The sequence below is a fragment of the Flavonifractor sp. An9 genome (genome assembly GCF_002161245.1).
GTDB classification, from domain to species: domain Bacteria; phylum Bacillota; class Clostridia; order Oscillospirales; family Oscillospiraceae; genus Flavonifractor; species Flavonifractor avicola.
Map to the genome: position 1 here is coordinate 1 of NZ_NFHC01000013.1, position 88,916 is coordinate 88,916.

Sequence of the window (88,916 nt, forward strand, 5' to 3'; positions counted from 1 at the left end):
ACCCGTTCCCATCCCGAACACGGAAGTTAAGCTCACCTGCGCCGAAAATACTTGTCTGGAGACGGACCGGGAAGATAGGTAACGCCAACACAAAGAGCGGACAGCTTAGGCTGTCCGCTTTTGTTATGTTTGACTTGCTTTTTGAAAGGAATCGGAAGTAGGTTGGTGATAGGCTGGAATGAAGGTCTGCTACAGGTTCCTGACAAAAAAGACTCGGATAGAAGCTGGGAGCAAGCTGCAGAGACACGTAAATGGAAATAGAAAAGGCTCCCGCTTCAGCGGGAGCCTTTTCTATTTCATTATACCCGATAGCGCTTCTGCTTGATATAGGAGCAGTGGAGCAGGGCATGGGCCAGGGGACTGCCGGGCTCGCCCAGATAGCTGTGATAGACGGTCTGAACCACCGGATTCTTGTGGCTGCGGCGGTACTCCATATCCTGATCCTGCTTGTAGAGCGCTGCGGCACGCAGGGCCTTGATATCGGTAAAGTTGCGTACGTCAGCGTGCTGGATGGGCTGTCCGCCGCCGTTGATGCAGCCGCCGGGACAGGCCATAAACTCCACAAAGTCGTAATTCAGAGTGCCGTCCTTAATACCGTCCAGCACCAGCTTCACGTTGTGAAGGCCGGAGGCCACGCACACACGGACGGTGCGGCCGGGCAGCTCATAGCTGGCCTCCTTGACGCCCTCCATACCACGGACCTCGTGGTACTCCAGGGGAGCCATACCGTCGCCGGTCAGCTCCTCCACCACGGTGCGGAGAGCCGCCTCCATGACGCCGCCGGAGGCGCCGAAGATGGTGGCGGCGCCGGTGGAGATGCCAAGCATCTCGTCAAATTCGCCGTCAGGCAGGTGATCGAAGAGCATACCAGCCTGGGTGATCATGCGGCCCAGCTCCCGGGTGGTGAGGGACACGTCCACCGGCATACAGCCATTGGGCAGCCGCTGCTCCTCACGGCGGACCTCGTACTTCTTGGCGGTACAGGGCATGACAGATACCACGAAGATATCGTGGGGATCGATGCCTGCCTGCTCGGCGTAGTAGGTCTTGACCAGTGCGCCGAACATCTGCTGGGGAGAGCGGCAGGTGGATACGTTGCGGATCATCTCAGGGGCGTGCTGCTCCATATACCGGATCCAACCGGGGGAGCAGGAGGTGATGAGGGGGAGTACTCCGTCGCCGCGCAGCCGGTGGAGGAACTCGGTGCCCTCTTCCATGATGGTGAAGTCGGCAGCGGTATCCACGTCGAATACCTTGTCAAAGCCCAGACGGCGCAGGGCGGTGACCATCTTGCCCTCCACGTTGGTGCCGATGGGCAGGCCGAAGCACTCGCCCAGGGTGACTCGGATGGAGGGAGCGGGACCCACCACAACGTGCTTGGTGGGATCGGCCAGGGCGGCCAGCACCTGGGCGGTGTCGTCCTTTTCAGACAGCGCACCGGTGGGGCAGGCCACAATGCACTGGCCGCAGGACACGCAGTCCACCTCGTTCAGGTCACGGTCAAAGGCGCAGCCGATATGGGTGGCAAAACCACGGTCATTGGGGCCGATGACGCCTACCTCCTGGGTGGCCCGGCACACGGCGGTGCAGCGGCGGCAGAGAACGCACTTGGAGTTGTCACGCACCAGATGGGGGGCGGAATCCTCGATCTGAGGATACATATTGTCACTGGCGTAACGCACCGCGTCAATGCTCAGATCAGCGGCCAGCTGGCGCAGCTCGCAGTGGCTGTTGCGGGCGCAGGTCAGGCAGTCCATGCGGTGGTTGGAGAGGATCAGCTCCAGGGTGAGCTGGCGGGATTTGCGGACCCGCTCCGTGTTGGTGTACACCTCCATGCCTTCGGCCACGGGGTAGACACAGGAGGCCACCAGGCTCTTGGCGCCCTTGACCTCCACCACGCAGATGCGGCAGGCACCGATCTCGTTGATGTCCTTCAGAAAGCACAGAGAAGGAATGTTAAAGCCCGCGGAGCGAGCTGCTTCCAGCACCGTGGTCCCGGCGGGAACAGTGACGGGAATATCGTTGATGCGCAGAGATACCATCTTTTCGTCCATGTCCGTTCCCTCCCTTACTGCTTGCTGATGGCGCCAAAGCGGCAGTGATCCATACAGGCGCCGCACTTGATGCACTTGGACTGGTTGATGATATGGGGGGCCCGCACCGCGCCGGAGATGGCGCCAGTGGGACAGCCCTGGGCACAGCGGGTACAGCCCTTACACTTGGCAGGATCCACCACGTACTGGATCAGGGCCTTACATACGCCGGCGGGACAGCGCTTCTCATAGATGTGGGCCTCGTACTCCTCCCGGAAATGCTTCAGGGTGGAGAGTACCGGGTTGGGGGCGGTCTGGCCCAGGCCGCACAGAGCAGACTGCTTGATGTGGTTGCACAGCTCCTCAATGGTGTCCAGATCCTCCGGCTCACCATTGCCCTCGGTGATCTTGGTCAGCAGGCCCAGCAGCCGCTTGGTTCCGATCCGGCAGGGGGCGCACTTGCCGCAGGACTCGTCCACGATGAACTCCAGATAGAACTTGGCGATGTCCACCATGCAGTTGTCCTCATCCATAACGATGAGGCCGCCGGAACCCATCATGGAGCCGATGGAGGCCAGGGACTCGTAGTCGATGGGAGTGTCGATGAGGGAGGCGGGGATACAGCCGCCGGAAGGGCCGCCGGTCTGGGCGGCCTTAAACTTCTTGCCGCCGGGTACGCCGCCGCCGATGTCCTCCACCACGGTACGCAGGGTGGTGCCCATGGGGACCTCCACCAGGCCGGTGTTGGTGATCTTGCCGCCCAGAGCAAAGACCTTGGTGCCCTTGCTCTTCTCGGTGCCGATAGCGGCAAAGGCCTCGGCGCCGTGGTTGAAGATCCAGGTGATGTTGGCGTAGGTTTCCACGTTGTTGAGCAGGGTGGGCCGGTCAAACAGACCCTTTACAGCGGGGAAGGGGGGACGGGTCTTGGGCTCGCCCCGGTGACCCTCGATGGAGCGCATGAGAGCAGTCTCCTCGCCGCAGACGAAGGCACCGGCGCCCAGACGCAGCTCCAGGTCGAAGTCAAAGCCGGAATCAAAGATATTCTTGCCCAGCAGGCCGTACTCCTTGGCCTGACCGATGGCGGTCTCCAGCCGCTTGACGGCGATGGGGTACTCGGCCCGGACATAGATATAGCCCTGGTGAGCGCCCACTGCGTAGCCGGCGATGGTCATGGCCTCAATGATGGTATGGGGATCGCCCTCCAGCACGGAGCGGTCCATAAAGGCGCCGGGGTCACCCTCGTCAGCGTTACAGCAGACGTATTTCACGCCGTCGGGGCTTACTGCGTTGGCGGTGAACTGCCACTTCAGGCCAGTGGGGAAGCCGGCGCCGCCGCGGCCACGGAGGCCGGAGGCCAATACGGTGTCGATGACCTGCTGGGGCGGGATCTGTTCGGTGAGGATCTTGCCCAGGGCGGCGTAGCCGTCCACGCCGATGTACTCGTCGATGCTCTCCGGGTTGATGACGCCACAGTTACGCAGGGCGATGCGCTGCTGGTGCTTGTAGAACTGGGTCTCGGTCAGAGAGGTGACGGCGCCCTCTTCGCCGGCACTCTTGTTGAGCAGACGCTTAACAATGCGGCCTTTGACGATGTGCTCGGAGACGATCTCCTCCACGTCGTCCACGGTGACATGGGTATAGCAGGCACCCTCGGGGTAGATGGTGACGATAGGACCCAGGGCGCACAGGCCGAAGCAGCCGGTGCGGACCACTTTGGCCTCTTTTTCCATACCCTGTGCCACAAGCTGCTTTTCAAATTCCTCAATGATCTTCTGGCTGTTGGAGGAGGAGCAACCGGTGCCGGTACAGACCAGAATGTGGGAACGGATAAAACTCATCTCTTCACCCTCCCTTATTCGGCTGCGCCGATGGTGTAGTCTTCCACCACCCGGCCGTTGACCAGATGCTCACTAACAATGGAGGCTACCTTGTCGGGAGTCATCTTCACATAGGTGACCTTTTCCTGACCAGGCACATAGACCTCCACGATGGGCTCCAGACGGCAGACGCCGATGCAGCCGGTCTGGGACACCGTTACGTTTTTCAGGTCCCGCTTGTTCACTTCCTCCAGCAAAGCGTTGAGGACAGGGCGGGCGCCGGCGGCAATGCCACAGGTAGCCATACCCACCACAACGCGGATGCGGTCGTCTCCGGCGTCCCGCAGATCGATCTGGCTGCGCATCCGATCCCGGATGGCCTGCAGTTCTGCAAGTGTTTTCATGCTTTCATCCCCTTATTTTCTCGTAACAGCATTTCTTGTTCCTGGAGATAATCCCTGATCCAGAGGATGACCTCCGGTTCCGCCAGGGAAATCTCAGGGCCCAGCTGAGCCCGCAGCTCTTCTGTGGTCAGCTGGAAACAGTTGTTGTCAATGGTGTGAGTATAGTGCAGCTCCAGCTGGGGCGCGCCCTGGAGCAGGAGGGTGATGGTACCGGCTATGTCGCCTACCGGCGGACAGTCGATATGCGTGGGGCGGAAAAGAGCGGTGACCGTGGTCCCCACGCCCTCCGTACTGTCAATGGTCAGGCTGCCGCCGGTCTGTTCCACCGCCATACGAAGCAACGGGATTCCCAATCCCATCTTTCTGGTGGTGCGGGTGGTGGTGAAGGGATCGCTGACCTGGGCCAGCAGCTCCGGACTCATGCCCTTGCCGTTGTCCACAATGGTGAAGGTAATGGATTCAGGCGTTTCTGACAGAGTAAGCTCTACCAGAGAGGCCTTGGCGGAAATGGAGTTCTGGGCAATATCCAGAATATGCAGCGCAATTTCTTTCACGTTCATTACCTCCGTGGCCTGACCGACACGCTGTACGGCTGTTCCGCACGTCTCGCGCTTCTTTACTTATACATATCCAGAATGGGGCCTACCTGATCGGGGGTAAGACGGCCGTACACGTCGTTGTTGATCATCATCACCGGGGCCAGACCGCAGGCGCCCACGCAGCGGCAGGAGTCCAGAGAGAACTTGCCGTCGGCGGTGATGGAGCCGGGGACGATGCCCAGTTTCTGCTCCACAGCGTTCAAAATAGCGGCGGCACCCTTGACGTAACAGGCGGTGCCCAGACAGACCGAGATCTGATATTTTCCCTTGGGATTCAGGGTGAACTGAGCATAAAAAGAGGCCACCCCGTACACTTCGGACAGCGGAATCTCCAGACCTTCCGCCACAATGATCTGTACTTCTTCCGGCAGATAGCCGAAAATTTCCTGGGCGGCCTGGAGAACAGGCATAGTAGCGCCTGGCTGTCCCTTGTGCTCGGCGATGACCTTCCGCAGGCGTTCTTCCTGCTCAGGTGTCCCACGGTAGGGGACCACAGTCTTGCAGTTTGGCATAGGTGCGTCCTTCCTTTCTGAAACAATTAGTTTAATTTTACTTTCAAGGCACTATTATAGCGAAAAAAAGCCGTTTGTAAAGACTTTCCATGGTTAAAAATACAAAACCATATAGTTCAATTTGAAGTATTGCACAAAAAAGGCGGAGGTAAAAAACAGCCCTGTTGTTACATCAGTACTTTTTCTGATGAGGAGAAAATACGGATGGGGCCAACAGGGCAGTAGTTACTTTATGGAAAGTATAGCACATTAAAGTGCTCTTGTAAAGAAAGTTGTCCGGAGGCCAGGTTCAGACCCGGCAGGCCAGACGCTGAATGACGGCCTGAGGGGTACACTCTGGGAGGTCCAGCATATGCTCCGCACCCCACACCTGATCCAGATAGTGGGCGTCGGAATTGGTGAGCAGCAAAAGATCCTTCAGGTCGGGTCTTTGTGCCAGCTCCGGGGGACAGCGGTGGGACAGCTCGGCAGCGGAGAATCCCATGTCCGGGTCCCAAAGACCCAGTACCCCCAGCAGGGAGAAAGAGGGGCGGTCGATGTGGGAAGGAAAGGCAGTGCCGCCCCAGTGGGATACCAGGCGGGGAACTTCATAGAGGGGAATATCGGTGCTGCCAGCCAGGAAGGCGGTCTCCACACCCAGAATGCCGTCCCCGTCGTCCATCCGCAGCTGTTTGCCAAACCGGTCGGGATTGTTGCGGATCGGAGGGAGGTGCTTGGCGATCTCACTGGAAAAGTCCTCCGCCCGTTCCGGGTCGGGGAAGAGACAGACCACATGGATTTCCTCCTGGGTGCATAGCTCCATGCCGGCCAGGGCGGTGAGGCCGTGAGACTGGGCGGCCCGGCAGAAGGAGGCGCAGTTGCCGCAGCTGTTGTGGTCAGTGAGGGCTACAATCTCCAGCCCGGCCAGGGCACACATAGCGGCCAGATTGGCGGGGGTCATCTCGTCGCTGCCGCAGGGCGATAAACAAGAATGTAGATGAAGGTCGTAATAAAACTGCAAAGAGATTTCCCCCCTTTCTGGTTAGACTGGTCTTAGGCCAACAGCTGCCCCAAGCGGCAGGCGGCAGCAAAGGTATCCTGGCCCACCCCCAACAGGTTGACCTCTTTTTCCTGGGCACGGCGGAGCAGATCGGCATCAGGCTGGACGCCTTCCGTGAGAATCACACAGGCTACGTCGGCCATCAGAGCCACGGCGGCCACATTCTGGTTGGACATGATAGTGAGCCAGGCGCAGTCCTGACCGGCTCTGCCCATGACCCAGCTGAGCAGGTCGCCTACATAGCCGCCGGTGACTGGCCGCTCCGGCTGAGCCAGGTGGAATACCGTCAGCTCCATGGAATGGATCAATTCCTGTACTGTCATCATCCTATGCCTCCTCTGTTTGGTGAAACAAAAGGGCGCGTCACAGAGAACGACTTCTGCAACGCGCCCAATGGTCTACTTGTTCGACGGTTCCGGTTGACAGCGGCGGAAGGGGGGCGGCAGATAGTCGTCCGCTTCCTCCTTGCCTGCCATGGAGCGCATCCGCTCCCGCACCTTGAAGATACAATCCTCCACCGTAGCCCGGCCCAGGATCACATCCTCAGCAAAGGCGTGGCAGGACGGGGCGCCGCAGGACCCGCAGTGGAGCCCAGGCAGGTGGGATTCCAGTTCCTGAATCCGCAGCTGCTTGTTCAGGGCAGCCCCCAGGTCCTGGTCCAGAACAAATGTGGGTAAGTACTGTAATTCCTTGTCCCGCCGGACAATATCCCGCTCCGCGCCCTCGAACCGGAAGCGGTTCCGGGATACGGGCTGGCCTTTCATCAGGCTTTTCAGGCGCATCTTGGCGGCGTAGGGGTTTTCCACCGTGAAGCAGCCCCCCACGCACCCCTGGGTGCAGGCGGACAGCTCCAGAAAATCGGCTTCCGGCAGGCGCCCGTCCTCGATTTCCTCCAGCATCCGGATCACATTGTTGATGCCGTCCACCGCCACACAGCGCTCCCGCAGCCGGGCGGCGCTTTCGCCGCCGCAGGATGCCCAGCCCATTCCGATGATACCGGCGGAGGTCATGGGCTCTACGGTCTCCAGGTGCTTCATGGGACTGAGCAGCCGCAGGTAGATATCCCGGATGGCAAAGGCACCGTCCAGCACCGGATGGCTCAGACCCTCGGACTCCCGGGCGGCCGTTACCTTGGAGGAGCAGGGGACGATGGCAAAGACGCCGATCCGCTCCGGCGGCAAGCCGGTCTCCTCGGCTGCCTCCCGCCGGGCCAGAATGGCTGCCAGCTCCATGGGCAGGATCGTGCAGGCCACATGACCCATCAGCTTGGGAAAGCGCATCCGGATGAGCCGGAGCACCGTGGGGCAGGAGGAGGAGATCAGCGGCGTAACAGAAGCCGGACCTTCACAGATACACTGACGCTCAAAGTCAGAGAGCATCTCGGCGGCCTTGGCTACCTCATATACCTTGTGAAAGCCGATCTTTAAAAGCGCGTTGAGCACAATATCGATGTTGTCCAAATTGTGGAACTGCCCGTAGAGGGCAGGCTCCGGCAGGGCAACGCAGTATTCATACTGGGACAGCACGTCCAAACTGTCGCCCACCGACTTGATGGCCTTGTGGGGACAGATACGAATGCACTCGCCGCAGTCGATGCAGCGGTCGGGCAAAATGGTGGCCTTACGGCCCCGGACGCGGATGGCCTCGGTGGGGCAGCCTTTGATGCAGGAGGTACAGCCCCGGCAACGGCGGCTGTCCAGTACCACGGAATGCTTCATAGCCATGGCACTGCCTTACCTCCCTTCGCCAGAGACATGATTCACTGGGGGATCTTAATTTTGACCGTGACGGTGGTGCCCTTGCCCACCTCAGTGTCAATGGTCATCTCATCGGAATAACGCTTCATGTTGGGCAGACCCATACCGGCGCCGAAGCCCAGCTCCCGGGCGGTGGAACCGGCGGTGGAGTAGCCCTCCTGCATAGCCTGCTCTACATCGGGAATACCGGGGCCGGAATCGATCATGCGGATCACGATCTGGTCCATCTCCACCTCGACTTCAGCCTGGCCGCCGTCAGCGTGGATGACCATGTTGATCTCGCCCTCGTACATACAGATGGAGGCCCTGCGGATCACGTCCTGGGGCAGACCCAGCTTCTTCAGGGTCAGCTTCATTTTGCTGGAGGCCTCGCCGGCTTCAATGAGGTCGCCGCCCTCCACGGGGTACACAAGTCTAATCGTTTCCATCGCAATTCCCTCGCAATCCATTGTAGTAAAGCAGGCCGCAGGCCTCGTACATCCGCTTGGGACAGGTCATAACCACGATGTCCCGTTCCTCGGCCAGACTGAGGATATCCTTGCCCGGTACCTTACCCCGGACAAAGACGATGCACTTCATCTCCACCATGTCTGCCGTACGGACCACCTGCGGATTGACCAGGCCGGTGAGCAAAAGAGCCTGATTTTTGACAAAAGCAAGCACATCGCTCATAAAATCGCTGCCGCAGGCGGACATGACCTCCCGGTCCAGATGATCCTCGCCGCACAATACAGTGGCATTCAGGATCTGTTTGATGTCGGAAAGCAGCATTGCCTTCTCCCCTTCCGTGGGAAAACTAAACTCTCAGTTCATGGGCATTGTACCACAAAACAACTGGAAGTGCAAAGGGTTCGTTGAAACTTTCACAAAGTTTTTGTAATAGACTGCTTGGTTTTGGTGATTCCACGGTATTGACATTGCAGCAGGTTGATGTCTATAATATGCTTTATCAAGATAAAGCGGTCAACTGTATCGCTGCAGAAATACCGCGATCTTGGAGTTTATTTTGAAATTTGGAATCAAGGAGGCCATCTATCATGGGTAACGAGCGAGTGTACAATTTCTCCGCGGGCCCGTCCATGCTGCCGCTGGAAGTACTGGAGCGCGCCGGATCTGAAATCACCAATTATCAGGGTTCCGGTATGTCAGTCATGGAGATGAGTCACCGTTCCAAGGTGTTTCAGAAGATTTTTGACGACACCCAGGCTAAGTTCCGCAAGCTGATGAACGTGCCTGAGGGATATAAGGTGCTGTTCCTGCAGGGCGGCGCATCTTCCCAGTTTTCCATGGCGCCCCTGAACCTGATCGGTAAAACCGGTAAGGCTGACTACGCTGTCACCGGCAACTTCTCCAACATTGCCTATAAGGAGGCCAAGAAGTACGGCGAGATCAATCTGGCCGCCTCCTCTGCCGACAAGAACCATACTTACATCCCCACCCAGGACCAGCTGAAGCTGGACCCTGAGGCCAGCTATTTCTATTACTGCGCCAACAATACCATCTACGGCACCGAGTGGCAGTATGTCCCCGAGACCAATGGGGTGCCCATCGTGTGCGATATGTCCTCTGACATTCTGTCCCGTCCGGTGGATGTGAGCAAGTACGGCATTATCTTTGCCGGTGCTCAGAAGAACATGGCTCCCGCCGGTCTGACAGTGGTCATCATCAAGGAGGATCTGGCCGGCAACGAGCTGCCCTACACCCCCCTGATGATGAACTATAAGACCATGATCGACAAGGATTCCATGTACAACACCCCGCCCTGCTGGTGCATCTACATCCTGGGCCTGGTGCTGGACTGGCTGGAGTCCAAGGGCGGCATCCCCGGCATGGAGGCCATCAAGCACTCCAAGGCCCAGATGCTGTACGATGTGATCGATAACTCCAAGCTGTTCACCTGCGCTGTGGAGCCTGGCTCCCGGTCCGACATGAACGTGGTGTTCCGCACCGGCAATGACGAGCTGGACGCCAAGTTTGTCAAGGAGAGCGTGGAGGCCGGCTTCACCAACCTGAAGGGTCACCGCTCCGTAGGCGGTATGCGCGCTTCCATTTACAACGCCATGCCCACCGAGGGTGTGGAGAAGCTGTGCGACTTCATCAAGGCCTTTGACAAGAACAACTGACGGGAGGTAATGTCATCATGTTTCGCATCAAAACATTGAATAAAATTTCCCCTGCCGGCCTGTCTGTGCTGGATCAGACCCGCTTCTCCGTCAGCGACGACGTGGAGAATGAGGACGGTATTCTGGTCCGCTCCGCCGATATGCACGAGTATCAGTTCCCCGACTCCCTGCGGGCCATTGCCCGTGCTGGCGCCGGTACCAACAATATCCCCATTGACCGCTGCTCCGAGGCGGGCATCGTGGTGTTCAACACCCCCGGCGCCAACGCCAACGCGGTGAAGGAGCTGGCCCTGTGCGCCCTGTTGCTGGCTTCTCGCAAGATCACCGCCGGTGCTGAGTGGGTCAAGGCCCAGGCTGGTGCCGGAGCCGACGTAGAGAAGGTGGTGGAGAAGGGAAAGAGCCAGTTTGTGGGCCCCGAGATCGCCGGCAAGACCTTAGGCGTCATCGGCCTGGGCGCTATCGGCGTGCAGGTGGCCAACATCGCCACCAAGCTGGGCATGACGGTGTTCGGCTATGATCCCTTCCTCAGCGTGGACGCAGCCCTGTCCCTGTCCCGGATGGTCCACCGTGCCATGGATCTGGAGACCATCTATAAAAACTGCGATTACATCACCCTCCATGTGCCTCAGACCTCTGAGACCAAGGGTATGATCAATGAGGACGCCTTCCATATGATGAAGGGCGGCGTGCGTATTCTCAACCTGGCCCGCGGCGGTCTGGTCAACGACGACGATATGCTGGCGGCTCTGGATTCCGGCAAGGTGGCCGCTTACGTCACCGACTTCCCCAACAACAAGATCCTCCAGGGCAAGAACGTCATTGCCATCCCCCACCTGGGCGCCTCTACCCCAGAGAGCGAGGAGAACTGCGCTGTCATGGCCGCTCAGGAGCTGAAGGATTACCTGGAAAACGGCAACATCAAGAACTCCGTCAATCTGCCTACCCTGGTGCAGGAGTGGAGCGGTGTGGCCCGGCTGTGCATCATTCACCGGAATATCCCCGGCGCCATCGCCAACATCACCGGCCTGCTGTCCCGGGACGGGGTCAACGTGGAGAACATGACCAACAAGTCCAAGAAGGACTATGCCTACACCGTGGTGGATCTGGGCAGCCGCATCAGCGAGGCGGTGGCCGACGAGATCCGCGCCCTGGAGGGCGTGTTCCGCGTCCGGGTGCTCAATCATTAAGGATTGACAAAAAAGGCGAAACAAGTTAAAATCTTGCGTGCAAGGGAGCTTCCGCGAGGAGGCTGAGAGGAGGGGACAGTCCCTCGACCTGACCTGATTTGGGTAATGCCAACGTAGGGACGCAGCACTATTTCCGTGCGGAGTCTCCTCCGTCCGGAGGAGTTTATTTCACGTACAGAGAAGCGGCAGGTCCCAACGGGACCTGCCGCTTTTTTCGTGCCCTTGCCTACTAAGAGAAAGAAGGAACAATCATGAAATGTGTGCTTACCATTGCCGGCAGCGATTCCAGCGGAGGCGCCGGCGTCCAGGCGGATCTCAAAACCATAACCTGCCTGGGGGTGTACGGTATGAGCGCCATCACCGCCCTTACCGCTCAGAATACCACCGGCGTCCGGGATGTGCTGGAGGCAACCCCGGAGTTTGTGGCGGAGCAGTTGGATTGCATTTTTGAGGATATCCGGCCCCAGGCGGTAAAGATCGGCATGGTGTCCTCCGCCCCCATCATCCGGGCTATCGGCGCCAAGCTGCGGCAGTATGGTGCAGAGAATATCGTGGTAGACCCGGTGATGGTATCCACCAGCGGCTCCGCCCTCATGCAGGACAGCGCCCTCACCGCCCTGATGGAGGAGCTTTTCCCTCTGGCAGCCATCATCACGCCCAACATCCCCGAGGCCCAGCGGCTGTGCGGCTTCGCCATTGAGAGCGAGGCGGATATGATGCGGGCCGCTGAGACCATTGGCAAGACCATGCAGGGTGCGGTATTGGTGAAGGGTGGCCACCGGAGCGACAGTGCCGATGATCTGCTGTGGCAGAACGGTCAGGCCCACTGGTTCCGCTCTCCCAGGGTGGACAATCCCAATAACCACGGCTCTGGCTGCACCTTGTCCTCCGCCATCGCCTCCTTCCTGGCCCTGGGTGAGGACCTGCCCGGTGCGGTACAGAAGGCCAAAGCCTACATTACCGCTGCCATGGAGGCCAAGCTGAATCTGGGCCAGGGCAGCGGCCCCCTGTGGCACAACTATGCCGTTCCGGCGGGCGGTGGCTTCCAACAGGGGAGGGGAGAGGCGTGAGACAGCAGACGGCAGTCAAAAAGCTGGCGATCGCCAGCCTGCTTACCGCTGTGGCAGTGGTAGGCAGCCTGGTCTCCTTCCCGGTGCTGGGCTCCCGGTGCTCCCCGGTGCAGCACATGGTCAACATCCTGTGCGCCGTGTTTCTGGGCCCCTGGTATGGTGTGGCGTGTACCTTTGCTGCCAGTTTCCTGCGTAACCTGCTGGGCTTGGGCACCCTGCTGGCCTTCCCCGGCAGCATGGTGGGGGCTCTGGTGTGCGGCCTGACCTATTGGGGCACCCGTAATCTGGGGGCCACCTGTGTGGGCGAGGTCTTTGGCACCGGTATTCTGGGCGGCCTGGCCGCCTGGCCCATTGCCACCCTGATTTTGGGCCAGAGCGTGGCGGTCTACGGCTATATGGGCCCCTTCCTGATTTCCACTGTGGGCGGCTCCATCATTGCCGGGGCAGTACTCTTTGCCCTGAAGCGCTCCGGTGGTCTGGACGTCATGCAGACCCTGGTCAGGCGGTGAGGGGCATGGAACGAATGGATTTTGCCGCCATGCTGGCGGCGGTACGGAAAAAAGCCCCTCTGGTCCAGTGTATCACCAATATCGTCACCGTCAACGACTGCGCCAATATTTTGCTGGCGGCGGGGGCCTCGGCCACCATGGCCCACCACCCTCTGGAGGTGGCGGACGCAGTAGCCGGTGTCCAGACCCTGGTTCTCAACCTGGGGGCCGTGGGGGACCGGGAGGCCATGCTCATCGCCGGAAAAGAGGCCAACCGGCTGGGCGTACCGGTGATCTTCGACCCGGTGGCTGCCGGTTTTACCGGCCTGCGGCGGGAAACCGCCCGCAAATTGCTGGAGGAAGTACAGTTTGCTGTCATCCGGGGCAACGCCTCGGAGATTCGCTCACTTACCGAGGATAAAGAGGGAGGCAGCGGGGTGGACGTAGCCCAGGCTGACGCAGTGACCGAGTCCGGCCTGCCCCGGGCCGCGGAATTGGCACGCACCCTGTCCAAGCGGACCGGGGCGGCGGTGACCCTCTCCGGGGCGGTGGATGTGATTGCCCAGGGAGAGCGGGTGCTCTTCCTCCGCAACGGCAGCCCCACCATGGCCCGCATCACCGGCAGCGGATGTATGCTGTCCGCCCTCACAGGGGCCTTCTGCGGGGCCAGCCCGGACAAGCCCTTTGAGGCTGCGGCGGCCGCTGCCGCGTCCATTGCTCTGGCAGGCGAGCGGGCGGAGGAACTGCGGCTCAAAAAGGAAACGGGAAACGCCACCTTCCGCATTGATCTCATCGACAGCGTGTTCAACCTGACGGAAGAACAGCTGATACAAGGAGTGCGCTATGAAGTTTACCAAGGATGAAATTCGACAGGGAATGACCCTTTACGCCGTTACCGATCGGAGCTGGCTGGGGGAGCGTACCCTGGCACAGGTGGTGGAGGAGGTACTGAAGGGGGGCGCAACCTTCCTCCAGCTGAGAGAGAAGGAGCTGGATCAGGCCACTATTCTGGCGGAGGCCAGGGAGATCCAGGCCATCGCTGCCCGGTATCATGTGCCCTTTGTCATTAACGACAGCGTGGACATTGCCTTGGCCTGTGATGCAGACGGGGTCCATGTGGGCCAGGCCGATTTGATGGGCCGGGACGTACGGGCCCTCATCGGTCCGGACAAGATTTTGGGTATCACCGCCAACACCGTGGAGCTGGCGGTGGCGGCCGAGCAGGCCGGAGCTGACTACATCGGTGCCGGGGCGGTGTTCGGCACCACCACCAAGCAGAACGCTAAGAATCTGAGCCTGGACACCCTGAAAGCCATTTGCCAGGCGGTGTCCATCCCGGTGGTGGCCATCGGCGGCATCAACGCCCACAACCTGCCCAACCTGACGGGAACCGGGGCGGCAGGGGCCGCTGTGGTGTCCGCCCTCTTCGCCCAGAAGGATCCGGAGGCGGCTGCTCAAAATCTGCGTACCCTGGCAGACAAGATGGTGGCAGGGCATGGATAAGCAGTTCTGCATTTTTGACATGGACGGTACCCTGGTGGACTCCATGCCCATCTGGAAGTCCTTGGGGAAGGACTATCTGAAGGCCAGGGGCCATAGTCCCACCCCGGATCAGCTGGCTGCCCTGGGGCCCATGACCATGCTGGAGGGGGCAACTTTTCTCATGGAGACCTTTGGGATTGAAGGGCCGCCGGAGCACATTATTGAAGAGATGCACGCCGTTATGGAGGCCCACTACCGCACTGACATCCCTCTGAAGGCTGGTATCCAGGACTATCTGGTACAGCTGAAACAGCAGGGGGCCAAGCTGTGTGTGGCCACCGCCACGGCGGAGCCGTTGGCCCGGGCCTGCCTGGAGCGGTTGGGGGTGGCTCACCATTTTGATTTCATCCTCAGCTGCGAGGCGGTGGGGAAGGGCAAGACCCAGCCAGACGTCTATCTGGAGGCAGCCCGCCGTATGGGAAGTGCCCCAAGGGATACCGCCGTCTTTGAGGATGCTCTTTACGCCGCACAAACGGCGAAAGAAGCTGGATTTTACACCGTTGGAGTGCCGGAGGCGTCCTATGAACAGGATTGGCCCGCCCTGGCTGCTCTGGCGGACGAGACCATCATGGATTGGAGGAAGGCGCTATGACGGTAACACAACGGTTGTATGAGGCAGCAAAGCCTATCTGGCAGGCCTGCCACGACCACCCATTTGTGAAAGGCATTGGGGACGGCACCCTGGACCAGGAGAAGTTTCGATATTTTCTGCTCCAGGATTATCTCTACCTTTTTGACTACGCCAAGGTGTTTGCCTGGGGCGTGGTGAAGGCCAAGGACCCTGAGCTGATGCGCTTCTTCTCCGCCAACGTGGACGCCATCCTGGGCGGCGAGATGAAGACCCACCGGGCCTATATGTCAAAACTGGGCATCACCGAGGAGCAGGTCTTTCAGGTGAAGCCTGCCTTGCCCAACTTGTCCTATACCAGCTATATGCTGGCGGTGGCTGCCGCCGGCGGCCCGGCGGAGATCGTGGCCTCCATTCTGGCCTGCTCCTGGAGCTACGCCGAGATCGGCGCCCGGCTGGCCCAGATCCCCGGCGCGGCGGACCACCCCTTCTACGGCGAGTGGGTGCGGGGCTATTCCAGTGAGGAGTACCAGCAAACCAACGACGCTCTGGTGGAGCGGATGGATGCTCTGGCTCAGAATTGCAGCGAGGAGGAGTACCGGCAGCTGGAGGACATCTTCGTGGCCTGCAGCCGGTACGAGCTTGGCTTCTGGGAGATGTCGTGGAGGCTGGAACAGTGAGCGCGCTGGAATTCCGTCAGGTGTCCTATCAGTATCCCTCGGAGGACTTCGATATCATTGACAGGCTGTCCTTTCAGGTGGAGCCGGGGTCCTTCCACTGCGTTCTGGGTGTAAGCGGCTGTGGTAAAAGCACCATCTTTCGCATGACCAACGGCCTGCTCCAGCCCAAGGGCGGGGAGATCCTGGTGGACGGGCAGCCCATTGGAGGGCGGAAGCGGTATTGTGGCTATATGCCTCAGAAGGACCTGCTCTTCCCCTGGCGTACGGTGGGGGAGAATGTGGCCCTGCCTCTGGAGATCGCCGGAGGCCTGTCCAAGGCCCAGCGGCGGCAGAAGGTAGAGGAGGCCCTAGCCGACGTTGGGCTGGAGGGCTGCTGCGACAAGATGCCGGACGAGTTGTCCGGCGGAATGCGGCAGCGGGCTGCCTTTGCCCGTACCATGCTGACGGGCAGCGACCTGCTGCTGCTGGACGAGCCCTTCTCCGCCCTGGACTTCCTTACCCGCATCTCCATGCAGGAGTGGCTGCTGGACCAGTGGCAGCGGCACAAAAAGACCATCCTCTTTATCACCCACGACGTGGAAGAGGCGGTGTTTCTCTCCTCAAGTGTGCTGGTGGTGGAGTCCACTCCCATCCATACCCTGACGGAGATCCCGGTACCTGCCGCGTTTCCCAGGGACCGGTCCTGTCTTAAGAACCCGGAGATGGTGGAATTGAAAGAGCGGTTGATTACGCTGCTGAGAAAGCAGGTGAGCGTATGAAGAAAGCCTGCAAAGCCAATCTGCCCGCCCTCATTTTCCTGCTGGCCCTGCTGATGATTTGGCAGGCGGGGGCCATGGGTATGAATGCCTCCTACATTCTACCCACCCCCCTTGAAATCCTCCAGCGGCTGTGGGAGCTGCGGGAGCCCCTCTTTACCGTCCATCTGCCCGCCACCATGACGGTGACTGCCATCGGTCTGGCCATCTCCCTGGTGCTGGGGCTGGCTCTGGCGGTGGCCATGGATGCCAGCGACATGGTGCGGCGGATGCTCTATCCCGTGGTGGTGGTATCCCAGACCATTCCCACCACCGCCATTGCGCCGTTGTTTGTGCTGTGGTTCGGCTACGGCATCTGGAGCAAGGTGCTGGTGACGGTGCTCATCACCTTTTTCCCCATCACCATTACGGTGTACGACGGTCTGCGTTCGGCCAAGACAGAAATGGCGGAGCTGCTCCAGACCTACGGCGCTACCCGCCGGGAGATCTTCTGGAAGATCAAAGCCCCCTGCGCGCTGCCCTACTTTTTCTCGGCCATCAAAATGGCGGTGCCCATGAGTATTATTGGCGCGGCCATTGGCGAGTGGCTGGGGGCCCAGAGCGGTCTGGGCTACTTCTCCCGCCGGATGATGACTCAGTTGGATGGAGCGGGGGTATTTGCACCCATTGTGATCTTGTCGGTTACCGCCATGGTGGCGGTGGGAATCGTGGCCCTGCTGGAACGAAAGTTTGTCCGCTGGAGGGGCGAATCCTCCTAATCACAAAGAGAAAGGAAAGATGGATATGAAACAAATTGCAACCCTTGCCCTGGCTGGGGCGCTCCTCCTGGCCGGCTGTTCCGCCCCCACCGACGGCGGTCAGGAAACCGGCGGACAGGACGACCTGCGGGAGATCAGCGTGGTGTTGGACTGGTATCCCAATGCCCTCCATGCCTTCCTCTATGACACCATTGAGAAGGGCTACTTCGAGGAGGAGGGGCTGAAGGTCAACATCCAGTTCCCCTCCAATGCCAACGACGCCATCTCCCTGGTGGCCGCCGGCCAGGCGGAGATCGGCCTGTACTACCAGCAGGACGTGATCATCGCCCGGGCCAATCAGGACGTGCCGGTGAAGTCCATCGGCGCGGTGGTTCAGGGCCCCCTGAACATCGTCCTCTCCCTGAAGGACAAGAACATCACCTCTCCGGAGGATCTGGTGGGCAAGACCGTGGGCTATGCGGGCACCGAGCTGTCCGAGGCCCTGATCCACTCCATCATGGCCTATGTTGGAGCCGATTCCAGCGACGTGACCCTCATCGACGTGGGATTTGACCTGATGAGCTCCATGACCACCGGTAATGTGGATGCCACCATCGGCTGCCTGGTCAACCATGAGGTACCCCAGTTGGAGGAGGAGGGGTTCGAGGTCAACTACTTCGATCTGGACGACTACGGCGTGCCCACCTACTATGAGGGCGTGTTCCTGGCCAGCGATACTATGATCGAAGAGGAGCCCGAGGTGCTCCAGGGCTTCCTGCGGGCCTGCCAGAAGGGCTTTGAGGATATGCAGGCCGACCCGGACGGTGTGCTCCAGATCCTGCTGGACAACCAGAATGAAGAGAACTTCCCCCTGTCCAAGACGGTGGAGCAGAAGAGCATGGAAACCCTGCTGCCCATGATGGAGACGGCGGATGCCCCCTTCCTGACCCAGAGCGCGGAGTGCTGGCAGGAAAACGTGGATTGGCTGCTCAGCGAGGGCCTGATTGACGAGGCTCCGGCGCTGGATGAGCTGTATGTGGACCTGCTGAGTGAATAAGAAAAGAAATCGCCTGCCGTTTCAACGGCAGGCGATTTTTTGTTATCTTCTTCTGCGGCGTCCGCTGTAGTGAGAGCCGCCGCTATAGGAGTAGCCGCCCCGGCGTCCGCCCCGCCGGCCCCGGAAGAAGAGGAGACGGATGATGAGAAACACGATAAAGATAAGCAGGATCACCAAAATGATCTTCACCCACAGCTGGGAGAAGAAGCGCTGGATGCGGTCCAGATTGTAGAGCAGGGGATCGGCATCAACGGCAATGCTGGCCACCAGGGGGAGGGAGCCGTATTCCTTGCCGTTGAAGGAGGCAGTGATAGTGCCCAGTACCTGGCCCTTTTCCACGGGAGCCTCCACAGTTTTGGCATTGAGGGTATAGTTATATTTGAAGTCCTCGGTGGAGACGTCCTTGGGCAGCAGGGCGGTGATCTCGCCCTGGGGCTCCAGGGTCACATAGTTGGTGCCCTTGCCCAGAGTGACCTCCACCTCGGGGATGTCCCGCTTGGTGGCGTCCAGAATGGTCTGGGTGGAGAAGTTATTGAAGCCCCACTCAAACAGCCGGATGGTTTCGGAGAAGTCGGTGCGGCCCTTGCTGCCGGTGGAGCCCGGCTCCCGCTCGCAGCCCATAACCACCGAGATCAGGCTCCGGTCCTCCTTGGTGGCGGCAGCGGCCAGGCAGTAGCCCGATTCATTGGTGTGGCCGGTCTTGATGCCGGTGGCGTAGGAGTAGAGGTAGCCGGTCACATTCCAGTTGGAGATCAGGGCGTTGGTGGAGTGGACGGTGCGGGCCTCAGGGTGGATGTTGGTGGCGGGCATATCGTAGCGCTTGGTGGTGACAATGGTGCGGAAGGTCTCGTGCTTCATGGCCTCCTGACACATGAGGAAGACGTCGTAGGCGGAGGTATAGTGGTTGTCGTCGTGGTAGCCGTGGGTGTTGGCGAAATGGGTGTCCGTCATACCCAGCTCGGCGGCCCGCTGATTCATCAGGTCCACAAAGCTGGCCACGTCGCCGGCCACCGCTTCGGCCATCACATTACAGGCCTCGTTGGCGGAGGGGATCAGGGCGGCGTACAGCAGGTCGATGATCCGGATCTCCTCGCCCTCCTTGATGTCGGCGGTAGAGGCGCCAGCGCCGATGCCGGTGTGGATGCTGGCACTGGCGGTGACGGTCTGGTCCAGGGAGAGCTTGCCCTCATCCACCGCCTCCAGGGTGAGCAGGCAGGTCATCACCTTGGTGATGGAGGCGGGATACATCTTCTCGTGGGCGTTTTTCTCGTAGAGGACCTCATTGGTATTGGGGTCCACCAAAACGGCAGCTTTGGCGTTGACATCCATCTCGTCCAGAATGGCGCTGCCGCTGCTGGCGGAGGCAAAGGTGGTAAGTAGTCCGGTGATCAGGACCAGGGAAAGAAACAGGGAGAGCAGTCTTGATTTTTTCATAGGAAACTCCATTTGTGTATGATATAATAAGGTCAAAGTATTCTTATCCATTATAGCAAACCCTGGACCTGGAAGCAACGGGAAGGCGGTTACAAAATATGAAGATTTCCAAACTGGAACTAATTTCCCTCCTGTTGGCCGCCGCCTTTGCGGCGTTTGCGGCGGGCTGGTTTCTGCGGGGCGCTTCCAGCGCTCAACCTGTACGGGTGGAGACAGAGAACTTGCTGGCGAAACCTACCGCCGTCACAGTTCCAGTCACCTCTGCCCAGCCGTCAGCTGTCCCGGTAGCTACCGGTACTCCGGCACCGGAAAGTGAGAACCCTGCGGCCTCGCCCTCCGGCAAAATTAATTTAAACACCGCCACAATGGAGGAATTGATGACACTGCCCGGCATTGGCGAGAAGCGGGCGGCTGCCATCGTCGCCGACCGGGAGGCCAACGGCCCCTTCCGGGTGCCGGAGGACCTGACCCGGGTAGACGGCATCGGCGAGGGCATTTTAGGCGGACTGATTGATATGGTTACCGTTTCTTAATAAAAAAGGAGGAACTGCCTTGAAAATATTGGTTGTGGACGATGAAAAGGTGCTGGTCAAGGGCATCAAGTTCAACCTGGAGAGCGAAGGCTACCAAGTGGAAGTGGGCTACGACGGGGAAGAGGCGGTGGAGCTGGCCCGGGGAGGCGGCTTCGACCTCATCATCCTGGACCTGATGATGCCCAAAATCGACGGACTTCAGGCCTGTATGCGGATTCGGGAGTTTTCCAATGTGCCCATCATCATGCTCACCGCCCGCAGCGAGGACACCGACAAGATCATCGGCTTTGAATGTGGGGCGGATGACTATATTACCAAGCCGTTCAACATCCTGGAGCTGAAAGCCCGTGTGCGGGCCCTGCTCCGCCGGGCAGGCATGGCTGCCCAGCAGATGGGCGGTGGCCGCAAGCTGGTCATCGGGCACATCACCCTGGACCCGGATGCCCGGGCGGCCTGGAAGGACGGCAAGAGCGTGGATCTGACCGCCAAGGAGTTTGACCTGATGGAGCTGTTGATGCGCAATCCAGGCCGGGTGTACAGCCGGGAGAATCTGCTCAACGTGGTGTGGGGCTATGAGTACGCCGGTGACTACCGGACGGTGGATGTGCACGTCCGCCGCCTGCGGGAGAAGCTGGAGCTGGACCCTGCCAATCCGACCTACATCCTCACCAAGTGGGGCGTGGGCTATTATTTGAAGAATGGATAATCAGAAGAGAGAAGGGGGGGCCAGACGAGTGCCCTTCTGGCGATCCCTCCGGGTTAAGTACGCCATGACCTATCTGGTCATTGTGGCGGCGGTGGTGGTACTGCTCAACACCTATCCGGTGATGGTGACCCAGACTCTGGCCTACCAGTCCAAGCAGACCTCCCTGCAGAACCAGGCCTCGGTGCTGGCTTCCGCCCTGGCTACCGGGCCGGAGGCCCTGACACAGGAGGGAGCCACCAAGACGGTCAGCCTGCTGCTGGGCAGCCTGGGGGTGACCCGGGTGGTGGTCACCGATCCCAACGGCTTGGTACTGTGTGACTTTCAGGAGGGCAGCCAGCGGTCGGATACCGCTGGCCAGTATGCCATGATCTGGGAAATTGTCACGGCCTTGCAGGGCAATGATGTGTTCCGATCGGAGTATGAGGACGGGGCGCTGTGCAGCCGGGCGGCGGTTCCGGTGACCTACCGTTCCATGACCCAGGGAGCGGTTTACCTCTATGAGTACGACGCCCAGCAGGGGGCCCTGCTCCAGGGCATTCAGAATAACCTGCGGACCATTTCCATTGTAATCTGCGTGGTGACGGCGGCGATGGGCGTGGTGTTCTCCAAAGCCCTGACCCGGCGGATCGCCCTGCTGCTGCGGGGTATCCACACGGTGCGCCAGGGCGAGTACAGCCACCGGGTCACCGTCAGGGGCGGGGACGAGCTCAGCCGTCTGGCCGATGAATTCAACGAGCTGACCGGGCGGCTCCAGACCACGGAGGAGGTGCGTCGGCGCTTTGTCTCCGACGCCTCCCACGAGCTGAAAACCCCGCTGGCCTCCATCCGTCTGCTGACCGACTCTATCCTCCAGGCGGATAACATGGATGGCGATACCGCCCGGGAATTTCTCATTGATATTGGGGATGAGGCCGAGCGCCTTACCCGTATTACCGAAAAGCTGCTTACCCTTACCCGTTTGGACACCGCCCATGAGATCCATACCGGACCGGTGGACGTCAAGACGGTGGTGGAGCGGGTGGAGCATATGCTCACCCCCCTGGCCCGAGCGGCAGAAGTGGAGCTGAAGCTGTCGCTCCAGAGTGGATGTATCATTCGGGCCACCGAGGACGATCTGTATCAGGTGGCATTTAACCTGATGGAGAACGCCGTGAAATACAACCTGCCCGGCGGCACCGTGACCGTGACCCTGAAGCAGGAGGAAGATCAGGTGATCCTGCTGGTAGAGGACACCGGCGTGGGTATTCCGGAGGCTGATCTGCCCAAGATTTTTGACCGGTTTTACCGGGTGGACAAGGCTCGTTCCCGGGCTGCGGGCGGTACCGGCCTTGGCCTGTCCATTGTCCGGGACACGGTGCGCCAGCACGGTGGTACCGTGACCGCCCGGCGGCGGGAGCCGGAAGGCACCTGCTTTGAAGTGCGATTTTCCTGCTGGACAGAGAAGGGAGGGGAGGAACCGTGAGCAAGCGAGGCATATCGGTGCTGCTCTGTGCCGCCCTTTTGACCGCCAGTGGATGTGCTGCCCAGGAGGCCGGATCCGGCAAGCAGGATGGCCAGAGCTATGTGATCTATTACTCCGCCCTGTCCAATGAGGAGGGAGAATCAGCGGTAGAGGGGGAGCGCCGGGTTCTTTCTCAGGGACAGGAGACCATTCCCGGCCTGATGGAACTGCTGCTGGAGCAGCCCCAGTCGCCGGAACTGACCACCCCCTTCCCCAGCGGGCTTCAACTGCTGGATTGGCAGTTGAAGGAGGGGGTACTCCATCTGGACCTGTCCGACCAATATTACAGCCTCTCCGGGGTCAACCTGACCCTGGCTGACGCCTGCCTGACCCTGACCCTCTGTCAGCTGGAGGAGGTGGACTCTGTCTATGTGACCGTGGAGGGCCATGAACTGCCCTATCGCTCTATTCAACAGCTGTCCGCGGAAGATATTCTGTTGGCCGGCGGTGCGGATGAGCCCATGTCCCTGGGTGTGGATCTGTGGTATCTGCGGCAGGGAGGACAGAATTTGGGCGTGGAACGGCGCCAGATCATCAAGGATGTGGACCAGACCGTGGTGGAGGCGGTGCTGTCTGCCTGGGCCGAGGGTCCGGAAGAGGCAGGACTGAGTCCCTGCCTGCCCCAGGGAAGCCAGATCCTGTCGGCTCAGGTAGAGGACGGCGTTTGTCTGGTGGATCTGTCTCCTGAGTTTATCCAGGGGCTGCCCGGCAGTGAAACAACGGCGGCCCTGATGGTGTATGCCATGGTCAATACCCTGTGCGAACTGGATGGGGTGGAGGCGGTACAGCTCTACATCGATGGAGAGCCGGCACCTGCTGTAGGCAGCCTGCCTCTGGACCGGGCCCTGATCCCGGACACCACCCTGGGCACGGAAGGGTAAGTATTGACAACCGGCGTTGCCGGGTGTACCATACCACATATTATTTGATGCTTCATAGCATTAGTGTGTGATGAGATCCAGCACTGTAACCCACGCAAAGAAAGGAAGAATCAGCCCATGAGCCAGCACCGTATCAGTACTCAGTGTATCCACGCGGGCTACACCCCCGGCAACGGAGAGCCCCGAAACATCCCCATTGTTCAGTCCACCACCTTCCGGTATGCCACCGGAGAGCAGATGGGGGCCCTCTTTGATCTGGAGGCCAGCGGTTATTTTTATACCCGGCTGCAAAACCCCACCAATGACCATGTGGCTGCCAAGATCTGCGCCCTGGAGGGGGGCACTGCGGCTATGCTCACTTCCTCTGGTCAGGCTGCTTCTTTCTATGCCATTTTCAATATCGTCTCCTGTGGAGAGCACGTGGTTTGCTCCTCCTCCATCTACGGCGGTACCTATAACCTTTTCGCCGTGACCATGAAGCGGATGGGCATTGACTTTACCTTTGTGGACCCGGACTGCACCGAGGAGGAGTTGAATGCCGCTTTCCGGCCGGAGACCCGGGCGGTGTTCGGCGAGACCATCGCCAACCCGGCTCTCACCGTGCTGGACATTGAGAAGTTTGCCAAGGCGGCCCATGCCCATGGCGTGCCTCTCATCATCGACAATACCTTTGCCACCCCGGTGAACTGCCGTCCCTTTGAGTGGGGGGCCGACATTGTCACTCACTCCACCACCAAGTACATGGACGGCCACGCCAACGCGGTGGGAGGCGCCATTGTGGACTCCGGTAAGTTTGACTGGACCGCCCACGCCGATAAGTTCCCCGGTCTGACCACCCCCGACGAGAGCTATCACGGCATTACTTACACCGAACGTTTTGGTCTGGAGGGGGCCTACATCACCAAGGCCACCGCTCAGCTCATGCGGGACCTGGGCGCCATTCCCTCTCCCCAGAACTGCTACTATCTGAACATCGGCCTGGAGACTCTGCCTCTGCGGGTGGCAAAGCACTGTGAGAACGGTCTGGCCGTGGCCAAATTCCTGAAGGACCATCCCAAGGTGGCCTGGGTGCGTTACCCCGGCCTGGAGGGGGACCCCTACTACGAGCGGGCTCAGAAGTATATGCCTAATGGTACCTGCGGCGTGGTGTCCTTCGGCGTGAAGGGCGGCCGTGAGGCGGCTTCCAAGTTCATGGCAGGTCTGAAGCTGGCCTCCATCGCCACCCATGTGGCCGATGCCAAGACCTGCACCCTGCATCCCGCCTCCACTACCCACCGCCAGATGACCGATGAGGAGCTGGCCGCCGCCGGCGTCTCCCCCGACCTGGTGCGCCTCAGCGTGGGCATCGAGGATATCAACGATATTCTGGAGGACGTGGCCCACGCCCTGGAGCAGGTGTAAGCCATGGTAGTAGATCCCAACGTATACAGCGGCCCGCCCGCGGAGGAGCGCCATCCCAACGAGATGGCAGTGTATGCCTATCTGGACAAGCTGGGTATCTCCTATCAGCGGTGCGACCATGACTATGCCAACACCATGGAGGACTGTAAGGCGGTGGAGCAGGTGCTGGGGGCTCCCATTTGCAAAAACCTGCTGCTCACCAACCGGAAGCAGACCGACTTCTACCTGTTGATGATGCCGGGGGACAAGCCCTTCAAAACCAAGGATGTTACCGCACAGTTGGGCTGTGCCCGGCTGTCCTTTGCCACGCCGGAGCATATGATGGACCTGCTGGGGGCTGCCCCTGGCTCTGCCAGCGCTTTTGAGCTGGTGCATGACAAGGAGGGGAAGGTGCAGTTGGTGATAGACCGGGAGCTGATGGAAGGGGACTTTATCAGCGGTCATCCCTGCTTTTCCACCTCTACCCTCAAGCTGACCCGGTCCGATTTTCTGGACCGCTTTCTGCCGGCGGTGGGCCACAAGCCCATCCTGGTGGATTTGCCCTGGCCGGAGCCGGAAACAGAAGTATGATATTGGGCGTGCCGCATTTGCGGCACGCCCTTTTGCATCATGGCTGGGAATATGGTATACTGTGGCAAAAAGGAGGGGGAGTCATGCTGGCCTATACTTATGTGGAGCGGGGGAAATTTGCCCTGCTGAACAAGCCAAAACCCCAGCTGATGGAGGACGGGGATGCCATTGTAAAGGTTACCCTGTCCAGCATCTGCACCAGTGATCTGCATATCAAGCACGGCTCGGTGCCCCGGGCGGTGCCCGGTATCACGGTGGGCCACGAGATGGTGGGTATCGTGGAGCAGATAGGCGCCGGGGTGTCCACGGTAAAACCCGGCGACCGGGTGACCGTGAACGTGGAGACCTTCTGCGGCCAGTGCTACTTTTGCCGCCACGGCTGGGTCAATAACTGCACCGATCCTAACGGCGGCTGGGCCTTGGGCTGCCGCATCGACGGCGGTCAGGCCGAGTATGTCCGGGTACCCTATGCAGACCAGGGACTGAACAAGATCCCGGACGAGGTATCCGACCGGCAGGCCCTCTTTGTGGGGGATATCCTGGCTACCGGGTACTGGGCGGCGGATATTTCAGAGATCAGCCCGGAGGACACGGTGCTCATCATCGGCGGCGGCCCCACCGGCCTGTGTACCCTCCAGTGCGTCCAACTTCAAAGTCCCAGACAGATCATTCTGTGCGAGCGGGACCCTCTGCGCCGGGCCTTTGTGGAGGCACATTATCCCGGTGTGCTGACGGTAGGACCGGAGGAGGCGGAGGCCTTTGTGCAGGCTCACAGCGACCATGGCGGCGCAGATGTGGTGCTGGAGGTGGCGGGCGGACCGGATACCTTCCGCCTGGCCTGGCAGTGCGCCCGGCCCAATGCCGTAGTGACGGTGGTGGCCCTGTATGACAAGGACCAGGTGCTGCCCCTGCCCGAGATGTATGGTAAAAACCTGACCTTCAAGACCGGCGGGGTGGACGGCTGCAACTGTGCCCAAACGCTGGATCTGATCGCGCAGGGGAAACTGGATACCACCGCCCTTATCACCCATACCTATCCTCTCAGCCGTATTGAGGAGGCTTATGAGCTTTTTGAGAACCGGCGGGACGGCGTAATCAAGGTAGCCGTGACAGCGGACGAGACAGATGGATAAGGCTGGAGAATTTGTGAAAGATATGGGTTTACAAACGTCGAAAGATGACATAAAATAAGATATCCCAGCAACCGCAAGAGAGTGTAGAGGAGAGTAAAAGCATATGTATTGTGAACACTGTGGGACTCAGATCCCGGACGGCAGCATATTCTGTGTTGCCTGTGGAAAGAAGCAGTCCGGCGGCGTTGTCACGGAGGAGCCTCGGCAGGATATGACCCCGCCCCAGGAGCCTGAGACTGTCGTGCCCCAGGCGGAGCCGGAGAACACCCCGTCCAACGATGAATTTGACTGGAGTACCTTTAACCCCGTGCCGGAGGAGCCGCTGGAGCAGGTAAAGGCCGAGCCGGAACCTGTTCAGCAGGAGCCTCAGAGCCCCTGGCGGGCAACCAGCGCGCCCCAGCAGGAAGCCCAGAGTCCTTGGCAGGCCAGTGCCCCGCAGCAGGAAGCCCAGAGTCCCTGGCAGGCTTCCGCTCCGCAGCAGGAGACTCAGAGTCCCTGGCAAGCCAGTGCCTCTCAGCAGGAGCCCCAGCAGAATTCCTGGCAGGGCAGCCAGCAGAACGCTCAGTCTGGCGGCTGGCAGCAGAGTGGTTGGCAAAGCAGCACTCAGCAGTCTGCTCCCGGCTGGCAGCAGAATAGCTGGCAGAACGGCGCACAGCAGAGTGCACCCGGTTGGCAGCAGCAGAATAACTGGCAGCAGAGCGGCTGGCAGAATAACCAGCAGCCCGGCGGCTGGCAGAGTGCTCCTCAGCAGGGCTATCAGGGCGGCTGGCAGTCTGCGCCCCAGCAGAGTGCCTACAGTTCCTCCTATGAGGAGCGGAGACAGCCCACCTACAGCAACGGTCGAATTGATTACGGCTGCCCCATGAACTGGTACAAATTCCAGATCTATTTCAATATGATCCCGACTGCCCTGCTCTATCTGGCCTTTGGCGTTGTGCTGATGGTGATGGCGGGGATCGAGGGCGATATGGGGAGCAGTGTGGAGTACTATTATCGCAGTTTCCAGGCTCTGCTGATGGATGGGAGAGGGATGGCTATTCTGTACCTGCCACTCTTTGTTCCTAATCCCATGATCATCGGCCTTGCCTGTGCGGTCTATGGTGTTCTGATGCTGGTGGCCTGGGTGAAGATGATCCGGCTCCAGTCGGGCGGCAACACCCTCTTCCTGGTCCTGGCCATTCTGCCCACGGTATTTTTTGCCGTCAACCTGCTGATCGCCTACACCCAGCTGAGCAACTATGTGCCCGGCCAGTATCTGATGGAGTACATGGCAATTCCCCTGGTCAGCCTGGGGCTGTGCGTGCTGGTCTACATCCTGCAGGTGGTCTATTTCAGAAAGCGGGCCTATCTATTTGTCAATCACTAAGATCGCGCCATCAACTAAAAAAGAGTTCCGCGCCACTGGCGCGGAACTCTTTTTTTACATTTCCCGGCGGCCCTCCAGGGCACGCATAAGGGTGGCGTCGTCGGCATATTCCAGGTGGCTGCCTACCGGGATGCCGTAGGCCAGCCGGGTCACCCTGACCCCGAAGGGGCGCAGCAGACGGGAGAGATACATAGCTGTGGCCTCTCCCTCAGTGTCCGGGTTGGTGGCCATAATGACCTCGCTGACCCCGCCTTCGGCCACCCGGTTTACCAGCTCCTTTACCCGCAGCTCATCGGGCCCCACATGGTTCATGGGGGAGATGACGCCGTGAAGGACGTGGTACACGCCGGGATACTCCCGGGAGCGCTCCATAGCGGCCACATCTTTGGGGTCTGCCACCACGCAGATCACAGATGGGTCCCGCTTGGGGTCCTGGCAGATGGGACACAGGCCGTCTCCCTGGGAAAAATTCTGACAGACCGGGCAGCAGTGGATGGCGGCCTTTGCCTCGGTGATGGCCTGAGCGAAGGCGGCGGCGTCCTCCTCCGGCAGGGAGAGGACATAGAAGGCCAGCCGCTGAGCGCTCTTCCGGCCAATGCCGGGCAGCCGGGCGAACTGCTCCACCAGCTGCTCCAGCGCGGGGGGAAAATACTGCATAGATGAAAACATCCCTTCTTAGAGATCGGGTTTGCCGGGCGGGGAGGGGGAACTTGCCCGGACAAGGGCGTCCACGTCCAGGGCCCGGCAGCGGGGGTCCAGCCAGGGACAGGCCACCCAGTCCACGTCGGGCAGGTCCTGGCCGTACTTCACCGTGTGGGCCACCGTGCCCGGCAGCATATAGGAGTTGTGGGGCACGTTCAGCGGGCAGAGGTAGAAGTCGCCGGCGCGGAGCACCCGGTGTACAAGAAGCCCGTCGTGCTCCTCCACCACCAGCATGACGCCCTGCTGAATCACATTCAGCTCATGGACATACCGGTGGAGGTGGCTGTTCTGCCAGCCGCTCTGGTCGCTGGCCTCGGTACGGATGTAGGAACTTCCGTCACAGGCGCACAGACGGAACCGCAGCTCGCCGTTGTCCATCCGCTCATGACGGGTGGTGATGCCCAGGCCTTTGGCCTGCCGGTCGGTCAGGGGCGCAGGCATGGTCAGCCCTCCCGCAGGGCGGCGATGGCGGCGGCGGGGTCCACCGCTCCGTACACCGCGGAACCGGCTACCAGGGTATCGGCGCCGGCGGAGATCACCTTCCCGGCAGTTTTGGGGCTGATGCCGCCGTCTACCTCCAGACGGCAGGCGGGATTATAGCGATCGATGAGGGTACGGACCTGGTGGATGGTGTCCAGCTGGTGTTCCATAAAGGCCTGGCCGCCGAAGCCAGGCTCCACCGTCATGACCAGCACCATATCCAGGTTCTCCAGATAGGGGAGGATGGCGCTGGCGGCAGTAATGGGCCGCAGTGCTACCGCCTTTTTCACCCCGAACTCGTCCATGAGTCGGAGCGCCTCGGCGATACGGGTGGGGTGGTCGGCCTCCAGGTGGACCGACAGCAGGTCGGCGCCTGCCTTGGCAAAGGCCTCAATGTAGCGCACCGGCTTGTCGATCATCAGGTGCACGTCCAGGAACATATCGGTGCACTTGCGGATGGACTGGACCACCGGTACGCCGATGGTGATGTTGGGGACAAAGCAGCCGTCCATGACGTCCACGTGGAGCCAGTCGGCGGAGGATACCCGCTGGATATCCCGCTCCAGGTTTACAAAATCGGCGGAGAGGATGGAAGGGGCGATCTTGATCATCATTTACCACTCCATTATCAAAAAAGATGGGGAGAACGGGCAAAGAGCCTGTCCCTCGTTGGCGGATGGGCCGGGGCAAAGGGAAAGTTGGGAACATAAGATACAGCAAGCGGATGACGCCCGGGGCCCCGCCGCTCCCCCGCGTACCCACGGGTTGCCGGCCCGGCGGTCCATGCTCCGGAATCGCGCGCCGCATCATATAGTGTCCGGGGGAGTATACTCCCCCGGACACAGTTGGCTTGCGGGGGCCGGTCCGCTTAATTATAGAAGTCGTTGGTGTGGCACTCCCGGGCCTGATAGCCGGCAGCACACATGGCGTCCAAAATGGCCCGCTTGTGGGTGTGGCCAAAGGCCTCCAGGGTAACCCGCAGCTCCACGCCGCTCTGGCGATTGATGTTGATAAACTGGTTGTGCTCCAGCTTGATGATGTTGCCGTTGGCCTCGGCCACGATCTGGGCCACCCGCAGCAGCTCGCCGGGACGGTCGGGCAGCTGCACCGAGAAGGTGAAGACCCGGCCCCGGTTGATCAGGCCGTGCTGTACCAGGCTGGCCACGGTGATCACGTCCATGTTGCCGCCGGAGAGGACAGGCACCACGTTCTTGCCCTTGCACTTGAGGTGATTCAGGGCGGCAATGGGCAGCAGACCGGCATTTTCCACGATCATCTTGTGCTTTTCCATCATATCCAGGAAGGCATCCACCAGCTCGTCGTCGTCGATGGTGATGATGTCGTCAATGTTCTGCTGGATGTAAGGGAAGATCTGGTCGCCGGGGGTCTTGACCGCCACGCCGTCGGCAATGGTCTCCACCTTGTCCAGGGTGACCACATGACCGGCATCCAGGCTGGCCTTCATGGAGGCGGCCCCGGTGGGCTCCACGCCGATGACGGTGACGTTGGGATTGAGCAGCTTGGCCAGGGTGGACACGCCGGTGGCCAGTCCGCCGCCGCCGATGGGCACCAGGATCACGTCCACGTCGGGCAGGTCCTGGAAGATTTCGTAAGAGATGGTGCCCTGGCCGGTGGCGATGGCGGGATCGTTGAAGGGGTGGACGTAGGTCAGGCCCTCCTCTGCGGACAGCTTGGCGGCCAGCTCGGCGGCATCGTCAAAGGTTTCGCCGTGGAGCACCACCTTGGCGCCGTAATCCTTGGTGTTGTTCACCTTCACCAGGGGAGTGGTGGTGGGCATGACGATGGTGGCGCTCACGCCGGCCTGCTGGGCGGCGTAGGCCACACCCTGGGCGTGGTTGCCGGCGGAGGCGGTGACCAGACCCTTGGCCTTTTCTTCCTCGGTCAAGGTGCTGATTTTATAGTAGGCGCCCCGGATCTTGTAGGCGCCGGTAACCTGCATATTTTCCGGCTTGATGTACACATGGTTGCCGGTGGCCTTGGAAAAGGCAGTGCTGTAGACCAGACTGGTGTTCCGGATGACCCCGGAGAGCACGCTGCGGGCCTCCTTAAATTCTTTCAGGGTGAGCATGGGGCAAGACTTCCTCTCTCAAAACGGAATATCGGAATATGTTTTTAATGATACTGACTTTTTGAGGGAAAGTCAACGTGTTCTTGACAGGGGAATGGGGGAACGGTACAATGATTTGGAAGAACAAGCCGGCGCTGCCGGTATGGAATATGGAGGGACGCAGTCATGGCTGACAACATGGATTTTACCCCGGAGCTGACGCTGACCCCGGATCTGGGTACCGCCGCAGCGGAAGCGCCTGCCGCGCCTCAGTTGAGCCTGGACCCCAACGCCAGTGAGGAGGCCAAGGCCATTCAGTTGGACGAAAGCCAGCTCACCGAAGCTGAGCGCAAGATGGTGGATGACTTTGCCCAGAAGATCGATCTGACCGATACCAATCTGGTGCTCCAGTACGGCGCTGCGGCCCAGAAGAACATTGCCGGTTTCTCTGAAAATACCCTCAACTCGGTGCGTACCAAGGATCTGGGCGAGGTGGGACAGGCCCTGTCCTCTCTGGTGGTGGAGCTGAAGGGCTTCGGTGGCGAGGAGGACGAGAAGGGCTTCTTCGGCTTCTTCAAGAAGAAGCGCAACCAACTGGAGGCCATGAAGGCTTCCTACTCCAAGGCGGAGACCAACGTGAATAAGATCGTGGAGGTGCTGGAGGCCCACCAGGTGACCCTGATGAAGGACATCGCCATGCTGGACCAGATGTACGACCTCAACACCAAATATTATAAGGAACTGACCATGTATATCCTGGCGGGCAAGAAGCGCCTGGCCCAGGTGCGGGCCGGAGAGCTGGAGCAGCTGCGTCAGAAGGCGGCCCAGAGCGGCGCCCAGGAGGACGCCCAGGCCTATAACGACCTGGCCAATATGTGCACCCGCTTTGAGAAGAAGATCCACGACCTGGAGCTGACCCGGATGATTTCCATCCAGATGGGGCCCCAGACCCGGCTGATCCAGAACAACGACACCCTGATGCTGGAGAAGATCCAGTCCTCTCTGGTGAACACCATCCCCCTTTGGAAGAGCCAGATGGTGCTGGCCCTGGGGCTGGAGCACTCCCGTCAGGCCACCGCCGCCCAGAGCGCGGTGACCAACATGACCAACGAACTGCTGCAAAAGAACGCCGATATGCTGAAAATGGGCACTTTGGAGACCGCCAAGGAGGCCGAGCGCTCCGTGGTGGACCTGGAGACCCTCCAGCATACCAACCAGCAGCTCATCTCCACCCTGGATGAGGTCATGAACATCCAGCAGGAGGGCGCCCAGAAGCGCCGGGAGGCCGAAGCGGAGCTGGGCCGTATCGAAGGCGAGCTGAAGCAGAAGCTTCTGGAATTGAGAGGCTAAGCAGGAACAATTAAAAGGCGCTGCAATATCATTGCAGCGCCTTTTTTGACATCAGATGGACACATCTTTTTGCTATCCTGTGGATGAAAGGAGAGGGGAGCCATGGCGGACCATATTCTGGTGGTGGAGGACGAGGCCCGTATCCGTGATATTATCCGGGACTACTTTACTGCTCACGGTCTGGACTGCGATCTGGCCCGGGATGGGGAGGAGGCCCTGGACCTGCTGCGGGACCACGACTACGATGCCATGCTGCTGGACGTGCTCATGCCAAACCTGGACGGCTTTTCGGTCTGCCGGGTGGTACGGGCCAAGAGCCGGATGCCCATCCTCTTCCTCACCGCCCTGGGGACCGAGCCCGACGTGCTCCGGGGCTACGCCCTGGGGGCGGACGACTATGTGACCAAGCCCTTTTCCCTGGCGGTGCTGCTGGCCAAGGCCCGGGCGGTGATCCGCCGCAGCCGGGGAGAGGGGGGCGGCGAGAGCCTAAGCTGCGGGGCCATCACCCTGGACCTGGCGGGGCGCACCTGTACGGTGGAGGGGAGGCCGGTGGCCCTCACCCCCAGGGAGTACGAGCTGCTCCTCTGCCTCATGTGCCACCGGGGCCAGGTGCTCAGCCGGGACCAGCTGCTGGACAAGGTGTGGGGCATCGACTTTGAGGGGGGGCAGCGGGCGGTGGACGTGCGCGTCAAACGCCTGCGGGCCGCCCTGGGCAGCGGGGGCAAACAGATCAAGACGGTGTTCAAAGCGGGGTATCGACTGGAGGGCGGCTGATATGAAGGATAAACGGCTGTTTTTCAAGTGCTTTGCCAGGAGTCTGGGCATTTTCCTGCTGCTGTGGGGGGCGGCCATGGCGGCCCTGATCTGGGTCAACTATCAATGGTGCCGGGAGGATGTGGCGGTACAGAGCAACGAGCTGTCCATGCGCATCAGAAGCGGGGAGATCATCCTGACCGCCCAGCCGGACAACCTGGGCATCGTCCGGTTTCTTCCCTGGGAGGACGGCTATTGTTCCGCCATCCTCACCATGAGCGGGGGGTGGCTGCTCCGGGACTACGGGGGGCAGCTCTTTCTCCGGGCGTACACGGAGGACGGGGACCGGCTGGGCCAGACACAGATGCTGATGGGCTATACCGCGATGGTAGAGGATGCTGATCCAGAGGAGGAGCCGGTCCTGTACCTGGTCCTTGATCCGGTCCTGTCCCAGGAGCAGATGCTGGCGGCACTGGACACCCTGGAGGGCTACCGGGAACCGGTCTTGTACCAGGGGGATGCCGGCGCGGCTGGGACGGAGTTTACCGGCCTCCGGGCGGTGGGCTGGCGTGAGGGCCAGGTGCTGTATGTGCAGAAGCTGACTCTCTGCTTTGAAACGGGGGAAGTGGTGTTGGCCGATACGCAGGCCGACCTGTTCCCCGGCCAGGCGCCGCAGTCCTATTCCGGTACCTGGGTGGAGTTTTATTCCCCCCTGCTGGGCCGGGGGGATCCGGAGCCCCAGCTGGAGCGGTACCAGGCTCTGGCGGCAGAGGTGGACGAGCTGGAGGAGAGGATTCCCCAGACTGCCCAGGGAGGGCTGGCCTTTGGCGGCGGCCAGTATTCCAACGCCTATCTGGATGTCGGCGCCGTGAGACCTCTCGCGTCAAACTATTACCTGCCTGAGCTGTACGCCCTCACCGGGCTGAAACCGGTGCTCCTGCTCACCCTGGGAGCGGCGGCGGCCCTGGCCCTGTTCACAGCCTGGCTGGAGTACCGGGCCATCCGGCGGGAGCGGGCCTTCGTCCGGGGGGCGGCCCATGAACTCAAGACTCCTCTGGCGGTGCTGCGCACCCATGCCGAGGCCCTGCGGGAGGACATCGACCCCGCCAAGCGGGGCCAGTATCTGGACACCGTGGTGGCTGAGAGCGACCGGATGGCGGCCCTGGTGGGGAGCCTGATGGACCTGGCCCGGCTGGAGAGCGGCGGCAAGGTGGAACGGGAACCCCTGGATCTGGATGCTCTGGTGGAGAATGGTGCTGCACGGCTGTCCCTGCTGGCAGAGGAAAAGAACATTGAACTGCGTACTCAACTGGCCCCGGCATCCATGCTGGGGGACCGGCTGCGGTTGGAGGAAATGGTGGACAATCTGGCGGACAATGCCCTGCGCCACTGCACCCCCGGCGGCGCGGTGACCATTTCCCTGGCCCAAAAGGGACGGCGGATCACGCTGACCGTGGACAACGACGGCCCCGTCATCCCGCAAAAACATCTGGACCGCCTGTTTGAGCCCTTCTACCGGGGGGATGAGGGCCGCAGCCGGGCGGACGGAGGTACCGGTTTGGGCCTGGCCATTGTCCGGGCGGCGGTGGAGGCCCATGGAGGACGCTGCTGGGCGGTCAACCGGACGGGGGGCGTGACCTTTACGGTGGTGCTGCCCGGGTTGCAATCGAAAACATGATGTGGTATCATTTCCTCAACAAGGTAGAAACGATTGTGAGGGAGTACCATGGGATATAACCGTCCTGAGTCCAAGTGGCTGGCACGGGATGCCATGCGGGGGGCCTATCCCCACCCCATGCTGGTAACGCTGGTGTATGTGCTGCTGACCGGTGTACTGAGCAGTGTGGTGCTGAATTTTGTATCTGAGCCTTTTCAGGCTGCCTATTTTTATCTAACAGAGACCAACTATGAAGTGGAAGAGATCCTGACCGCCATTTTTACCCCCCAGCGTATTACAGTGATTCTGGTCATGGAGCTGCTGCTGGCGCTCTATAGCTGGGTGATGGATTACGGATATACCTCCTATAGCCTGCGATTGGCCCGGCGGGAAGGGCCCAGCTACCGCAATCTGCTGGATGGCTTTTATACGATAGGACGGGCACTGGCTGTGAATTTCCTGTCGGCCCTGTTTGTGTTCCTGTGGGGGCTCATCGGTATGGCGGTCTATGTGGGCTTTGTGTTCCTGGCCTATCTAATGCACAGCGTCACCCTGATCCTTGTTGGCGCTTTGATCATGCTGGTTTGGATGATTGCCATATCCTATCGTTACCGGCTGGCGGTCTACTTTCTGCTGGACCACCCGGAGATGGGCGCCCTGGAGGCCATTGGCCACAGCCGCAGCGCCATGCGGGGCAATATCATGGCACTGTTCGTACAGGACCTGTCCTTCCTGGGATGGCTGATTTTGTCTCCCTTCACCCTGGGTATTCTGAGCCTGTGGATCGGCCCCTATATGGGGGCGGCCAATGCCAATTTTTATAACTGGGTGGTGTATGGAGCCTTTCCTCAGCGTCCTCAGCCCGGCGGGTGGAACGGACCTTACGGCGGGATGTAACCAAAGTAGGCATTGTATTTTCGGACGAAGATGATATAATAGAAACAACAACTGAATCCAATCAGCGGTTGGTAGCTATCCGTCCTCAGAGGCGGAGCTTTCAATGGGAATGCGGTGCAAGTCCGCAGCAGCCCTCTCTACTGTAAGGATGACGAGCGCTCATAAGGTCACTGTCCGGGTACGGATGGGAAGACGGGCGTAAGGTTGAATCCAAGCCAGGAGACCAGCCAGCCGCGACGGTAACGCGCATATTCGGCGGGGAAATGGCGCGTGACAGCACAGGCGTTTGAGCTGATGAAAAAAGAGTTTCCCGTCCGGGAAACTCTTTTCTTTTGCTATGGTCTGGGCCATAGATGTCCCCGCCGGAATCCATTTGCAGCGGCAGGGAGGTAGTAAAGCTATGGAACGGACCGGAAAGAACAGATTGTCCCAGCGGGAATTGAATGGATATCGTCAGTGGCTGGCGGAACTGGAGGAGGAAATGGCCGATACGCCCGGATTATCTCAGCAGCTGGATGGAGATCTTACCCTCTATTTTTCCCCGGAATGTCCCATTGGCAGACAGGTGTATACCAGCTTTTCCGACGAAGAACTATTGGAGTCACTGGTGGAGACCATGGAGGGGCGCAATGGTTCGCCCCGTCCGGAGCGGTTGCTGTGCGTCTACCGCTGGTATCTGGAAAAGCGCTTTGGTTCCCTCCATCATGCCTGTTGGCGGGCACGGGGCCGGAGCCGCCAGCAGGCGGCAGAGCGCATGTGGCCGGCGGACTGGCCCGAGCGGGTGGACACCCTGCCCTTCCTGAAGCGGTGCGCGTCCCGGGGTATATGCTTGGATGAGGATGCCCGACAAACACTGGGGGAGTACTGCGCGGCGGTCCGACGGACAGGTCAGCCTCCCTGCCGGGAGGAGCTGCCCGGGGAGCTGGATGTATTGTTCAGACAAGTGGGCTGCACCTGGCAGACCGGACTGGAACTGCTGGGTATTCCTGCGCTGAGCAAGTCCGTGCGCCGACATATGCGGCGCTATTGGGCGCGGAATGTTAGCCATGCCTGAAGCCGGAGGGGAAGGACCTTCCTAATACCGCCGTCTCAGAAGGATCTATATCCTGCTGGCTTCTGCCGAGGGGTATTTGACCTCGGCGCACATAGCGGTCACCATTGTGAGGTGACCCGGCGGGCTTTTCTCTTGTATGGGACGGAGAAAGCTGGTATACTATATCCTGAGATTTTATGTCCGGGAGTACCGGACAGCAGGAGGTCCTTTCATGAAGCTCATGGTCATTGACGGCAATTCCATCATCAACCGGGCCTTTTACGGAATCCGGTTGCTTACCACCAAGGACGGCACCCCCACCAACGCCGTCTATGGCTTCGTGAACATCCTGCTCAAGCTGATAGACGAGGAACAGCCCGACGCCCTGTGCGTCACCTTTGACCGAAAGGCCCCCACCTTCCGCCACCTGGCCTATGAAGGCTATAAGGCCCAGCGGAAGGGGATGCCGGAGGAGTTGGCGGCTCAATTGCCTATCCTGAAGCAGGTACTGGAGGCCATGAACATCCCTCGCTATGAGATGGATGGCTGGGAGGCCGACGACCTCATCGGTACCATCTCGGTGAAGGATACCGCCGCCGGGTGGAATACCGTCATCGTCACCGGCGACAAGGACTCCCTCCAGCTGGTCACCGATACCACCCGGGTGAAGCTGGTGTCCACCCGTATGGGCCAGACCACCACCAAGGAGATGACCCCCGAGGCCTTCCGGGAGGCCTACGGCTTTGATCCCATCCACATGGTGGACCTGAAGGCACTGATGGGGGATACCAGCGATAACATCCCCGGTGTCAAGGGGATCGGTGAAAAGACCGCCATGGACCTGATCCAGCGCTACCACAGCGTGGAAGCCATTTATCAGGATCTGGACAGCGTAGAGGCCAAGCCTGCCGTGCTTAAGAAACTGACCGAAGGGGCAGACCAGGCTAAAATGTCCTACGACCTGGCCCTCATCCACTGCGATGCCCCCATCGACTTCACCCCCGAGGCCAACCTGCGGAAGGAACCCAATGCCGCCGTCCTGTACGAGCTTTTCCTCAAGCTGGAGTTCAATAAGCTGATCGACAAGCTGGGCCTCAGCGCTCCTCAGGGGGAGGTGCAGCAGGAGGAACAGTTTACCGGCACCTGCACCAGCGAAGATGTCACCGATTTGAACCGGGCAGAGGAGCTGTTGTCTATCTGGCGGCAGAAGGACAGCGTGGATGTGCTGGCCCTGCCCTCTCTGGACGTGGTTGTGGTGGAGCACTGGGAGAGTGAGCAGGATAGCCACGCCGCCATTCTCCGGGCTGACCAGATGGAGGGATATAACGACGTTCTCAAGGCCCTCTTTGCTCCTGACATCAAGAAGAACACCCACGATGTGAAAACCCTGCTGTCCAGACTGCTGAACGAGGGCATCGAGGGAGGCGGCTTCGTTTTTGATACGGCTCTGGCGGCCTATCTGCTGGCTCCCACCGACGGCAGTTACGAGCTGGAGACTTTGGGTATGCGGTGGTTCAACCATGAGTATGCCAAGGCCAAGGATACCTACCTGGCCAAGGATGCCTTTACCCCTCTGGCCGATCAGGCAACGGTGCTGGGTGCCTTGTTCTCCCACTGCGCCCTTATCGGCGCGTTGAAGGAGGCTATGGCCCCCCGGCTCACGGAGCTGGGTATGGATAAGCTGTACTATGAGGTGGAGCTCCCCCTGTGCCCGGTGCTGGCGGAGATGGAACACGCCGGGGTGCTGGTGGATCGGAACGCCCTCACCGCCTTTGGCCAGATGCTGGATGAGCGGATTCAGGCCGATGAGGCCCTGATCTACGAACTGGCGGGGGAGCAGTTCAACATCAATTCCACTCAGCAGTTCGGCAAGATCCTTTTTGACAAGCTGGGCCTGCCCCCGGTGAAAAAGACCAAGACCGGCTACTCCACCAACGCCGAGGTGCTGGAAAAGCTGCGGGACAAGCACCCCATTGTGGAGGCGGTGCTGGACTACCGTCAGCTGGCCAAGCTGAAATCCACCTATGTGGACGGGCTCACCAAGGTGATCGCCGCCGATGGGCGCATCCACACCTCCTTCCAGAACACCGTCACTGCCACCGGGCGTCTCAGTTCCACCGAGCCCAACCTGCAAAACATCCCCGTCCGCACCGAACTGGGGGCGGAGCTGCGGAAGATGTTTGTGGCCCCGGCGGGGAAGATGCTGGTGGACGCCGACTACTCCCAGATCGAGCTGCGGTTGCTGGCCCACATCGCAGGAGACGAACATATGATATCCGCCTTCCGCTCCGGGGAGGACATCCACACCGTTACCGCTTCCCAGGTGTTTGGGGTGGCTCCTGGAGATGTGACCCATGAGATGCGCCGCCGGGCCAAGGCGGTGAACTTCGGCATTGTCTACGGTATCTCCGACTTCTCCCTGTCCCAGGACATCGGGGTCACCCGGGCGGAGGCCAAGGAGTATATGGAGAAGTACTTTGAGAAGTACTCCGGCGTCCACGCCTATATGACCCAGGTGGTGGAGCAGGCCAAGGCAGACGGCTATGTGTCTACCCTCATGGGCCGCCGCCGTTGGCTGCCCGAGCTGAAATCCTCCAACTTCAATCTGCGCTCCTTCGGGGAGCGGGTGGCCCTGAATATGCCCATCCAGGGTACCGCCGCCGATATCATCAAGCTGGCCATGATCCGGGTGCGTGACAAGCTGCGGGTCGAGGGGTTGGAGGCAAAACTGATTCTTCAAGTCCACGATGAACTGATCGTTGAGTGCCCCGAGGGGGAGACCGAGCGGGTCAAGACCCTGCTGGAGAACGAGATGGAGCAGGTGGTGCAGCTGGCCCTGCCCCTCATTGCCGAGGCTCATGCTGGGAAGAGTTGGGCGGAGGCCAAGGGCTGAAAGGAGCAGTTATGGAATTGCGTCCTGTGACCGGCGGCGCACTGCGAGACTGGTATGACCAGGAACTGACCCAGGCCTTTCCACCCAATGAGTGTAAGCCTTTGGCGGACATCAAGGCCCTGATGGACCAGGGGCGGTATGAGGTGTGGGGCCTCTTTGAGGGGGAGGCCCTGCTGGGTTACGCCACCCTCTGGATGGAACCCGCCGATAAAAGCTGCATTTTGTTGGACTATCTGGGGGTCACCGCCGCCCGGCGGAACGGGGGCCTGGGGCGTAGGATCGTCACCATGCTGGCGGAGCAGCTGGCGGGGAAGTCTCTGCTGCTCATTGAGGCGGAGCGGCCAGTGGAAGGGGACGATCTGGCGGAGAATGCGCTACGGCAGCGGCGGCTTCGGTTTTATGAGCGGTGCGGTTTTGTGCCTGCCTACGATATGGCCACCTGTGGGATGAGGTTTACCACCTTTCTGCCGGAACTGCCCGCGGATCTGGCCCCGGTGATGGCCCTGCACAGGGCTATTTACGGCCCTGACCGCACCGATGTGAAGGTGCCTCTGGGGCCGGATGAGCTGCCGCCCGGCCCACCGGCGTGGATGGAGAAAGGAGAGACGGAATGGAGCGTTTGCTGATGTGCCTGGCTGCGTTGGCCTGCATTGCCCTGGGTATTTTTATGCTGGCCAAGCCGGAACTCTGCTGGAAGCTGGAACATTTTCTGGATACCATAGGCGGAGAGCCATCTGACTGGTATCTCACGGTGACACGACTGGCGGGCGTGCTGTTTCTCCTGCTGGGTGTTGGAATCCTGCTGTTTCTGCTGGTTGAACTGATCTGCAGTTTGGCGTTTTAAGGAGCGGATACTGTGAATTATAAACTGGTCCCTATGGACAAGTCCCACCTGAGCCAGGTGGCGGCCATCGAGCGGGAGTGCTTTTCCCACCCCTGGTCGGAGGTCCTGCTGGAGCAGGAACTGTATAACGATATGATCTCCCTGGTGGTGGCCGAGGGGGAGGACGGTACCGTGCTGGGCTACGGAGAGGTGCGGGCCGTGCTGGACGAGGGTACCCTGGAGAAGATCGCGGTGGCTCCGGCTTACCGCCGCCAGGGGGTGGCAGAGGCCATCCTGGGTGCTTACATCCGGTTTGGGCAGGCCCACCTGGCCTTCCTCACTCTGGAGGTGCGGGAGAGCAACGCCCCCGCCATTGCCCTGTATGAAAAGCTGGGCTTTCAGACGGTGGGTCGCCGGAAGAACTACTACCGGGAGGAGCATGAGGACGCCCTGCTGATGACGGTGGAGTTTGGAGACCATGCCTGAGCTGCGGCTGCTCACCGACAGCCAGCTGCGGCAGGTTTACCGGATCCATGTGAAGCGGGATTTTCCCCGTAGCGAGCGGCGGCCTTTTACCTCCATCCGTAGCCTGCGCCGGGCTGGACGCTATGATACCTGGGGTGTCTTTGAGGGGGATGCGCTGCTGGCCTATGCCTTTTTATGGCGGACGGCGGAGGGTAACTGTGCCCTGCTGGATTATCTGGCTGTGTGTCCTGAGGGACGGGGCCAGGGATTGGGCACCCAGGCACTGGAACTGCTGAAAGCCCGGTATGGACCGGCGTGTACCCTGCTGGCAGAGGCGGAGGCGCCGGAGCCGGGGATTTCTCCAGAGGAGGACCAGGTGCGCCGCCGCCGATTGGCCTTTTACCAGCGGGCGGGGTTCCGGCTGATGACTTATCAGGCGGATATTTTCCACGTGCGCTATGCCATGTTGGTGTGGTCGGAGTCCTGTGTACTGGACGAAGAGACCCTTCAGAATACCCACCGGGGGCTGTATCAGAGTCAGATGCCCCCTGTTCTGTTTTGCCGGATGATCCATATTCCGGCGGCTCACTGCGGAAAGAAGGAATGAACCATGAATATTCTTGCCATTGAATCCTCCTGCGACGAGACTGCCGTGGCAGTGGTGCGGGACGGCCGCACCGTCCTGTCTGACGCCATCGCCTCCCAGGCGGATATGCACGCCATTTACGGCGGCGTGGTGCCTGAGATTGCCTCCCGCAAGCACATCGAGGCCATCGCCGGGCTGGCCGATCAGGCCCTCCAGCAGGCGGGGATCACCCGGAGCGACATCGACGCTGTGGCGGTGACCTACGCCCCCGGCCTCATTGGCGCCCTGCTGGTGGGCGTGAACTTTGCTAAGTCGGTGGCCTACGGCCTCAATGTGCCCATCATCCCGGTCCATCATGTCCGGGGCCATATCGCCGCCAACTACATCGCCCACCCCGACCTGGAGCCCCCCTTTGTGTGTCTCTGTGTCTCCGGCGGCAACACCATGATCGTGGACGTAAAGGGCTACACTGATATGGAGATCCTGGGTGCTACCCGGGACGACGCGGCGGGGGAGTGCTTTGACAAGGTGGCCCGGGTGCTGGGCATCGGGTATCCCGGCGGGGCCCCTATGGACAAGCTGGCCCAGGGCGGCGATGATACCCGCTACGAGCTGCCCCGGGCTCATGTGGCGGACGCCCCTCTGGATATGTCCTTTTCTGGGCTTAAGACAGCGGTGCTCAATCTGGCCCACAACACCGCGCAGAAGGGGGAGGAGCTGGACATGAAGGGCCTGGCGGCCTCCTTTGCCGCCGCCGTCAGCGATACCCTGGTACCCCGTACCATGGAGGCGGCCAAGCGCTGCGGCTATGGCAAAATTGCTGTGGCGGGCGGCGTGGCGGCCAATTCCCGTATCCGGGCCGATCTGGAGACAGCCTGCCGTCAGTCCGGCGATCAGCTGTTCCTGCCTCCTCTGTCTCTGTGCGGGGACAACGGGGCCATGATTGGCTGCCAGGGCTACTATGAATATCTGGCGGGAAAGCGGGGCGGCATGGACCTGAACGCCTACGCCACCCGGGACATTAAAAAAGGTTAATTGGATTTGAATCAAAAGCGGCGGTTTTTTGTAAAAACCGCCGCTTTTTGCTGTCTTTTCTGAAAAGAGGATAGGATGGGGGAGAAAAGGGTATGCTACAGACATCATGTACAGAAATGGTAATATAATTTTAAAAATTATATTACCATTTTCTGTTGACAATATTATAAGATTAGAACTATACTATAAGAGAAGAAAAGATATCTCCTATCAGCTTTGACAGAATGGCAGGTGTATGGTATGAATCAGGAGAATATTTTAAGAGGCAACCCTTCTGCCCTCTATTATCATCCCAAGGCTCGTCCGGTCCGGAAGGTGAAACAAGCGCGGGACCCCTATGACGGTCTGCGGCCCTGGTCGGCCATTACCCACGGCATGGGCGCGGCGCTGGCCGCCGTGGGCACGGTGCTGTTGGTGGCCCGCTGCCTGCTGGAGGAGCTGAGCGTGTGGCATCTGGTTTCCTTCCTGATTTATGGGATCAGCATGGTGGGCCTGTATACCGCCAGCACCTTGTACCACTGCATCAATACCAGCGTGGCCGGGCGTATTGCCCTGCGGAAGTATGACCACGCCTCCATCTATTTTCTCATCGCCGGCAGCTACACCCCTGTGTGTCTGGTAGCCCTGCGGGAGATGGGCGGTTGGGGCTGGAGCCTCTTCGGCGTGATCTGGGGGCTGGCTCTGGCGGGACTGGTGCTCACCTTGGTATGGCTCTCCGCCCCCCGCTGGCTCACCTCCGGCATCTATATCGCCATGGGCTGGCTGGCCATCATTGCTTTGGTGCCCCTGATGCAGGTGCTGCCTGGGGCGGGAATGTTTTGGGTGCTGGGCGGCGGTGTGCTCTATACCATCGGCGGTGTACTCTACGCCGTCAAGTGGCCTGGCCGCAATAACCCCAAGTTCGGCTGCCATGAGATCTTCCATGTGTTTATACTGGCGGGCTCCCTGTTCCACTTCATGCTGATGTATCAGGTAATCGCCGCGCTGTAAATCAAGCAAAAGCCCCCCCGGCTTGGCCGGGGGGCTTTCTTTATAGATTGGTGTATCCCATCAAATACTGATCTACGTCCCGGGCGGCCTCACGGCCCTCCCGGATGGCCCACACTACCAGAGACTGGCCCCGGCGCATATCGCCAGCGGCAAAGACGCCGGGTACGGTGGTGGCGTAGCCGCCTTCCGCCGTTTTGACACAGGAGCGGGGAGTGCGTTCCAGTCCGAAAAGCTCGGGTACATAGTCCTGGGGTCCCAGGAACCCGGCGGCAATGAGGAGCAGGTCGCAGTCCAGCACCGCTTCGGTGTCGGCGATGGGCTGGTGGTCGGGACCCAGCTTGACGGTTTTCACCGCCTTCAGCTTGCCGTGCTCGTCACCCATCAATTCGGCCACAGTGGTCTCATAGACCCGGGGATCGTGGCCAAAGAGGGCGATGGCCTCCTCCTGTCCGTAATCGGTCTTGCACACCCTTGGCCACTCCGGCCAGGGGTTATTTTCTGCCCGTTGATCGGGGGCCTTGGGCATCATCTCCAGCTGGGTCACGCTGGCGCAGCCGTGGCGGATGCAGGTGCCAACGCAGTCGTTGCCGGTGTCGCCGCCGCCTACGATGACAACGTGCTTGCCCTTGGCAGAGGGGTAGGTGCCCTCGGCCAGGTCGTGGGTCAGCAGGGAACGGGTGGTCTCCTTTAAAAAGTCCACCGCGAACCACACCCCGTCCAGCTCCCGGCCGGGAACGGCCAGATCCCGGGGCTGGGCAGCGCCGCAGCACAGCACAACTGCGTCAAAGTCCCGCCGCAGCTGCTCCGGGCTGAGGTCCTTGCCCACATCCACGCCGGTACGGAACGTGATTCCCTCAGCGGCCATCTTGTCCAGCCGCCGCTGGACCACCGGCTTTTCCAGCTTCATGTTGGGAATGCCGTACATCAAAAGGCCTCCGGGCCGGTCCTCCCGCTCAAAGACGGTAACGCTGTGGCCCCGATGGTTGAGCTGGTCGGCACAGGCCAGACCGGCAGGGCCAGAACCAACCACCGCCACCTTTTTGCCGGTGCGGGCTTTGGGAGGACGGGGGGACATGAGGCCCCGGTCCCAAGCGTCCTCGATGATACCCAACTCATTGTCCTTTACGGTAACCGGGTCTCCATGGAGACCGCAGGTGCAGGCTGCCTCGCACAGGGCGGGGCACACCCGACCGGTAAACTCAGGGAAGTTATTGGTCTTTAAAAGTCGCTCCAGTGCATGGGTAAAGTTGCCGGTGTACACCAGGTCGTTCCACTCGGGGATCAGGTTGTGGAGGGGACAGCCGGACACCATACCGTTCAGTACCGCCCCCGACTGACAGAAGGGTACGCCGCACTCCATGCACCGGGCGCCCTGCCGCCGCCGGTCGTCCCGGCCCAGCCGGGGGTGAAACTCGTTGTAGTGCTTGATGCGCTCCAGAGGGGTCTCAGAGGGATTCCCCCTGCGCTGATATTCCATAAATCCTGTGGGTTTTCCCATGGTTATTCCCCCTTCTGGTGGGTATTGACATAGAAGGCCTCTACCTGGGCCTCCTCCCGGCTCATGCCCTTCTCCTCATACTGGGCGATGGTGCGCAGCATCCGGTCGTAGTCGTGGGGCAGGATCTTCTTGAACAGAGGCAGATAATCCTCAAAGTGAGTCAAAATACAGCTTGCCTTGGCCGAGCCGGTGGCGTCGGCGTGGGCCTGGATCAGTTCCCGCAGTTCGGCGGCGTCGTGCTTCTCCGTGACCGGCTCCATGGATACCAGAGCCTTGTTGAGCCGCAGGTACAGGTCCCGGTGCTCATCCAGCACATAGGCCACGCCGCCGCTCATACCGGCGGCAAAGTTCTTGCCGGTGGGGCCCAGGACCACCACCCGGCCGCCGGTCATATACTCGCAGCCGTGGTCGCCCACGCCCTCCACCACGGCGGTGGCGCCCGAGTTGCGGACACAGAAACGCTCGCCCGCCACGCCGTTCAGGTAGGCCTGGCCGCTGGTGGCGCCGTAGAGGGCTACGTTGCCTACCAGGATGTTTTTCGCGGGATCAAAGGTGCTGTCCTTGGGGGGATAGACCACCAGACGGCCGCCGGAGAGGCCCTTGCCCAGGTAGTCGTTGGCGTCGCCCTCCAGCTCCAGGGTCAGGCCCTTGGGCAGGAAAGCGCCAAAGGACTGGCCGCCGCCGCCGGTGCACTTGACCGTAAAGGTGCCGCCGGGCAAGCTGTCGCCGTGGAGACGGGTAATGTCGGAGCCCAGAATGGTGCCCACCGCCCGGTCGGTGGAGGAGACCGCCACCTCCAGGCGCTTGGGAGCGCCCTGAGCCAGTGCGCTGCCCAGCTTGCGCTCCAGCACCTTCAGGTCCACGGTGTCCTCCAGATGGAAGTCGTAGACGTCGGCGGGATCGAAATGGGCCTTCTCCGCACCCACATAGGGGTTGTCCAGAATGGCGGACAGGTCTACCGTGGCGGCCCGGTCATTGACTGCCGGGGTGCGGACGGCCAGAAGGTCGGTGCGGCCCACCAGCTCCTCCACGGTGTGCACACCCAGCTTGGCCATATGCTCCCGCAGTTCCTGGGCGATGAAGCGCATAAAGTTGACCACATATTCCGGCTTGCCGGCAAAGCGCTTACGCAGCTCAGGGTTTTGGGTGGCAACGCCTACAGGGCAGGTGTCCAGATTGCACACCCGCATCATGACGCAGCCCATGGTCACCAGGGGAGCGGTGGCAAAGCCGAACTCCTCGGCGCCCAGCATACAGGCAATGGCCACATCCCGGCCACTCATCAGCTTGCCGTCGGTTTCCACCACCACCCGGGACCGCAGGCCGTTCTGGATCAGAGTCTGATGGGTTTCCGCCAGGCCCAGCTCCCAGGGCAGACCGGCGTTGTGAATGGAGGTGCGGGGGGCGGCGCCGGTGCCGCCGTCATAGCCGGATACCAGTACCACCTGAGCGCCGGCCTTGGCCACGCCAGCGGCGATGGTGCCCACGCCTGCCTCGCTGACCAGCTTCACCGAGATGCGGGCCTGACGGTTGGCGCACTTCAGGTCGTAGATCAGCTGGGCCAGGTCCTCAATGGAGTAGATGTCGTGGTGGGGCGGGGGAGAAATCAGGGTGACGCCGGGGGTGGAGTGACGGCACCGGGCAATCCAGGGATATACCTTACCTGCAGGCAGATGGCCGCCCTCACCGGGCTTGGCGCCCTGCGCCATCTTGATCTGGATCTCCTTGGCGGACACCAGATATTCACTGGTGACGCCGAATCGCCCGGAAGCCACCTGCTTGATGGCGGAGTTGCGGGCGGGATCTTTCAGACGGTCGGGTTCCTCGCCGCCCTCACCGGAATTGGATTTGCCGCCCAGCAGATTCATGGCCTGGGCCAGACACTCATGGGCCTCCCGGGAGATGGAGCCGTAGCTCATGGCGCCGGTCTTGAAGCGCTTGACAATGGAGTCCACACTCTCCACCTGGTCCAGGGGCAGGGGAGTGTCGGCGTACTTCATGTCCAGCAGGCCGCGGAGGGTGTGGGGACTGGTTTCGTCGTCCACCTGGGCGGTGTATTGCTTGAACAGATCGTAGTCCCCCCGGCGGGTGGCCTGCTGGAGCAGGTGGATGGTCTGGGGATTGTACATATGGTCCTCACCGCCGGACCGGGCCTTGTGGGCGCCCAGAGAGTCCAGGGTAGGATCGGCCCCCAGCCCCAGCGGGTCATAGGCCTTGGAGTGGTTGCGGTCCACCATGGCGGCGATCTCGGTCAGGCCGATGCCGCCCACCCGGGAGACGGTATTGGTGAAGTATTTGTCAATGACCGTCTTGTTGATGCCGATGGCCTCAAAGATCTGGGCGGATTGATAGGACTGGAGGGTGGAAATGCCCATCTTGGAGGCGATCTTTACGATGCCGTGGAGAATGGCGGCGTTGTAGTCGGCCACGGCGGTGTGGTAGTCCTTGTCCAGCAGACCCTCCTCGATGAGCTCCACGATGGTTTCCTCAGCCAGGTAGGGGCTGATGGCACGGGCGCCGTAACCCAGCAGGGTGGCGAAGTGGTGGACATCCCGGGGCTCGGCGGATTCCAGCAGGATGGAGACGGCGGTGCGCTTCTTGGTGCGGATCAGGTGCTGCTCCATGGCGGATACTGCCAGCAGGGAGGGGATGGCCACATGGTTCTCATCCACACCCCGGTCGGAGAGAATAATGATGTTGGCGCCCTTTCGCCAGGCGCGGTCCACTGCCAGCGCCAGATGGTCCAGGGCCCGGTCCAAGGGGGTGTTCTTATAGTAGAGAATGGACACCGTTTCCACCTGGAAGCCAGGCTGGTTCATGGCCTTGATTTTCATCATATCGGTGGAGGTGAGGATGGGGTTGTGGATCTGAAGTACCCGGCAGTTATCCGCCGTTTCAGAGAGCAGATTGCCGTCGTCGCCCACATAGACAGTGGTGTCGGTGACGATCTCCTCACGAATGGCGTCGATAGGCGGGTTGGTCACCTGGGCAAAGAGCTGCTTGAAGTAGCTGAACAGGGGCTGATCCTTGTGGTCCAGCACCGCCAGAGGAATGTCGGTGCCCATGGCGGCAGTAGGCTCGGCACCGGTGCGGGCCATGGGGAGGATGGTGTTGCGCACATCCTCATAGGTGTAGCCAAAGGCCTTCTGGAGGCGGTGAAGCCCTTCTCTGGTGTGGCGCTCTACTCGGCGGTTGGGAATGGGCAGATCCTTTAAATGAAGCAGGTTGCGGTCTAGCCACTCGCCGTAGGGCTGCCGGGCGGCATAGGATTCCTTCAGCTCGTCGTCGCCGATGATGCGGCCCTGGGTGGTGTCCACCAGCAGCATCCGCCCGGGCTGGAGCCGGGATTTCTCCACGATCTGCTCCGCCGGGATATCCAGTACGCCCACCTCGGAGGAGAGGATGAGCCGCCCGTCCCGGGTGACATAATACCGGGAAGGCCGCAGGCCGTTGCGGTCCAGCACCGCCCCTACCACGTCGCCGTCGGAGAAGAGGATGGAGGCCGGGCCGTCCCAGGGCTCCATCAGGGTGGCGTAATATTGGTACAGATCCCGCTTGGACCGGGAGATGGCCTTGTCCTCCATCCAGGGCTCCGGGATACAGGCCATAACGGCCAGAGGCAGGTCCATGCCCGCCATCATGAGGAATTCCAGGGTGTTGTCCAGCATGGCGGAGTCGGAGCCGTTTACATTGACTACCGGCAGCACCTTGTCCATCTGATCGTCCAGCAGGGGAGAGGACATAGTCTCCTCCCGGGCCAGCATCCGGTCCACGTTGCCGCGAATGGTGTTGATTTCACCGTTGTGGGCCATGAGCCGGTTGGGGTGGGCCCGCTCCCAGGAGGGATTGGTGTTGGTGGAGAATCGGGAGTGAACCAGGGCAATGGCGGACTGGTAGTCCTTGCTCTGCAGGTCGGGATAGAACTTCCGCAGCTGGTCCACCAGGAACATTCCTTTATAAACAATGGTGCGGCTGGACAGAGAGGGCACATAGGTGTTGTCGTTGGACTGCTCAAACACCCGGCGGGCGATATAGAGCTTCCGGTCGAAAGGCAGGCCCTGTTCAGTGTCTGTCGGGCGGGCCACAAAGGCCTGCTGGATGACAGGCATCTTGTCCCGGGCCCTCTGCCCCAGGATTTCGGGGCACACCGGTACGTCCCGCCAGCCCAGGAAGGTGAGGCCCTCCTTCTCGGCGATAACCTCGAACATCTTTCTGGCCTGCCCCCGCTTCAGGGTATCCTGGGGGAAGAAAAACATACCAACGCCGTAATCCCGGGGACCGGGCAGCTGGATGCCCACTGCCTGGGCAGCCTTGGAGAAAAAGCGGTGGGAGATCTGGACCAAAATGCCCACGCCGTCGCCGGTCTTGCCTTCGGCGTCCTTGCCAGCACGGTGTTCCAGCTTCTCCACAATTTTCAGTGCGTCGTCCACTGTCTGGTGGCTGGGTTTGCCCTGGATGTCCACCACGGCCCCGATACCGCAGCTGTCGTGTTCAAAGGCGGGATGATAGAGTCCCCGGGGCGGATAGCCTTCTGTTTTCATGGTTCATTCCCCTTTCCGGGTGAGTTTGGGCAGTGGGACGGTAGTAAAAAACGGCGGCAGTACGTCCCCGACTGCCGCCGTGAGACTGCATTGTCTCGTCCTGTTTAGTTTGCCCTATTCTGCGCTGTCCAGTACCATTTGGGCGGTCTGGAGCAGTTTTGTGCCGTTGTCCATACTGGACTTCTGCAAAAAGCGGTGGGCCTGCTCTTCTGTCATGCCGTTGCGGTCCATCAGCAGGGCTTTGGCCTGCTGAATGACTTCCAGCTCCTCCGGGGAGCGGCGGGGCCGCAGGGCCCGCTCCAGCCGCCGCCCCATCTGGAGAAGCATCCGCACCGATGCGGTCAGGTCCCCTTTGGATACCGGGGCGGGCAGCTGGAAGAGATCGTCGTTCTGCAGCAGGTCCAGCAGGTTCTGGGAGGCCAGAACCAGGACGGCACAGGAGGAGGGCAGATCGCCTGCCAGAGCCTCGGCGCTCTGATCAGCCAGCTTGAAGCCGCAGATCACTGCAGTGATGTGGAGTTTATTTGCCGTGCGGCGGACCTGGTCGGCAGTCTTGCAGAGAATACAGGAGGCCGTGCCTGAGGTCTCCAGGATCTCCTTGATGCGGCTTGCGCTTTTGGTATTTTCAAAGGCAACGATCACCTGTTCCATGGATCATCACTCCCAACTGTGAGGAGGGTGTTGCTGAGAAATCAATAGTTGATGATGTACTTCTCCCGCTCCCAGGAGGATACACGGGTGCGGTACTCATCCCATTCGGCTTCCTTGCCGGCCAGATAGTTGCTGGTAATGTGCTCGCCCAGAGTGTCCATAATGAGGGAGTCGGCCTTCATAGCCTGGATGGCCTCCTCCAGGGAGCTGGGCAGGGAGTCGATGCCGTGGGCCTCGCGGGTGGCCTGATCCATCACAAAGATGTTCTCGGTGACCTCCGCCGGGGGAACCATGCCCTTCTCGATGCCGTCCAGACCGGCGGCCAGGCAGACGGCCAGTTCCAGGTAGGGGTTGCAGGCCGGGTCGGGGGAGCGGAGCTCCACACGAGTGGACTGGCCGCGGGAGGCGGGGATGCGGATGAGGGCGGAGCGGTTGGAGGCGGACCAGGCCAGGTAGCAGGGGGCCTCATAGCCGGGCACCAGACGCTTGTAGGAGTTGACCAGAGGGTTGGTTACGGCGGCCATGCCCTTCACATGGGCCAGCAGACCGGCGATGAAGGAGTAGGCTTCCTTGGACAGGCCCCGCTCGTCACTGGGATCGTAGAATGCGTTCTTGCCGCCCCGGAACAGGGACATATTGGTGTGCATTCCCGAGCCGTTGATGCCGAAGATGGGCTTTGGCATAAAGGTGGCGTGAAGGCCGTTCTTCTGGGCCAGGGTCTTGACCGCCAGCTTGAAGGTCATGATGTTGTCGGCAGCGTGAAGGGCTTCCTCGTACTTGAAGTCGATCTCGTGCTGACCTGCGGCCACTTCGTGGTGGCTGGCCTCGATCTCGAAGCCCATCTGCTCCAGGGCCATACAGATCTCCCGGCGGGTGCCCTCGCCGTGGTCCAGGGGGCCCAGATCGAAGTAGCCCGCCTCGTCGTTGGTCTTGGTGGTAGGACGGCCCTCGTCGTCGGTCTGGAATAGGAAGAACTCGGCCTCGGGGCCTACGTTGAAGGCATCGTAGCCCATGTCCTTCGCCCGCTGGAGGACCCGCTTCAGGGTGCCTCGGGGGTCGCCCACAAAGGGGGTGCCGTCGGGGTTGTGGACGTCGCAGATCAGACGGGCCACCTTGCCGTGGCTGGGCCGCCAGGGGAAAACCACGAAGGAGTTCAGATCAGGATAGAGATACTGGTCAGACTCGTCGATACGGACAAAACCCTCGATGGAGGAACCGTCGAACATGATTTGATTGTTGACCGCCTTCTCAATCTGGGAGGCGGTGATGGCCACATTCTTCAGCTGACCAAAGATGTCGGTGAACTGGAGGCGGATAAACTCAATATCCTCCTCATGGACGATGCGGATGATATCTTCCTTGGTGTACGACATTGCAGGTATCTCCTTTCCTTCTTTCATATTGAAAGAAAAAGAAGAAGGCGCTCCCACCCTGGCCGGGTTGGAACGCCTTCGTTCTCAACTGATGGTGTAAGTATAGTGTGGACAGCTGTTTTTGTCAATAGGAAATTAACGGAATAGACGAATTTAGGAAAGATAACTGTAAAACAAATGCTTTTGTGAGCTAAATTTTATGCAACTAGTGACATAAGGACTTGCACAAATGGGGCGTTAAGCTTGCCGATGGCGATGAGCGGCAGCGGCCACAAAGCCGTGGAACAGGGGATGAGGACGATTGGGGCGGCTCTTAAACTCCGGATGGTACTGCACGCCCACATAGAAGGGGCTGTGGGGCAGTTCCACCGCCTCTACCAGCCGGCCGTCGGGGGAAAGACCGCTGAGTATCAGCCCGGCCTCAGTGAGGATCTCCCGGAACTGGTTATTGAATTCATAGCGGTGGCGGTGCCGTTCCTGGGTCAGGGGTGCGCCGTAGCAGCGGGCCAGCATGGTACCGGGCTGGACGGCGCAGGGATAGGCCCCAAGCCGCAGGGTGCCGCCCTTGTCAATCTCGTCGCTCTGGCCGGGCATAAAGTCAATGACCTTGTGGGGGCACTTAGGTTCAAACTCACCGGAGTGGGCGTCTGTCAGCCCGGCCACATGGCGGGCAAACTCGATGACCGCCACCTGCATCCCCAGACAGATACCCAGATAGGGGACCTGGTGTTCCCGGGCGTACCGGGCGGCCAGGATCATGCCCTCGATGCCCCGGGCGCCAAAGCCGCCGGGCACCAGAATGCCGTCCAGATCCTCCAGTACCTGGGTGTAATTTTCTTCGGTAACGGTCTCCGAGTCGATCCAGCGAATGTGGATCCTGGCTCCCAGGGGATATCCGGCGTGGCGGAGAGCCTCGGCTACTGACAGATAGGCATCGTGGAGCTGTACGTATTTGCCCACCAGACCAATGGTGACAGTGGAGCGCAGACCTTTGATCTGTTCCACCAGGGCGGTCCACTCGGCCAGGTCGGGTGCGGGGGCCTCCAGTCCCAGCTCCCGACACACCACAGAGGAAAAACCAGCGGCCTCCAGCATCAGAGGAGCCTCATAGAGGGTGGGAAGAGTGACATTCTCAATGACGCAGTCCGGCTTCACATTGCAGAACCCGGCAATCTTTTCAAAAATACTGCGGTCGGTAATCGGCTCGTCGCACCGCAGCACGATGAGGTCGGGAGAGATACCCATGCCCTGCAATTCTTTGACCGAGTGCTGGGTGGGCTTGGACTTGTGCTCACCGGAGGCCTTCAGATAGGGAACCAGGGTTACATGAATGTAGAGGGCGTTGCCCTGTCCCACCTCTCGGCCTACCTGACGGATGGCCTCCAAAAAGGGCTGGCTCTCCATATCGCCGGTGGTGCCGCCGATCTCAGTGATCACCACATCCGCGTTTGTTTTCCGGCCTACAGCGTAGATAAAGCGCTTGATTTCGTCGGTGATGTGGGGGATGACCTGCACCGTTTTGCCCAGATACTCTCCCCGGCGCTCTTTGGCGATGACGTTGGAGTATACCCGGCCGGTGGTCAGGTTGGAGAACTGATTCAGATCCTCGTCAATGAAGCGCTCATAGTGGCCCAGATCCAGGTCGGTCTCCGCCCCATCCTCGGTTACAAAGACCTCGCCGTGCTGATAGGGGCTCATGGTGCCCGGGTCCACGTTGATGTACGGGTCCAGTTTCTGAGCGGCCACCTTCAGGCCCCGGGCTTTCAGCAGCCGGCCCAAGGAAGCGGCCGTAATGCCCTTGCCTAAACCAGAAACCACGCCGCCGGTCACAAAAATATACTTTGTCATCCAATCCCCTCCTGACAATAAAAAAGCGAGGGCGTCCATCAAAGGAGGCAGTACGGCCTCATTTCATGGAACGCCCTCGTTCACGGCGGATACTTTACCACCACAGGGGCGGTTTGTCAAGATTTTGGACGGGATTTGAAGAGCAAAGCCCCCAGCAGGCCGAAAAGCACCGCCGCGGTGATCCCGCCTGCCGCGGCAGTAATGCCGCCGGTCAGAATGCCCAGTGCGCCTTTTTCTGCCACTGCCTCCGCCACACCCTTGGACAGCAGATAGCCGAAGCCGGTGAGGGGCACGGTGGCTCCTGCTCCGCCCCACTCCACCAGCCAGGGGTAGATCCCGAGTCCACCCAGAATCACCCCGGCCACCACATAGGAGACCAGGATGCGGGCGGGGGTGAGGGAGGTCTTGTCAATGAGAATCTGCCCGATGAGGCAGAGGGTTCCGCCGCAGAGAAAGACCCGGGCATAGGTCCAGAAAATCTCCATGGATATACCTCACTTTCTGATGTCCAGCGCCACCGCATGGCAGATGGCGGGGATACTCTCCCCCTGCTGGGAGGAGGTGGGGGAGAGGAGAGCGCCGGTGCCGCAGAACAGGATGCGTTTCCAGCGGCCTCCTGCCATACCGTTAAGGAGCATCCCTGCCAGCACCACCGCCGAGCAGCCGCAGCCGGAGCCACCGCAGTGGACGTCCTGTCCCTCCAGATCGTAGATCAAGGTGCCGCAGTCATTGAAATTTTTCAGCTCCATGCCGTCCCGGTGGAACCAGTCGGCCACAATGTCATGGCCCAGCTGACCCAAATCGCCGGTGACGATCAGATCGTAGTCGGAGGGCTTGCGGCCCGTGTCCTGAAAATGGGCTGAGAGCGTGGAATAGGCGGCGGGCGCCATAGCGGCGCCCATATTGGCCGCGTCCTTGATGCCCTTGTCCACCACTTTGCCGGTGGTGACGTGGGTGATATAGGGCCCCGGCCCCTGGTCGGCCAGAATGACGCAACCAGAACCGGTCACCGTCCACTGGGCGGTGGGGGTGCGCTGGCCTCCATATTCCAGGGGGGAGCGGTACTGCCGCTCGGCGGAGCAGAAGTGGGAGGAGGTCATGGCCGCGATCTTTGTGCCGTATCCCCCGTCCAGCAGCATGGAGGCCAGGGACAGACTCTCCGCCATGGTGGAGCAGGCCCCGTACAGCCCAAAGAAGGGCACATCCTGTCCCCGGACGGCAAAGCCGGAGCCGATACACTGGTTGAGCAGATCTCCCGCCAGCAGGTAGTCCAGACCGGACACACTGAGGCCGGCCTTGCTGAGGGCGGCGGCCAGAGCCAGCTTCTGCATGGCGCTCTCCGCCTTTTCCCAGCTCCGTTCTCCAAAGGAATCGTCCTGGCTGATGTGATCGAAGGTGGCGGCCAGAGGACCTTCCCCTTCTTTCTTGCCCACCACGGCTGCGCTGCCGATGACCGAAGGCGGGTCCTGCAGGGCCACGGTCTGCCGGCCCAGTTTTTTGTTTGCCATATCCTCACCTCTGTTTGCTTGGGCGGCTGTCCGCCTGACAAATACTATTTTGAACGAAAAGTACGCAAAATATGACTCTGGATTTTGTAGGCGGACTGGCTGGTCAATCCGTCCCGTTTGCGTTATAATGTAACATATATATTGCCGGGTCACCGGCACAACCGGCCTTACGGGCCGAACGGGAGGTCCGCTATGGAAGAACAATCCAAACGTACCCTGGCCTATCTGTGCCCTTCCTGCCACCAGAGTGTGGCGGTAGAGCGTACGGTGTTTCAACTGGCGGCGTCCGCCAATGAACTGCCCTGTCCCTGCGGCAAGTCTGCCCTTCGGGTGGAGATGATGGGGGATCGGGTGAGATTGACGGTGCCCTGCCTCTCCTGCGGCCGGGACCACACCGTGACCTGCTCCACCCAGGCGTTCTTACACCAGAAGGTGCTGGCCTTTTCCTGCGCCCAGTCCGGCCTGGACTGCTGCTATGTGGGTGAAGAAGGTCCGGTATTTGCCGCCCTCCAGCGGCTGGAGGCCGCTGCCGATAAGCTGGAGCGGGCGGAAGGGGAGGAGAAAGGCGCCTTCCTGGATGAGCTGGTGATGCACGAGGTGCTCTCCGAGCTGAAGGAGATTGCCCAGCGGGACGGTATTTCCTGCACCTGCGGGTCTCACCGCTGGAAGCTCCAGGTCAACTACAGCTCCATCGACCTCTTCTGTGCCGACTGCGGAGCTGCCATGCGTATCCCGGCGGCTACCGACAATGACATTGACGACATCTGCTGCAAGACAAAGCTGGTCATCCGCGGCAAAAAGGAGGGGTGAGCGGTGTATTTTGAGGGCGGCTACCCCATTGATTCCCGGGATGTAGACCCCTGGAACCACTGTAAGCCCTCCGGCCTGATGGGCATTTTGCAGGAGGCGGCGGTGGCCGCGGCCTGCGAGCTCCATGCCTCCCGGCCGGAGATGATGGAAAAGTACAATCTGTTTTGGATGTTGGCCCGGATGTGGTACCGACTGGACCGGCCACTGAAGTGGAATGAGACCCTCAGCATCCGCACCTGGCACCGGGGCGGCAGCGGCGCCTCCAGCTACCGGGATTTTGACCTGTTTGTGGACGGTAAGCCGGTAGGTGAAGCGGTGTCCGTATGGGTGCTGGCCGACGCGGATACCCACCGCCTGGCCCGTATGAGCAAGATAGAGGAGTTCCAGGGTACCGACGGGGGCGAGTTGTGTAAGGACAAGAGCCTCTCCCGGTTCAAATTGCCCCAGGAGATGGCGGCGGCGGATCATCGGGCTATGCACTACAGCGATACCGATATCAACGGTCATGTGAACAATGTTCGCTATGCCGACTTCATCTGCGATGCCATCCGAATGGATCAGCTGGGGCAGGATTTTTACGTCTCTGCCCTCCAGGTGGACTATCTGGCGGAGTGTATGGCGGGTGAGACCATCACTCTCTTTACCGGAGAGCAGGATGGTCTGCGCTATGTCCGGGGCGCTGATGCGGCTGGAAAAAGCCGTTTTGAAGGTGCGGTTACCCTGACGCCACTTGACAGAGCGTCTGCAATCAAGTAGAATAGGTAAAATTTTATAAAAAGAAAAAGGAGATGCACTATGGTCAACACTGACGAGCACCAGAAGTTTCTGAAGCAGGGCCTTACCTTTGACGACGTGCTGCTCATCCCCGCGGAGAGCGACGTTCTGCCTGCGGACATCGACCTGCACACCAGACTCACCCGCAAAATCAAACTGAATGTGCCCCTGATGAGCGCTGCCATGGACACGGTGACCGAGTACCGCATGGCCATCGCCATTGCCCGTGAAGGCGGCATCGGCATCATCCACAAGAATATGTCCATCGGCGCTCAGGCTGAGCAGGTGGACATGGTCAAGCGCAGTGAGAACGGCGTTATCACCAACCCCTTCTGGCTGGCTCCCGGCCATACGCTGGCCGAGGCCGACGCCCTGATGGCCAAGTACCGGATCTCCGGCGTGCCCATCTGTAAGGACGGCAAGCTCATCGGTATCATCACCAACCGGGACATGAAGTTTGAGACCGACATGAGCCAGCTGGTGGACAACGTCATGACCAAGGACAACCTGGTCACCGCCAAGGAGGGCGTCACCCTGGAGGAGGCCAAGGAAATCCTCCGCAAGCACAAGATTGAGAAGCTGCCCATCGTGGACGACGAGTACCGCCTGAAGGGCCTCATCACCATCAAGGACATTGAGAAGGCCACCGTGTATCCCAACTCCGCCCGCGACGACAAGGGCCGCCTGCTGGTGGGCGCCGCTATCGGTGTTACCTCCGACGTGCTGGACCGTGTGCGCGCTCTGGTGGATGCCGGCGCCGACGTGCTGTGCCTGGACTCCGCCCACGGCCACTCCCACAATATTCTGGACTGTGTCCGCCGCATCAAAGCCGTCTACCCCGACGTGCAGCTGATCGCCGGCAACGTGGCTACCGCCGAGGGTACCCGCGCCCTCATTGAGGCGGGTGCCGACTGCGTGAAGATCGGTATTGGCCCCGGCTCCATCTGTACCACCCGCGTGGTGGCCGGTATCGGCGTGCCCCAGATCACCGCTGTCTATGATGCCGCCCGTGTGGCTGCTGAGTACGACATTCCCATCATCGCCGACGGCGGCGTGAAGTACTCCGGCGATATCGCCAAGGCTCTGGCCGCCGGCGCCAACGTGGTCATGCTGGGCTCCCTGCTGGCCGGCTGTGAGGAGTCCCCCGGGGACACCGAGGTCTATCAGGGCCGTCAGTTCAAGGTCTACCGCGGCATGGGCTCTTTGGGCGCCATGGCTTGCGGCTCCAAGGACCGTTACTTCCAGCAGAACAACAAGAAGCTGGTGCCCGAAGGCGTGGAAGGCCGCGTACCCTACAAGGGACTGACCGGCGACACCATCTACCAGCTCACCGGCGGCCTGCGGGCCGGCATGGGCTACACCGGCTGCCACAACATCGAGGAGCTGCACACCAAGGCTCAGTTCATGCAGATCACCGCTGCCGGTCTGAAGGAGTCCCATCCCCACGATATCTATATCACCAAGGAAGCTCCCAACTATACCGTCAATCCCCAGTAAGGTATGGAGCGTATCACCGAAAAGGATTCTTCCGGTCGCTGGAGCATCCCGTCGGAGCAGAACGAAGCTGCCGCTGCCCGTCTGGCCGCCTTTGAAAATGCCTATGAGCGCCTGATCGCCCGCCAGGGTGAGATCGCTACCAAAATGGAGGCGTTGAAGGCCCAGGGGAAGCAAAAGACGGCTCAGTTCCGGGAGCTGTTTGGGGAAAAGCTCATGAATCAGAATACCCTGGCGCTGTGGGAGACTTACGGCGTTCGGTAAAGTACCAAAAAGGGGACTGCCGCCTTTGCGGCAGTCCCCTTTTGTGCGCGGTGCATTGTGTGGGAGCGGTAAATATGCTATAATCTCACCACTGACCAAAAAGGAGGGAGTACCATGCTCAAGCTGCTGTTGGGCCGGGCGGGCACCGGCAAGACCTACGCCATGCTTACCGCTATGGGGGCGGCTGCCCGGCCACAGGTTCTCATCGTGCCCGAGCAGCACTCCCACGACATGGAACGGCAGCTGTGTGCCATTGGCGGAAACGCGGTCTCTCTCCACGCTGAGGTGCTCTCCTTCACACGGCTTGCTAACCGGGTGTTCTCTGCCCACGGCGGTCTGGCGGCGCCCACTCTGGATCAGGGAGGCCGGCTGCTGCTGCTGTATACCGCACTCAAGTCGGTGGCCGATCAGCTCAAAGTGTACCAGCGACCCTCCCGCAAGCCCGCCTTTCTCAGCAGTCTGCTGGCCACGGTGGACGAATTGAAAAGCTGCTGCATCAGCCCCGAACAGCTGTGGGAGGCAGGCAGCGACACCGGAGGCGGGGAGGGGGACAAGCTCACCGACCTCTCCCTCATCTTTGGCGCCTATGAGGCCTTGACTGCCCAACGGTGGGCTGATCCCAGGGACAAGCTGACCCGGCTGGCTGAGCAGCTGACCCGGACCAAGTGGGCGGCGGGCAAGGACTTCTATGTGGATGCTTTCACCGACTTCACCCCCCAGGAGCGGCAGGTGCTTTCCGCGCTGCTGGATAAGGGCGCCTCGGTGACGGTGGCCTTGACCTGCGATCAGCTGGAGGAGGATGAGGGGGGTACCGGTATCTTTTCCCCCGCCCGGCGTACTGCCCGGCAGCTGCTGCGGCTGGCCAAGGACCGAGGCGTGCCTGCCCAAGTGGAGGTGCTGACGGGGGACCAGACCGGCCGGACAGCTGCCCTGGCCCACTTGGAAGGCAATCTGTTTGCTCCCCGACCTGTCCCTCTGGAGGAAGGTGGGGAGGAAATCAACCTCTTTACCGCCAACACCCCCTATTCCGAGGTGGAGTGGACGGCGGCGGAGATCCTGCGTCTGGTGCGGGAGAAGGGCTATCGATTCCGGGATATGGCAGTATGCGCCCGCAGCATGGAGGGGTATGGACCCACCATTGAAACGGTGTTTGCCCGTTACGGGGTACCGGTATTTCTCAGCCGCATGAGTGACATCCTGGAAAAGCCCATCCTAACCTTCATTACTGCGGCACTGGATACCGTATCCGGGGGCTACCGGTACGACGATCTCTTCCGCTGCCTCAAAACCGGCCTCACTGATTTGAGTCAGGAGGATGTAGATCTGTTGGAAAACTATGCCCTGACCTGGGGTCTGGAGGGAAGTGCCTGGACCGGCAAAAAGGACTGGACCAACCACCCCAAGGGCTATGGGCGCAAATTCACCGAGGAGGACACCGCCCTGCTGGCCCGGCTCAACGGCCTGCGGCGGCAGGTGACCGCCCCTCTGGAGGAGCTGCGGAAGCAGCCGGACAAGACAGGAAAGGGCCAGGCCATGGCTCTCTACCGCCTGCTGGAGGCTATGGGGGTACCCGAGCGTCTGGCACAGCGGACCCAGGAATTGCAAGAGCGGGATCAGGCCGCCCTGGCGGAGGAGTACGCCCAGCTGTGGGACATTTTGTGCGGCGGTCTGGAACAGTGCGCCCAGATCCTGGGGGATACCCCCATGGAGCTGGAGGAGTTCTCCAGACTGTTCTCTCTGGTACTCTCTCAGTACGACGTGGGTTCCATCCCTGTGTCTCTGGACCGGGTGAACGCCGGTGAAATGCCCCGGCTGGCTCACAAGGGTTACCGGGCGGTGTTCCTGCTGGGGGCGGACGACGGGGCTATCCCGGCGGTGTCCCCCTCTCCCGGCCTGCTCAGCGACGATGACCGCAGCCTGCTGGCTTCCTACGGCCTGGAGCCTGCCCCACGGACAGGGGACAAGCTGTACCGGGAGATGACCATCGTCTATGAGACCTGCGCCCTGCCTCGGGAACGGTTTTATGTCAGCTGGTCTGCCGCAGGGGCCCAGGGAGAAGAGCACCGCCCTGCCTTCCTGGTGTCAAGGCTGAGAGCCCTGCTGCCCCATCTGCGCCGGGTGGAAGAGGGAAGGCTGGACGGTTCCTTCCGCCTGGCGGCCCCACGGCCTGCGCTGGAGCTGGCTGGACGGTTCCCCCAGGCGGCGGCAGCCCTCACGGCTCTGCCGGAGTATGCCCCCCTGGTGGAGCGGATGACCTCTGCTGCCTGCCGGGAACGGGGGCGGCTGTCAAGACCGGCGGTGGATGTACTCTACGGGCGGCGGGTGCCCATGTCGGCCTCCCGAATGGACAAGTACAAGGCCTGCCACTTCTCCTACTTCATGCAGTACGGACTGAAGGCGGAGCCCCGGCGGGCCGCCGGATTCCAGGCCCCTGAGTACGGCACCTTTATCCACTTTGTGCTGGAACACGTCCTTAGAGCCTGCCAGGAGCGGGGGGGCGTGAAGGAGGTGCCGCCCGAGGAACTGCGTGCCATTACCGATCAGGTGGTGGAGCAATATGTGCAGGAAGAGCTGGGGGGACTGGAGGGGGAGAGCCCCCGGTTCCAGTATCTGTTCCGCCGCCTTCGCAAGTCGGTATACGCCGTGGTGGATAATGTGGCCCAGGAGCTGCGTGCCTCCCAGTTCCAACCCATCTCCTTTGAATTGGGCTTCGGCAGCGGCAAAGATTTGCCTCCGGTGGAGCTGAATGTGGACGGGATCACCGTTAGTATCTCCGGCTTTGTGGACCGGGTGGACGGCTGGGTTCACGACGGACGGCTATACCTGCGAATTGTAGACTACAAGACGGGACGCAAGTCATTTGACTTGACAGATATCTGGCATGGAATGGGCCTTCAGATGCTGCTCTATCTTTTCACGCTGGAACGTGAGGGAAAAGACCTTTACAATCAAGATGTGACAGGGGCTGGCGTCCTCTATCTGCCCGCCAGAGACGCAGTGGTGGCGGGCAGCCGGGCCATGAGTGATGAGGCACGGCAGAAGAAAGTGGACACGGAGCTGCGCCGCAAGGGCGTGGTGCTGGACGATCCCGCCGTGGTGGCCGCTATGGAGGACCCGGAGGAGGGGCCCATCCGGTTCCTGCCCATCCGGGTAAACAAGAGCGGCCAGATCACCGGCGAGGCCCTGGTGTCCGCCCAACGGTTGGGCAAGCTGGCCCGGCACACCGACCATATCCTGCGGGAGATCGGCCAGGAGCTGGCAGCAGGCAACATCAACGCCGACCCCTTCTGGCGGGGACCGGAGCACAATGCCTGCCAGTGGTGCGACTACGCTGCTGCCTGCCATTTTGAGGAGGGCAGGGGGAACGATAAAAAGCGGTGGCTGCCAACCGTCAAGAGCGAGGAGTTCTGGGCGGCTGTGGAACAAGAGTAAAATTGCCTCCAGTTTCGGACAGGCTATAGAAGGCCTGGTGTTTAAATCCAACCGAGCAAGCACAAAATCTCCTTAAGAGATAAGAGAAAGGAACTAAAACTCTATGGCGTTTTTTGGAAGCTTTTTGAGCAACACAAGCAACTTCCTCTACACCTATATTTTGATTGCCCTGCTTATCTTCGCGGGGCTCTACTTCACCATCCGTACCAAGGGCGTCCAGTTTCGCCTGTTCCCTGAGGCCATCCGTGTGCTGGGAGAGAAGAAAAAGGACGGCAAGGATATCTCGTCCTTCCAGGCCTTGATGATCTCCACCGCCTCCCGGGTGGGTACCGGCAACATCGCCGGTGTGGCCAACGCCATCATCGCCGCCACCCTCATCGGCGGCTACGGCGCGGTGTTCTGGATGTGGCTGCTGGCCCTCATCGGCGCCGCCTCCGCCTTTATTGAGAGCACCCTGGCCCAGTGCTACAAGGAGAAGCACGGGGAGAACTGGGTAGGCGGCCCGGCCTACTATATCCAGAAAGCCCTGGGCAGCCGCTTCTTCGGTGTGGTGTTTGCCGTGCTGCTCATCGCCTGCTTTGCTTACGGTTTCAACGCCCTCCAGGCCTATAACGCCGGTTCTGCCCTCCAGTATTATCTGCCCGATTACTCCAACAGCATCTGGCCCATGGTGGTGGGAGCGGTGCTGGCCATTCTCACCGGTGTGTGTATCTTTGGCGGCGTGCGCCGCATCAGTGCCATCACTTCCGGCATCGTGCCTGTGATGGCCGCCATCTATATCGCCCTGGGCCTCTTCATCACCATTAAGAACATCGGCCAGGTGCCTCACATGATCTCCCTGATCTTCTCCCAGGCCTTCGATCCCAAGGCCATGTTTGCCGGGATCGGAGCCTCCTGCATCATGCAGGGCATCAAGCGGGGCCTCTACTCCAACGAGGCCGGTATGGGCTCCGCTCCCAACGCCGCTGCTGCCGCCGATGTGTCCCATCCGGTGAAGCAGGGCCTGGTGCAGATGCTGTCCGTGTTCATCGACACCATTGTGATCTGCTCCACCACCGCCTTTATGCTGCTCCTGTCCGGGGTGCCCATTGACGCCTACAGCGAGGGCATGAACTTTGTTCAGGCGGCGGTCCACGCCCAGGTGGGTTCCTTTGGCCCCTTCTTCATCACCGTTTCCATTTTCCTCTTTGCTTTCAGTTCCCTGGTGGGTAACTACTACTACACCGAGTCCAACTTTAAATTCATTCGTGACTCCAAGACCGGCCTGATTATCTTCCGGCTGACCTGCGTGGCGGCCATCTTCATCGGCGCCCAGATGAATTTCTCTATGGTGTGGGATCTGGCCGATGTGCTCATGGGTCTGATGGCGCTGGTGAATCTGGTGGCCATTCTGCTGCTGGGCGGCAAGGCCCTGAAGGTGCTGAAAGATTATGTGAACCAGAAGAAGGCGGGCAAGAACCCGGTATACCGCTATGAGGAGGTGGGCGTCGGCGATCCTGAGATCTGGAACGAGGCCCATGCCCGCAAGTGGGAGAACTGATATTCCGTAGATAAAACCCGATCCCATAGAAAGGGGGAAACCAGATGGCCTTTTCCCTGACAGAAGAACAACAGGCGGCGGTAGATAACCGGGGGGGCGGCCTTCTGGTATCCGCTGCGGCAGGCTCCGGTAAGACCCGGGTGCTGGTAGAACGTCTGCTGGCCCGGGTGGAGGAGGGGGCCGACGTAGACCGCTTCCTGGTCATCACCTACACCAAGGCTGCCGCTGCCGAGCTGCGGAGCCGTATTGTGGAGGAGTTGTCCGACCGGCTGGCTCTGCGGCCCACCGACGGCCACCTGCGCCGTCAGGCCACCCTGGTGTACAAGGCGGGCATCTCCACCATCCACGCCTTCTGCGCCCAACTGCTGCGGGAGTGCGGCCACCTGCTGGATCTGGACCCGGATTTCCGGCTGTGCGACGAGGGGGAGGCGGGCGTCCTCATGCTCCGCGCCCTCAACGATGTGCTGGACAGGCGGTATGAGGCCATGGACAGCGATTTTGCCCAGTTGGTGGACACCATGTCAGCCGGGCGGGACGACGCCCGGCTGATCCAAATCGTGCTGGACATCCGGGGCCGAGTCCAGGCCCACCCTAATCCCGCAGCCTGGCTGGAGGAACAGGAGCGGACCTTTGCTCTGGAGGGAATCTCCGACCCGGTGCAGACACCCTGGGGGCAGCTGCTGCTGGCTGATGCCGCCGGGCAGGCCGCCTATTGGCGGCGGCGGATGGAGGAGGCCCGGGATCTGTGTGAGCGGGACGCCAATCTGCTGGCCAATTACGGGGACAGTGTGGCCCAAACCGCCCAGGCCTTACAGCAGTTTGAGGAGGCGGCGAGCCAGGGGTGGGATGCTGCCCGTGCCCTGCTGCCTATTCCCTTCCCCACAGTGGGACGGAAGAAGATGGTGGATGACCCCGCTGCCGTGGAGCGGGTGAAGGCCATCCGCACCGCCTGTAAAAAGCGGCTGGAGAAGCTGGAGGACTGGTTTGCCGACAGCGGGGATGACCTGCTGGCCGACCTGCGGACGGTGTATCCCGCCATGCGGGGGCTGTTTGCCCTGGTGCGGGACTTTGAGGAGGCCTACGCCGCCGAGAAGGCCCGGCGTGGGCTGGTGGACTTCTCCGATCTGGAGCATATGGCGGTACGTCTGCTGGTGGGGGAGGACGGCCAGCCCACCGAGCTGGCCCGTCAGTGGAGCACCCGGTACGATGAGATCATGGTGGACGAGTACCAGGACACCAACGAGGTACAGAACGCCATTTTCTCCGCTCTGTCCAAAGATGGGACTAATCTGTTTATGGTGGGCGACGTGAAGCAGTCCATCTACCGCTTCCGTCTGGCCGACCCCACCATCTTCCTGGGCAAGTACCGCTCCTTCAAGCCTTACACCGAGGCTGGAGAAGGGGAGGAGCGGCGGGTCATTCTATCCCGCAACTTCCGTTCCCGGCCCGAGGTGCTGGAGGGATGTAACGACCTGTTCCGGGCCGTCATGTCGGTGCCCTTTGGTGAGATGGAGTACTCCGACGACCAGGCCCTCTACCCCGGTGCCCCATTCCAACCGGACTCCACCTACTGCGTGGAGCTGGACGCCCTGGACGGGGATATCGATGGAGAAGAGGGCGCGGAGAAGGTGAGCCGGGACCTGCTGGAGGCCCGATTTGCTGCCCGCCGGATCCGGGACCTGTTGGACCAAAACTTCCCTGTCTCCGACGGGGAGGGGGGCACCCGGCCAGTGCGTCCCTCCGATATCGTGATTTTGCTCCGCTCTCCCAATACGGTCCTGCGCCACTATGCCCGGGCTCTGGGGGAGCGGGATATCCTGTGGGAGGCCGAGGGAGGTGGAGACTTCTTCGGCTCCACCGAGATCTCGGTGGCCCTGTCTCTGCTCCAGATCGTGGACAATCCCCGGCAGGACGTGGCCCTCATTTCGGTGCTGCGCTCTCCGGTGTACGGCTTCTCCGCCGACCGGCTGGCCCAGATCCGCTCAGCCAGCCCGGATACCGACTTTTACGCGGCCCTGGCCGCTGACGACGGGGAGGACAGTAAGGCCTTCCTGGCTGAGCTGGACGACCTGCGGTTCGGGTCAGGGGACATGAGCAGCCACCAGCTGCTGTGGCACATCTATGACCGCACCAATCTGCTGGGCATCTTCGGCGCCATGGAGGAGGGAGAGACCCGGCAGGGCAACCTGCTGGCCCTCGCCGAGCTGGCCCGGCAGTTTGAGGGGGCGGGCCACAAGGGCCTGTTCCGGTTCCTCACCTACCTGACCCGGCTGCGGGAGAACGGAAACACTCTGACGCCTCCTGCCCCCGGCCGCACCGGCGGCGGGGTGCGGATTATGAGCATCCACAAATCCAAGGGCCTGGAGTTCCCGGTGGTGCTGCTGTGCGGTCTGGCCCGGCGGCTCAACCGGGAGGATATGAGCCGCCCCATCCTGTTCCATCCCAAGCTGGGTGTGGGCCCCAAGGGCCTGGACGTGGAGCGGGGCATTGAATACCCCACTTTGGCCCGGATGGCGGTTGCCCGCCAGCTGGAGCGGGAGATGATGGCGGAGGAGCTGCGGCTTCTCTATGTGGCTATGACCCGTGCCAAAGAGAAGCTGATCCTGTCGGTGGCCCTCACCGGCGGGGGGAAGGATCTGGAGAAGCTGGCAGGGGACGCAGGTGATCCGGTGGACCCCCAGGTACTGCTGGCCTGCCAGAGTGTGGGCCAGTGGGTGCTGCTCCATGCTCTGTGCCGCCCTGAGGCGGGAGCCCTCCGCCGGGCGGCGGGACAGGACGTGGCGGTCTTGGACACCTCCTTTGGTCCGGCGTGGGACATCCGGTTTGTGGATGGAATGCCTTTGGCTCAGACGCCGCCCCGCCGCTGGATAGCCCCGCAGCGGGGGCCGGAAGAGGAAGAAGCCGGGGAAGATTTGACCGACTTACTGCGCTGGACCTATCCCCATGAGGCGGAGGTGGACATTCCCTCCAAGCTTACCGCTACTCAGCTGAAGGGCAGGGCTTTGGACGAGGAGGCGGCGGAGGAAGCCCCACGGCCTGCCAGGTCTCTCAGCTTCGGTCGTCCCCGGTTTGCCGCTGAGGAGATGGGCCTTACCGCCGCCCAGCGGGGCACCGCACTTCATCAGGTGCTCCAGTACATCGATTTTGAGAAGGCTGAAACGGTAGAAGGGGTGCAGGCTGAGATCGCCCGGCTGGTGGAGGGGCAGTACATCACCCCCCAGCAGGGGGAAGTGGTGGACCCGGCCCCCATCGCCGCCTTCTTCCAATCGGAGCTGGGGCAGCAGCTGCTCTCGTCTGTCTCCCTGCGGCGGGAGTTCAAGTTCTCCATCCTGGAGCCTGCCAGCCGCTACTACCCCCAGGCTGGGGAGGGGGAACAGGTACTCTTCCAGGGTGTGGTGGACTGTTACTATGAGACTCTGGAGGGCATCACGGTGGTGGACTTCAAGACCGACCGGGTGACCAAGCGCACTGTGGCGGAACGTGCAGAGCATTACCGCCCCCAGCTGGAGGCATACAGCCGGGCCCTGGCGGAAATCACTGGGAAACAGGTGATTCGCCGGGTGCTGTGGTTCTTTGCGTTGAACCAGAGTGTGGATCTGTAGCAATTTGAAAATTTCTGAAAAAAACTGTTGCAATCCACCAGGCTTTGTGCTATTATATTCTAGCGTTTATAAGGCGTGGAGGTTTGCTGCGCCGCTTCATCTGGAACGAGAAAGAGGTGAACACAACAATGAAGGAAGGCATCCATCCCAACTACGAGCAGACCACCATCAAGTGTGCCTGTGGTAATGTGATCGAGACCGGCTCTACCAAGAAGGACATCCGCGTGGAAGTTTGCTCCAAGTGTCACCCCTTCTTTACTGGCAAGCAGAAGATGGTGGATACTGGCGGACGTGTCAGCCGCTTCAACAAGAAGTTCGGCCTGGACAAGAAGTAAGTCCGTATACAAGGGCCCGTACCGGTTTCGGTACGGGCCCTTTTTTACTCCTATTAGCACCTTTCTTTTTTTCGAAAAGACACATATAATAGAGCAGAGACAACAGGAGGTGTGCGCTATGTTTGAAAAGATCGACCCCAAGGCGTTGGATCAAAACGTCTTTTCCCTCATCGGGGATCAGTGGATGCTCATTACCGCCGGAACCAAGGACCAGTGCAACACCATGACCGCCAGCTGGGGCGGCCTGGGGGTGCTGTGGGGCAAGCCGGTGGCCACGGTCTACATCCGGCCCCAGCGGTACACCCTGGAGTTTGTGGAGCGGGAGGACACCTTTACCCTGTGCTTCTTTGGAGAGGAGTACCGGAAGGCTCTGGCCCTGTGCGGCTCCAAGAGCGGCCGGGATATGGATAAGGTGAAGGAGTGCGGCTTCACGGTGGCCACGGCGGAGGGCGCCCCCTACTTTGAGGAGGCCGACCTGGTGCTGGTGTGCAAGAAGTCCTACTGGCAGGACATGGACCCCACCCACTTCCTGGACGGGGAGATCGACAGCAAGTGGTACCCCGAAAAGGACTATCACCGCATCTTCATCGGCGAGATCCTGGAGGTCTTGCGGAAAGTATAATGTAGGGGCGCGTCCTGCGCCCATCGGAGGACACATGACAGAAAACCAAGAGAAAAAAGCCATCAACCGGGCAGTGCTGGTGGGCCTCAACGCCCACTGCCTGTCCGAGGCGGAAAATGCCGACGACTCCTCCATGGAGGAACTGGCCGACCTGCTGGAGACGGCGGGCGGCGAGTGCGTGGGCACCGTGTTTCAGAATAAGGATACCCCCGATCCCCGTACCTTCATCGGCGAGGGCAAGGTGGCGGAGGTGAAGGAGCTGGTGGACGCCATGGGGGCCGATATGGTCATCGTGGACAACCCTCTGTCGCCCTCCCAGCAGCGTGCCTTGTCGGAGGATCTGAAGGTCCAGGTACTGGACCGCGCGGCCCTCATCCTGGACATCTTTGCCCAGCGGGCCCGCACCAAGGAGGGCCGCCTCCAGGTGGAGCTGGCCCAGTATCAGTACCTGCTGCCCCGTCTGCTGGGTATGTGGACCCACCTGGAGCGGCAGGAGGGCGCCATCGGCACCCGCGGCCCCGGTGAGACTCAGCTGGAGACTGACCGGCGGCACATCCGCAGAAAAATTCAGAAGCTGCGGGAGGAGCTGGACCAGGTGCGCCGGGTGCGGGCTACCCAGCGCTCCCGCCGGGAGAAGAACGAGGTGCCGGTGGTGGCCATTGTGGGCTACACCAACGCGGGCAAGTCTACTTTGCTCAACAAGCTGACCGGCTCGGATATCCCCGCCAACAACCGGCTCTTCGATACACTGGATACCACCACCCGCACCCTGGAGATTTCCGACACCTGCACGGTGCTCCTCAGCGATACGGTAGGCTTCATCCGCAAGCTGCCCCACCATCTGGTGGAGGCATTCAAGGCCACCCTGGAGGAGCTGTCCTACGCCGACCTGCTGCTTCACGTCATCGACACCTCCAACCCGGAGTGGCGGGAGCAGGCCGAGGTGGTAGAGAAGCTGATCTGCGAGCTGGGCGCCGAGCAGACTCCCCGTATCGACGTATTCAACAAGATCGACCGCTGCCCCAGCGAGATTTTGCCCCACGGCGAGGACATTGTATCGATTTCCGCTAAGACCGGTCAGGGACTGGACGAGCTGCTCAGTAAGATTGGCGACCGGCTGGACACCGGCGCCCACCGGGTGGTGCTCCACATCCCCTATGACAAGGGTGGTATTGTAGATCTGCTTCACCGGGAGGCCAAGGTGGAGCGGGTGGACTACGGCGAGACCATCGAGGTAGAGGCCGTGTGCACACCCATTCAGCTGGGCCGTCTTAAGGATTATATCGTGTCCGGCTGGACGCCCCCCAAGGAGTTTTGGGAGGATTAAGGAGGGCAACACCATGAGACCACTGGAGACCGAGCGCCTGATTCTGCGTCCCTTTACCGAGGAGGACGCGGCCAATTTGTATGCCTATGCCAGCCACCCGGAGGTAGGGCCTTGGGCGGGGTGGAAGCCCCACGCCGACGAGGCGGAGAGCTTACGGGTAATCCGGGAGATCTTCCTGCCCTCTGACACTCTGGCGGTGATCCGGAAGTCCGATGGGCGGCTTATCGGCTCCGCCGGGTTTGTGGGCAAGCATCGCACTGAGCTGGGCACCCCCAGCGAAGAGGTGGGCTACTCTCTGGCCCGGGACTGCTGGGGCCAGGGGCTGATCCCTGAGGCGGTGGATGCCATCCTCCGCCACTCCTTTGTGGAGCTGGGTTACGCCGCCATCTGGGCCGCCTACTACGACGGCAACCGCAAATCCAAACGGGTGATGCAAAAATGCGGCATGACCTACCGCCTATCCCGGGTGGAGCCGGTGGAGCAGCTGAATGAGACCCGGCTGGCTCACTATTTTGCCATTACCAGAAGGGAGTGGGAGGCCAGATGACCGAATACTACATTCCCACTGCCCCCTCAGAGACCGAATTTGTGGAGAAGCGCTCCCGGTTCATCGGCCATGTCTGGCCGGTGGAGAGCGAGGAGGAGGCCCGGGGTTACATCGAGGCCATGAAGAAGAAGTACTACGACGCCCGCCACAACTGCTGGTGCTACCGCATCAAGGAGGGGGGCGTGGAGCGCTACTCCGACGACGGAGAGCCCCAGGGCACCGCCGGTCAGCCCATGCTCAACGTGTTCCAGCGGGAGGAGGTCACCAACGTGTGCTGTGTGGTGACTCGTTACTTTGGCGGGGTGCTGCTGGGGGCGGGGGGCCTGGTGCGGGCCTACACCCAGAGCGCCAAGGACGCTCTGGATGCCGCCGGGATCTCGGTGGTGCGCCGGTGGGTAGAGACGGCGGTGACCTGCCCCTACTCCTTCTTCGAGCGGGTGCGCCAGGAGGCGGAGGCCCAGGGTGGTGTACTGGGGGAGAGCGAGTACGCCGCCGACGTTACCGTCCATGTGCTGCTGCCCGAGGAGAACACCGAGGCTTTCGCCGCCCGGCTCACCGAGATGACTGCAGGAGGTGTGGCTCCCATGACTTTGGGAGAAGCCTTCCGGGCAGTACCCATCAAATAAAAGCAAAAGCGTCCCCACGGCAACGCCGTGGGGACGCTTTTTATTTGCTGGTCAGCAGCAGCAGGTCTTTGGAGGGCAGCTCCAGCCACAGAGGGTCGCGCTGGGACAGAGCGGCCCAGCGGTCCTTCTCCAGCTCAATGCGCAGACGGGAAAAGCCCTGGCTGCCGCCGGGGGTGGACAGCATGACCACCGTGGAGAATACGTTCTCCACCACCCGCTCCACCTGGCAGGGGAGTGCGTTGGGGCCGGGGCCCTCCACCGGCCTGATGTAGTGGGCCCGGACGCCGATGTGGGTCAGCCCTTCCGGCAGCGGCTGGCCTGGGTTCAGAGTTACGCCCCAGTCCAGAGCCTCTACCTTGCCGTCCGCTGTAGCCTTGGCACGGGACACGTTCTTGCAGCCGGACAGCAGACAGGCCGACAGGGTGCGGGGAGCCTCAAAGAGTTCATGCACCGGCATCATGGCCTGGGAGCGGCCAGCATCCAGTACACACACCTGCTGGCACAGCCGCTGTACCTCGTCCCGGTTGTGGGTGACGAAAAGTACCGGCCCGGAGAAGGCGGCGAGAATGTCGGCCAGCTCCAGTTCCACCTGCCATTTCAGATAGCTGTCCAGGGCGGAGAAGGGCTCGTCCAACAGCAGTACCTCCGGCTGACTGGCCAGGATACGGGCCAGGGCCACCCGCTGCTGCTGGCCGCCGGACAGATGCCGGGGGTATTTGTGCTCCTGCCCCTCCAGGTAGAAGGAGGAGATCAGGCGGTTTACCGTCTCCTTCCGGGCGGCTTTGTCCTGTACCCCCACGGCAATGTTCTGGGCCACCGTCATGTTGGGGAAGAGGGCGTAATTCTGGAAGAGATAGCCTACTTTCCGCTTCTGCGGGGGCAGGCCAATGCGACGCTCCGAGTCGAAGAGTACCTTATCATCCAGCACAATGCGGCCCCGGTCGGGTTTTTCGATGCCAGCGATGCACTTGAGGGTGAGGCTCTTGCCGCAGCCGGAGGCACCCAGCAGGCCGGTGACCTGGCCGCTTTCCGTTTCAAAGGAGCAGTCCAGCTGGAATTTACCGAAGTCTTTGTGAATGTTAACCTGTAACCGCATCACTCCACCTCCCCGGAGACAGGAACGGCCCGGCGGCGGGGCCGACGGTCCTTTTTCTCCAGCATATTGACACACAGCAGCACCACGGCGGAGATGGCCAGGTTGATGAGTACCCACTGCATGGCTCCGGCATCATCCCCGGTGCGCCACAGCTGGTACACCGTGGTGGAGATGGTGGCCGTCTTGCCGGGGGTGTACCCGGCAATCATGGCGGTGGCGCCATATTCGCCCAGGGCCCGGGCGAAGGCCAGCACAGTGCCCGCGATAATGCCCTGCTTGCAGTAGGGCATCATGACCCGCCAGAAAATCCAGGTATTGGACTTGCCCAGGGTGCGGGCGGCGTGGGCCAGAGTCACGTCGAAGGACTCGAAGGCTCCCCGGGCAGTGCGGTACATCAGAGGAAAGGCCACCACTGCCGAGGCGAAGATGGCCGAGTACCATACCATGGTCAGCCGCAGGTCAAAGACCTCCAGGAACCACAGGCCGATGGTCCGCTTGGGGCCCAGCAGCCGCAGCAGGAAATAGCCCACCACGGTGGGGGGGAGGACCAGGGGGAGGGTGAGGACCACGTCCAGCACGCCCTTCACCAGCCGGGGCAGCTTGGCTACATAGTAGGCCGCCAGAATGCCCAGGAAGAAGATGAGCACAGTGGAAATGGCGGCAATGCGCAGAGAATTCAAAAGGGGATAGAGATCCAGAACCGATCACCTGCCTTATCAAATGGGCCTGCCGCACGGCGGCAGGCCCTTGTGTTTACTGAATGACGGTAAAGCCCACGCCCTCCAGCACGGCCATGGCGTCGGCGTCGGTGTGCAGATAGTCCAGGAAGGCCTGGGCGGCGGCCTGGCTGGCCTCACTGCCGCCGCACTTCATGACGGCGGCGGGATAGATGACCTGATCGCACATCTCGGCGGTGGCCTGATCCACTACGTTGAGCTCATAGGTAAAGGCGTCGGTTGCGTAGATGATGCCGCAGTCAACAGCGCCCTCCTTTACCTGATTGGCCACCTCGGATACGTTGGAGGCGTAGGTCACCTTGCCGGTGTCCTCCAGGGCGGCGATGTCGATGCCCAGGGTGTCCAGAATCTGGAGGGAGTAGGCCCCCACGGGCACGTCGTCGTTGCCCAGGCAGAGCAGGGACAGCTTGTCGGTGGCCAGATCGGAGAAGGACTGGATGTCCTTGGGGTTGTCGTCAGGTACCGCCAGCACCACCTTATTCTCCACAAAGTTGATGCGGGTGTCGGACTGCACGAAGTCCAGCCCCTCATTGGTGCCGGTGGTATCGGTGCTGTCCAGCTGGTTCATCTGCTTCTGAGCGGCGGAGATAAACAGGTCGCACACAGCGCCCTCTTCGATCTGGGTCTTGAGGGTGCCGGAGGAGTCAAAGGTGAAGGTGAGCTTCACGTTGGGAGCCACCTCTTTGTACAGGTCGGCGATCTGAGTGAGTGTGGCCTCCATGGAGGCGGCGGCGAACACCACCACTTCTACCTCTTCGGACTGAGCGGGGGTGGGAGTCTCGCTGTTCTGAGCGGGGCTCTGGGCGGCACCGGAATTGCCGCCGCAGGCGGCTAACGCCAGGATCAATGATAGGGACAGGACCAGGGATACGATTTTTTTCATACTGCATTCTCCTTTACAAAATGGTAGGCGATCCCGTTTCCAGGAGCGCCCCGGCCCGCCGCCATGACATCAAAGGTTTTAGGCGTTACGGGCTCGAAGAATTCAGGACTTATCTTAACGGGCGCAGTTACCCGTAGTCCCCCTTAAAATCTCCAGGCCGTGGGCCAGAGAGGGGAGAATGAACTCCAGGCACTCCCGCACCGCCTTGGGACTGCCGGGCAGGTTGACCATGAGCGTCTGTTTGCGGATGCCCGCCGCCGCCCGGCTCAGCATGGCCCGGGGGGTGATCTGGAGGGACTGCCACCGCATGGCCTCGGCAATGCCGGGGGCGGGGCGCTCGGTGACCGCCAGAGTGGCTTCCGGGGTCAGGTCGGTAGGGGAGAAACCGGTGCCCCCGGTGGTGAGGACCAGATCGGCCAGGTCGTTGTCGCACAACCGCTTTAGCTCGCCGCCCAGCGGCTCCATGCCGTCGGGCAGCAGGGCGGTGTGGACCACCTCATAACCTGCCGCCTCCACCATTTCCCGGATCACGGGACCGCTCTTGTCCTCACGCTGTCCGGCATAGCCGGAGTCGCTGAGGGTGATGATGGCTACCCGCATATTCAGCCCTCCTCCACGATGGTAAGGTCATCCCCCACCGAGATGGTGCCCCCATGGAGTACCTTGGTAAACACGCCCTCCCGGGGCATAATGCAGTCGCCCATGACCTTGTAGATCTCACAGTGGGCGTGGCACTGCTTGCCCACCTGGGTCAGCTCCAACACCACATCGTTGCACTTGAATTTGGTGCCGATGGGCAGGGTCTTGAAGTCGTAGCCCTCCACCACCAGGTTTTCCCCAAAAGCACCGTCATCCACCACGGCACCTCTGGCCCGGAAGGCCTCCACCTGCTCATGAGAGAGCAGGGACACCTGACGGTGCCACTTGCCCGCGTGGGCGTCTCCCTGGATGCCCCAGTCCTCCACGAACTGGGCGGAGCCCACATTTTTCTTCTGGGTGCCCTTCTGTTCACTGACACAGACAGCGATCACTTTGCCCATGGTTTTATCCTCCAATTTGATTCATATTGCGCCCTTCGTCTTGGGCCTGCCTGCCTCCGCCGAAGTGATGGCTGGCGGGTTTGTGGCCGATAGCGTCTGCCATGGCAGTTTGCAGGGCCGTATCGTCGGCGCCAGCGTCCAGCAGAGCCTTCAGATCCACCCCGTGGTCGTATTGCAGACAGGCCTTGAGAAAACCGGTGGCAGTGAGCCGCACCCGGTTGCAGCTTTGACAGAACTGATGGGACACCGCACTAATAAAGCCCACCTTGCCCTGAAAGCCGGGGAAGGTCACGTTCCGGCTGGGCCCGCCCAGAGCATCGGAGGGGCAGGGAAGGGCAGGGCCGAAGGCGGCCTCCAGCTGCTGCAATACCTCTTCCTCGGTGCGGCGGGTGAGGGTGTCTCCCAGGCCAATGGGCATCAGCTCGATGAAGCGGACGGTCAGGTCCCGGTCCTTTGCCAGGGCAGCCAGAGGCACCAGCTGGGCGTCATTGCCGCCGGAGGGGACACAGTTGACCTTGACGGTGAGGTTCGGTGCAGCCAGAGCGGCTTCCAGCCCCTCCAGGGCCCGGGGCAGCTCGTCTCGCCGGGTGAGGGAGGCGAACTGGGCCCGATCCAGGGTGTCCAGGCTGAGGTTCACCCCATCCAAGCCGGCCTTCAAAAGTTCGGGTAGTTGGTCGGCCAGCAGTATTCCGTTGGTGGTGAGGCTGACGGTACGGATGCCGTCGATGGCCTTTAACTCCTGCACCAGATTGGCCAGACCCTTGCGGACCAGAGGCTCGCCGCCGGTGAGGCGCACCTTTTCCACCCCCAGAGAGGCGGCCAGACGCACCAGACGGATGATCTGCTCATAGGTAAGGATGGCGCTGTGGTCCACCCACTCCACACCCTCCTCGGGCATACAGTAGCGGCAGCGCAGATTGCACCGGTCGGTGACCGATACCCGGAGATAGCGGATGTTTCGTCCAAATTGGTCAAGCATGGCCGCCACTCTCCTTTACTAAGCGGAGCAGAAAGCGGGCCGCCTCATGGGGCTGGTCCAGGGGCAGCACCGGTACGCCGGGTACCTCCAGAGGCAGATCGGTGACCAGAGCCAGCAGGGTGGCCGGGTCGGACACCGGGCCCTCCGAGTTGCCCTTCCGTACCACCTCCAGCTTGGGCCAGCCGGTGTGCTTGAAGCCCTCCAGCAGGATCAGATCCGCTTCAGGGAATTGCGTGATGAGGAAGTCCTCTGTTACAGGCTGCTTCTTCACGATCTTAAACTTTTCCCTGTCAAAGATGGCGGTGCCTGCCGCACCAGCGGCCATAAAGCGGCCGGTATCGGTGCCGGGCGGGTCTGCGTCAAAAGAGTGGCCATCGTGCTTGACCACTGCCACGGTGAGGCCCGACTCCTCCAGCAGGGGGAGCATGGCTTCTATGAGGGTGGTTTTGCCGGAGTTTTTTACCCCGGATACTGCCACCACCAGGGGCTTAGCCACGGTCATACACCCCCGACTTGCCGCCCTCCTTGTGGACCAGATGGATGTCGCCCAATTCCATCCCCTTGTCCAGGGCCTTACACATATCGTAGATGGTAAGCAGTGCTACAGAGACGCCGGTGAGGGCCTCCATTTCCACGCCGGTTTTGCCGGAGAGCTTGACGGTGCAGGTGGCCCGCACGGCGCAGGCCTCTTCCAGAATTTCGAAATCCACCGACAGGTGGCTGAGCAGCAGGGGATGGCACAGAGGGATCAGCTCCCAGGTGCGCTTGGCGGCCATAATGCCCGCTACCCGGGCCACCCCCAGCACGTCGCCTTTGGCGGCAGTGCGTCCGGTGATAGCCGCCAGAATGGGCGGGGTGACTTTGATGGTGCCCTCGGCCACCGCTGTGCGATAGGTGGGCTCCTTGCCGGTCACATCCACCATAATGGCGTTGCCGGCCTCGTCAAAATGATTGAAAGCAGGTTCCATAATAACCTCCTTATAGAATCGATATCAGGTGCTCACAGCAGCCACACCTGGATGGCCTGTCCAGCCTCCACCGGTGGAGTGCCTGCCGGCAGCTCCACCAAACAGTTGCACCCCACCAGGGAGGCCAGCTGGCCGGAGGAGTGACCCACCGGCAGCGTCACCTGCCCGTCCTCGTATCGGCCACGGAGGAAACGACGCCGGGGACTGGGCTTGTCATAGGGGGTGGCCAGGACGGCCTGCTGCCGCCGGGGGAGCAGGTGGGGCTCTCCTGCCAGCGCGGCCAGCAGGGGCTGAGCCAACAGTTCAAAGGTGGTGAAAGCGGCAAAGGGGTTGCCAGACAGAGACAGGATCGGCTTGCCATTATACTGGGAGAACATAGCCGGGGTGCCCGGCTTCAGGTCCACCTTCCAAAATACCCGCTCCGCCCCCAGCAGGGGGAGGGCCTGATGAAAGATATCCTTGTCACCTACCGACACGCCGCCGGTGGTGATGAGCAGGTCACAGCCCTCCAGCATTCCCTCCATGGCCTTCGACACAGCGGCGGGGGAGTCGGCGGCATGACGGCAAAAGGAAGGCATACCAAGCTCCGTCAGCCGGGCGGTGAGCAGGGCTCCGTTGGAGCCGTAAATCTTCCCGGGAGGGAGGGGCTGCCCGGCCTCCACCACTTCGTCCCCGGTGGTGAGCAGCCCCACTTTGGGCCTGCGTCGCACGGCTACCTCTGTGAGGCCGGCGCTGGCCAATACGCCAAGGGCAGCGGCGTCCAGCCGGGTGCCTGCCGGGAGCAGCAGGCTGCCCGTTCGGTAGTCCTCACCCTGATAGACATAATTTTTATAAGGGGGGAGGGAGGCGTAGATTCTTACCGGGTTACCCAGATCAGTGTCCTCCTGGCGGAGTACGCAGTCACAGCCTTGGGGCAGCATGGCTCCCGTCATGATGCGGATGGCCTGTCCGGGCAGGAGGGGTGATTTTGCCGCATCTCCCGCATATAGGGTATCTACGACTGGCAGACAGACGGGGTGGTCCCGTTTTGCTCCGGCGATGTCAGCAGAGCGGAGAGCATAGCCGTCCAGAGGGGAGCGGTCAAAAGGCGGCTGGTCAACAGGGGCAGTTACGTCAGATGCCAGGGTACGGCCCAGAGCCTGAAGGGCGGGCAGTGTCTCCGATTCCAGCGGGGACAGCCCCCCGGTCATCAGCTCAACTGCCTGTTCCAGCGAAATGCCGGTGACCATGGTCAGCACCCCTTGCCGAAGGGGCAGATGGGGTAGTGGCACTCAGGGCAGCCCAGGCACAGGCCGCCATGGCCCAGGGCCTTCAGATCAGAGCGACTGACCCGTACCCCGGCGGCGATGCGGGGGAGCACCAGGTCGAACACAGTGGCCTTGGCGTACATAACGCAGCCAGGCAGGCCCAGAATGGGGGTACCGTCGGCAAAGTAGCCCAGCAGGAACATGGCTCCCGGCAGCACCGGAGCGCCGTAGGACACGATGTCCGCGCCGGTGTCCTTGATGGCCTTGGGGGTCTTGTCGTCCGGGTCCACGCTCATGCCGCCGGTGCACAGGATCAGGTCCACCCCCTTGGCCTTATAGTCCAGGGCGGCGGCGGTGATGGCGGCCATGTCGTCGCCGGGGAGGCAGTGCTCCGTGACCTGGATGTCGTAGGCAGCCAGCTTGTCGATGATAACGGGGGTAAAGGTGTCCTCAATGAGGCCCTTGGCCACCTCACTGCCGGTAGTGATGAGACCACAGGTTTTCAGCTTCCAGGGGGTGAGGGAGAGGATGGGACCGGTGCCGGCTCGCTCCTCCACCTGCCGTAGCTTGTCCTCGGCGATGACCAGAGGGATAATGCGGGTGCCCGCCAGCTTGTCCCCCTTGTGAACGGCGGTGTTGGTGTGGCGGGTGGCGATCATGATCTCGTCCTCACCGTTGAGGGCGTTGAGCCGCTCTACATCCACCTGAAACAGGCCGTCGATGTCGGCGATGAGCTCGATCTTGCCCTCCTTCACAGCGGTACCGTGCATATGCTCATTCTGGCACAGGGCCTGAAGGCGAAGGGCGGCCTCGTCCTCATGGAGCATCCCGGGCTGGCGCTCCCACACATAGAGGTGCTCCTTGCCCATGCTCAGCAGCACCGGGATATCCTCCTCGGTGACCACATGGCCCTTGCGGAACCGGGCGTCCTTGGTAACGCCACGAATGATCTGAGTCAGGTCGTGGCAGAGCACATGGCCCACCGCGTCGCGGGTATCGATCAGTTTCATCATCTGTTCCTCCTAGTAAACAAAAAGAGGTACCGTCCGATCCGGTACCTCTGGACAGAAGGGTACAATACCCCCTGTGAAAGAGACTCCTTTTCAAAGACGGAAGGCCGTGCCGTTTCCAGAACGACCCTGGCGGTACGCCATAGGCCAGGCCCTTAGGCGGTTCCGCTCGGAGCACACTCAATTTTCATCAGCATACCACATTTTTTGTTAGATTGCAATGGCCAAGGTGGCACGGGTGTGGTACACTACAGAAAGAAAGGGGAGAGGAGCATGAGAGAGCTGCGGGGACGGTTTGCCCCCAGTCCCAGCGGGCGGATGCACCTGGGCAATCTGTTTTCCGGGCTGCTGGCCTGGTTATCGGTGCGCTCCGCCGGGGGGACTATGGTGCTGCGGATGGAGGACCTGGACCCGGACCGGTGCCGGGCGGAATACGCCGATCAGCTGGCTGACGATCTGCGCTGGCTGGGTCTGGACTGGGACGAGGGTTATCAGACCGGAGGACCTCATGGACCCTATACCCAAAGTGACCGTACAGAATTGTATGCGGACGCCTTCCGAGATCTGGAGAAAAGAGGGCTGATCTACCCCTGCTTCTGCACTCGGGCGGAGCGGCTGGCTGCCTCAGCGCCCCACAGGAGCGACGGACAGGTGATCTATGGTGGCAAGTGTAGACGCTTGACAGAGAAAGAGCGGGCGGAATTGGGTGAAAAACGTTGTCCCGCCTGGCGTTTGATGGTGCCTGACAGGAATATTAGCTTTACAGATAAACTGCAAGGAGCCTATACCGAAAACCTGCTCAAAGACTGCGGAGACTTCATTGTGCGCCGGTCTGACGGGGTGTATGCCTACCAGCTGGCGGTGGTATACGACGACGGGGCCATGGAGATCAATCAGGTGGTGCGGGGGCGGGATCTGCTGGATTCCACCCCCCGGCAGATTTATCTCTACGAGCTGTTGGGACTGACCCCGCCGGAGTTCTGCCACGTGCCTCTGCTGCTGGCCCCTGACGGCAGACGGCTGTCCAAGCGGGAGCGGGATCTGGATATGGGGGCTCTGCGGCAGCGGTTCACACCGGAGGGGCTGACCGGCTTACTGGCTTTCTGGGCCGGGCAGCTGGACAAGCCGGAGCCGGTGCGTCCGGCGGAGCTGGCCAAGGACTTCGACTGGGCGAAAGTCCCGGCGGAGGATATTGTGGTCCATCCCGACCAACTGTAAAAAGGACGCCGCGGCACATTGCCGCGGCGTCCTTTCTATCTTTAGGAGAAACTCACGTTGCAGTCGGTGGGGACCACGCACACATAGGTATTGCCCACGCCGAAGGTAATGGGGTTGCCGTCGGCATCCTCATAATAGAACTGGCCGCTGGGGGCCTGCTTGCTCCAGGTCAGCTCGGTGATTTTGCCGCCGCAGGCAAAATAGCCCTTGCCGCCGCTGGACAGGTCCACGGTGATGTGACCCAGATAGTCGCCGGTGTTGCGGCAGGCGGTCTTGATGATGACTACGTTGGTGACCTCTACCTGCTGCTGGGTGTTGCCGTCTATGTAGGCCGCGCCGTACTCCTCTACGCCGTACTTACCGGTGTTCTCATTGTAGACAAAGCGGCCGGTCTTGTAGCTGGAGACGGGAACGGTGATCTGGGTGGCGTCCACGCCGTCGGCAGGAGTACCATCTTCAGCGAAGTTCATCTCATAGACGTAGCCGTCCTTATGGTCCAGACGGATGTTGTAGGTGGGCAGCCGGTCCATGATGGATTGGCCGGTGGTGACCACTGTGTGCTCCAGGCTGTAGCTCTGCTTGCGCACCGGGTCACGCCACATCAGGTTGCTGTTTTCCGTACTGCCCAGATAGGGGCCTCGTACCGCGTCCAAGGCGGTGACGCCCCAGGTCTTGATTTTGCTGTAGGCGTCCTCGCTGCCGCCGGCATGGAGGAACACGGCGTCGTGGCCCAGGGCAACCTCCAGATAGTAGGGACGGGCGGAGCGGATAGAGCCGATGGTGCCCACTCCGTCCAGGGACTGATAGACGCCAACCATTCGGGTGATGCCGCCCTCGGCGGGAATCTCATAGATGATATCAGCCTGAGACTGGCCCAGCTGGGGGAGGGCCTGCTTCAGGTTGTTGAGCATGATGGCCACCGGCCGGCGGTTGACCCACTCTTCGCCCATGGGCAGGCCGGTGAGTGGGTTGAGGGGGCCGTCATAAGGGGTCTCGGTGGGTGTGGGTGTAACACTTTCCACCACGGGGGCGGAGGAAGTGGGCGGCGCGGGGGAGTCCTCCGGTTCCGGAGACCCACCGCAGGCGGAGAGCAGCAGGGGCAGCGTAAGCAGCAGGGGCAGCAGTTTTTTTCCCATGACGGTATCCTCCGTTTTCTTGCCGGGCGCCCGCCGTGGGGGCCGGGGCTCCGCAGTGTGGTACCTTTATCATACTCTGTGGGACAGGTTCCCGTCAAGGTGGCCGGAGCCGGGAAATTGCACTTGTGATTTTACTCGGGCTTGGGTATAATGATTATTAAGCGGCAAGCGCTTCGGAAAGGAGAACTCCATGGCACGTCACGGTTTTATCCACGACAAACTGGATATCAAGTTCCTGATCCTCTACATCATGGCGCGGGTGGCATCTCCCATCGATTTTCACGCCCTTACTGACCTGACCATGTGCGATGATGGGGTGGACTACTTCGAGTTTGCCGAGGCGGTCTCCGAACTGGTGGAAACCGGGCACCTGACCCTGGAGAACGACCTGTACGCCATCACCGACAAGGGACGTTCCAACGGCGCCGCCTGTGAGAGCAGCCTGCCCTACACCGTCAAGCAGAAGTGCGGTGTCAATCTGGCCCGGATCAACGGCATCCTCCGGCGCAATGCACAGGTGCGCGCCCATGTGGAGGACCGGCCGGAGGGGGGCAGCACGGTGAAGATGGAGTTGGACGATGACAAGGGAAATCTGTTCACGCTGGAGCTGTTCTGCGGTACCCGGGAGCAGGCCCAGCGGATGGCCAAGGGCTTCAAGGAGGAGCCGGAGCGGGTGTACAACGATGTGATCACTGCCCTGCTGGAGTGGGAGAAAAATCGATAATTTCCCGGGAAAGAAAAAATAAGTGTTGACAAAGCCTGGTCGGGGCGCTATAATAACCGAGCAGTCTTTTGACGGGGCTGTGTTTTGCGGATGTGCTGGAACTGGTAGACTGGCTAGCTTGAGGTGCTAGTGGCCCACGGCCGTACGGGTTCGAGTCCCGTCATCCGCACCATATGCGCGAGTGGTGGAATTGGCAGACTCGCTAGATTCAGGTTCTAGTGTGCATTACGCACGTGCGGGTTCAAGTCCCGCCTCGCGCACCAAAAAGAAAGACACGACGAAAGTCGTGTCTTTCTTTTTAGATTTTGCCGCCTGGATGGCGGCTCAATCCTTTTGATTGCAACAGCGACGATTCCGGAAATGGAGGACCAGGACCATGAATGAAAAGGAAGTAGGGGAGCTGCGCCGCCGGTTCAAGGCGGACAAGAGCGCCATCACCCATGTGCGGGGCTGCTACGTCAACGAAAAGAAGGAGATCGTCTCTCAGTTTAACCAGTCCCTGGCGCTGATGAGCGAGGAGGAGAGCGAAAAGCTGCTGGCCATTCTGCGCCGCACCCTTTCCGGCGGCATTGACCGCAACCTGATCGACATCAGCTTTGCCACCAAGCAGGTGGCGGAGGGGGAGGAGCACAAGCTGCTCATGGCCCTGCGGGATTCCGGACTGGGGGATGAGGAGGCTGTCCAGGCCTTTTTCCAGAAGGCCATTGACAGCCTGGCTCTGGAAGGCAGCTATCTGATCCTGCTGGCTCATGACCGGTACGACGTACCCTACCGGGCCAAGGACGGCGAGACCCAGAAAGACGCCTCCGAGGAGGTCTATTCCTACATTCTGTGCAGCATCTGCCCGGTGAAGCAGACCAAGCCTGCTCTCAGTTTCCAGGCCCGGGAGAGCCGCTTCTATAACCGCCAGGCTGACTGGCTGGTGTCCCCGCCGGAGGTGGGTTTCCTGTTTCCCGCCTTTGATGACCGGACCACCAACCTCTATGACGCGCTGTACTATAATAGAGATGTGGGGGAGAACCACGAGGAGTTTGCTCAGGCGGTATTTGCCTCTCCCATCCCCATGCCTGCCCAGGCCCAGAAGGAAACCTTCCAGTCCATTCTGGGGGAGGCTTTGGGGGAGGAGTGCAGCTACGATGTGGTCCAGGCGGTCCATGACCAGCTGCGGGAGCTGGTAGAGGAGCACAAGGAGAATAAGGAAGAGGAGCATCTGATGGTGTCTAAGGGGGCGGTGAAGTGTGTGCTGCTGTCCTGCGGCGTGTCCGAGAGCCATGTAAACGCCTTTGACAGCCGCTACGACGACAGCTTTGGCGCGGAGACCCGGCTCAGTCCCCGGAACCTGGTGGACGCCAAGCAGGTCCAGGTCTCCATGCCCGACGTAACCATCAAGGTGTCCCCGGAGTACAGCGCTCTGGTGGAGACTCGCTCTATCAATGGGAAAAAGTACATCCTCATTCCGGCGGAAGGGGAAGTGGAGGTCAACGGGGTGCCCATCCACATCGACGGCTGACCACAAGCTGGGAATTGCATCTTTTTGAAAAATAGAGTAGAATCAGGTATCGACTTTTGCAGGGAGGCATTGCCATGGGAATCTTTAACCCGGAGCACGGTATCTACCGCCTGACGGAAAAGATAGCCGATCTGGTGATTTTGAGTGTGTTTTGGCTGGTGTGTTCCATTCCCCTGGTGACGCTGGGGCCAGCCACCACCGCGCTCTACAACACGGTGGTACGCTGTATCCTGGGCGATGAGCGCAACAGCTGGGTCCTGTTTTTCCGTACCTTCAAGCAAAATTTCAAGGTGGGTGCACTGACCAGCCTGGTGGTAGTCCCGCTGATGGCGGTGCTGGTCATCCTCCACGAGGTGCTCTATCAGATGGCCCTGACGGACGATGTGGGCTATACGCTGTTTTTTGCCTACCGGGTCTTTCTGCTACTGCCCATCGGTTTTATCTGCTACCTCTTTCCGGTGCTCTCCCGGTTTACCTTTCAGGTCAACGGCTTGTTGGTGACCTGCGGCAAGCTGGCCATCGCACACTTGCCCAGCACCGTGCTGATGGCGGTGATCGCTTTTGTCGCCCTCATCGTATGCTCTAATGTGCCCATTCTGGTTATGTTGCTGCCCACTATCGTGACTTGTCTGCACGCCTTTCTGCTGGAGCGGATTTTCCGGCCCTATATCAAGGAGCAGCAGCCGGACGTGGACGATGAAGAGGACGACGAAGATGAAATGTAAATGAATATATCAATTATCAATGAAAAAGCCGCGCCGGCTTCCACGAGGGAAGCCGGCGCGGCTTTTTTGCGTCAGAGGGAGGAGTGCATCATGGTATTGATGGCCTCCTGATAGGAGAGTTGGATGTGCTCGGTGAGCAGCTGGCAGGCAGTTTCCTGCTGCTGCTGAAGAATGGCGTCCAGAATGGCGATATGCTCCTGATTGCTCACCTGATAGCGCAGGGGGCGCCATGCGGTGATGCGGATCAGGTTCAGATAGTCCACCAGACTGCGCATCAGCTGGGAGGCATACTGATTATGAAGGGTATCCACCAGCTCCAGGTGAAATTTATTGTCCAGTTCAATCAGGGGAGAGGCGGTCTGTCCAGCCCTGCCTGCCTCATCGTCCTGGTGCTCCAGCAGCAGGGCCCGCATATCGGTGGCCCACTGGAGATCCACCTGATAGAAGCACTGCCGGAGAATCATGGGCTCTAACAGGGAGCGGATCTCAAAGATATCATGGATGCTCTTGGGGGTGGGGCGGGTGATCTCGATGCCTTTGCGGGGGTGAATTTGCACCAGATTGTCCTGGGCCAGCGCCAGAACAGCCTCCCGTACCGGCGTCCGGCCCAGCCCCAGGGATTCCTGAAGCTGAGACTCATTCACAAATTGGCCGGGCGACAGTTCCTTTTGCAGGATCATATTCTTGATCTGATCGTATGCCTGTTTGGACAGACTGGTCTCCCGTTTGGTATTGATGGGTGCCATAGGCAACTTCCTTCCGCAGCGACATATCAAAATTGTGTGCCTGATATATCAGATGTACATTCATGTAATATATCATCCGCTTGCAGTATACCAGCCTTGGAAGGGTCCGTCAAGTAGGTGGGGAAATGACAAAAAAGGGAAGAAATGATGGGAATTAGAGACAAAAAAGGAGTCAATTAGGTCCTGAAGGGGAAATTGCAGGACATTTCGGGATCTCTTGTTGTCGGATTATCACAAGAAGGAAAACATGAAAATGAATTTCTTTGGCAGAATCGTCGGTTTATGGGTTGACAGGTCGAATAAACTGTGATATCTTCAAACCATAAAATATATCAGCGATATATCAGCTGCATATCAGCCCGTACCGGACGCATGGGAGGGAAGCATATGAGCGGGGCAAAGCCCTTTTTGGACGAAGATTTTCTGCTGACCACCGAAACGGCCAGGACGCTGTACCACACAGTGGCGGAGCAGATGCCCATTCTGGATTACCATTGTCACGTCAGTCCCCGGGAGATCGCCGAGAACCGGGTCTTTCATGACCTGACCCAGCTCTGGCTGGAAGGGGACCATTATAAGTGGCGGTTGATGCGGGCTAACGGGGCGGAGGAACGACTGGTGACCGGCGACACCGATCCCTTTGAAAAGTTCCAGACCTGGGCCAAAGCGTTGGAGCGGGCTCCGGGTAATCCACTCTATCATTGGAGCCACCTGGAGCTGCGCCGCTATTTCCGGTATGACGGCCATCTGACCGGGGCCAACGCCAAAGAGGTGTGGGACCACTGCAGCAAGGTGATTGGAGATGGGATGTCTGTTCGGGACATCCTGAAAAAATCCAATGTGACCCTGCTGTGTACCACCGACGACCCGGCGGACAGTCTGGAGTGGCACGCTAAAATGGCTGCCGATCCCACCCTGGAGACCTGCGTGCTGCCCGCATTCCGACCCGATCAGGCGGTGAACCTGGAGAAGGCGGAGTTTGCCGCCTACCTGGAGCGGCTGGGCCAGGCGGCCGGCGTGAAGATCGACGGCTGGGACAGCCTGCTGGGGGCGCTGGAGAACCGGATGGACTTCTTCCATACCAACGGCTGCCGGGTGGCTGACCACGGATTGGACAACATCTGCTATCGGCCCGCTGGCACGGAAGAGCTGGATGCCATCCTGAAACGGCGGCTGGCCGGGGAAGAGGTGACCGGGGAAGAGAAGTGGAAGTACAAGACAGCCCTGCTTCTTTTCTTCGGAAGAGGCTATGCCAAACGAAACTGGGTGATGCAGCTTCACTTTGCCGCTCAGCGCAATAACAACACCAAGATGTACCGGCTTTTGGGACCGGATACCGGATATGACAGCATCGGGCCGGGGGTAAACCTGCCTGATCTGGCCGCCTTCCTCAGCACCCTGGAGGAGGAGGGGGCTCTGCCCAAGACCATCCTCTATTCTCTGGACCCCAACGACAACGCAGGACTCATCACCCTGATGGGCTGCTTCCAGGGACCGGGCGTGGCCGGGAAGATGCAGCACGGCGCGGCCTGGTGGTTCAACGACAATAAGGGCGGTATGGCGGCCCAGATGAAGGCCCTGGCGGCCAACGGCCTGCTGGGGAACTTTGTGGGGATGCTCACCGATTCCCGCAGCTTCCTCTCCTATACCCGGCATGAATATTTCCGGCGCATCCTGTGTGAGCTGCTGGGCGGCTGGGTGGAAAGCGGACAGCTGCCCGATGACCGGGCAGCGCTGGATGGCATGACGGCCGACATCTGTTACCGAAACAGCATTCGTTACTTTGGCTTGGAACAGTATCATTTACGGGGGGCGGAGAAGCTATGAGTATGATCAGCGTCAAGGGGTTGAAAAAGAGTTTCAAGAACCATGAGGTGCTCAAAGGCATCGACATTGAGATCCAGCCCGGTGAGGTGGTGGCCATCGTAGGACCCTCCGGCTGCGGCAAGTCCACCTTCCTGCGCTGCCTCAACCTGCTGGAGAAGCCCTCCGGCGGACAGATCCTCTACCACGACGTGGATCTGGTCAGCGCCGACGCCAAGACGTCCACCAAGGTCCTGCTCGGTATGGGCATGGTGTTCCAGCAGTTCAACCTGTTTCCCCACCTGACGGTGCTGGACAACATTATGCTGGCCCCCACCATGGTTAAGGGACAGGACAAGCAGACCAGCCAGGAGCAGGCCATGGCACTGCTCAAGACCGTGGGCCTGGAGGACAAGAAGGATGCCTACCCCAACCAGCTCTCCGGCGGCCAACAGCAGCGCATCGCCATCGCCCGGGCTCTGGCCATGAAGCCGGAGGTCATGCTCTTCGACGAGCCCACCTCCGCTCTTGACCCCGAGATGGTAGGCGAGGTGCTGGACGTCATGAAGAAGCTGGCTGCGGAGGGCATGACCATGCTGGTGGTCACCCACGAGATGGGCTTTGCCCGTGAGGCCGCCGACCGTGTGATCTTCATTGACGGCGGCTACATCGTGGAGGACAGCGAGCCAGAGGAGTTCTTCAGCCATCCCAAGAATAAGCGGCTTCAGGAGTTCTTGAGCAAAATGCTCTGATCTTCATTATATTAAGGAGGAAACGAACCATGTCTCAGATCAAGGTAGCTCGTTACAGTGATGTGAAGTACGACTTTGTAAACGGCTTTGCCAAGGTGCCGGTGCTGGAAGGGGAGTTCGACCAGGCCCACTTCGCCCACTGCGCCCTGCAGCCCGGCTGCTCCGTGACCCCTGACATCTACTCTGTGAAGGAGCACAATCAGCTGTTCATCTTCACCAAGGGCAAGGGCTACGTGACCACCCCCCGTCAGGCCTGGAACATTGTGGAGCCCGGTGTGTTCGTCCCTGAGTTTGATGCCGAGCACTTCACCATCACCTGCTCCGCTGACAGCAAGCAGCCTCTGGAGTACCTGCACATCATCACCGAGCTGAGCGACTACGACAAGACCTGTCTGGTGGAGTCCCGCATGGTGCTGCCCCGGTTCCGCGGTATCTCCCAGGGCTGGACCTACGACGAGGACTTCAAGGACAACGACATCACCACCTCCATCATGCTGCTGGAGCACCGCAACCTGGGACGTCTGTCCATGGGCTGTGTCCGGGGCAAGGGCCCGGTTGAGATCGGTCAGCACATCCACAACGAACTGGCCCAGTGGTACTTCCCCCTGCCCGGCTCCGAGTTTATTTACACCGCCGGCGGGGAAGAGGTTAAGATGACCGGCGGCGACCTGTCCTTCACCCCCACCGGCTTCTGGCACGGCAGCAAGGTGGAAGCGGACAAGACCTGCGACTACATCTGGTTCGAGATGTGCATCGACGGCTATCCCGGCGAGATCAAGTAAGATATCCATCCACTACACATTATCTATTTCAATGAAAAGGGGAATGTACCATGGCTCTGGTTCAGATTTCGAGAGGCGCTGAGGTCAAGCACAACTATGTGGACGGCGTGTCCCGGGTGCCCATCCTGGAGGGCGCTTACCATGACGCGACGGTGGAGCGCATCTCCATCCAGCCCGGCGCCGACCTGACCCCGGAGATCTTCTCCCGTCAGGAGCACAATCAGGTGTTTCTCATCACCGCCGGCAAGGGCTACATCGTCACCCCCCGCCGGGTGTTCAACATCACCGAGGTCTCCGTGTTCGTGCCCGACTTTGACAAGGAGCAGTTTACCTTCCACTGCGCCGCCGACGCCAAGGAGACGATGGAGATTGTCCACTTCGTCACCGAGCTGAGCGACTACGACAAGACCTGCCTGAAGGAGTCCCACCTGACTCTGCCCCGGTTCCGGGGTGTGTCCCAGGCCTGGCATTACAAAGAGGACTTCACCGGCGCCGACATTCAGCAGATGATGCTCATCGAGCACCGCAATCTGGGCCGCCTGTCCATGGGCGCCAACTTCGGCACCGGCCCCAACTACATCGGCCAGCACATCCACAATGAGCTGGAGCAGTGGTACATCATGCTGCCCGGGGCCTCCTTCACCTACACCGCTGAGGACGAGAAGATCCATGTGGTGGGCGGCGACGTGACCTACACCCCCCACGGCTCTCACCACGGCAGCGAGTGCGCCGAGGGCGAGAAATTCGCCTATGTGTGGTTCGAGCTGTGTGAGAACGGCTACCCCGGCGAGATCAAGTAAGTATGACACACAACTGGGGGCTGCTGGGTTCCAACAGTACCTACAGCCATATGCCCCTGGAGGCCTGCCTGGACGACCTGGTGGAGCTTGGGTTGACAGCCCTGGACTTCGTACCCCAGACGCCCCATTTCTGGTGCAGCCATACTGAGATGGGGGACGCCGCCGCCCTCCGGCGAATGCTGGAGGAGAGAGGCCTGCGGGCCGCGGTGGTCACCCCGCCTCCCTATCGCTATTCCATCACCGCCCCGGCGGGGATGCAGCGGCAGTCCACGCTGGACTATTACCGCCGCTGTATCCAACTGGCGGCCTCCCTGGGGGCCGACCGGGTGGTGCTGGGGGCGGA

At 60.8% G+C, this 88,916-nt stretch carries 86 protein-coding genes, 2 tRNA genes, 1 rRNA gene and 4 riboswitches; of the genes, 55 read left to right on the forward strand and 34 right to left on the reverse strand.

Annotated features, from left to right (window positions below):
* Positions 1-90, forward strand: a 5S ribosomal RNA gene (gene rrf / locus B5G40_RS09480); the annotation flags it as partial.
* Positions 91-299: 209 nt separating this feature from the next.
* Here rrf and B5G40_RS09485 read toward each other — a convergent pair.
* The 10 genes from B5G40_RS09485 to B5G40_RS09530 form a co-directional block, all read right to left on the reverse strand.
* The gene (locus B5G40_RS09485; RefSeq protein ID WP_087399461.1) at positions 300-2,054 is read right to left on the reverse strand and encodes an NADH-dependent [FeFe] hydrogenase, group A6; all 1,755 of its coding nucleotides are present in this window, start codon (positions 2,052-2,054) and stop codon (positions 300-302) included.
* Between the two features lie 14 nt (positions 2,055-2,068).
* Complete coding sequence (locus B5G40_RS09490) at positions 2,069-3,871, reverse strand: NADH-quinone oxidoreductase subunit NuoF (protein ID WP_087399462.1); 1,803 nt, start codon at positions 3,869-3,871, stop codon at positions 2,069-2,071.
* A 14-nt stretch (positions 3,872-3,885) separates the two neighbouring features.
* On the reverse strand, positions 3,886-4,254 hold the full coding sequence (locus B5G40_RS09495) for a (2Fe-2S) ferredoxin domain-containing protein (protein WP_087266401.1): 369 nt from the start codon (positions 4,252-4,254) through the stop codon (positions 3,886-3,888).
* On the reverse strand, positions 4,251-4,808 hold the full coding sequence (locus B5G40_RS09500; protein ID WP_087187468.1) for an ATP-binding protein: 558 nt from the start codon (positions 4,806-4,808) through the stop codon (positions 4,251-4,253). The genes B5G40_RS09495 and B5G40_RS09500 overlap by 4 nt, the downstream gene beginning before the upstream one ends.
* A 62-nt stretch (positions 4,809-4,870) precedes the next feature.
* The gene (gene nuoE, locus B5G40_RS09505; protein ID WP_087187457.1) at positions 4,871-5,365 is read right to left on the reverse strand and encodes an NADH-quinone oxidoreductase subunit NuoE; all 495 of its coding nucleotides are present in this window, start codon (positions 5,363-5,365) and stop codon (positions 4,871-4,873) included.
* Between the two features lie 289 nt (positions 5,366-5,654).
* The gene (locus tag B5G40_RS09510) at positions 5,655-6,365 is read right to left on the reverse strand and encodes a PHP domain-containing protein (protein ID WP_087266399.1); all 711 of its coding nucleotides are present in this window, start codon (positions 6,363-6,365) and stop codon (positions 5,655-5,657) included.
* A gap of 32 nt (positions 6,366-6,397) precedes the next feature.
* Entirely contained in the window at positions 6,398-6,730 is a 333-nt protein-coding gene (locus tag B5G40_RS09515) for a DRTGG domain-containing protein (RefSeq protein WP_242955309.1), read from the reverse strand.
* A gap of 72 nt (positions 6,731-6,802) precedes the next feature.
* Positions 6,803-8,128, reverse strand: a complete 1,326-nt coding sequence (locus B5G40_RS09520; protein WP_087399463.1) for a [Fe-Fe] hydrogenase large subunit C-terminal domain-containing protein — start codon at positions 8,126-8,128, stop codon at positions 6,803-6,805.
* 35 nt (positions 8,129-8,163) lie between these two features.
* Positions 8,164-8,589, reverse strand: a complete 426-nt coding sequence (locus B5G40_RS09525; RefSeq protein ID WP_087330782.1) for an ATP-binding protein — start codon at positions 8,587-8,589, stop codon at positions 8,164-8,166.
* Positions 8,576-8,932 (reverse strand): DRTGG domain-containing protein, encoded by a 357-nt coding sequence (locus tag B5G40_RS09530; RefSeq protein WP_087330784.1) that lies wholly within the window; start codon positions 8,930-8,932, stop codon positions 8,576-8,578. The genes B5G40_RS09525 and B5G40_RS09530 overlap by 14 nt, the downstream gene beginning before the upstream one ends.
* 266 nt (positions 8,933-9,198) lie before the next feature.
* Between B5G40_RS09530 and serC the strand changes: the two genes are divergently transcribed.
* From serC to B5G40_RS09585, 11 genes are all read left to right on the forward strand, one after another.
* Positions 9,199-10,284 (forward strand): 3-phosphoserine/phosphohydroxythreonine transaminase, encoded by a 1,086-nt coding sequence (gene serC, locus B5G40_RS09535; RefSeq protein WP_087330787.1) that lies wholly within the window; start codon positions 9,199-9,201, stop codon positions 10,282-10,284.
* A gap of 17 nt (positions 10,285-10,301) precedes the next feature.
* Entirely contained in the window at positions 10,302-11,471 is a 1,170-nt protein-coding gene (locus B5G40_RS09540; protein WP_087187451.1) for a phosphoglycerate dehydrogenase, read from the forward strand.
* 31 nt (positions 11,472-11,502) lie between these two features.
* Positions 11,503-11,609, forward strand: a riboswitch (TPP riboswitch).
* A gap of 113 nt (positions 11,610-11,722) precedes the next feature.
* Entirely contained in the window at positions 11,723-12,541 is an 819-nt protein-coding gene (thiD, locus tag B5G40_RS09545; protein ID WP_087330789.1) for a bifunctional hydroxymethylpyrimidine kinase/phosphomethylpyrimidine kinase, read from the forward strand.
* Positions 12,538-13,050, forward strand: a complete 513-nt coding sequence (thiW, locus tag B5G40_RS09550) for an energy coupling factor transporter S component ThiW (RefSeq protein WP_087330791.1) — start codon at positions 12,538-12,540, stop codon at positions 13,048-13,050. Before thiD ends, thiW begins: the two co-directional genes overlap by 4 nt.
* A 5-nt stretch (positions 13,051-13,055) precedes the next feature.
* Entirely contained in the window at positions 13,056-13,892 is an 837-nt protein-coding gene (thiM, locus tag B5G40_RS09555) for a hydroxyethylthiazole kinase (protein WP_087330794.1), read from the forward strand.
* On the forward strand, positions 13,873-14,532 hold the full coding sequence (gene thiE / locus B5G40_RS09560) for a thiamine phosphate synthase (RefSeq protein WP_087330796.1): 660 nt from the start codon (positions 13,873-13,875) through the stop codon (positions 14,530-14,532). The genes thiM and thiE overlap by 20 nt, the downstream gene beginning before the upstream one ends.
* Positions 14,525-15,163 carry an HAD family hydrolase gene (locus B5G40_RS09565; RefSeq protein ID WP_087399464.1) on the forward strand — a complete coding sequence of 213 codons (639 nt, stop codon included), beginning with the start codon at positions 14,525-14,527 and terminating at the stop codon, positions 15,161-15,163. Before thiE ends, B5G40_RS09565 begins: the two co-directional genes overlap by 8 nt.
* Complete coding sequence (tenA, locus tag B5G40_RS09570) at positions 15,160-15,819, forward strand: thiaminase II (RefSeq protein ID WP_087399465.1); 660 nt, start codon at positions 15,160-15,162, stop codon at positions 15,817-15,819. The genes B5G40_RS09565 and tenA overlap by 4 nt, the downstream gene beginning before the upstream one ends.
* The gene (locus B5G40_RS09575; protein ID WP_087330802.1) at positions 15,816-16,577 is read left to right on the forward strand and encodes an ABC transporter ATP-binding protein; all 762 of its coding nucleotides are present in this window, start codon (positions 15,816-15,818) and stop codon (positions 16,575-16,577) included. The genes tenA and B5G40_RS09575 overlap by 4 nt, the downstream gene beginning before the upstream one ends.
* On the forward strand, positions 16,574-17,332 hold the full coding sequence (locus tag B5G40_RS09580; RefSeq protein WP_087330804.1) for an ABC transporter permease: 759 nt from the start codon (positions 16,574-16,576) through the stop codon (positions 17,330-17,332). The genes B5G40_RS09575 and B5G40_RS09580 overlap by 4 nt, the downstream gene beginning before the upstream one ends.
* Positions 17,333-17,351: 19 nt before the next feature.
* Positions 17,352-18,368: an ABC transporter substrate-binding protein gene (locus B5G40_RS09585; RefSeq protein WP_343286730.1), complete on the forward strand. Its 1,017-nt coding sequence runs from the start codon at positions 17,352-17,354 to the stop codon at positions 18,366-18,368.
* Positions 18,369-18,410: 42 nt separating this feature from the next.
* On the opposite strand, the gene B5G40_RS09590 is transcribed toward B5G40_RS09585, so the two are convergent.
* Positions 18,411-19,802 (reverse strand): D-alanyl-D-alanine carboxypeptidase family protein, encoded by a 1,392-nt coding sequence (locus B5G40_RS09590; protein WP_087399466.1) that lies wholly within the window; start codon positions 19,800-19,802, stop codon positions 18,411-18,413.
* A 98-nt stretch (positions 19,803-19,900) separates the two neighbouring features.
* Between B5G40_RS09590 and B5G40_RS09595 the strand changes: the two genes are divergently transcribed.
* From B5G40_RS09595 to B5G40_RS09630, 8 genes are all read left to right on the forward strand, one after another.
* A complete protein-coding gene (locus B5G40_RS09595; protein WP_087399467.1) occupies positions 19,901-20,335 on the forward strand; it encodes a ComEA family DNA-binding protein in 435 nt (144 codons plus the stop codon).
* Positions 20,336-20,354: 19 nt separating this feature from the next.
* Entirely contained in the window at positions 20,355-21,041 is a 687-nt protein-coding gene (locus B5G40_RS09600) for a response regulator transcription factor (RefSeq protein ID WP_087187440.1), read from the forward strand.
* 28 nt (positions 21,042-21,069) lie between these two features.
* On the forward strand, positions 21,070-22,503 hold the full coding sequence (locus B5G40_RS09605) for a sensor histidine kinase (RefSeq protein WP_242959367.1): 1,434 nt from the start codon (positions 21,070-21,072) through the stop codon (positions 22,501-22,503).
* Positions 22,500-23,423, forward strand: a complete 924-nt coding sequence (locus tag B5G40_RS09610) for a GerMN domain-containing protein (protein ID WP_087187438.1) — start codon at positions 22,500-22,502, stop codon at positions 23,421-23,423. Before B5G40_RS09605 ends, B5G40_RS09610 begins: the two co-directional genes overlap by 4 nt.
* Before the next feature lie 117 nt (positions 23,424-23,540).
* Positions 23,541-24,824, forward strand: a complete 1,284-nt coding sequence (locus B5G40_RS09615) for an O-acetylhomoserine aminocarboxypropyltransferase/cysteine synthase family protein (RefSeq protein WP_087388839.1) — start codon at positions 23,541-23,543, stop codon at positions 24,822-24,824.
* A 3-nt stretch (positions 24,825-24,827) separates the two neighbouring features.
* On the forward strand, positions 24,828-25,394 hold the full coding sequence (locus B5G40_RS09620) for a prolyl-tRNA synthetase associated domain-containing protein (protein WP_087388840.1): 567 nt from the start codon (positions 24,828-24,830) through the stop codon (positions 25,392-25,394).
* Between the two features lie 83 nt (positions 25,395-25,477).
* Positions 25,478-26,527, forward strand: a complete 1,050-nt coding sequence (locus tag B5G40_RS09625) for an alcohol dehydrogenase (protein ID WP_087399469.1) — start codon at positions 25,478-25,480, stop codon at positions 26,525-26,527.
* A 103-nt stretch (positions 26,528-26,630) separates the two neighbouring features.
* Positions 26,631-27,893, forward strand: a complete 1,263-nt coding sequence (locus B5G40_RS09630) for a zinc ribbon domain-containing protein (RefSeq protein ID WP_087399470.1) — start codon at positions 26,631-26,633, stop codon at positions 27,891-27,893.
* 54 nt (positions 27,894-27,947) lie between these two features.
* Here B5G40_RS09630 and recR read toward each other — a convergent pair whose 3' ends face one another.
* The 4 genes from recR to ilvA all read right to left on the reverse strand — a co-directional run bounded on the left by recR (position 27,948) and on the right by ilvA (position 31,164).
* Positions 27,948-28,550, reverse strand: a complete 603-nt coding sequence (gene recR, locus B5G40_RS09635) for a recombination mediator RecR (RefSeq protein WP_087187433.1) — start codon at positions 28,548-28,550, stop codon at positions 27,948-27,950.
* A gap of 18 nt (positions 28,551-28,568) precedes the next feature.
* Positions 28,569-29,036 (reverse strand): cupin domain-containing protein, encoded by a 468-nt coding sequence (locus B5G40_RS09640; protein WP_087399471.1) that lies wholly within the window; start codon positions 29,034-29,036, stop codon positions 28,569-28,571.
* Positions 29,037-29,038: 2 nt separating this feature from the next.
* Positions 29,039-29,686: a ribulose-phosphate 3-epimerase gene (gene rpe / locus B5G40_RS09645; RefSeq protein ID WP_087266360.1), complete on the reverse strand. Its 648-nt coding sequence runs from the start codon at positions 29,684-29,686 to the stop codon at positions 29,039-29,041.
* A 257-nt stretch (positions 29,687-29,943) separates the two neighbouring features.
* Positions 29,944-31,164: a threonine ammonia-lyase gene (gene ilvA, locus B5G40_RS09650; protein WP_087266358.1), complete on the reverse strand. Its 1,221-nt coding sequence runs from the start codon at positions 31,162-31,164 to the stop codon at positions 29,944-29,946.
* Positions 31,165-31,329: 165 nt separating this feature from the next.
* On the opposite strand from ilvA, the gene B5G40_RS09655 reads away from it, so the two are divergent.
* From B5G40_RS09655 to B5G40_RS09710, 12 genes are all read left to right on the forward strand, one after another.
* Positions 31,330-32,493, forward strand: a complete 1,164-nt coding sequence (locus B5G40_RS09655; protein ID WP_087187429.1) for a toxic anion resistance protein — start codon at positions 31,330-31,332, stop codon at positions 32,491-32,493.
* Between the two features lie 102 nt (positions 32,494-32,595).
* Positions 32,596-33,267, forward strand: coding sequence for a response regulator transcription factor (locus B5G40_RS09660; protein ID WP_087399472.1), 672 nt, complete (start codon positions 32,596-32,598; stop codon positions 33,265-33,267).
* Between the two features lies 1 nt (position 33,268).
* Positions 33,269-34,924, forward strand: coding sequence for a sensor histidine kinase (locus tag B5G40_RS09665; protein ID WP_087399473.1), 1,656 nt, complete (start codon positions 33,269-33,271; stop codon positions 34,922-34,924).
* Positions 34,925-34,972: 48 nt separating this feature from the next.
* Positions 34,973-35,800, forward strand: coding sequence for a DUF975 family protein (locus B5G40_RS09670; protein ID WP_087399474.1), 828 nt, complete (start codon positions 34,973-34,975; stop codon positions 35,798-35,800).
* Between the two features lie 52 nt (positions 35,801-35,852).
* Positions 35,853-36,047, forward strand: a riboswitch (cobalamin riboswitch).
* 153 nt (positions 36,048-36,200) lie between these two features.
* Positions 36,201-36,854 carry a hypothetical protein gene (locus B5G40_RS09675; protein WP_087328233.1) on the forward strand — a complete coding sequence of 218 codons (654 nt, stop codon included), beginning with the start codon at positions 36,201-36,203 and terminating at the stop codon, positions 36,852-36,854.
* A 211-nt stretch (positions 36,855-37,065) separates the two neighbouring features.
* The gene (polA, locus tag B5G40_RS09680; RefSeq protein ID WP_087399475.1) at positions 37,066-39,726 is read left to right on the forward strand and encodes a DNA polymerase I; all 2,661 of its coding nucleotides are present in this window, start codon (positions 37,066-37,068) and stop codon (positions 39,724-39,726) included.
* Positions 39,727-39,737: 11 nt separating this feature from the next.
* Positions 39,738-40,352, forward strand: coding sequence for a GNAT family N-acetyltransferase (locus B5G40_RS09685; protein ID WP_087399476.1), 615 nt, complete (start codon positions 39,738-39,740; stop codon positions 40,350-40,352).
* On the forward strand, positions 40,337-40,570 hold the full coding sequence (locus tag B5G40_RS09690) for a DUF6199 family natural product biosynthesis protein (RefSeq protein WP_087187422.1): 234 nt from the start codon (positions 40,337-40,339) through the stop codon (positions 40,568-40,570). The genes B5G40_RS09685 and B5G40_RS09690 overlap by 16 nt, the downstream gene beginning before the upstream one ends.
* A gap of 12 nt (positions 40,571-40,582) precedes the next feature.
* Entirely contained in the window at positions 40,583-41,035 is a 453-nt protein-coding gene (rimI, locus tag B5G40_RS09695) for a ribosomal protein S18-alanine N-acetyltransferase (RefSeq protein WP_087399477.1), read from the forward strand.
* Positions 41,028-41,621: a GNAT family N-acetyltransferase gene (locus B5G40_RS09700; protein ID WP_087399478.1), complete on the forward strand. Its 594-nt coding sequence runs from the start codon at positions 41,028-41,030 to the stop codon at positions 41,619-41,621. The genes rimI and B5G40_RS09700 overlap by 8 nt, the downstream gene beginning before the upstream one ends.
* A 3-nt stretch (positions 41,622-41,624) precedes the next feature.
* A complete protein-coding gene (gene tsaD / locus B5G40_RS09705) occupies positions 41,625-42,635 on the forward strand; it encodes a tRNA (adenosine(37)-N6)-threonylcarbamoyltransferase complex transferase subunit TsaD (RefSeq protein ID WP_087399479.1) in 1,011 nt (336 codons plus the stop codon).
* A gap of 240 nt (positions 42,636-42,875) precedes the next feature.
* On the forward strand, positions 42,876-43,625 hold the full coding sequence (locus B5G40_RS09710; RefSeq protein WP_087328217.1) for a PAQR family membrane homeostasis protein TrhA: 750 nt from the start codon (positions 42,876-42,878) through the stop codon (positions 43,623-43,625).
* 40 nt (positions 43,626-43,665) lie between these two features.
* Here the strand turns inward: B5G40_RS09710 and B5G40_RS09715 are convergent, their stop codons facing one another.
* From B5G40_RS09715 to spoVAD, 7 genes are all read right to left on the reverse strand, one after another.
* Positions 43,666-45,123, reverse strand: coding sequence for a glutamate synthase subunit beta (locus tag B5G40_RS09715; protein WP_087399480.1), 1,458 nt, complete (start codon positions 45,121-45,123; stop codon positions 43,666-43,668).
* A gap of 2 nt (positions 45,124-45,125) precedes the next feature.
* Entirely contained in the window at positions 45,126-49,664 is a 4,539-nt protein-coding gene (gltB, locus tag B5G40_RS09720; RefSeq protein ID WP_087399481.1) for a glutamate synthase large subunit, read from the reverse strand.
* 114 nt (positions 49,665-49,778) lie between these two features.
* Positions 49,779-50,315, reverse strand: a complete 537-nt coding sequence (locus tag B5G40_RS09725) for an ANTAR domain-containing response regulator (RefSeq protein ID WP_087399482.1) — start codon at positions 50,313-50,315, stop codon at positions 49,779-49,781.
* 41 nt (positions 50,316-50,356) lie between these two features.
* On the reverse strand, positions 50,357-51,688 hold the full coding sequence (gene glnA, locus B5G40_RS09730; RefSeq protein ID WP_087328204.1) for a type I glutamate--ammonia ligase: 1,332 nt from the start codon (positions 51,686-51,688) through the stop codon (positions 50,357-50,359).
* A 237-nt stretch (positions 51,689-51,925) separates the two neighbouring features.
* Positions 51,926-53,536 carry a CTP synthase gene (locus B5G40_RS09735; protein WP_087399483.1) on the reverse strand — a complete coding sequence of 537 codons (1,611 nt, stop codon included), beginning with the start codon at positions 53,534-53,536 and terminating at the stop codon, positions 51,926-51,928.
* 116 nt (positions 53,537-53,652) lie between these two features.
* On the reverse strand, positions 53,653-54,021 hold the full coding sequence (spoVAE, locus tag B5G40_RS09740) for a stage V sporulation protein AE (protein ID WP_087187410.1): 369 nt from the start codon (positions 54,019-54,021) through the stop codon (positions 53,653-53,655).
* A gap of 9 nt (positions 54,022-54,030) precedes the next feature.
* Positions 54,031-55,044, reverse strand: coding sequence for a stage V sporulation protein AD (spoVAD, locus tag B5G40_RS09745; protein WP_087399484.1), 1,014 nt, complete (start codon positions 55,042-55,044; stop codon positions 54,031-54,033).
* Positions 55,045-55,236: 192 nt separating this feature from the next.
* On the opposite strand from spoVAD, the gene B5G40_RS09750 reads away from it, so the two are divergent.
* The 12 genes from B5G40_RS09750 (at position 55,237) to B5G40_RS09805 (ending at position 70,417) form a co-directional block, all read left to right on the forward strand.
* Positions 55,237-55,854: a hypothetical protein gene (locus B5G40_RS09750; RefSeq protein WP_087266333.1), complete on the forward strand. Its 618-nt coding sequence runs from the start codon at positions 55,237-55,239 to the stop codon at positions 55,852-55,854.
* Between the two features lie 3 nt (positions 55,855-55,857).
* On the forward strand, positions 55,858-56,610 hold the full coding sequence (locus B5G40_RS09755) for an acyl-[acyl-carrier-protein] thioesterase (RefSeq protein ID WP_087388857.1): 753 nt from the start codon (positions 55,858-55,860) through the stop codon (positions 56,608-56,610).
* Positions 56,611-56,649: 39 nt separating this feature from the next.
* Positions 56,650-58,125, forward strand: a complete 1,476-nt coding sequence (gene guaB / locus B5G40_RS09760) for an IMP dehydrogenase (protein WP_087187407.1) — start codon at positions 56,650-56,652, stop codon at positions 58,123-58,125.
* 3 nt (positions 58,126-58,128) lie between these two features.
* The gene (locus B5G40_RS09765; RefSeq protein ID WP_087399485.1) at positions 58,129-58,386 is read left to right on the forward strand and encodes a hypothetical protein; all 258 of its coding nucleotides are present in this window, start codon (positions 58,129-58,131) and stop codon (positions 58,384-58,386) included.
* A 114-nt stretch (positions 58,387-58,500) separates the two neighbouring features.
* Positions 58,501-61,818, forward strand: a complete 3,318-nt coding sequence (locus tag B5G40_RS09770) for a PD-(D/E)XK nuclease family protein (RefSeq protein WP_087399486.1) — start codon at positions 58,501-58,503, stop codon at positions 61,816-61,818.
* A 124-nt stretch (positions 61,819-61,942) separates the two neighbouring features.
* Positions 61,943-63,358 (forward strand): alanine/glycine:cation symporter family protein, encoded by a 1,416-nt coding sequence (locus tag B5G40_RS09775; protein ID WP_343286731.1) that lies wholly within the window; start codon positions 61,943-61,945, stop codon positions 63,356-63,358.
* 44 nt (positions 63,359-63,402) lie between these two features.
* Positions 63,403-66,960: a helicase-exonuclease AddAB subunit AddA gene (gene addA / locus B5G40_RS09780; RefSeq protein WP_087399488.1), complete on the forward strand. Its 3,558-nt coding sequence runs from the start codon at positions 63,403-63,405 to the stop codon at positions 66,958-66,960.
* Positions 66,961-67,088: 128 nt separating this feature from the next.
* Positions 67,089-67,295 (forward strand): 50S ribosomal protein L31, encoded by a 207-nt coding sequence (gene rpmE / locus B5G40_RS09785; protein WP_007489589.1) that lies wholly within the window; start codon positions 67,089-67,091, stop codon positions 67,293-67,295.
* A gap of 118 nt (positions 67,296-67,413) precedes the next feature.
* Entirely contained in the window at positions 67,414-67,917 is a 504-nt protein-coding gene (locus B5G40_RS09790; RefSeq protein ID WP_087399489.1) for a flavin reductase family protein, read from the forward strand.
* A gap of 34 nt (positions 67,918-67,951) precedes the next feature.
* Positions 67,952-69,244, forward strand: a complete 1,293-nt coding sequence (hflX, locus tag B5G40_RS09795) for a GTPase HflX (protein WP_087399490.1) — start codon at positions 67,952-67,954, stop codon at positions 69,242-69,244.
* 13 nt (positions 69,245-69,257) lie between these two features.
* Positions 69,258-69,791, forward strand: coding sequence for a GNAT family N-acetyltransferase (locus tag B5G40_RS09800; protein WP_087399491.1), 534 nt, complete (start codon positions 69,258-69,260; stop codon positions 69,789-69,791).
* Complete coding sequence (locus B5G40_RS09805) at positions 69,788-70,417, forward strand: YigZ family protein (RefSeq protein WP_087399492.1); 630 nt, start codon at positions 69,788-69,790, stop codon at positions 70,415-70,417. Before B5G40_RS09800 ends, B5G40_RS09805 begins: the two co-directional genes overlap by 4 nt.
* Positions 70,418-70,457: 40 nt before the next feature.
* Here the strand turns inward: B5G40_RS09805 and B5G40_RS09810 are convergent, their stop codons facing one another.
* From B5G40_RS09810 to B5G40_RS09855, 10 genes are all read right to left on the reverse strand, one after another.
* Entirely contained in the window at positions 70,458-71,513 is a 1,056-nt protein-coding gene (locus B5G40_RS09810) for a sulfate/molybdate ABC transporter ATP-binding protein (RefSeq protein ID WP_087399493.1), read from the reverse strand.
* Complete coding sequence (modB, locus tag B5G40_RS09815) at positions 71,513-72,211, reverse strand: molybdate ABC transporter permease subunit (protein ID WP_087399494.1); 699 nt, start codon at positions 72,209-72,211, stop codon at positions 71,513-71,515. Before modB ends, B5G40_RS09810 begins: the two co-directional genes overlap by 1 nt.
* Before the next feature lie 55 nt (positions 72,212-72,266).
* Positions 72,267-73,133, reverse strand: a complete 867-nt coding sequence (modA, locus tag B5G40_RS09820; protein WP_087399495.1) for a molybdate ABC transporter substrate-binding protein — start codon at positions 73,131-73,133, stop codon at positions 72,267-72,269.
* Positions 73,126-73,244: riboswitch (molybdenum cofactor riboswitch) on the reverse strand. It overlaps the preceding gene by 8 nt.
* 3 nt (positions 73,245-73,247) lie before the next feature.
* Positions 73,248-73,733: a MogA/MoaB family molybdenum cofactor biosynthesis protein gene (locus B5G40_RS09825; protein ID WP_087388868.1), complete on the reverse strand. Its 486-nt coding sequence runs from the start codon at positions 73,731-73,733 to the stop codon at positions 73,248-73,250.
* Positions 73,734-73,735: 2 nt separating this feature from the next.
* Positions 73,736-74,173, reverse strand: a complete 438-nt coding sequence (locus B5G40_RS09830) for an MOSC domain-containing protein (protein WP_087187394.1) — start codon at positions 74,171-74,173, stop codon at positions 73,736-73,738.
* A gap of 4 nt (positions 74,174-74,177) precedes the next feature.
* Positions 74,178-75,152 (reverse strand): GTP 3',8-cyclase MoaA, encoded by a 975-nt coding sequence (gene moaA / locus B5G40_RS09835; protein ID WP_087399496.1) that lies wholly within the window; start codon positions 75,150-75,152, stop codon positions 74,178-74,180.
* Complete coding sequence (mobB, locus tag B5G40_RS09840; protein WP_087399497.1) at positions 75,145-75,654, reverse strand: molybdopterin-guanine dinucleotide biosynthesis protein B; 510 nt, start codon at positions 75,652-75,654, stop codon at positions 75,145-75,147. The genes moaA and mobB overlap by 8 nt, the downstream gene beginning before the upstream one ends.
* Positions 75,641-76,120 (reverse strand): cyclic pyranopterin monophosphate synthase MoaC, encoded by a 480-nt coding sequence (gene moaC / locus B5G40_RS09845; RefSeq protein ID WP_087328153.1) that lies wholly within the window; start codon positions 76,118-76,120, stop codon positions 75,641-75,643. The genes mobB and moaC overlap by 14 nt, the downstream gene beginning before the upstream one ends.
* Positions 76,121-76,152: 32 nt before the next feature.
* Entirely contained in the window at positions 76,153-77,391 is a 1,239-nt protein-coding gene (glp, locus tag B5G40_RS09850) for a molybdopterin molybdotransferase MoeA (RefSeq protein ID WP_242959369.1), read from the reverse strand.
* Complete coding sequence (locus B5G40_RS09855; protein ID WP_087399499.1) at positions 77,352-78,377, reverse strand: molybdopterin-binding protein; 1,026 nt, start codon at positions 78,375-78,377, stop codon at positions 77,352-77,354. Before B5G40_RS09855 ends, glp begins: the two co-directional genes overlap by 40 nt.
* 70 nt (positions 78,378-78,447) lie before the next feature.
* Positions 78,448-78,564: riboswitch (molybdenum cofactor riboswitch) on the reverse strand.
* Between the two features lie 86 nt (positions 78,565-78,650).
* Here B5G40_RS09855 and gluQRS point away from each other — a divergent pair.
* Positions 78,651-79,595 carry a tRNA glutamyl-Q(34) synthetase GluQRS gene (gene gluQRS, locus B5G40_RS09860; RefSeq protein WP_087328143.1) on the forward strand — a complete coding sequence of 315 codons (945 nt, stop codon included), beginning with the start codon at positions 78,651-78,653 and terminating at the stop codon, positions 79,593-79,595.
* 41 nt (positions 79,596-79,636) lie between these two features.
* On the opposite strand, the gene B5G40_RS09865 is transcribed toward gluQRS, so the two are convergent.
* Positions 79,637-80,731: a DUF3048 domain-containing protein gene (locus tag B5G40_RS09865; RefSeq protein WP_087388875.1), complete on the reverse strand. Its 1,095-nt coding sequence runs from the start codon at positions 80,729-80,731 to the stop codon at positions 79,637-79,639.
* 190 nt (positions 80,732-80,921) lie between these two features.
* Here B5G40_RS09865 and B5G40_RS09870 point away from each other — a divergent pair, with 190 nt between their 5' ends.
* The 5 genes from B5G40_RS09870 to B5G40_RS09890 all read left to right on the forward strand — a co-directional run bounded on the left by B5G40_RS09870 (position 80,922) and on the right by B5G40_RS09890 (position 83,690).
* Positions 80,922-81,455 carry a DUF4364 family protein gene (locus B5G40_RS09870; RefSeq protein ID WP_087187386.1) on the forward strand — a complete coding sequence of 178 codons (534 nt, stop codon included), beginning with the start codon at positions 80,922-80,924 and terminating at the stop codon, positions 81,453-81,455.
* A gap of 86 nt (positions 81,456-81,541) precedes the next feature.
* Positions 81,542-81,627, forward strand: a tRNA-Leu gene (locus B5G40_RS09875).
* A gap of 3 nt (positions 81,628-81,630) precedes the next feature.
* Positions 81,631-81,718 (forward strand) — tRNA-Leu (locus tag B5G40_RS09880).
* 113 nt (positions 81,719-81,831) lie between these two features.
* Positions 81,832-82,965, forward strand: a complete 1,134-nt coding sequence (locus tag B5G40_RS09885; RefSeq protein ID WP_087399500.1) for a DUF4317 domain-containing protein — start codon at positions 81,832-81,834, stop codon at positions 82,963-82,965.
* A gap of 74 nt (positions 82,966-83,039) precedes the next feature.
* Positions 83,040-83,690: a YesL family protein gene (locus B5G40_RS09890; protein WP_242959371.1), complete on the forward strand. Its 651-nt coding sequence runs from the start codon at positions 83,040-83,042 to the stop codon at positions 83,688-83,690.
* Between the two features lie 71 nt (positions 83,691-83,761).
* On the opposite strand, the gene B5G40_RS09895 is transcribed toward B5G40_RS09890, so the two are convergent.
* Positions 83,762-84,436, reverse strand: coding sequence for a GntR family transcriptional regulator (locus B5G40_RS09895; RefSeq protein WP_087388877.1), 675 nt, complete (start codon positions 84,434-84,436; stop codon positions 83,762-83,764).
* Positions 84,437-84,823: 387 nt separating this feature from the next.
* Here B5G40_RS09895 and uxaC point away from each other — a divergent pair, with 387 nt between their 5' ends.
* From uxaC to B5G40_RS09920, 5 genes are all read left to right on the forward strand, one after another.
* Positions 84,824-86,263, forward strand: a complete 1,440-nt coding sequence (gene uxaC / locus B5G40_RS09900; protein WP_087399501.1) for a glucuronate isomerase — start codon at positions 84,824-84,826, stop codon at positions 86,261-86,263.
* 2 nt (positions 86,264-86,265) lie between these two features.
* Positions 86,266-86,991 (forward strand): amino acid ABC transporter ATP-binding protein, encoded by a 726-nt coding sequence (locus B5G40_RS09905; RefSeq protein ID WP_087399502.1) that lies wholly within the window; start codon positions 86,266-86,268, stop codon positions 86,989-86,991.
* A 29-nt stretch (positions 86,992-87,020) separates the two neighbouring features.
* A complete protein-coding gene (locus B5G40_RS09910) occupies positions 87,021-87,773 on the forward strand; it encodes a cupin domain-containing protein (protein WP_087399503.1) in 753 nt (250 codons plus the stop codon).
* A 50-nt stretch (positions 87,774-87,823) separates the two neighbouring features.
* Positions 87,824-88,573, forward strand: coding sequence for a cupin domain-containing protein (locus tag B5G40_RS09915; RefSeq protein ID WP_087399504.1), 750 nt, complete (start codon positions 87,824-87,826; stop codon positions 88,571-88,573).
* 2 nt (positions 88,574-88,575) lie between these two features.
* Positions 88,576-88,916: sugar phosphate isomerase/epimerase family protein (locus B5G40_RS09920; protein ID WP_143383400.1), on the forward strand; the 341-nt coding region annotated here is incomplete at its 3' end.

What these genes read in the sequence shown, in the direction of transcription:
- B5G40_RS09675 (WP_087328233.1), top strand. Translation starts at nt 36,201, where the DNA reads ATGGAACGGACCGGAAAGAACAGATTGTCCCAGCGGGAATTGAATGGA.
- nuoE (WP_087187457.1), bottom strand. Translation starts at nt 5,365, where the DNA reads ATGCCAAACTGCAAGACTGTGGTCCCCTACCGTGGGACACCTGAGCAG.
- serC (WP_087330787.1), top strand. Translation starts at nt 9,199, where the DNA reads ATGGGTAACGAGCGAGTGTACAATTTCTCCGCGGGCCCGTCCATGCTG.
- B5G40_RS09885 (WP_087399500.1), top strand. Translation starts at nt 81,832, where the DNA reads ATGAATGAAAAGGAAGTAGGGGAGCTGCGCCGCCGGTTCAAGGCGGAC.
- B5G40_RS09830 (WP_087187394.1), bottom strand. Translation starts at nt 74,173, where the DNA reads ATGGGCAAAGTGATCGCTGTCTGTGTCAGTGAACAGAAGGGCACCCAG.
- B5G40_RS09715 (WP_087399480.1), bottom strand. Translation starts at nt 45,123, where the DNA reads ATGGGAAAACCCACAGGATTTATGGAATATCAGCGCAGGGGGAATCCC.
- ilvA (WP_087266358.1), bottom strand. Translation starts at nt 31,164, where the DNA reads ATGCTCACCCTGAAAGAATTTAAGGAGGCCCGCAGCGTGCTCTCCGGG.
- B5G40_RS09595 (WP_087399467.1), top strand. Translation starts at nt 19,901, where the DNA reads ATGAAGATTTCCAAACTGGAACTAATTTCCCTCCTGTTGGCCGCCGCC.
- B5G40_RS09750 (WP_087266333.1), top strand. Translation starts at nt 55,237, where the DNA reads ATGGAAGAACAATCCAAACGTACCCTGGCCTATCTGTGCCCTTCCTGC.
- B5G40_RS09630 (WP_087399470.1), top strand. Translation starts at nt 26,631, where the DNA reads ATGTATTGTGAACACTGTGGGACTCAGATCCCGGACGGCAGCATATTC.
- tsaD (WP_087399479.1), top strand. Translation starts at nt 41,625, where the DNA reads ATGAATATTCTTGCCATTGAATCCTCCTGCGACGAGACTGCCGTGGCA.
- B5G40_RS09895 (WP_087388877.1), bottom strand. Translation starts at nt 84,436, where the DNA reads ATGGCACCCATCAATACCAAACGGGAGACCAGTCTGTCCAAACAGGCA.
- B5G40_RS09625 (WP_087399469.1), top strand. Translation starts at nt 25,478, where the DNA reads ATGCTGGCCTATACTTATGTGGAGCGGGGGAAATTTGCCCTGCTGAAC.
- B5G40_RS09825 (WP_087388868.1), bottom strand. Translation starts at nt 73,733, where the DNA reads ATGCGGGTAGCCATCATCACCCTCAGCGACTCCGGCTATGCCGGACAG.
- B5G40_RS09490 (WP_087399462.1), bottom strand. Translation starts at nt 3,871, where the DNA reads ATGAGTTTTATCCGTTCCCACATTCTGGTCTGTACCGGCACCGGTTGC.
- mobB (WP_087399497.1), bottom strand. Translation starts at nt 75,654, where the DNA reads ATGACCGTGGCTAAGCCCCTGGTGGTGGCAGTATCCGGGGTAAAAAAC.
- rpmE (WP_007489589.1), top strand. Translation starts at nt 67,089, where the DNA reads ATGAAGGAAGGCATCCATCCCAACTACGAGCAGACCACCATCAAGTGT.
- B5G40_RS09805 (WP_087399492.1), top strand. Translation starts at nt 69,788, where the DNA reads ATGACCGAATACTACATTCCCACTGCCCCCTCAGAGACCGAATTTGTG.
- B5G40_RS09810 (WP_087399493.1), bottom strand. Translation starts at nt 71,513, where the DNA reads ATGCGGTTACAGGTTAACATTCACAAAGACTTCGGTAAATTCCAGCTG.
- B5G40_RS09800 (WP_087399491.1), top strand. Translation starts at nt 69,258, where the DNA reads ATGAGACCACTGGAGACCGAGCGCCTGATTCTGCGTCCCTTTACCGAG.
- B5G40_RS09910 (WP_087399503.1), top strand. Translation starts at nt 87,021, where the DNA reads ATGTCTCAGATCAAGGTAGCTCGTTACAGTGATGTGAAGTACGACTTT.
- gltB (WP_087399481.1), bottom strand. Translation starts at nt 49,664, where the DNA reads ATGAAAACAGAAGGCTATCCGCCCCGGGGACTCTATCATCCCGCCTTT.
- B5G40_RS09685 (WP_087399476.1), top strand. Translation starts at nt 39,738, where the DNA reads ATGGAATTGCGTCCTGTGACCGGCGGCGCACTGCGAGACTGGTATGAC.
- B5G40_RS09515 (WP_242955309.1), bottom strand. Translation starts at nt 6,730, where the DNA reads ATGATGACAGTACAGGAATTGATCCATTCCATGGAGCTGACGGTATTC.
- moaA (WP_087399496.1), bottom strand. Translation starts at nt 75,152, where the DNA reads ATGCTTGACCAATTTGGACGAAACATCCGCTATCTCCGGGTATCGGTC.
- spoVAD (WP_087399484.1), bottom strand. Translation starts at nt 55,044, where the DNA reads ATGGCAAACAAAAAACTGGGCCGGCAGACCGTGGCCCTGCAGGACCCG.
- spoVAE (WP_087187410.1), bottom strand. Translation starts at nt 54,021, where the DNA reads ATGGAGATTTTCTGGACCTATGCCCGGGTCTTTCTCTGCGGCGGAACC.
- glnA (WP_087328204.1), bottom strand. Translation starts at nt 51,688, where the DNA reads ATGTCGTACACCAAGGAAGATATCATCCGCATCGTCCATGAGGAGGAT.
- B5G40_RS09890 (WP_242959371.1), top strand. Translation starts at nt 83,040, where the DNA reads ATGGGAATCTTTAACCCGGAGCACGGTATCTACCGCCTGACGGAAAAG.
- B5G40_RS09905 (WP_087399502.1), top strand. Translation starts at nt 86,266, where the DNA reads ATGATCAGCGTCAAGGGGTTGAAAAAGAGTTTCAAGAACCATGAGGTG.
- thiM (WP_087330794.1), top strand. Translation starts at nt 13,056, where the DNA reads ATGGAACGAATGGATTTTGCCGCCATGCTGGCGGCGGTACGGAAAAAA.
- B5G40_RS09620 (WP_087388840.1), top strand. Translation starts at nt 24,828, where the DNA reads ATGGTAGTAGATCCCAACGTATACAGCGGCCCGCCCGCGGAGGAGCGC.
- B5G40_RS09665 (WP_087399473.1), top strand. Translation starts at nt 33,269, where the DNA reads ATGAAGGATAAACGGCTGTTTTTCAAGTGCTTTGCCAGGAGTCTGGGC.
- B5G40_RS09525 (WP_087330782.1), bottom strand. Translation starts at nt 8,589, where the DNA reads ATGGAAACGATTAGACTTGTGTACCCCGTGGAGGGCGGCGACCTCATT.
- B5G40_RS09710 (WP_087328217.1), top strand. Translation starts at nt 42,876, where the DNA reads ATGAATCAGGAGAATATTTTAAGAGGCAACCCTTCTGCCCTCTATTAT.
- guaB (WP_087187407.1), top strand. Translation starts at nt 56,650, where the DNA reads ATGGTCAACACTGACGAGCACCAGAAGTTTCTGAAGCAGGGCCTTACC.
- B5G40_RS09690 (WP_087187422.1), top strand. Translation starts at nt 40,337, where the DNA reads ATGGAGCGTTTGCTGATGTGCCTGGCTGCGTTGGCCTGCATTGCCCTG.
- tenA (WP_087399465.1), top strand. Translation starts at nt 15,160, where the DNA reads ATGACGGTAACACAACGGTTGTATGAGGCAGCAAAGCCTATCTGGCAG.
- B5G40_RS09590 (WP_087399466.1), bottom strand. Translation starts at nt 19,802, where the DNA reads ATGAAAAAATCAAGACTGCTCTCCCTGTTTCTTTCCCTGGTCCTGATC.
- B5G40_RS09865 (WP_087388875.1), bottom strand. Translation starts at nt 80,731, where the DNA reads ATGGGAAAAAAACTGCTGCCCCTGCTGCTTACGCTGCCCCTGCTGCTC.
- thiE (WP_087330796.1), top strand. Translation starts at nt 13,873, where the DNA reads ATGAAGTTTACCAAGGATGAAATTCGACAGGGAATGACCCTTTACGCC.
- uxaC (WP_087399501.1), top strand. Translation starts at nt 84,824, where the DNA reads ATGAGCGGGGCAAAGCCCTTTTTGGACGAAGATTTTCTGCTGACCACC.
- B5G40_RS09530 (WP_087330784.1), bottom strand. Translation starts at nt 8,932, where the DNA reads ATGCTGCTTTCCGACATCAAACAGATCCTGAATGCCACTGTATTGTGC.
- B5G40_RS09770 (WP_087399486.1), top strand. Translation starts at nt 58,501, where the DNA reads ATGCTCAAGCTGCTGTTGGGCCGGGCGGGCACCGGCAAGACCTACGCC.
- B5G40_RS09855 (WP_087399499.1), bottom strand. Translation starts at nt 78,377, where the DNA reads ATGAAACTGATCGATACCCGCGACGCGGTGGGCCATGTGCTCTGCCAC.
- B5G40_RS09790 (WP_087399489.1), top strand. Translation starts at nt 67,414, where the DNA reads ATGTTTGAAAAGATCGACCCCAAGGCGTTGGATCAAAACGTCTTTTCC.
- gluQRS (WP_087328143.1), top strand. Translation starts at nt 78,651, where the DNA reads ATGAGAGAGCTGCGGGGACGGTTTGCCCCCAGTCCCAGCGGGCGGATG.
- B5G40_RS09640 (WP_087399471.1), bottom strand. Translation starts at nt 29,036, where the DNA reads ATGCCTGCGCCCCTGACCGACCGGCAGGCCAAAGGCCTGGGCATCACC.
- B5G40_RS09540 (WP_087187451.1), top strand. Translation starts at nt 10,302, where the DNA reads ATGTTTCGCATCAAAACATTGAATAAAATTTCCCCTGCCGGCCTGTCT.
- B5G40_RS09485 (WP_087399461.1), bottom strand. Translation starts at nt 2,054, where the DNA reads ATGGACGAAAAGATGGTATCTCTGCGCATCAACGATATTCCCGTCACT.
- B5G40_RS09495 (WP_087266401.1), bottom strand. Translation starts at nt 4,254, where the DNA reads ATGAAAACACTTGCAGAACTGCAGGCCATCCGGGATCGGATGCGCAGC.
- B5G40_RS09725 (WP_087399482.1), bottom strand. Translation starts at nt 50,315, where the DNA reads ATGGAACAGGTGATCGTTGCCTTTGAAAATACCAAAAGCGCAAGCCGC.
- addA (WP_087399488.1), top strand. Translation starts at nt 63,403, where the DNA reads ATGGCCTTTTCCCTGACAGAAGAACAACAGGCGGCGGTAGATAACCGG.
- B5G40_RS09565 (WP_087399464.1), top strand. Translation starts at nt 14,525, where the DNA reads ATGGATAAGCAGTTCTGCATTTTTGACATGGACGGTACCCTGGTGGAC.
- thiD (WP_087330789.1), top strand. Translation starts at nt 11,723, where the DNA reads ATGAAATGTGTGCTTACCATTGCCGGCAGCGATTCCAGCGGAGGCGCC.
- B5G40_RS09915 (WP_087399504.1), top strand. Translation starts at nt 87,824, where the DNA reads ATGGCTCTGGTTCAGATTTCGAGAGGCGCTGAGGTCAAGCACAACTAT.
- B5G40_RS09670 (WP_087399474.1), top strand. Translation starts at nt 34,973, where the DNA reads ATGGGATATAACCGTCCTGAGTCCAAGTGGCTGGCACGGGATGCCATG.
- B5G40_RS09660 (WP_087399472.1), top strand. Translation starts at nt 32,596, where the DNA reads ATGGCGGACCATATTCTGGTGGTGGAGGACGAGGCCCGTATCCGTGAT.
- moaC (WP_087328153.1), bottom strand. Translation starts at nt 76,120, where the DNA reads ATGGAACCTGCTTTCAATCATTTTGACGAGGCCGGCAACGCCATTATG.
- hflX (WP_087399490.1), top strand. Translation starts at nt 67,952, where the DNA reads ATGACAGAAAACCAAGAGAAAAAAGCCATCAACCGGGCAGTGCTGGTG.
- B5G40_RS09655 (WP_087187429.1), top strand. Translation starts at nt 31,330, where the DNA reads ATGGCTGACAACATGGATTTTACCCCGGAGCTGACGCTGACCCCGGAT.
- B5G40_RS09735 (WP_087399483.1), bottom strand. Translation starts at nt 53,536, where the DNA reads ATGACAAAGTATATTTTTGTGACCGGCGGCGTGGTTTCTGGTTTAGGC.
- B5G40_RS09700 (WP_087399478.1), top strand. Translation starts at nt 41,028, where the DNA reads ATGCCTGAGCTGCGGCTGCTCACCGACAGCCAGCTGCGGCAGGTTTAC.
- B5G40_RS09580 (WP_087330804.1), top strand. Translation starts at nt 16,574, where the DNA reads ATGAAGAAAGCCTGCAAAGCCAATCTGCCCGCCCTCATTTTCCTGCTG.
- rpe (WP_087266360.1), bottom strand. Translation starts at nt 29,686, where the DNA reads ATGATCAAGATCGCCCCTTCCATCCTCTCCGCCGATTTTGTAAACCTG.
- B5G40_RS09585 (WP_343286730.1), top strand. Translation starts at nt 17,352, where the DNA reads ATGGATATGAAACAAATTGCAACCCTTGCCCTGGCTGGGGCGCTCCTC.
- B5G40_RS09615 (WP_087388839.1), top strand. Translation starts at nt 23,541, where the DNA reads ATGAGCCAGCACCGTATCAGTACTCAGTGTATCCACGCGGGCTACACC.
- B5G40_RS09765 (WP_087399485.1), top strand. Translation starts at nt 58,129, where the DNA reads ATGGAGCGTATCACCGAAAAGGATTCTTCCGGTCGCTGGAGCATCCCG.
- B5G40_RS09520 (WP_087399463.1), bottom strand. Translation starts at nt 8,128, where the DNA reads ATGGCTATGAAGCATTCCGTGGTACTGGACAGCCGCCGTTGCCGGGGC.
- polA (WP_087399475.1), top strand. Translation starts at nt 37,066, where the DNA reads ATGAAGCTCATGGTCATTGACGGCAATTCCATCATCAACCGGGCCTTT.
- recR (WP_087187433.1), bottom strand. Translation starts at nt 28,550, where the DNA reads ATGCAGTATTTTCCCCCCGCGCTGGAGCAGCTGGTGGAGCAGTTCGCC.
- modA (WP_087399495.1), bottom strand. Translation starts at nt 73,133, where the DNA reads ATGAAAAAAATCGTATCCCTGGTCCTGTCCCTATCATTGATCCTGGCG.
- B5G40_RS09870 (WP_087187386.1), top strand. Translation starts at nt 80,922, where the DNA reads ATGGCACGTCACGGTTTTATCCACGACAAACTGGATATCAAGTTCCTG.